Source organism: Panacagrimonas sp., assembly GCF_965216805.1.
Taxonomy (GTDB): domain Bacteria; phylum Pseudomonadota; class Gammaproteobacteria; order Nevskiales; family Nevskiaceae; genus Panacagrimonas.
In genome coordinates, this window is sequence record NZ_CBDCGN010000002.1 from 1,584,662 (window position 1) to 1,700,004 (window position 115,343).

Sequence of the window (115,343 nt, forward strand, 5' to 3'; positions counted from 1 at the left end):
AGGGCTATACCCGCGCCGGAGATCTGCGCGTCGGTGCCGATGGCCTGATGCGCACCGCCGCAGGTCATCTGGTGATGGGCGAGGACGGACCGCTGTCGGTGCCGCCCCACACGCAAATCTCCATCGGCGGCGACGGCACGGTCACCGTGTTGCCGCAGGGGCAGGGCCCGGAAGCGCCGGCGGTCATCGGTCGGCTGCGAGTGGTGCGCGCAGAGCCGGCGCAACTCGAGCGCGACGGCGGCGGTCTGATGCGTCTTGGCGACGGCGGGGAAGAACTGCCGCCCGCCGCCGGACAGGTTCTCAGCAGCGGCGCGCTGGAAAGCTCCAACGTCAATCTGGCTGACGCCATGGTCAACATGATCCAGCTGGCGCGCAGCTTCGAGATGCAGGTCAAGCTGATGCGCGCGGCCGAGGACAATGCGCAGGCTTCGGCATCGGTCATGCGCATGGGTTGAGCGCAGGTGCTCGCGTAGGACCGCACGCTCGACCGATCACGCGGCCAAGGCCAACGGCGCCGCCCGCGCCGCAATCGGCTTCCGCACATCTTGAGATAGGCGCCGCAGTCCCAAATTTTCAACGGTGATCAGTTGGCGCGATACTGGCTGGCTAGGCCGGTTCGCCGGACCGTGAGAATACTGCGTCGGTAACACTCGGATGGGTACTTCGGACTTGAATTACAAGGACTATTATAAGGTGCTGGGCGTCGCCCGCTCGGCCTCGGCTGATGAAATCAAGAAGGCCTATCGGCGGCTTGCGCGCGAATTTCATCCCGACAAGAACGCCAACAAGGGCGCCGAGGAACGCTTCAAGGAAATCAACGAAGCCAACGAGGTGCTGTCCGACCCCGAAAAGCGCCGCGCCTACGACGCGCTCGGCGCCAACTGGAAGCACGGTGGCGGGTTTACGCCGCCGCCGGGCTGGGCCGGTGGCGGGTTCGGCAATGCGCGTGGCGGCGGCGCGGGCCCGGGCGGATTCTCCGATTTCTTCTCCACCATGTTCGGCGGTGCTGCAGGCGGCGGTGGATTTCGTTTCGAGGACGAGCCCGATCCGTTTCGCGCGCCGGCACCGGCGCGGGCCAGGATCGAGATCAGCCTGGAGGATTCCTACCACGGCGGTTCGCGCCAGGTCAGTCTGGCGGATGGGCGGACCTTGAACGTGCGCATTCCCAAGGGCATCACCGAGGGGCAGAGCATTCGCCTGGCGCAGCAGGGGCCGCGTGGTGCGGACCTGATGCTGGAGATCGGTTTTGCGGCGCATCCGCGCTTCAAGGCGGAAGGCCGCGACATCGCCGCGACCCTGAATGTTGCGCCCTGGGAAGCGGCGCTTGGGGCCAAGGTACCGGTGGACACCCTCGGCGGCACGGTGGAGTTGAACGTGCCGGCCGGGACGCAGGCGGGCCGCAAATTCCGGCTCAAGGGACGCGGTCTGCCCGGCAGCACCGCCGGCGACCAGACGGTCACGGTCCGCTTGGTGACGCCGACGCCCAAGGACGATACCGAGCGCGGCGCCTACGAGGCCCTGGCGCGGTTGTTCGAGGATTTCGATCCACGCAAGTCGGCGTAGCAAGCGCCGCACAGGTCCGAAATATCTCGTGCTTTGCACGGGGCTGCGGCATCCTGAGCCATGCAAGTTCCCCAGGAAAAGCTGACGCCGCGCGAGATGGTCGTGCTGGACCTGCTGCGGACCGGTCTGACCAACAAGCAGATCGCCCGATCGATTGCGATCTCCGAGCAAACGGTCAAGTACCACCTCAAGAACATTTACGGAAAGCTCGGTGCGCTGGGTCGCGCGCACGCGGTGGCCATTGCTGAACAGACCCGCAGCGAAGCCGCCAGCGAGCCTGCCACCGAGGACGGAACGGCGCTGGTTGCCGCGGCGGGTGGATCGTTGTCGCCGCTGGCGTTTGCGCGCCGCGCGAGACGGCTCTACGCGCAGCGTCCGGCGGTGGAGGAGCACGGCCGCAGCTGGACCTACGCCGACTTTCTCGACCGTTGCGATCGCGCGGCTGCGCTGCTGGCATCGCTGGGTGTCCGCCATGGCGATCGCGTCGCGGTACTGGCGCCGAACTGCATGGCTTTGCTGGAGCAGTTCTACGCGGTGCCGCAGCTCGGCGCGGTGCTGGTGCCGCTCAACGAGCGCTTCGGCGCCGAGGAGTGCGTGGGGGTGGTCATGCACTGCGAGGCTCGCGTGCTCTGCGCAACCCAACGCGACGCGGCTGATCTAGACGATCTGCGCGACCGCCTCCCCGGCGTGGCCTGGGTGTTGCTGGATGGCGGGCGGACCGGCTGGATCGACTACCAGGCGGCGTTGCGGGTCTCTGCACCGGTGGCGCCAGCGCCGGCGATCCACGACGACGACCCGATCACCATCAACTACACCAGCGGCACCGGCGCCCATCCCAAGGGCGTGGTCATCAGTCATCGCAACGCCTGGGTCAACAGCCTCGGGAGCTTGTTGCACTGGCCGCTGCAGACCGACGACCGCTTCCTGTGGAACCTGCCGATGTTTCACGCCAACGGTTGGGGGTTCGTGTGGACGGTCACCGCGGCCGGCGCCACCCACGTGATGGCCAGCGGTATCGAGCCCGAGGACCTGGCCCAGCGTGTGGACCGCGATCGCATCACAGCGCTGTGCGCCGGACGGACCACCCTGGCCGGCCTGCGCGCATTGCAAGGGCCGTCTACACCGCGCGTGGGCGCGCCGCCGCGCGCGCTGTTCGCCGCCGCGGCGCCTTCGGCGGCGCTGATCGAGCACGTCGAGACCCAGTGGGGTTGGGACATCACGCACGCCTACGGCATGTCGGAGGCGGCGCCGTTCCTCACGGTATGCGTGTGCCTGCCGGAACACCGGCATCTGGACGCCAGGGCACGTTATCGGGTCAAGGCCCGCCAGGGTGTGCCCATGCTCACCGTCGACGAACTGCGCGTGGTGGATGAGGAAGGCCAGGACGTCCCGGCAGACGGGACCACGCTGGGCGAGATCGTGGCTCGCGGCCCGATGGTGATGAAGGGTTATTACCGCGACCCGCAGGCGACCGCGCGCGCCCTGGCCGGAGGCTATCTGCACACCGGCGACGCCGCCGTCATGCATCGCGACGGCTATATCGAGATTCGCGATCGCTTCAAGGACATCATCATCAGCGGCGACGAGATCATCAGCTCGGTGGAGATCGAGGAGGTGATTGCGCAGCATGCGCAGGTGCAGGACGTCGCAGTGGTCGGCCGCCACGACGACGTGCTCGGCGAGCGCGCGCTGGCCTATGTCCAGCTCAAGGCCGGCAGTCGGACCACCACCGATGCCCTGCTGGCCTATGCTGCCGAACGACTCACCGGCCTGCGCGTGCCCGCCGCGGTGCATTTCGTCGATCTGCTGCCGCGTACCGCCACCGGCAAGATCCGCAAGTACCGTCTGCGCGGCGATCTGACAGCCGACCCAAGCGGGTAGTGGCGGGTCGGGCGCTTGATGCCTAGGCTTAGGGTCGACAGCGCATTGAACCAAACCCATAACGACGATCGCGGAGGAGCGACCTCATGGAAACACCCCTCACCCCCCTGGATTTTTTCCGGCGTGCACGCAAGCTGCACCCGGATCGCGAGGCTGTGGTCGACGGCAGCCAGCGGTACACCTATGCCCAGTTCGGCGAACGCTGCGATCGCTGGTCGGCGGCGCTGATGAAACTGGGTGTGGGGCAGGGCGATCGCGTCGGCACCATCGCCCCCAACACCCATCAACACCTGGAGCAGTACTACGCCATTCCGCAGATGGGCGGTGTGATCGTGCCCATGAACTATCGGCTTACCGCCGACGATTTCATCTACCTGGCGACGCACAGCGGCTCCAAGGTGCTGTGCGTGCATGCGGACTATTTCGCGCTGGTGGACAGCGTGCGCGACCGGATGACCGGCGTGGAGCATTTCGTGGGCTTGGGAGGCGGCAAGGAAGGCTGGCTCGATTACGAGGCGTTGCTGGCGGCAGAGTCGCCGGAGTTCAAGCGACCCGAAATCGCGGAGACCGACCTGTTGTCGATCAACTACACCAGCGGCACCACCTCGCGGCCCAAGGGCGTGATGATCACGCACCGCAACGCCTGGGCGAACTCGGTAGGCACGTTGGTGCACTGGAACATGACGCCGTCCGACCGCTACCTGTGGACCCTGCCGATGTTCCACGCCAACGGCTGGACCTTCACCTGGACGGTGACTGCAGCCGGGGCCACCCATCTGTGCCTGCCCAAAGTCGAGCCTTTGCTGATCTACGAAACCATCAACAAGGAGCAGGCGACCCACCTGTGTGCGGCGCCGACGGTGCTGATCGGCATTGCCAATGGTCCCGAGCAACAGCGCAAGCAGGTTCGTCGCGGCGTGAAGGTGTTCACCGCCGGTGCGCCGCCGGCGGCCGCCACCATCGAGCGCATGGAAGGCGAACTGGGCTGGGACATCACCCAGGTCTACGGCCTGACCGAGACGGCACCGTTCATCTCGATCTGCGAGCCGCTACCCGCGCACGCCAAGCTGTCGCCGACGGAGCGCGCCAAGATCAAGGCCTTGCAGGGGGTGGAACTGATCACCTCGGGCGAGCTGGACGTGGTGGACGAGGAGATGAACCCGGTCCCGCACGACGGCAACACCCTGGGCGAAATCGTGGCGCGCGGCAACGTGGTGATGAAGGGCTACTACAACGACCCCGAAGCCACCGCCAAGGCATTTGCCGGCGGCTGGTTTCATTCCGGCGATGCGGCCGTGGTGCATGCCAGCGGGTACGTCGAGATTCGCGATCGCTTCAAGGATGTGATCATCTCCGGTGGCGAAAACATTTCTTCGATCGAGGTGGAGGCCGCGCTGCTGCGGCACCCGGCCATACTCGAGGTGGCGGTGGTGGGCATGCCACACGAGAAGTGGGGGGAATCGCCCAACGCCTTCGTCGTGCTCAACGCCGGCAAGTCCGCGACGGCCGAAGAGCTGCGCGCATTTGCGCGCGACAACCTGGCTCACTTCAAAGTCCCTTCCGCGTTTCATTTCGTCAGCGAGCTGCCGAAGACCGCCACCGGCAAGATCCAGAAGTTCGTGCTGCGCAGCGGTCGCGCCGGCATCGCCGCACAGTAGCGCCGCGGCGGTCGATCCGGTCGCCGGGCATGAAGCCGAACACGCTGCACGCTTTGCTGGACGCCGCGGTAGACGGTGGCGGGCTCGCCGGGGTCGTCGGCCTGCTGGCCTCGCGCGGGGAGGTCAGCTTCGAGTACGCCGCCGGCCGGCGCGCGCTGGGGGCGGCGCAGCCGATGACGGCCGACACCGTGATGTGGATCGCCTCGATGACCAAGGCGGTGACCTCGATCGCGGCGATGCAGTGCGTGGAGCGTGGACTGTTGCAACTGGATGTGCCGGTTTCGCGCTGGGTCCCGGAGATCGACGAAGTGCCGGTGCTGACCGGTTTCGACAGCGCCGGTTGCGCGATCCTGAGACCCGCTGCACGCAGTCCGACGTTGCGCGAACTGCTGCTCCACACCGGCGGCTGTGCCTACGAATTTCTCGACGCCGATCTGGCGCGTTATTTCGAACTCCATAAAGTTCCGCCCGGAGCCAGCGGCGCGCACGCGACCCTGATGCGCCCGCGGGTGGCCGATCCGGGGGTGCGCTGGGATTACGGCATCGGTCTGGACTGGGCGGGTCGTGCGGTCGAGGCCGCGACGGGACGGCGCCTGGGCGATGCGTTTCGGGAGCAGATTTTCGAGCCGCTGGGCATGCAACACAGCGCTTTTCGATTGAGCGCGGCGATGCGGGAAAACCTGGCCGGCATGCATGCGCGCAAGCCGGATGGCGAGTTGATCGGGCTGCGCTTCGAAGTCAATCAGGCCGCCGATCACGACATGGGCGGCCATGGGCTGTACAGCACGCCCAGAGAGTTTCTGCGCCTGCTGCGGATGTTGCTGCGCGGCGGCGAGCTGGACGGCAGGCGGCTGTTGTCAGCGGCGACGGTCGCGGCGATGTCCGGCGATCAGCTTGGTGCGCTGCGTCTGCCCGCAGGAATCCGCAGCGTCGATCGACGCTTGTCCAACGACATCGGTTTTCGAGACGACGGACGCAACGGCTGGGGCCTGAGCTTCCTGGTCGAGCTGGCCGACGTGCCAGGCGGCCGCAGGGCGGGCAGCTATTCCTGGGCCGGACTGTGCAACAGCCATTACTGGATCGATCCGGCGAGCGATCGCGTCGGCTTGCTCATGACTCAGGTGCTGCCCTTTTTCGATGCGCCGACCACAGCGCTGCTGCAGCAGTTCGAATCCGCAGCCTACGATCCTTGAGGGTGCGGGCGGTTCACAGCGGGGCCCGTCTGCCGAACCACGGCTGGGCTTGTTCGAGCTGCGCGGACAGCTGCAGCAGGCGGGTGTCGTCCGCCAGCCGCGCGGTGAACATCATGCCCACCGGCAGGCCGTCGTCGCTCCAGTGCAGGGGCAACGAGATCGACGGCTGACCGGTGACGTTGAACACCGGCGTGTTGGGGATCCAGTCCATGGATTTTTCCGCCACCTGTTGCAGCAAGGTGCCGGACTTGATCAGACCGGCGATCGGCAACCGATTGACCAGGCCGAGTTGCAGCCGTTCGATGAAGTCGGCCTGCAGTGCACCGATACGAAACGGCGGCATGCCCAAGGTCGGCGTCAGCAGCATGTCGTAGTGCTCGAACCAGCGGCCGATCCGGCGCGTCAGCGAGGCAAAGAAGTAGCGCGCCAGGGTCACGTCCTCGCCGCTGACGGCCCGACCGATACGCGCCAGCGCCAACGTCGCCGGTTCGATCTTGCCCCGATCCAGTGCCCTGCCCAGGTTGCGGGCGATGTAGGCGAGATAACCGGCGGTCTCGGCGGCCAGCATCACCACGAAGGCCTGGATGAAGGCTTCCCGTTCCACGACCGGAGCGGCTTCTTCCACCTCGTGTCCCAGTGACAGCAGCAACTGCACCGTGTGCTCCAGGCCACGCACGCATTCGGGGTGCATGGTCCGACCCACCAGAGGCTTGGACGAAAACGCGATGCGCAGCCGCGGCGGGGCCTCGCTCAAGGCCTGCAAGTAACCGGGCGCGGGGCTGGTGAAATAAGGACACCCGGCATCGGGCCCGGCGGTGGCATCCAGTGCCGCGGCGCAGTCGCGCACGCTGCGGGTCAGTACGTGCTCGGCGGAAAATCCCCACCAGGATTCGCCACGATCCGGGCCCGACGGTGTCAGCCCGCGGGAGGGCTTGAGGCCGACCAGGCCATTGCAGGAGGCGGGAATGCGGATGGAGCCGCCACCATCGCCACCGCTGGCCATCGGAACGATACCCGCCGCAACAGCCGCACCCGAGCCGCCGCTGGAGCCGCCGGGTGTGTGGTCCAGATTCCAGGGATTGCGCGTCGGCCCGAACAGCAGCGGTTCGGTGAACGGCGTCAGTCCGAATTCGGGGGTGTTGGTCTTGCCGAACACGATCAGTCCGGCCGCCCGATAGCGGCGGACCAGTTCCGAATCCTGCGTCGGCACGAAGTCGGCCAGCAGTCGGCAGCCGCCGGAAGTGGTCTCGCCGCCGTAATCCGCCATCAGATCCTTGAGCAGGAAAGGCACACCGCAGAACGGCCCCGGTCGTGGCGCCACGGTCTCGCGACGGGCGTGGGCGTCCAGACGCTTGACGACGGCGTTGATACGCGGGTCGACCTCGTCGGCACGCCGGATCGCGGCCTGCAGAAGCTGCTCCGCGCTGACCTGCCCGCTGGCGACCAGTGCAGCTAGACCCAGCGCGTCGTGGGAGACGTAGTCGTCGAATATCATGGTGGAGTGTCGGTCAGGGATTGCGGGAGGCTAGCAGTCCGGATTGGCGAGCTTGTCGGCTTGACCCCTTCAGGCGTGCGCGTGCCGGGTCGGGTGCCGATTGATTCCTGGCCCGGCCGAGGCCGAGTCATTATCTGTCCGGCGACGCCAGAACCGCTCGTGGAAGTGATACGCGACGGTGTTGCACAGCGGTTCGATCAAGGCGATCGCGCCGCCGGCCAGGATGTCGCCGGTTAGCAGATAGACGACCGTGAAAGCCACCGTCATATGCACTGCAGCGAAACTGAAAGTCTTGATCATGTCGGGCTCTGTGTGATCGCCAGGATTTCTGCGAAGACCAGATGCTAATGATTCTCGACAATAGCTCAAGTCAAACATTTTGATCTTTGGAATAGTTTTTCACCATGACAGTATGACGACCAGAGCGCCACAAAAAAGGCCCCGCGGTGCGGGGCCTTGATGTCGAGGCTTGCCTCTTTGTTTATTCTTCGCCGGAGGCGAATCCGAGCAGATGCAGCAGGCTGGTGAACAGGTTGTAGATGGAGACGTAGAGCGTCACCGTGGCCAGCACGTAGTTGGTCTCGCCGCCGTTCACGATCTCGCCGGTCTGATAGAGAATCAGGCCGCACATCAGCAGCGCGAACATCGCCGAGATGCCCAGCGCTAGCGGCTGGAAGTAGAAGCCGAACATCGAAGCCACCAGCATGCCGATGCTGAGCACGAAGGCCAGCAGAATGCCGCCGAACAGCATGCCGCGCATGAAGCTGAAATCGCGACGGGTCTTGACTGCGTAGGCGGACAGGCCGACGAAAATCGCGCCGGTGAGACCGAAGGCCATCATCACGATCTGACCGCCGTTGGCAAAGCGGCCCAGGTACATGTTGAGCACCGGACCCAGTCCGAAACCGAGCAGGCCAGTGACCGCGAACACCACCCAGATGCCCGCCTCGGAGTTGGCGGTGCGCGGCACCACGAACCAGAGTAGCCCCAACGACACCAGCGAACACACCAGGCTCAGACCGTAGGGCACGTTGAGCGCCATCGACACGCCGGCCATCACGGCGCTGAACAGCAGCGTCATCGACAGCAGCATGTAGGTGTTACGCAGGACTTTCTGGGCGGAATCGGCAATGCCGGGTACCGCGCCAGCGTAGGGGCCGCGGCCGACGGTTACGGGGTACTTGCTTTGGCTCATGGCGCTGCTCCTGAAAAGAGAATCGAATTGGGAAATCGAATTCGGGTGTACAGGTTTAATGGTACTACGAAGGCTATTCGGACCCGATAGTCGTCGGCGCGGTTCCGTGGCCGGATCGCATCGGCACCGAGCTTGACGCATTCACGGTACAGTCACGAAAAATGCAACAAATTAAACAATTTGGGGAACCTTGGGGCCGCATAGTCCGTGTCTAGATCACTATACTGCGCTGCAGCATACCGACCGTTCGAGTTTCTTTCTGTTTAGTGGAGTGCCCGATGAAGATTTCAAGCTCCCGGATCCGAGCGATGACGCTCGCCTTGTCCGCCCTGTTACCCGTTGCTGCCCATGCCGGGCCGCTGACCACGTTGGGCGCTGCGCTCGGCAACGTCGGCCCCGGCGTGACCGCGCTGACCGGCAGCCTGCCGATCCTAAGAGGGCTGACGGGGCAACGCGGTCCGCTGGGAATCACCGCGCTGCAGGAAGGCAACAACGGTTCGGGCATCGGCGACGTCCTGCGCATCGGTCGCTTCGCTCTGATCGCCGACCAGCTCGACGGCGTCCTGGTCACGCCCTTGCTCGGCCTGGACGGCAACATCGGCCTGCTGGACCTGGCGCTGCTCGAAGGTGACGGGTCGGCCATTCTCGGCCCCAACGGACTGCTGTCCGGGGCCATCCTGTCGGAAAACAACACCGGCTTAGGCGGCCTGGCGGCGCTGGGCGTGCTCAATGGCAACAACACCGGCAGCTTCGCAACCCTGGCAGGCATCGCGGCGCTGTCCGGTATCAACGCCGGTCGCGGCGAACTGGCCGGCGTCGGCATTCTGAACCGCAACAACACCGGCCTCGGGCGCCTGCTCGGCCTGGCGGTCCTGTCCGGCAACAACGCCGGCAACAGCGGCGGTATCGGCATCGGTCTGCTCAACGGTGACAACACCGGCAACGGCCTGGGCTTGCTCGGCCTGGCGGCCTTGTCCGGCAACAACGCCGGCAACGGCAATCCGGTCGGCATCGGCCTGCTCAATGGCGCCAATACCGGTAACGGCCGGTCGATCGGCGTCGCGATCCTGTCGGGCGTCAATTCCGGTAACGGCGAGGACCTCAGCGTGCAGGTGCTCAACCGCGATCAACTCCTGAACATCGGCTTTGGCGAAGGTCGGAGCCTGAGCCCGGCCAGCCTGATGACCCAACTGGATGCGGTGGCCAAGCAGATTCCGCTGATCGACGCGTTCGGAATCAATGTCGGCGGCAGACTCGCTGGGCCGGCGAGCTACAGTTCCAACCCGCTGCTCAATCTGGGTTTGCTGGCCGGCGACGGCGCGGGCACCGGCGGCGCGATCGGTGTCGGCGTACTGGCCGGCGACAGCTCCGGGCAGGGCAGCGTTCTCGGGGTCTGCGCGCTGTGCGGCGACGGCTCCGGCAGAGGTCCGCTGGGCGTCGCCGCGCTGTCGGGTAACGGCAGCGGTCAGGCCACCCTGAACGGGATCGTTCCCGCGCTGGCCGGCGTGGCGCTGTTGTCGGGCAATAACACGGGCACCGGCGGCGCGGTCGGCGTCGGCGTGCTCAACGGCGACAACACCGGTTCCGGCAGCCTGCTCGGACTCGGCGCCCTGAGCGGCAACGATGCTGGCACCGCCAGTCTGGCGGGCATCGGCGTGCTCAATGGCGAGAACTCCGGCACCGGTGCGATCGGCGCCGGGATACTCAACGCCAACAACTCCGGCAATGGCGACTTTCTCGGTGCCGGCGTGCTCAATGGCGACAACTCCGGCAACAGTCTGTTGCTGGGGGCCGGTGTTCTGAACGGCGACAACTCCGGTAACGGTGGACAGCTCGCGATCGGTGCCCTCAACGGTGACGGCTCGGCCAATTCGGGCCGGCTGGCTGTGGCGGCGCTGAACGGCGACGACTCCGGCAATTCCGGTACGGTCAGCGTCAGTGCCCTCAATGGCGACAATTCGGGCAATGCCGATTCGGTTTCCGTTGGATTGATCAACGGCGCCGAGTCCGGCGAAGGCGGCCAGCTCGCCGTGGGTCTGCTCAACGGCCCGGAGACAGCGCCGGTCGACGACTCCGTGGCCACCAACACCGAAGAAGAACTTTGCACCGTGGTGGTCCGCGATTCCTCCACCGGCGCGACCCGGAGCGTGGCGACCGCCTGCGACATCGCCATGGCCTCGACCAAGGCTGATCCCAACGCGGTCCAACTCCAGAACGTCAGCATCCAGGCGGCTGCGCCGGTACGTCCGCCGCTGGCGGCGCCGCCAGCCCAGCCGATCGATCCGTTGTGCACGGTGATCGTGCTCGACGGCCTGGGCAACATCTCGCAGTCAGGCAAGGCCGATTGCGAACTGGACACCTGAGCGACAAACAACAAGCAGGCACTGCGCTGCGGATGATGCGGCGCGAGAGATAACGCTTCGCCCCCCGAGGGGTGGGTCACCTCGGGGGTTCAAACCAGAAGAGAGCACAACGGCCGCAGTCGGCCGCGGCGCTCGACATCAAGATTTTTTTTTACGGGAAGAGATTCATGCCTATCGCCTTACCGCCGCCGCTGCCCCCGATGCAGGGCTCGGCCGAAGTTATCCAGCAGCAGGGTTCGGCTTACGTCACCGCCGCGGTGCAGGGAGTCAACCTGCACGTGATCGGCCCGAACGCCGTGAGCCAAAGCGATCTGGAGGCTGCCATCACCGCCTCGCAATCGATGTCCGATGCGGTGCGCCTTGTGCAAGGGCTTTACTACGCGGCCGGCTATCCCGGCGTGCAGGTGACCTATGCGCTGGTCGAGCCCGACCTCTACGTTCTGGTCAAGCTGGGCGCTGTCAGCAAGGTCGAAGCGCCCGCACCGTACGACCGTTACCTGGCCGGTGTGGCCGGTGCGGAGCCGTTGACCGATGACGCCTTGGAGCCCGGTCGCACGCTGGCCTCGCTGCATGCCGACCGCGCCGGCCAGACCGCCACGCCTAGCTTCATTGCCGACGAAGCGGGCAGCATGGTGCTGAGGGTCGAGCCTCACGACGGCGCGCCCAAGCGCAGTTTCGTCGGCGCCGAGTTCGGCAACCCGGGCAACCGCTTCGTCGGCCGCCACTTCCTCGACTACTTCGCGACGACCTCGCTGACCACCGGCGACGAATTCCGCGCCACCGGGCGGCATGTGCTTGAAGGCTTGTCGGACGATCGCGGCGCCAAGGGCTACCACGAGCATTCTCTGGGCTGGAGCCGGGTCACGCCCTGGGGGCTGTTCGGGCTCAGTGGTCGCTATGTCGGCTACCAACAGAATCTGGAAATCCCCGGGTTCCCCGACCTGATTTCGTTTGATGGCGATATCCGGCAGGCGGAACTGGGGTGGACCTACCTGCTCGCGGCAGACTTTACCAGCCGCTGGACTATCGGAGCCAAGGCCGATTACACGCGTAAGGATTTTTCAGTCACCGAAAGTGACGAGTCGGTCCAGCGCCAAGAGTATGGGTCGGCTGAAATCTCCACCGATTACACCACCGCCCTGCGGCCGCTGGGCGTGCAGACCGAACTCGGAGGCTCGATCGCAGTTCGCTCGGGCCTGGGTGACGACGAGACCGACGACCCGTTCACCGCGGCCGACCTTGGTTACCTGTTGTATCGGCCGACCCTGAGCGCGCGCGCCTATCTGCACGAGTGGCTGACCCTTTCTCTGGTCGCGACCGGACAGATCACCAGCGATGCCCTGCCCGAGCAGCAGCAATGGGTGATGGGTGGCGTCGGTAACGTCGAAGCGTATCTGCCCGGCGTGGCCTCGGGCGACACCGGTGGCATCGCGCGGCTGCAGTTCGAACTCAAGGGGCTCACCTTGGGTGCGGCGACGATCAAGCCGCGACTGTTTGCCGAATACGGCGTTGCGCGGTTCGAAGAAGCGGTGTTCGGACAACCCACCGGGACGCAAGCCATCGGCGACGGCGGTGTGTCTCTGGTCATGGGCCTTGGCCCCAACTTCGAGGCTGCGGTGTCTTACGCCGAGTCGTTCAGCGAAGAGGACATCGACCAGGAAATCCTCGACGACGCCGATGCCAATGTGTTCTTCCGCGTTGGCGCCAAGTTCTGAAGTCGGCAGAAGATCGGTGCAAAGAAAAGCCCGGACCGAGTCATCGGTCCGGGCTTTTCAAGTAATGCCGGCAGACTCAGAACGGCAGCCAGGACTCCTTGCGGGTGTAGTGCAGATAACCCACGTTGGCGCCAGCGCGCAGGCCAACGCCGGTGCGGATCGGCGCCAGCGTGATCTCGCCGCTCTTCTGATAGTTCACGCCCACGCCCGCTACGAAATACAGGCTGCCCTCGACGCCGGGATAGCGCTGGAACAGGTCCTGGGTGTTGCGCAGCTTGTAGACCAGGGTCATCACCTTGGAAGCGTTACCGCCGAAGTCCCAACCGATCGAAGGCCCTTGCCAGAACACCGGCATTGACGCGCCGTCGTTGTAGGTCAGATCGCCGCGACCGTAGCGCAGTCCGACGCCAATGGCACCGCTGGCCTCCTCGCCGACGATATAGGCAACCGGGCGGCCCTGCTCGGCGAATACCCGTTCGATCACCTTGGCCAGTCCTTCGGTGGTACCACCGAAGAAGTTTTCGGCCACGCTGTAGATCTCCTCGGCGGTGTAGCCCTCCTGGTTCACCGGCTGGTCCTGCGGCTTCACTTCTTCGGCGAATGCGGCAGGCAGCCACATGAACAGGACCAAGGAAAGAGTCGGGGCGATACGGGACATGAGGTGAACCTCCGCGGTTGAAAGTCGGGGTGAAAACTGTCGGCTAGCGTGGACGCAGGCCATGACCCAGCGCTGAACGCACGCGCGCAAATCGCTCTGCTACGCTCGCGCCATGATCTCATCACGCGCGAACCTTGCCATCGTCGGTGGTTTCGTCCTGGCGGTGCTCGCCAGTCTGGTGGTGGCGCTGGCGTTTCTCGCCGGCCGCACCGGCGCCACCGATTCCTACTACACCGAATACGCCAACGTTGCCGGACTCAAGTTTGGCTCGCAGGTGGTATTCGAAGGGTATCCGGTCGGGCAGGTCGAGCGCATCGTGCCCGAGCAGGACGCCGGGGGGCAGACCCGCTTCCGGGTGGAGCTTTCGGTGGCACGGGGCTGGAAGATTCCGGAGGACAGCGTGGCCCGACCGGTGTCGCCGGGTGTGCTGTCGCCGCAGAACATCAGCATCGCAGCCGGTGACAGCAAGACCTTGCTGAGCCCGGGCGCACGCATCACGCCGGCGGGCGGCGTCGACGTCCTGTCTTCGATTTCGAGTGCCGCAGGCAATTTCGACGAGCTGACCGACACCGGCTTGCTGCCGCTGCTGGAAAATCTGAACAAGCAGGTTTCGATCTTCGGCGAGTTGCTCGATCAGCAGTTGCGCCCGATGGTCGGCGACCTTCGTGTGATCACCGCCGCCACGGCGGAGAGTTGGCCGACCATCGCGCGCGAGGCGGCGGTGGCAACGACCAATCTGGCACAGGTCTCCGACCGCGTGGATCGATTCATGTCGCCGCAGCGCATCGGCGCGGTGGATCGTCTGATCGCCAACGTTGATCGCACTTCGGAAAGCCTCCGCAACGCCTCTGAAGAACTCAACACCCTGGTCAATGCCGGCGGTGACGATCTGCTGGTGGGACTGCAGGAATTCCGCTATGTGATGAGAACCATGGCGCACTATGCCGAGCCCATCGGCGAGGACATCGATCTGACCACACGCAACTTTCGCGATTTCTCCCGCCAGCTGCGGCAGAACCCGGGCGTGATCCTGCGTGGCTCGCAGTCGCCGCCCGATCCGCTGGCACCTGTGGCGCCGTTGCCGGAGGCGCCATGATCCGCGTTGCAGGAGCGTTTGCGCTGGCGTGGTTGCTGACGGCCTGCGCAGCAAGGGCTCCCTACACCGACCGTTATTACCATCTCGACAGTGCAATGGCGGAGGTCGCGGCGATGGCCGACGCGCCGCACGTGATGCTGGAACCGTTCGACGCACATGGTCTGTACGCAGAGCGCCAGTTGATCTATCGCCGGCCCGAAGGCAAGGGCGCGCTGGAACAGTTCGGCTACTTGTTCTGGTCGGAGCAGCCTACGCGGATGCTTACCGATGGGCTCGAAGCGAGCTTGCGTGCCGCGTTCGGCGACCAGCGTGTGCACGGTCGCCGCAGCCGTCAGCGAGCGGCGTACATCGTCAAGCCGCGGTTGCGGCGGCTTGAATTTCACTTGCAACCGGAAGGCGCCAAAGCGGAGTTTGCGGCTGACTTTGTTGTCACCGATGAGGCGCTGGAGCCGCTCCTGGTCGTGCGCTTTGCGCAGACCCGGCTGTTGTCGGCGCCCACCGCAGAGGCGTTTGCCGACATGGCGGGCCAGTTGGCGGCACAGGCCAATCGCGAACTGATCGAGCAGCTCGCTGCCGAGTTCAATCGCTGATCGTCAACGCCTCTTGGGGCACCTGTTCAACCGCGGCCCACCAGACTGCGTCCGATCACTTCCTTCATGATCTCGGACGTGCCGCCGTAGATGCGCTGGATGCGCGCATCGGTCCAGTAGCGTGAGATCGGGTACTCGCTCATGTAGCCGTAGCCGCCGAAGAGCTGCAGACAGGCATCGGTCACCCGGCCTTCCATTTCGGAAGTGGACAGCTTGACCATCGCCGCCGTCGCCACGTCGAGCTGCTTCTCCGCATACAGGCGTGCGCACTTTTCCACGAACGCCCGATGGACCTCGATCTCGGTCTTGATTTTGGCCAGCTCGAAGCGCGTGTTCTGGAACGAGGCGATGGCTGCGCCAAAAGCCTTGCGCTGGGTGACATATTCCAGCGTGCGCTCCAGTGCTCCCTGCGCGTGCGCAACCGCCATCGCGCCCAGCACCAGGCGCTCGCGCGGCAGCTCGTCCACCAGGTGACCGAATCCTCCGCCGGGCTTGCCGAGGATCTCGTCGGCCGGCACACGGACGTCGTCGAAAAACAACTCCGAGGTGTCGGCTGCGTATTGACCGACCTTGTCGAGGTTGCGACCGCGGCTGAAGCCGGGAAGGCTGGTCTCCAGCGTGAACAGCGTGGTGCCGCGCGCGCCCAGCTTGGGGTCGGTTTTGGTCGCCAGAATGACCACACCGGCGTTCTGGCCGTTGGTGATGAAGGTCTTGGAGCCGCTGATGCGGTAATGCCCGTCGCCGTCGGGCAGTGCGGAAGTCTTGATGCTCTGCAGGTCGGACCCGGCGCCGGGCTCGGTCATGCCGATGGCGCCGATGCATTCGCCACGGGCCATGCGCGGAAGGTAATTGCGTTTCTGCGTCTCGCTACCCAGGTGCAGAATGTAAGGCGCAGCGATGTCGGAATGCACCGAAAGATTTGACGCCAGCGCCATGAAGCCCATGCGCGAAGCCTCCTCCAGCACCGCCACCGAGAATTCGAAGGGCGCGCCCATGCCGCCGTACTCCTCCGGCTGGTCGACGCATAACAGGCCGTGCTCGCCCATCTTGAGATACAGCTCCGGCGGTACCCTGCCGTCCTTTTCCCACCGCTCGTAATGGGGTTCCACTTCTTCCGTGAAGAAACGCTTGACGTTGTCCCGGAAGAGTTCGAGTTCGGGAGATGGGCTGCTCATGGGTTGGGATCGATGGTTATGGACGGGATCATCTGGTCACGGTCGACACGAATTCCTCTGACGAGGTCCGCACTGTGCGGAAGATACTGCAGCAAGGGTTGTGCGTTGATCTCGCACGTGTGCGCGCCGCTGGCGCCGACTGGTCGAGGGCTTCTACAAGTGTATCTTCTGCCGGTACTCGCACAAATCTGCGATCGGGCAGCGCCCACATTCCGGTTTCAACGCCTTGCACACATAACGTCCGTGCAGGATCAGCCAGTGATGGGCGTCGCGTTTGAACTCGTCCGGGGTGAATTTCAGCAATCGGTCTTCCACCGCACGCACGTCCTTGCCGGGGGCGAGTCCGGTGCGGTTGGCGACCCGGAAGATATGCGTGTCCACTGCGATGGTAGGTTCGCCGAAAGCCGTGTTGAGCACGACGTTGGCCGTCTTGCGGCCGACACCGGGTAGCTTTTCCAGGGCTTCGCGATCTCGTGGCACCTCGCCTGCGTGCTCGCGCAGCAGCATCCGGCACAGCGCGATCACGTTTTTTGCCTTGGTGTTGAACAGTCCGATGGTTTTGATGTGCTCGCGCAACCCTGCTTCGCCCAGCGCCAGAATCTGCGCTGGCGTGTTGGCAACCGGGTAGAGCTTTGCCGTGGCTTTGTTGACCGACACGTCGGTGGCTTGCGCCGACAGTACCACCGCTACCAGCAGTTCGAATGGCGATGCGAATTTCAGCTCCGTGGTCGGTGCCGGGTTGGCGTCTCGCAGACGCGTGTAGATTTCGCGCCGCTTGGTCGGGTTCATGGTTGACGTCGGGGCTGATCTCGGGCGCGCGCCAGGGCGGCGGCAACGGGGTCGTACGCCGCCTTGGCTTCCTTGCGCCGATGGCGCTCGACCCCAGCCTGTTGTGCGCGCCGTGCCAGCCTGGAGTTGCGTGCGTTGTAGCGCTGGCGGTAGTGCGCCGCGCGCTGATAGGCCGCAGGCGCCGTGGGGATGTCGATCATTTCGATGCAGTCCACCGGGCAGACGGGCAGGCACAACTCGCATCCGTTGCACTCGGCGGCCATCACCGTATGCATCAGATTCATGGCGCCGACGATGGCATCGACCGGGCAGGCTTGAATACATTTGGTGCAGCCGATGCAATCGGCCTCCACCACGCGCGCCACGGTCTCTACGGATTTCTCGACGCCGCGGGAGGGGTCTAGCGGCAGCTTCGGTCGGTGCAGCAGCTCCGCCAACCGCGCGACGCCGGCGTCGCCTCCGGGCGGACAGCGATTGATCTCGGCGCGGCCGCTCGCCAGGGCTTCGGCGTAAGGCCGGCACGCAGGGTAGCCGCAGCGCGTGCATTGGGTCTGCGGCAGTAGTGCGTCCAGCCGGTCAGCCAGCGTAGCGTCGCCTGGGCTGTCGTGCGGCGGGGCTGCGGCACGGGCCAACGCCGTTCTCCTTCACTTGATTCGCATGCCCGCTTGCGCCCCGGAATCGGGGGCCAGCAGGTAGGGTCCACCGTGCCCGTCGCTGGCGGCGAGCACCATGCCCTCGCTGATGCCGAATTTCATCTTGCGTGGGGCCAGGTTGGCGACGCACAGGGTCAGTCGCCCGACCAGCTGTTCCGGCTTGTAGGCAGCCTTGATGCCGGCGAAGACCTGACGCTCGCCGAGCGGCCCCAGGTCCAGCCTGAGGCGCAGTAGCTTGTCGGCACCCTCAACCGGGTCGGCACTGGCGATGCGCGCGATGCGCAGGTCGACCTTGCCGAAATCGTCGATGGTGATGGATTCGGTGGCGTGTGATGGTGCTGCAGCAGTGGGCGTCGTGGATTGCTTTGCCGCTTTCGCCGGGGCGGGTTTCTCGGGTGCGGGCTCGCCCGCCGACTCGGCGGCCATCATGGCGTCCACCTGCTTTTGCTCGACTCGCGTGATCAGGGCTTCGTAGGGACGGATACTGTGACCGAGCAAGGGCTTGCCCAGATCGCTCCAGCTCAGCGGTGCAATGCCCAGAAAGCTTTCGACCTTGGTCGCAGTGCCCGGGAGCACCGGTTTCAGGTACAGCGCGATCTGGCGGAAGACGTTGAGAAAGGTGGTGCAGATCTGATGCAGGCGATCGCGCTGATCGGGATCTTTGGCCAGGGTCCAGGGCGCCAGCTTCTGGATCTCCGCATTGGCATCGTCTGCCATCAGCATGATCTCCCGCAGCGCAGCGGCGTAATCTCCGGCCTCGTACAAGGTGCGCAGGGTGTCCGCTTCCGAGGCCAGGTCGTCGAACAGGCTGCGGTCATGCATGGCCAGCGCCAGGCGACCCTCGAACAATTTTTCGATGAAGCCGGCGCAGCGGCTGGCGATGTTGACGAACTTACCGACCAGGTCGCTGTTGACACGGGCCTGAAAGTCCTTGAGATCGAGATCGAGATCGTCAATGCCGCTGCCGAGCTTGGCAGCGAAATAGTAGCGCAGGTATTCGGGGTCCAGATGATCGAGCCAGGTGCGTGCGCGCACGAAGGTGCCGCGGCTCTTGCTCATCTTGGCGCCGTTGATCGTCAGATAGCCGTTGACGTGCAGCTTGGTCGGCGTGCGATGTCCCGAGCCTTGCAGCATCGCCGGCCAGAACAGGCCATGAAAATTGACGATGTCCTTGCCGATGAAATGATGCAGTTCGGTCCCGGCACCTGCATTCCAGTAGGCATCGAAATCGCCGCCGGTGGCATCGGCATACGCGCGGTGGCTGGCCATGTACCCGATGGGGGCGTCGAGCCAAACATAGAAGAACTTGCCCGGCTCGCCGGGGATGGCGAAGCCGAAGTACGGCGCATCGCGTGAAATGTCCCAGTCCTTGAGACCTGCATCGAACCACTCGCGCAGCTTGGCCTTGACCGAAGGTTGCGCGACGTCGCCTTCCAGCCAGGTCTGCAGGAAGCTCTGGAATTTCCCCAGTTCGAAGAAGAAATGTTCGGAGTCGCGCATCACCGGCGCTACGCCGGATACCACCGATCGGGGATTCTTGAGATCGGTCGGCGAGTACGCAGCGCCGCAATGCTCGCAGTTGTCGCCGTACTGGTCGGCCGTGCCGCACCTGGGACATTCGCCCTTGATGTAGCGGTCGGGCAGGAACATGCTCCGCGCCGGATCGTAGAGCTGCTGGATCGAGCGGCGCGCGACGTAACCGCCTTCTTTCAAGCGCGTGTAGATCAGCTCGCTGAAATATCGGTTTTCTTCGGAGTGGGTGGAATGGTAGTGATCGAAATGCACGCCGAAATCATGGAAGTCGCGCGCGTGTTCGGTTTGCACCGCGGCGATGAATTGCTCGGGCGTGACGCCGGCTTTTTCTGCCGCCAGCATGATGGGGGTGCCGTGGGCGTCATCGGCGCAGACGTAGGTCGTCTGATTGCCGCACAGGCGCTGAAATCGGACCCAGATGTCCGCCTGCACATACCCGACCATGTGGCCCAGATGCAGCGGGCCATTGGCATAGGGCAGGGCATTGGTGACGAGGAGGTGACGGGTCATCGGTGAGCCGGGTCGAGGGAATTCGCGAATTATCTCACGGCGCGCCCGCAGGGTTCAGAACGGATTCAGCCCTGCCTGGCGATGATCGTTCGATCCGCCTGGAGATCGTCACCATGAAGTCTGCTTCCGTTACTGCGCTCAGCTTGGCTGTGCTGCTGACACTCGCGTCCGGTTATGCGCTAGCGCTGTCCTCTGCTGCCGTCACCGAGGCAGCGGATGTGCAGCCCTTGCAGGTGGCCGCCTGGGATGACGATGACCGGGATGACGATGACGATGACGATGACGATGACGATGACGATGACGATGATGACGATCACGACGACGAAGACGACGACGATGATGATTGAGTCGTCCGGCGCCGCTTCCCCACGTTTTAGCCCGTAGTGGCTATTGCCTGGGGGCTGGCTGACCCAGGCCGGCTGGGCAGTGCATGGCGCAAGATGCGCCATATCACCTGGCCAAACTGGATCGACAGGCGTCCGCTGTTGTACGGCACTTGGTAGCGGGCGCAGATCGCCTGGACCTCGGGCGCGATACGGGCGTAGCGGTATGACGGCAGATCGGGGTACAGATGGTGCTCGATCTGATGGCTCAGGTTGCCGGACATGAGGTGGAACAGGCGTCCGCCCTTGAGATTCGAGGAGCCCAATACTTGGCGCAAGTACCAATGCGGTCGACTCTCGTTTTCCACTGAGCTACGCGGAAAGATATGCACCTGTGCGGTGAAGTGACCGCAGAAGATGATCAGGTAGGTCCACAGGTTGCGCAGGATGTTGGCCACAAAGTTTCCCGCCAGCACCGGCAGAAAAAACGGCCCGGCCAGCAAGGGAAACAATACGTAGTCCTTGAGAATCTGCTTGCGCATCTTGCGTGCGACCGGTCGCCATTCGCGGGCCAGCTGTTGTCCGGTCTTGCGCCCCGAAAAATAACGTCCCAACTCCAGATCCTGGATGGCGACGCCCCACTCGAACAGCAGCGCGAACACGATCGCCACCAGCGGCTGTGCCAGGTAGAACGGACGCCAGCGCTGTTCGGGAAACAGGCGCAACAGCCCGTAACCAATGTCGTCGTCCATGCCACGCACATTGGTATAGGTGTGATGCTTGAAGTTGTGCGTCTTGCGCCAGTTGTCGCTGGTGCCGGCAATGTCCCATTCGTAGGTCTTGCCGTCGATATGCGGGTCGCGCATCCAGTCGTACTGGCCATGCATGATGTTGTGGCCGATCTCCATGTTCTCCAGGATCTTGGAGACCGCCAGCAGCAGGGTACCCAGCAGCCAGAACGGCGGGAACAGGCCGAGGAACAGCAGTCCGCGACCGATCGCCTCGGCATAACGCTGAACGGCGATCACGCGACGGATGTAGCGCGCATCTTCACGGCCCACCTGCGCCTGGGTGCGGGCACGCAGGGCGTCGAGCTCGGCGCCGAATCCTCGCAGTTGTTCCGGGCTGAGCTGTGGATAGCTTGCGGACATGTTTACGGTCTCTATCTCAAAGATCCAGGCTGAGGTCGGATTGCGCCAGGCTTGAACACAGACGCAGGGCCTGACTGGGTTCGGCATCGGCAGCGCCCGATCGCAGGTCGCGGACGACCCCCCTGGTCTTGGCGCACGCGCAGCTGTTGCAGATACCCATGCGGCAGCCGTGCGGCGGTCGCAGGCCATGCGCTTCCAGTGCGTCGAGCAGCGGCAGATCGCATCGGACTCGTAGCGAGCGGCCGCTGCGGAGCAGGGCGACATTGACTTCGCGATCGTCGCCGGCCGGCGCCGGCAGGGGTGTGAAGGCTTCGGAACGGAACTGCGAAGTTCGACCGGCCAGCATCGAACGCGCCGTCTCGACGAAACCATAAGGGCCGCAGGCGTAAACATGCTGCGAGTGCCAGTCCGGGCGCAGGGTCTGCAGCAGTTCGGGGCTGATGCGGCCCCGCGGTTGATCTACGCCCGCGCCTTCTCCGGTGAGCAGGAAATGGCAGCGCAGTCTTGGGTCGCGTCGGCTGCGCTCACGCAACTCGTCGGCGAAGCACAGGTCGTCGGCGGTACGGGCCCAATACAGCAACTGTACCCGACGCGGGCCGAGGTCCGGTTCCAGGCTGCGGATCAGACTCATCATCGGCGTGATGCCGCTGCCGGCGGCGAGCAAGGTCCAGTCCTGGCCGGTCGCGCTCGACCAGTTCATTTCGCCGAACGCGACACCAAGCTCCACCACTTCGCCGACGCCGCTATGCCGGCACAGATGGGTGCTGAGCTTGCCGCCGGGGACATGCCTGACGGTGATCGACACGCGGCCGTCGCGACGATGGGCATCGCTGAAGCTGTAGCTGCGCGTCACCCGCGCGCCGTCGATCACCGCAGTGAGGTTGAGGTGTTGGCCGGGCAGGAAACCGCGGAAGCGGCGGTTGGGTTTGAGCACCAAGGTGACGGTTTCGCGCGATTCGCGCCGGCGCGAATCCACAGTGGCCAAGCAGCGCGTGGATGACCAGCGAGGATTGATCTGCGCCAACCAGAAATCGATGACGGCGGGGCTGAATACGGCGGCGGCATTCGAAGCCCTGAGGGCGAGCGCCATGTCGTTCTTCGGTGAGGATTTGCGTCGTACTATAGCAATAAAAGTACAGATGTCTATACATATGTATAATAATATTCGCGCCTATCATCTGTCCCATGACTCGCCCCCCCAAAGCGTTGCCCGTCGCCCGCACGGAACGCGCCGACGCTGCCCGTGCCGGACGGCCCAGCGTGATTTCGCGTGAGAGTCTGATCGCGGCGGCGCTGAAGCTGGTCGGGCCGCATCGCAGCGTGTCCTCGCTGAGCCTGCGCGAGATCGCACGAAAAGCCGGTATTGCCCCGAACAGTTTCTATCGGCATTTCCGCGATACCGACGAGCTTGCCATTGCACTGATCGATCTTGCCGGTCGCAGCCTGCGCCAGATCATCGGCGAAGCACGCCATCGGGCCGTTGCTGGGCGCAGCGTGATACGCAGCTCGGTGGAGACGTTTGTCGAACAACTCGACGCGGAAGAAAAATATCTGCACGTACTGCTGCGCGAGGGCAGTGTCGGCTCGGACGCGTTCAAGCGCGCTGTGGAACGTGAACTGCAGTTTTTCGAGCACGAGTTGCAGCTCGATCTGGTTAGGCTGGCGGAGCTTTCGAGCACGCCGATCGCCAGACCCGAACTGGTCGCCAAGGCGATCACTCGGCTGGTGTTTGCGATGGGCGCTAACACGATGGACCTGTCGCCCGAACGACGTGGCCCGGTCCTCGATCAAACGATCGTCATGTTGCGGATGATCGTGACCGGCGCGCAGACGATGGCGAAGTCGAAGTCGGACACAACCGGCCCGGAACGCTGACGAAGGGACTTCCGGCGTGAAACGCGGCGGCAGCCGCGGAGGGTACGAAAGTGGTGGGTTGCCAGGGACTCGAACCCCGAACCTACTGATTAAGAGTCAGCTGCTCTACCATTGAGCTAGCAACCCTTTCGTGCCATGACCCTCAACCGGAGGGCTATGAATTGTAACCGCTGCGGCTCTGGGCAGGGCGGCGTCAACGCCTGCGTTCCGCGCGCCGAAGTCGCTGATTTACTCGAAAATGGGGTGACCGACGGGGCTCGAACCCGCGACAACCAGGATCACAACCTGGGACTCTACCAACTGAGCTACGGCCACCACAGGGGCGCGAAGTCTACCGATTCCGCATCGATCAATCCAGACGTAGAGACGACGGTCGACCAAACCAAACCGACCGAAATGGTCGGGGTAGAGGGATTCGAACCCCCGACATCCTGCTCCCAAAGCAGGCGCGCTACCAGACTGCGCTATACCCCGACGAACCGAAATCATCTTTGGCCTGGATCGACGGCGCGCGGATTATCGAGTGCCGGCTGCGTGCGGTCAAAGCTTCGATGCACAGTCTCGGCCGCCGCCGGCATTGCAGCTGCTGTTTGCGGCACTCAGCGGCTGGGCATCAGCGCATAAGAAGAGCCGCACCGAAGTGCGGCTCTTGGGCAACGACTGCAATACCGGTGCTTACTCTGCCGCGGGTGCTTCCTCCGCGGCAGGCGCCGTTTCGGCAGGAGCGGCATCGGTGGTTTCGGCGGTGCCACCAGTCACGGTCAGTTCCACACGACGGTTGAGCTCACGGCCTTCGTCGGTTTCGTTGTCGGCCACCGGGGTGGACTCGCCGTAACCCTTGGAGGTCATGCGGGCCGGCTCGACGCCCTTGTCTTCGAGGTAGTCGACGACCGCAGCCGCACGCCGTTCGGAGAGCTTCTGGTTGTACTCGTCGCTGCCCCTGGCGTCGGTATGGCCGCCGATCTCCACCGTCACCGTCGGTGCGGTGCTCAGTGCCTCGCTCACGCTGTCCAGAATCGTGCGTGCGTTGGCGGTCAGCGAGGACTTGTCGAAGTCGAAGTTGACGCCGCGCAGCACGATGGTGTCGCCGGCAGCGCAACCTTCCAGGGTTACCGGCTGGCCCGGCTCCGGAGTCTTGCACTCGGCTTTCGGCAGCGGGCATCCGACCGCGTCGACCGGCTCGCCGGCGGGCGTGCCCGGGCACTGGTCGAGATCGTCGGTGACGCCGTCGCCATCGCTGTCCGCGGGTGGCTGCACCGGCACCACTTCCACCGGCTCCGGTTCCGGCGGGGGAGGCGGCTGCGGTTGGGCCCCGATGGGAATCAGGAAGCCGAGGTTGGCCACCACGTCGCCAAACTCGTCTTCGTTGCCGGAGCCGAGCTGGGGTTCATCGTGGAAGTCCATTCGGTAGCGTGCTTCGGCGCGCAACGACCCGTGGTTGAGCCAGCTGAAAGGCCCGAACAGGTAGCCGAGTCCGGCATCTCCAAATACGGTTTCGTAATCGACCTCACCGCTGGAGGGATGATTGTCGCCCTCGCCGTAGTGCGCGCCGACCAGGCCGTAAAACGCCTGGCCCGCGCCGGAGGCAAACGGGAAGACCAGTGCGGTCAGGCCCGCACCCCACTGCTCAAGGTTATCGGCTTGCTGGCCGCCAGAGTTGAATTCGCTATAGAAACCGCTCAATTCCAGGCTGAAGTAGCGCGAGAGCTGCTTGCCGATACCCAGGGCGCCGCCCCAGCCGTCGTCGGTGTCGCGCTTCTTGTCTTCCCAGGTATGCGAACCCATGGGCGAAATGTAGAACCTTCCGGCAATGGCCTCGTTGGCCTTCGACAGATCCGTTTCGTCCTGAGCCAGGACAGGTAATGCGGTGGCCGAGGCAAGCACAAGGCCGGCCAATGCAGCTCGTTTCATGAAGACACTCCCCTTCAGATACAGCAGACGGTCATTAGGAATTTGAGGGCGGACACATACCGGCCGATATGCCGCTTGCCTCTGATTTTTTAGCATGCGGGCGATGGCGTGACAACCTTGCAAGTCGCGACCTTAGGGCAGATGGCCGCTATAATTCGCGCCCTTTTCGTGGGTGGACCATGGAACCTCAGCAGATCAAGAGTGAGATCACAGCCCTGCGAGCGCGCTTCACTGCGCTCCGGGGCTATCTTTGACTACGACACCAAGCGTGACCGCCTGATCGAGGTCAAGGCCGAACTGGAGAGCAACGAAGTCTGGAACGATCCTCAGCGTGCGCAGAATCTCGGTCGCGAGCGGGCTCAGCTGGAGGCAGTGGTCGAACGGCTGGACCAGGCCGAGGCCGCCTTGCGCGACGCCGCGGAGTTGCACGAGATGGCCGAGATGGAAGGCGATGCGGGCACTCTGCAGGAGATCGCCGAAGATCTGGAAGCGCTGAACCGCCGGGCCACCGACATGGAGTTTCGCCGCATGTTCAGCGGCGAGATGGACGATCACAACGCTTACCTGGACATCCAGTCGGGTGCCGGCGGCACCGAAGGCCAGGATTGGGCTGCGATGCTGCTGCGCATGTACACGCGCTGGGCGGAAGGCAAGAGCTTCAAGGTCGAGCTGATGGAACGTTCCGACGGCGAGGTGGCCGGCATCAAATCGGCCACCTTGTACATTCAGGGCGAGTACGCGTACGGATGGCTGCGCACCGAAACCGGCGTTCACCGTCTGGTGCGCAAGTCGCCGTTCGACTCCGGCAACCGGCGCCACACCTCCTTCGCTGGCGTGTTCGTGGCGCCCGAGGTCGATGACGACATCGATATCGAGATCAACCCGGCCGATCTTGAGGTCGACACCTTCCGCTCCAGCGGTGCCGGCGGCCAGCACGTCAACAAGACCGAGTCGGCGATCCGCATCAAGCACGTGCCGTCCGGCATCGTGGTGGCCTGCCAGACTCAGCGCAGCCAGCACGCCAACCGCGATAGCGCGATGAAGATGCTCAAGGCCAAGCTTTACGAGGCGGAGCTGCAGAAGCGCAACACCGAAAAGCAGAAGCTGGAAGACTCCAAGGCCGACATCGAGTGGGGCAGCCAGATTCGTTCGTACGTGCTCGACCAGTCTCGCATCAAGGATCTGCGCACCGGCGTTGAAATCGCCGACACGCAGAAAGTGCTGGACGGGTATCTGGACCCTTACATCGAGGCCAGTCTCAAGCAGGGGCTGTGACCCAACGTAAAAACCTTAATGTCAGAGGAATCACGCAATCGAGCAGCGATCAAAGCTGCGGCGGCTAAGAGATGCGCAATGGTGCAACAGGCGCTTTTCTGAAGCGCGCCGCTGCCGTTGGTGTTTCCCCCTCTTGTCCCTTGCGTCTTTGCGCCGTTCTCTGCGCCTTTGCGTGATTCTTCAAAGCTTGAAAAGAGCCCCATGACCGACGCCTCCCGACCCGAAGACGAGAACCACATCATCGCCACCCGCCGCGAGAAGCTCGCCGCGCTGCGTGAGCAAGGCCGGGCGTTTCCCAACACCTTCCGACGCGACACGCTCGCCGAGCATCTGCACGGCACCTACGGTTCACGGGAACCGGAATCGCTGGATGCCGAGCCTGCACGTTTCAGACTCGCCGGCCGCCTGATGGCCAAACGCATCATGGGCAAGGCCAGTTTCGGCCAGCTGCAGGATTCGTCGGGTCGCATCCAGGTCTTCGTCAAGCTCGACACGCTGGGCCCGGAGCAGTACGACGCATTCAAGACCGCCGATGTCGGCGATCTGTTCGGCGTGGAAGGCCGAGTGTTCAAGACCAAGTCCGGCGAGCTTTCGGTTTGGGCCGAATCCATCGAGCTGCTGGTCAAGTCGCTGCGCCCGCTGCCGGAGAAGTGGGCGGGCCTGACCGACACCGAAATCCGTTACCGCCAGCGTTACGTGGATCTGATCGTCAATCCCGAGGTGAAGCAGGCGTTCGAGAAGCGCGGCCGCACGGTGGCCTTCATCCGCCGGTTTCTGGATGCCCTGGGCTTTGTCGAGGTCGAAACACCGATGTTGCAGCCGATCGCCGGCGGCGCCGCCGCGCGGCCGTTCGTGACCCACCACAATGCGCTTGATCGCGAGCTGTATCTGCGCATCGCACCGGAGCTGTACCTCAAGCGTCTGGTGGTTGGCGGTTTTGAGCGTGTGTACGAGATCAATCGCAATTTTCGCAACGAGGGGCTATCCACGCGCCACAACCCCGAGTTCACCATGCTGGAGTTCTACCAGGCTTATGCGGATTACCGCGACGCCATGGACCTGGTGGAAACCCTGATTCGCGACACCACGCTGGCAGTCAACGGGTCCGGCAAACTGGACTATCAGGGGCAGGCATACGACCTGGAACGGCCGTTCAACCGGTGGTCGATGAAACAGGCGGTGGAACGCTTCAACCCCCAGTTCGATGCCTCTCGCAGCGCGGACCGCGATTACCTCGCAGACTTTGCCCGGCAGATCGGTGTCGGTATCAAACCGGCTTACGGCGCCGGCAAGCTGCTGACGGAAATCTTCGAAAAGACGGTGGAGGCTCATCTGCTGCAGCCCACCTTTATCACCGAGTATCCCACCGAGGTATCGCCACTGGCGCGCCGCAGCGACGCCGACCCCGAGGTCACCGACCGCTTCGAATTCTTTGTCGGCGGCCGCGAGGTGGCCAACGGCTTTTCGGAGTTGAACGACCCGGAAGACCAGGCCGCGCGCTTCAAGGCCCAGGTGCAGGCCAAGGACGCCGGCGACGACGAGGCCATGGTGTTCGACGCCGATTACATCCGCGCCCTGGAGTACGGCCTGCCGCCGACCGCAGGCGTGGGGATCGGCATCGACCGGCTGGTGATGTTTCTGACCGACGCGCCGAGTATCCGGGATGTGCTGCTGTTTCCGCAGATGAAGCCCGAGGCTTGAACCGGTCGATCCGCAACGGCGCGGGCCGGGCGGGCGCGATTCGGCTAGGGATTCTCTGATTTACCTGGTGACTGGCGCCCCAAGCCGATAAGAAATCCGAATTATGGGTGCTTGGATCGCCTCGGATGCCTCGTTTCTTGGCCTTTCGGCCTCAATCGCTGTGCAGCAGGCGGATTACGCCTGCTGCAGCTTCATCAATTGAGCGCGCGCCAGGTACAGGTTGGCCAGCGCGCAGGTCACCTGCAGCCGGTGCAGGTTCTTCGCCAGACCGCGGTAGCGGACCTTGGTAAAACCGAAGCGCAGCTTGATCACCGCAAAGACGTGCTCGACCTTGGCGCGCACCTTGGACTTGGTCCGGTTCTTCGCCCGCTCTGATTCGTCGATGACGCCCTTGAGACGGTAGCGCCGGTTGGTGAAATCCAGCGCCTGCGGGGCCTTCTCACGAATGACGCTGCCCTGACCGCGATACGCCTGATCACCCCACACCCGCGTCTCCTGGCCGTGCAGCAGTTCCGGCAATACCCGGCAGTCGGCCACGTTCGCCGCCGTGGCTTGTACCGAATGAATCAGCCGGGTCCGGCTGTCGACACCCACGTGCGCCTTCATGCCGAAGTACCACTGGTTGCCTTTCTTGGTCTGGTGCATCTCGGGATCGCGCTGCTGTTGCTGATTCTTGGTCGAACTCGGCGCGCCAATGATCGTGGCATCCACGATCGTCCCTTTGCTGATCTTGAAGCCCTGCTCCTGAAGGTAGCGCTGGACCTGGTCAAACAGCGGCTTGCCCAGGGTGTTGCGCTCCAGCAGGTGGCGGAACTTGCAGATCGTGGTTTCGTCCGGCGGCGCCTCCAGGCCCAGGTCAATCCCCGCAAAACGGCGCATCGACGCCGAGTCGTACAAGGCCTCCTCGGCCGCCGGGTCCGACAGATCGAACCACTGCTGCAGAAAGTAGATCCGCAGCATCCGCTCCAGTGCTATCGGTGGCCGTCCGCCGCTGCCGGTATCCTTGAAGTAATACGGCTCGATCACCTCGCACAGCGAGGACCACGGCATCACCGAGTCCATCTGCTCCAGGAAGCGCGCCCGCTTGGTCGTGCGCGCGTACTTCTCAAATCCACTGCCCAGGCTCTGTTGCTTCATCAAAGTCATCCGTCTGTCCGTTCCAGATTGAAACGCAAACAGCGTGCAACTTCGAGAGGTAAATCAGAGAATCCCTAGACGACGACACCGATGGCCGTGGGCGCTGCACCCGCGAGCGCCTGCCTGGGCGCGCAAGCCGACGTCGGGGTCAGGTCCGGGCCGGGGTCCGGTCTCAATTGCCACGTGCAAACCTGCGTCACGGCTTCGATTTTGGTTGACGGCTATCGCCAGCCCGATTAAGAAGAGGTGTATCGGAGGCGCTCGCGGGGAGATGCTGTCCGACGGAGCCATGGACTCGACCCAGCAGGCCAGGATATTCGTGGCGGACCACCCGGTCGACGACCGGGCGTGGGCCAGTGTGGCCATGCACGGATTGGGGTCGGTCATGCAGTGGCAGAGTGGCGAGCGGCTGCTGGGCGACGTGCTGAGCAACACCCTGCCCGATCTGCTGTTCATCGCCGACCCCTTGCCGGACGTGCGTGGCCTGGACATCTGCCGACGCCTGGCCCGCGACCCGGTGACCCGGGCCTTGCCGGTGGTCATGCTCAGCGCGGACACCAGCGAGGCCTATGTGCGTACCGCGCTGGAAGCCGGCGCCATCGATGTGCTTCAAAAACCGCTGAATCCGGATCTGCTGCGCGTACGCATTCGCAGCTACCTGGCCCTGGGCGAACAGGCGCAGTCACTGAGCTTCGAGGCCAGAACACGCTCTGAGGAGCTGGAGCGCATGGTGCAGACCATGCGCACGGAGCTGGCGGAACGCGAGCAGACCATGGCGCGCGCCGAATTCCTGTTCAGCCACGACCTCATCACCGGCTTGCCCAACCGGCGCCACATGCTGGAACTGCTCGAGCGCGTGCGCCGTCGCGCCGCCAACCAGAATCTGCCGATGGCGCTGGTGGGGGTTTGTCTGGACCACTTCGGGGCGTTGCAGGCCTCCATCGCCAAGGAGACCTTCGACCGCCTGCTGGTCTCCATCGGTGGCTGCATCCAGCATGCACTGCGACCGATGGATTTCGTGGCGCGGGTGTCCGAGGACCTGTTCGCCGCGGTGTTGGTACCCGGTAACGCCGAAACTGCCGAGACCGCGGCGCGGCATGCGCGCGACGTCGCCGCCCGTGCCGCGCGCGCGCTGCAGGAGGATCTGCATATGGAGGGACGCATTCGCGGACTGCAGGTCCGCACGTCCATCTCGGTGTATCCGGAGGACGGCCGGCGTGCCAACGAGCTGCTCAATCACCTCGAATCGACCTTGCAGCTGACCCGCGACACCAACCCCATGCGCGATCGGCGCGGGACTACGCCGGACCTTGCGTCGGCCCTGTCGCTGGAGTTGCGGTTGCGGCGGGCGATGGAAAGCGACCGCCTGGTGCCGTACTACCAGCCCAAGCTGGATGCCCGCAGCGGCAAGCTGCTGGGCGGCGAGGCGCTGATCCGCTGGCCGTTGCGCAACGGCGAGTACGTCGGTCCGGGAGAGTTCGTGCCGGTGGCGGAAGCCGGGGGCTTGAGCCCCGCGCTGGACGACTACGTTCTCACCGCGGCCTGCTGCCAGATTGCGGAGTGGCAGGATCGTTTCGAGCACTTCCGCGTCGCAGTCAATCTGTCTGCGCTCAAGCTGCACCACCGCGGCATTTTCGATCGACTGCGGGAGCTGTTCGCCACTACGCGGGCGCGTGCAGAGCACCTTGAGCTTGAGATTACCGAAGGCGCGCTGATCACCGATTTCGACGCCGCCGCCAACTGGTTACGGGCAGTGCGCGAGATGGGCGTCACCGTTGCGCTCGACGATTTCGGTACCGGTTACTCTTCGCTGGCGTATCTGCGGCGGCTGCCGCTGGACGCCATCAAGATCGACCAGTCCTTCGTCACGGGCCTGGAAGAAGATCGAAGCAACGTGGCGATCGTGCGCGCCATGATCGCCATGGCCAAGGCCCTGGATCTGCGCGTGGTGGCCGAGGGCGTGGAAACCGCCAAGCAGGCCGACATCCTCACCCGTCTGGGCTGCGATGCACTGCAGGGGTTTCTCTACAGCGCTGCGGTGCCGGCGAGAATTTTCGAAACCATGTTGCAGGAGGGTCGCGTGGCGCCCCGGGTGCCGGTGCCTGCAGTGGGGTCCGGGCCGACCCTGGTGGTCTCCAACGACGGCGTGCGTGGCGGGCAGACCGCGAGTTCGCGTGAGGTGTTGCCGCGCGCGGGGTGAACGTGTTTCCGGTGTTCGTCGCACAGCGCATTGGTTTGGGCAGGCATCCGCCGATCATTGTCGTCGCGACAACCATCGGGGCGGCTTGATCGGCGCGATCCGCGCCGCCCTACCGACGAGCGGCGATGTCGCGCAAGTCGTGCCGAGCCTCCAACCCGCGCATGCGAGTCTGACCGCAGACCGCCGGATCAGGCGCGCGTGGCCAGAAACGCAAAGATCATGTCGGCGATCACGATGGCGGAAATCGCATGCACCACCGAACGGGTGGTGACCCTGCCCACACCTTCGGCACCGCCGCTGACACCGATGCCGTTGACTACGCCAACCAGAGTGATCAACAGCGCGAACAGAGCGCTCTTGCCCACGCCGTGCAGGATGTCGCCGATCTCGCTGGCCTGCTGCAGATCGTTCAGATACGCCGGGAAGGAGATGCCCAGTTCGGCGGTGATATAGATCCCCGCGCCCAGCAGTGCCACGCAATCGGCAAACCAGGTCAGGGCGGGCAGCATGACCAGCATCGCCAGCAGCGGCGGTGCCACCAGATAGCGCACCGGGTTGATGCCGATGACGGTCAGTGCGCTGATCTCCTCGTTGATTTTCATCATGCCCAGGCGTGCGGCCAGCGCAGAACCCGAACGTCCCGCCACCAGGATGCCGGTGATCAGCGGGGCAAACTCGCGGGTCACCGACAAGGTCACGCCGAGCGTCACCTGACTCTCGGCGCCGAACAGCGACAGGCTGTAGATGCCCTGGATGGCCACCATCATGCCGATGGCGAATGACAGTACGAACACGATGGGTATGGCACCGATACCGATCTCCACCGCCTGACGGATCACCGAATCCAGTCGTACCGGTTGCCCGCGTGCCGGCCCGGTGAACACCCAGGCCAGGCTTTCCAGCAGCAGCAGCATCGCCAGCCCCATTTCGGAAATGCCGGTCAGGGTCTGGCGTCCGAGTGCCTCGAGCCGCGTTCTCATCGGTCGATTTCGATCAGGTCATCCAGCCGGGTCAGCTTCAGCATCCTGCCGACCGCGTCACCCGCCTGAGTCAGCCGCAGATTCAAGCCTGCGGCCCTGGCCTTATGCAGCGCTTCCACCAGCACGGCGATTCCTGCCGTATCCAGGCGTCGAACCGCGCCGAGATCGACGACCACCGATTCTCCCTGTGCCAGTGCCTGCAGCAGTTCGCGGCGCACCTCGGGTGCTCGCTCGATCTCCACGTCGCCACTCCACTGCAAATGTCGCAGTCCGCGGCCGGAGACGGAGGGCGCGCTCATTCGGCTCCAGTGCCTGGATCGGGCGTCGTCGGTGAGTCAGCCTGCGCGGTGGGGGACGCCGCTGCGGTGGCGTCCGCCGTCTTGGCCTTGCCCAGATCGCGAAACTCTACCGGCAGGGTCCACTCGCCGAGGTCGTAGCCGGCGGCCAGCATGGTGCGCACCAAGCGTTCCAGCGGCCGGCTGCTGCCACGCGTGCCCTGGATGCTGCCCGGCCGCGAGACCAACACCTGGAACTGGTCCAGAAAGCGCGCACGGTCGCTCAGCAGGTTGCTGCTGGGCGGCCGCGATTGGGCCCATTTCTGTACCTGTACCAGATCCTGGGTCGGCACCACGACGGCACCGTGCCCGTCCATGACGATGCAGGCCAGATCGCCCTGACGCAGTACCCGGCCGCGCCCGGTGGCGGATTCGAACAGATTGCGTGCAACGGCGGCCATGTGCTCAGACCCGGTGGTAGTGGCGAAACCAGCGTACGAACTCGCCCAAGCCGGATTCGAGCGAGGTGGATGGCGCGAATCCGGCATCGCGCGCCAGGTCGCCGATGTCGGCGAAGGTCGCTTCGATATCGCCAGGCTGCATGGGCATATCGACCCGGATTGCCGGGCGTTCCAGCAGATGCTCCAGCAATTCGATGAACTGCGGCAGTTCGACCGGCCGATGATGCCCGACGTTGTAGAGGCGGTAGGGCGCGGCGCTGCTGGAGGCATCGGGTGTCAGGCCGTTCCATTGCGGATCGGGACGGGCAGGTTGGTCGATCAGGCGCAGCATGACGCCGATGGCGTCGCCCACGTAGGTGAAGTCGCGCCGCATGTGCCCGCGGTTATAGACCTGAATGGGTTCGCCTGCGACGATGGCGCGAGCGAACTTGTAGTAGGCCATATCCGGCCGGCCCCAGGGCCCGTAGACCGTAAAGAACCGCAGACCGGTGCAGGGCAGCGCGTACAGGTGAGCGTAGGCATGCGCCATCAGTTCGTTGGACTTCTTGGTGGCCGCGTACACCGACACCGGATGATCCACCGGCTGCGCGGTAGACCATGGCAGGCTGGCATTACTGCCGTAGACCGATGACGACGAGGCGTACAGCAGGTGTCCGACCTGTTGCCGACGGCAGCCTTCGAGCACGTGCGCAAAGCCGACCATGTTGCTGCTGACGTAGGTCAGCGGGTTTTCGATGGAGTAACGCACGCCGGCCTGAGCCGCCAGATGCACCACGCGATCGAAACCATGCCGGTCGAACAGCGCTGTCACGGCGTCCGCCTGCGCAAGGTCCAGCTTGAGGAACCGAAACGCACGGTGATCGCTCAACTGCGACAGCCGTGCCTGTTTGAGCGCGGGATCGTAGTAATCGTTGAGATTGTCGACCCCGGTGACCGTGTGGCCGCCGGCCAGCAAGGCCAGGCTGAGGTGATAACCGATGAATCCGGCAGCGCCAGTCACGAGGATGTGAGCCATGCCGGCCATTATGTCAGGCCGGTGCCGCGGCCCTGAGCTCGCTGAGGCTTATTCCTCCGCCGGCAGCGAAGGACGCTCGGCCGGCTGCACCGGGCCATTGCGGCGCTTGCGTGGCACCTGCAGCAATCGCGGGCTACGGAAACGCGCCAGGCGCCGATACAGCAGGCCGTAGGTCACGACGAACAGCGCGGCGAAACCCATCAGAATCGGAGTGGAGTTCCAGAACAGCAGGGCCGGCGCCGCGCACATCAGACCCAGCACCCAGATATACAGGGAGGTCATGGAATTGGGGATTGCCAGTCCCGCCCCCTGCGCACGGCCCTGCGGACGCACCAGCCGACGGTAGATCAGATGATGCAGATGCAGGGCGTCCGGCTCGCTCCAGGAGCGTTGTCGCGTGATCTCGCGCCGGTAGGAGGAAAACAGCGTGTCCCAGATCGGATACGCCAGCAGCAGCAGGCAGAACCAGGGGGATACCTCGGGATTGCGCATCACCAGCAGCACCGACATCTCGCCGAGCGAAAATCCCAGGAAATAGGCGCCGGCATCACCGAGAAAGACCTTCCCGAACGGGAAGTTCCAGGCCAGAAAACCCAGCAAGGCGCCGCAGTACAGCAACGACAGGCCCTGCAGCAAAGGGTCCGATACCAGCGTCGAAACGATGAAGAAGGCCGCAAAGCAGATCACGCAATAGAACGACGACAGGCCGTTGAAGCCATCGATGATGTTGATCGAATGCGCCACGCCGCCGACCGCAAACGCGGTGAAGATAAAAGCGGCAAACCAGAAGTTGATCAACAGCCAGTCGATGCCGGGAACATCCACCCGGCGCAGTTGCCCATCCAGCAAGAACCAGGCGGCCCACGCGGACAGGAAGGTCGCCAGCAGCCGGACGTGAGGCCCCAGTTTGTTGCGCAGGTCTTCGAGCAAACCGACGGCAAAGGCCGGTACCGCACATAGCAGCAGACCCAGCGCCAACTCACGCTGCGGCAGTTGCGGCCAGGCCAGCACCGCCAGCAACAGCGTCAGGAACAGGGGCAGTCCTCCCAGCCGCGACGCGGCATGGCGGTGGACACGCTGAACGCCCTGAGTGCGGTCGGCATTCACGCCCAGGCGGCGGGACAGCACCACGGTCAGTCCGGTCAGCCCGGTCCCGGCGAGAGCCCAGACCAAGATCAGCCAGAAGCCTTCAATGCCGAGCATCGGTAGCCCAGAGCGAAGCGCGAGGGTGCGGGCCGAACATGGTGTTTCCGAATGCGATGCCGGGGTGACGGATGCGCAGCCCTGGGGGCCAAGCGTCCGATGAATTGTTGCAAATCAATGACAGTGAAGATCATGCCTGCGGGCGACGTGGCTGCCAACCCGTTGTGGATACCCGGATGGTCGCCTCGCTCGGTCGGATGGTAACGCTGGCGCCGGACACGAGCCTGAACCGGCTGCGCTGGCCTGCTGCCGTCGGTGCTTGCGGCTATGCTCATTGGCATATGAACTCATTCGCTCTACCGGGCCCGGCGTCGCGGCTGGACGTGATCGCATGGATCCTCATGGCCCTGGGCCTGCTGCTGATCCTGTATCTGGAACTGCTTCCGGCCCTGCTGGGCGGGCTGCTGGTATTCGAACTGGTACGGTTGCTGACCCCGTTGGTGACCCGGGCCGAGATCAGCAGCGACTGGGCCCGCATCATCGTGGTGGCTGCGATCTCGGCGCTGGTGGTGGCAGGCGTCAGTCTGTTGATCATCGGCGTGATCTCGTTTTTCCGCAGCGATGCCGGAAACCTGTCGGCCCTGCTGACCAAGCTGGCGGAGATCATCGATCAGTCGCGCAACCGTCTGCCGCCCTGGGCCCTGCAGTATCTGCCGGAGACGGCCGAAGAACTGCGCGCCGCGGTCACCGCCTGGCTGCGCGAACATTCCAGCGCCCTGCAGGGCGTCGGCAAGGACTTCGCACGCGCGCTGGCTCACATTCTCATCGGCATGGTGGTGGGCGCCCTGCTGGCCCTGCGCGAGGCGATGACCACGGTCGAACGCCGGCCGCTGGCCGAGGCCCTGGTGGAGCGCACCGAACGCCTGGGCCGCTCGTTCCGGCGCGTGGTGTTCGCCCAGGTGTGGATTGCGGCGCTCAACGCCACCCTGACCGGACTTTATCTGGCCGTGGCTCTGCCGTTGATGGGCATCGACCTGCCGCTGACCAAGACGCTGATCGCGGTGACCTTCGTGTGCGGTCTGCTGCCGGTGGTGGGCAATCTGATTTCCAACACCGTCATCGTGGTGGTGAGCCTGAGCCAGTCCCTGTTCGTGGCGATCGGGTCGTTGACCTACCTGGTGGTGATACACAAGCTCGAGTATTTTCTCAACGCGCGCATCATCGGTTCGCGCATCCGCGCCAAGGCTTGGGAAATGCTGGTGGCGATGCTGATGATGGAAGCCGCGTTCGGTATCGCCGGGCTGATCGCGGCGCCGATCTACTACGCCTATCTCAAGGACGAGCTGCAGGATCGCGGACTCGTCTGAATCCCCCATGACGGAGGACCGACCTGTGCTGAAAGTGCACCACCTGAGCAACTCGCGTTCGCAGCGCATCCTGTGGCTGCTCGAAGAACTGGACCTGGATTACGAGCTGGTACTGCACCCGCGCGATCCGGTCACCGTGCGCTCGCCGGAATCGCTGTTCAAGATCCACCCGCTGGGCAAGGGCCCTACTATCGAGCACGACGGCGGTGCGTTGCCCGAGTCCGGCGCGATCATCGACTTCGTCACCCGCAAGCTGGCCGGCGGCAGGCTCAGCGTGCCCGAGTCGTCGCCGGAATTCTCCGATTACCTGTTCTGGCTGCTCTACGCCGAAGGCTCGGCCATGGGCCCTGTTGTTTTCGACCTGCTCGACGGCATGACCGGTGGCGGTTGCGGCGAAGCGCTGCGCGGCTTTTATCTCAACGAGGTCAAGCACAGCTTCGACTTCATGGAGAACGTCCTGTCACGCCAGGAGCCCTTCCTGGCCAGCGGGTTTACCGCCGCCGACATCAACATGACCTGGGTGCTGGAACTGTCCGAGCCCTGCGGACATCTCGAAGCTCACCCCCGGATGACCGCCTACCTGCGTCGCATGCAGGCGCGTCCGGCCTATGCACGTGCCATGCAAAAGGGCGGCAGGCAGGACCTGACGATGTTCAGACCGGCCCAGCCGCTGCCGCTGACCTGAGCGGCGCCCGGGCAGGCGCTAGCGCCGCAACGCCGCCATCTTCAGCGCCAGCTCCATCGCCTGCTCGTAGTTGAGGCGCGGATCGACCTGTGACCGGTACGCGCGCTCCAGGTCTTTCTCGGTCAGATCGCGCGCGCCGCCCAGGCATTCGGTGACGTCCTCGCCGGTCAGTTCCAGATGCACGCCGCCAAGGCGGGAGCCGCAGGCCGCGTGGATGTCGAAGGACTGCGTGACCTCCGAAAGAATGTCGTCGAAGCGCCTCGTCTTGATGCCGTTGCCCAGGGTCTGTGTGTTGCCGTGCATGGGATCGGAGAGCCACAGTACGCGACGCCCCTCGCGCTTCACCGTCTCGATCAGACGGGGCAGGTGATTCGCAATCTCGCCCGCTCCCATGCGGTGGATCAGCACCAGCCGGCCCGCTTCGTTGTCCGGGTTGAGCGTGCGACACAGGCCCAGCAGCCAGGCCTCGTCGATCGCCGGGCCGATCTTGACGCCTACCGGATTGGCGATGCCGCGACAGTATTCGACGTGCGCGCCGTCCAGGTCGGCGGTGCGCATGCCGATCCACGGAAAATGCGTGGACAGGTTGTACCAGCCGATCTTGCGCGGGACCTGTCGGGTCTGCGCCTGCTCGTACCACAGCAGCAGCGCCTCGTGACTGGTGTGGAAATCCACGCGGTTGAACGCGTGCAGCTCGGTGCCGGCCAGACGCTCCATGAAACGCAGCGAATCGCCGATGGCGTCCACCCGCGCCTGGTACTCCGCTGCCAACGGCGAATGACCGACCCAGGCCAGGTCCCAGTACTCGGGGTGGTGCAGATCGGCGAAGCCGCCGTCGATCAAGCCGCGCACGAAGTTGATGGTCATGGCCGAGCGGGTGTGCCCTTCGATCAGGCGTTGCGGATCGGGAATGCGCGCTTGCGGAGTGAATTCCGGCGCGTTGACCAGATCGCCGCGATAGGCGGGCAGGGTGACGCCGTCACGCGTCTCGGTGTCGGCGGAACGCGGCTTGGCGTACTGCCCGGCAAAGCGTCCCAGGCGCGTCACCCGCATTTTCATGCCATGGACCAGCACCAGCGACATCTGCAGCAGCACCTTGAGCCGGTTGGTGATGATCTCCGGCCGGCAATCGGCGAAAGACTCCGCGCAGTCGCCGCCCTGCAGCACGAAGCGCTTGCCGGCCTCGGCCTCGGCCAGTTGCGTGCGCAGGGCATCGACCTCCCAGGACGTCACCAGCGGCGGCAGGCCGCGTAGCGATTCGACTGCGCGTGCCAGGGCTGCGCTATCGGGATAGTTGGGTTGCTGCACCGCGGAGCGGGTTTGCCAGGATTCGGGATTCCAGTTCACGTCGGCTCCAGGAAAGGCTTCACCATAACTGAGCGGCTGCGCCAAAGCGTCAGGCTCTTACCGCCAGCCATGCTGACATTCGGGCGTCGCGGAATCCTGTTGCCCGGAGTGGCCTGTCCGGCAGACGGTGCGAGCCCTTGCAGGCATCTAGCCCACGCTTCGTCGGCATGGCTGCGGCTGACGAAGGCCTGGTAGCGGTAGCGGGCGGGGTCGTATTCCATGGACCGCGGTTCTTGACGGCAGACTGTGGTGGATTGACGCTGCGACCATGTTGCCCCAGATGATCACGGCGTGACGACCGGACCCGATGGTGTCGAGGAGCAGAGTGGCTTGCCGCCGCTGAAGCTCTGGCAATGGCTGCGCTTGATCGACGAGGCGCGCAAGGGGCGCGATGCACCCTTCCTCATCGGCGGCAGCGGTCACCTGTTGCTCAGCGCGGCGGAGGAGGACCACGTCGCCGAAGTGTTGTCCGAAGAGGTGCTGCCTGAGATCGTGCGTCTGAGCCGTGGCCGCCGCGTGCTGCTCATGTGCGGGTTGGCACCGGGGGCGGATCTGCTGTTTCAGCGGGCCGCGCAAAAATGGCTGGCGGCGCGCGGTGTCGCTCATGACGCCATCGGGCTGTTACCGGTGCCGACCGCACAGCTGGCCGAGGACTGGTCGGCGCGCGCCAATCGAGACGGCTACACCGTTTCCGCACGCGATCGCGCCCGCATCCTCGGTGAAGTGGAAGACGCCAGGAGCGCCTGTGCCGCGGTGGTGCAACTCTACGAAAGCGACGCTGGAGAGCAGCTGGACAGCCGGTCGTTCCGGCAGCAGCAGTACCGAATTCTCGGCGCGGTGCTGGCGACCCGTGCCGACGCCTTGGTCGCGGTGCTGCGTCACGACAACGCTACCGACCCCGGCGGGACCGCAGAAGTGGTCGCCTGGCGCCGCGATCCCAGCCGTATACCTGAGCATCTGCGGCCGGTGACGCCCCAGCGCACGGCGAGCACCGGTGCTCTGTTCTTGATCAACCCGCGTGCCGGGATGGCTGCGCAGGATGATCGGCGTTCGGCGTCGGCGCAGTTGGCACAACGAACGCTGGCCGAGGAAGAGCGCGTCGTTCGAGCCGCCGAAGAGGCCCTTGCCCGTGGCAACGATCTGCTGTGCAACGACCTGGTTTACCGCGCCTTCGAACGCGGCCTGAATACGCCGGCGCTGGCTTGGCTGCGGGTCCAGTCGCTGGCCAGCGCCGGCAGCACCGTGCTGGCGCGACGTCAGTACGATGAACTGGCGCCGGAGCCCTCGCAGCGCGACTCGCGCTGGTTCACCTTGCTCGGACGCTTGGAAAAAGATCTGGGCATGCGCGGCGGAGCTCAGGGCCGGCAGCATTTTCTGACCGCTGCCGAATCCTACCTGCAGGCCTGGCGGCTGAAACCGGACAGCTACCCGGCGATCAACGCCGCCAGCCTGTTCCTGCTCGCCGGGGATCGCGAAACGGCCGCCCACTGGGCGCAGCAGGCGCTGCGATTGGCCGGCCAGGCGCAGCTCGGCGAGGACGCGGACCGCTATTTTCTGCATGCCACCGTCGCCGAGGCCTCGCTACTGCTGGGCGATACCGCCGGCCTCAGGGAGGCACTGATCGAGGCGGACCGGCTGTTGCCCGGAGACTACTCGCGGCGCCAGGTCACCTTGCGTCAACTCCGACGTGTATGCGAAGCACTTGGGGTCAGCACCTCAGTACTCCGCGAGCTCAGCCTGCCGCCGCTGATTTTTCTGGCCCGCGATGGCCCGCTCCTGCCCACGCCGACAGAGAATTTTCGGCTGCACGACGGCGACCTGCCTGCGCACGCGCTCTTGTTTGCCAGTCTCAGCGACATATTCGATCTGTCGGTGATCGAGCCGCTGATGATCCGGGGGCGCAGTCTTTCCGTGAGCCTGCCGTTCAGTGCCAACGCGATGATCGAGCAGGCTCACCGTCGCTACGGCGCCAGATGGGGCCAGCGCCTGGAGTCATGTCTGGCGCGCGCGCAACGGGTGTCGACCAATCGCGGCTTTCTGGAACCCGAGCTGCCCTGGTCGACGCTGCAGGCACGCCGGCATGCACTCGGCCAGGCGTTGCTCTGGGCCAGCCGCTCGGACGGAGCGTTTCGTAACCTGCAGATCCGCTCCGAGCCGGGTGGCGCACGCCTGGAAGCCTTACCCGTGCTTGCAGCCGGTCCGCAGCGCATGCAGCAGGCGGTGTTGCAGGCTCAGTCGGTGCTGGACGAACCTGGGATGCCGCGGGGTCGTCGCATGGTGGGTCTGATCTTTGCCGACATTGCCGGCTTCATGCGTCTGGACGACCCCGACCTGCCGCAGTTTTGGGACGTGGTCATGCGAGGAATCGCCGAGACCCTCGACGCGCAGCGCGAGCGCATCCTGCTGCGCCAGACCTGGGGAGATGCGTTGCACGTAGTCACCACCGACGCGGCGACGGCCGCCGCCGTTGCCAGCGGAATCCAGGCTCTGATCCAGCAACTTGTCGAACTTCCCGACAGCCCGTTCCCGGCGCTGGAGCTGCGGGTGGCGGCGCACTACGCACCGGTTTTCGAAGGATTCGATCCGATCCAGCACGCGCGCACATATTTCGGTACTCAGTTGACCTTCACCGCCCGGATCGAGCCGGTTACGCCGCCGGGGCAGGTGTACGTCACCGAGGGGCTGGCCGCGCAGCTGGCGATCGAAGCGCCCGACGCTTTTGCCTGCGAATATGTCGGCGAGATCCAGCTCGCCAAGCGCTTTGGAAACTACCGCGTGTATGCCATGCGCGCGACCTCAGGAGAGCGTCGGTGATCCAGACCATCGCCGAAAAAATTGCTCGCGATCCGGCGATGCAAGCCCTGTTTTCGAGCGGCCTGCGGCGCCAGTACCCGCGCCAGCACGTGCTGTTGCCCGAAGGCTCGCGACCTTCGAGCCTGTATTTGTTGATGGCCGGCACCCTCGCCGTGAGCACTCGCGGGAAGGATGGCGAGGACCTGCTGCTGGCCTATTTCCATCCCGGCGACTTCTTCGGCGAGATGGGCCTGTTTCCGGACGTCAGCGCGCGCAGCGCCTGCATCCAGACGCGCACCGAATGTTCGGTATTGGAGATCGGTTACGACCGCTTTCTGAATCTGACGCGGACCCATCCCACGCTGTGGATCGAGGTGGCTTCGCAGCTCGCCTTTCGCCTGCGCGCGGTAAACCGCCGGCTGGCGGAAATGCCGACGCTGCATGCCGCAGACCGCATCTGGCTGGTGCTGCAGGAACTGGCGCTGCGCGCCGACGCGCCGCACGTGGCCGAAGGCAAGTTGCTGCGCGTCACTCGCCTGGACCTGGGCAAGCTCGCCGGCTGCACCCGCGAACTGGCCGGCATGGTGCTGCGTGACCTGGCTACCGATGGCCGCGTGATACTGCGCGGACAGAACGTCATCGTACGCACCGACGCACTCACGCCCGCGCAGCCTGTCGCTTGAATGGTGGCTCTTCCCGCATTGCCGGCGTCGGCGCCGCCATCGAGGCCGAGGCGCTGATCGCCTTGCGCCTGAGGACGCTGCGCACGTAGGCCTCGTCGATCAATCGCGGTAGATACTGTCTGCCGTGCGCCGCAAAGTATTCCTGCGTCAGACGGGTATCGAAGCGCGTGTGTTCGGGTCGCAGCAGATAGGGCTCGAGCATTTGCGTGCGCCGGTACGCCAGGCGCATGTAGCGGCCTGCAACCGGTACTAGGCCGAGCAAGCGCGTCGCCCAGCGGAACACCGACATGCCGCGCACGATCCGTACGCGCTGGATGAAACGCGGCGGCTGCTCCAGCGCGCGCAGGGTCATGGTTGCCAGCGACTCCAGTGTCTGCGCGCGCGGGTTGCTCAGGTGCAAGTAGCGTACGCGCGGCTGTGCCGGTTGCTCTGGCCGATGCAGTTCGATACCGATCGATGCCCATGCGTAGCGCTCCACGTCCTCTGCATCGATCAGGTCGATCACCCCGGTGCGATTGCCCAGGATCGGCAGCCAGGGAAAGCGCAGGCGCAGGACGCCACGCGAAACCAGGTCGATCAACCGGTAGCAGGGCCGGTCCAGCTTGAGCAGGCGCTGCAGCCAAGGTCTGACCTCGGCGCGCATCACCCCCTGCGTGAGCGAGTCCAGCCAGGCGATGTATCCGTCCGGCGTCTCCAGCCCGGTGACGATGCTCGGGCGCAGGATGGTGGCCCGGCGATGTTGCGACTGCGCAGCCCATGCCTCCACCAGATGCTCGCCTTCGCACTTGGAGTGTTCGTAGGAATTGTTGAATCGATGGCTGGCGATCGGCCCCTCGGCCAGCAGTCCGCGCGCGGTGCCGTGGGAATATGCGGTACTGAAATGGAACAGATGTTCGACGCGACAAGGCCGTGAACGCAGGGCCAGACCATCGATCGCGCGCAGCAGGCACTGCAGCCCCTCTACGTTGGTGCGCAGGTTCTGTTCGATGATCGCTTGCCGTCGCGCCGCAGATTGGCCGGGATGGTCCATGCTCAGCGAGGCAGCGACGTTCAACACCACCAGGCTGGTGTAGTTGCCCTGGTCGATCACCCGGCCGAGCTGGTCTGCGATGGCGGGTTCATCAAAGTCGGCGAGGTCGCCGCTGAGCGTGTGCGCGCGACCCGCATGGCCATGCAGGCCCAGTGCACCCAGCATCTGGAGCACGCGCCGATCGGCCGATTCCAAGCCCCCTCCGGGCTTGCGTGCGTCGCGCACCAGCAACAGTACATTGGCGCCGTCGATCAGCAGCCGGCGCACCATGCGCCGTCCCAGAAAGCCGGTCGCGCCGGTGACCAGGAACAACCTCGATGGCTGCGCTGTATTCATTGCCAAGCACTCCTCAACGACCCCGGCGCGGGACCTTCCGCGACCTTCAGTGGCCACAGCCTAGAAGGACACCGCGAGCGAAACTGTGAGCCGGCCCGCGTTTCAGGCGGGGTTCGGGTCGTCGCATCGGTGAGCCGCTGCCGGCATGGCGGACCGGTGCATGCTCGCCCCACGGCTTCGGGTCGTCTGTGCGGTCCAGCGCCTTGGTTCGTCGCGCGGCGGGATCGGATCGCCCGTTACGGTTACTGCCACAGCAGCGCGTGCGCCGCGTGTTCGCCTGCCAGACCCTTGAGGCTCAGCCGTCGCTGCGGTCCGTAAGAGAATTCCACGTCGCCGGCGCGTTCGCGCACCGCGTCGGATACCAGCACTTCCTCGCCGCTGGCCTGGGCGGCAATACGCGCAGCAATGATCACGCTGCGTCCGAAGAATTTGTGGGCGTCCTGGATCGCTTCACCGCTGTGCAGGCCCATGCGTACGCGCAGCGCGTCCTGCGGATACGTGGCGTTGTGTTCCCGCAGTTGCTGCTGGATGGCAATGGCGCAGCGCTGCGCCTGCGAGGCGCTGGCGAACACCAGCACAAAGCCATCGCCCTGCAATTCCACCTCACGGCCGTCGTGACGGTGCAGCTCGCGTCGCACGATGCGGTTGTGGCGCTGCATGACGCGCAGCGCGGCGCTGTCGCCAAGGCGCTCGGTCATCTGGGTGAAACCTTCGACGTCGCTGAAAAGAATGGTCACGGTGCCGTCCTCGCCTGCAATCAGGTCGAGATCGGTGCCGCGTGCGGCGGGCACGCGCGCGATGCGTTCGACCACCGTCTGCGGTGTCCCGGACGGCAGGGCGGGTTCGATATCGAGGTCCGACAACAGTTCGTGCATGCCGCGCAGATCTACTCTGGCGCTGCGTCGTACCTCGGCGGGTGCCGGTCCTTCCGGCGCAAATCCACCGAACATCTCGACCAGTCGCGACGCCACGGACAGGTCGCCCTCGACCTCGGTCAGGCCTTCCACCATGGCGGCCACCGGGTTGAGCTGTCCCACCGTGATGCGCATCAGCGTCGCCACCGACATGCGCACCGACACTGCCGGACGGGCACCGTCGCCACGCCGGGCTTGCGCGCCGCGGGCGGTCACGCTCAGGGTCCACAGCGCAGCCTCGCGGCCGGTTTCGGGATAGGTGAGTTCATAGCGGATGTCGCCGCTGAAGCCGAAGCCGGCGCTGCGCTGATAGGACATGGCCATCAACCCGAACAGGATCGCCTGAGTCCGGGCTCCGCCGAAACGGCGTTCCAGGATCACGTCGCTGTCGTGGTGTACCCAGCGGCCCAGCAGACGTTGTGCGGCATGGCGCAGGGCGGACTGGATGCGCTGCCACTGACGCGCGATCCAACGCGGCAGCAGACCAACGACACGATGATCCGCGGTGCCGGCGTGTCGTCGCGGCTGGTCGCCGGTTTCTCCGAGCAGCCAGAAATCCAGGCGCTGGCGAGCGGCCGGGTCGCGCCCCAGCTCGCGCACGCGGCGGCGAAACCATGGCCGCTCGCACAGGCTGGAGATGCCCCGTTCGCGACACTCGCGGCGCGTGCCGGCCAGCAGTTCCGCGCCTGCGCGTATCCCGGCCGGGTCGGTGCCCAGTGCCAGCAGCACCGCGCTTAGGGTCTGCGTGTACAGGGCGTAGGGGCGGTCGCGCATGCGCTCGCATACTGCCACCGCGCGCTCCAGGTGCTGCCCGGCCTGTTCGCGGCGCTGCAACAGCAGCGCCAGAGCCGCCAGTGCAAACGCTACCGGACCGCGCGAGCCCAGTGCCGGCGGCACCATCGCGTAGCGATCCTCGTACGGCGCAAGCAGCTCGTACAGGCGCAGCGCGGCGCGCTGGTGACCGCAGGCGAACGCTGCGAACGCGAACATCACTGCGCCGTTGAACCACAGCGCGTCGCGACGCATATCGGTGAAATCGCGTCCGCTCCATTCGTCGAACTCGCGGCGGGCCTCGTCGTCACGACCGTTGTCGGCCACGATCAGGACCACCGCGGCACGCCAGGAAGGAATCGACGGGTAGCGCGCGGCAAACCCGCGAAAGCCCGCCTCCAGTTCCGCCGTGCGTGCCTGAAAGAAGCGGATCACGCCGATCTGCGCACCCCAGATCATCACGCCGTTGCGGTCTTCGGCGCGGCCTGCGAGTTCGCGCGCACCGGTGGCGATGGCTTCGGCTTGTGCGACCCGGGCGTCCATCAGTGCCTGGGTGGCGCGCAGCACTTCACTGAACCAGCGGTGCTGGACTTCCCGCAGGTCCTCGGCCTGGCGGCAGTAGCCCTCGATGTAGCTATCCAGGGTGTCGCGGTCGGGGCAGGTCGTGAGGTCGAAGAACTGCAGCACCTGGGCATGCAGGACCAGGCCGCGATCGCCGCTGGCCTGGGCCAGCGCAATGCAGCGCGCCACGCGCTCGGCATAGCCTTGCGCGTGATCGGGTCCGGTACGTCCGTAGCATTGCGCCGCCGCGGCAACCGCTGCAGCGACAGAACCGTCCAGCCCCTGCGCATAGCGCACCGCCTCGTCGGCGAGGTGGCCGCCGTACTCCCAGCCGGCCGACCAATAGAGTTCCAGGGTCAGACGCGCGGCCAGGGCTGCACGCAGGTCGGCATGCTGTTCGCCTACCGCGGCGCGGGCGCGCTTGAGCCAGTCCACCAGGCGCCGGTCCATGTCCAGGCCGGCCCACCAGGATGCGCCGAAGTTGACGCTGCCCAGGCCCAGCGCCGCCTGCGCCAGGGTCACGACCTCGCCTTCGCGCTCGGCCAGTGTGGCGGCGGTGATGTAGCACTCCTCGGCGCGCTGGGTCTCGGCGCTGCGGCGAAGCGAATCGGCTAGACGCAGCAGCAGGCGGGCGCGTTCGGGTGCGCGGTCCGCGCCCTGACGATCCAGCGCGCGCAGCGCGCGTTCGAACTGACGGGTGGCTTCCTCGTAGGCCAGGTTGCGGATCGACCATTCGCCGGCGCGCAGGCAGTACGCCACGGCGCGATCCACGGTGTCGGCGCTCATGCCGCGAAAGTAATGATGGGCCAGTTCCGGCAGTCGGGCGTCGCGGTCGGCGATGGCAGCGCCGGTCGGCGATCGTTCGTCCTTCAACTGCTGTTCGATGATCTCGCCGGCGCGGCAGTGCAGGGCGGCGCGATCGCGTTCGCGTATCTGTTCGTACAGCGCTTCGCGCATCAGTGCGTGCGCAAAGGAATAGCGCCGAGCGGCGGGCAAGGCCTGCAGCACCTTGGCTTCCACCGCTTCGGCCAGCGCCGAAGCCAGGCGGCCGGGCTTGAGATCGGCAATGCGGTCGAGCTGCGCGGCGTCGAATTCGCGCCCCAGCACCGATGCGATTCGTAGCGCGATCAGGCAGGTGTCGGACAGCCGATCCAAACGCCGGCCAAGAACCTCGCGCACGCTGTCGGGCAGGCGTACGTGCAGGCCCTCGGCGCGCGGCACCCAGCGTTCGCCCTCGCGCACCAGCAGCCCCTGTTCGACCAGATGACGGAACGATTCGGTGACGAAGAACGGATTGCCTTCGGTGACCTGGGCCAGTCCATGGGCGAAGGCAGTGGGCAGATGGCCGCCGGCCATCGCTTCGAGCAGGCGATGCACCTCATCGGCCTTCAGACCGCTGACGGTCAGGCTGCGATGCTGCGGCAGGCGCTTGAGCGCCAGTAGTACCGCATGCAGCGGATGGCGCGGGCCGACTTCGCCGACGCGCGTGGTGGACAGCAGCAGCACCCGCGCTTCGGCGAGCTCGCGCACCAGGAACTGCAACAGCAGCATGGAAGGCTTGTCGGCCCAGTGCAGGTCGTCGACCACCACCACCAGCGGCCGCTCACCGGCGACACGGCGCAAAAAGCCGGCAAAGGCGTCGAACAGGCGGAAGCGGCGCTGCTCGGGGTCGCCGTCGGCGGCCGCGGCGACAACCTGGGGCAGCCGTTCGCACAACTCGGGCAACACCTGCACGATGTCGGAGGCGCCGGGACCCAGGTGCTGGAGCAGGACATTGTCCTCACAGGCCTGGGCACAGACACGCAACACCTGCACCCAAGGCCAGTACACCGGCGCGCCGTCGCCCTCGTGGCAGCGACCGATGACCACCAGCGCGCCCGATGACGCGGCACGCCGGCGGAACTCCAGCACCAGCCGGGTCTTGCCCATGCCCGGTTCGGCCGCCACCACCAGGCTGCGCCCATGCCCGGCGCGTACGTTATCCATCGCAGCGGCCAGCGCCTGCAGTTCGTCCTCGCGTCCGATGAACAGGTGGCCGTCGCCCGGACTGCTGAGGTCGATTGCCGCCGGTGCGTCTGCCGCCTGCAGAACGGCCTGCACGGCGGCGGCGTTGGGTGGACGCTGCGCGGGATCGGCGGCGAGCAGGCTCAGAACCAGCCGGTCCAGCGTCTCGGGCACCGCAGGATTCATCCGCGACGGTGCCGCCGCGTTGCGCGCAACGCCATGCGACGCTACTCCCAGCAGATCCACCGCGACGAATGGCAGATGCCCGCTGAGCATCTCGTAGAGCACCACCCCCAGCGCGTACAGGTCGCCGCGCACATCGGGCTCTTCTCCGCGCGCCTGCTCCGGCGGCAGATAGGCCAGCGTTCCGGCGACCAGATCGGTCCCGGTCAGGCGCGCCTGCTCGGGCAGGCGTGCCAGGCCGAAATCGCCCAGGCGCACGCGACCGTTCTGCGCCAGCCACAGATTCTCCGGCTTCAGGTCGCGATGGATCACGCCGTGGGAATGCACGTGGGCAAGCGCTGCGCAGATATCGGCCGCCAGCAGCAGCGCCTGGTCCACGGGCAGGCGGTGATCGGGCGCAGTTGCCAGGCGGTCGGCCAGGGTACCGCCGGGCATGAACTCGGTGACGATGTACCAGGTGCCGCGGTCCTCGCCGATGTCGAAGATCTGGACGATGCCGGGGTGATCGCCCAGCCGCGCCATCACCCTGGCTTCGCGCAGCACACGCTCGCGTACCTGGCCGTCGGCCGCATCGTTCTTGAGCAGGGCCAGCGCCACCTCGCGATCCAGCCGGGTGTCCTGGGCCAGAAATACCTGCTTGCGACCGCCTTCGCCGAGCGGTCGCAGCAGGCGATAGCGCCCCTGGGCGACGCTGGCACGTGGCAGGCGTTCCGAGCTGCGATGCGTCCGCGCAGCGGACCCGGTGCTGGATGCATGCGTCCCGCAAGCAGGGCAGAAGGCGTCGCCAGGCTGGGACGGGCGGCCACACTGCCCGCACGTGCCCAACGCAGGGCGGCGACCGCGCTTCCACACGGAGAGCTTCTCCATGGCCGTGCTCAAGGCGTCCATGCCAGTTCCATGCTCAGGCGGTCGCGTGCGTCGAACTGGCCGAAAGCGCCGTCGCGGTCGCCTTCGAACACATCGCCGCCGAAACGCAGTTGCCAGGCGTCGTCCACGCGCAGGGCCAGGCGCAGGCGCAGCAGCAGATCGCCGCGATCGGCTGAAGCGATGCCGAAGATCTCGCCGGCGAGACGGTTGCGCAACAGTTCGTCGCGCCACAGCAGGCTGACGTAGGGATTGCGATCCGGCACCTGGTAGTGGCCTCGATCACGCACATAGCCCAGCTCGCCGAGCTGCACCGACACCAGCCCCTGATCGCGCACCAGCAGATCGATGCCCAGGACCGCGCCATATGCCGGCGCGCTCGCGCTCAGACCATCGCCGGGCAGGTCCAGCGCCGGCAGTGGCGCGCGATCGGTGTACAGGCTCTCGAAGCGCAGCAGAGCCGGTCCCAGCGGATGGCTGGCCTGCGCGCCGAACGAATGGCTGAGGCGATAACTGCGCTGGATCAGGAGCTGCGCGCCATCCACCGCCAACGATACTTGCGGCACGTCAGGATGGTGGCGCAAGCCGACCAGTGCCAGGTCGAGCCGCCGCCAGCGCGTGCGCAGACGGGCGCCGTATTCGACGCTGCGCAGGCTCAGTCCGGGGCGGGTGCGCTGCTCGCGAAGGTTGGGTTGCAAGACCTGCAGCAGCGCCTCGGGTAGCAGCGGATCGGCGAGGTTACCGAGCCCGCCCAACAACGGATCGATCAGGTCCAGCAGCGTCGCGTCCGACCTGTCGGCCAGCGCCGCGTTCAAGTTCAGGCGCAGCAGCTCCGTTGCGCCCAGGCTTTGTAAGCCACCCTGCGGCGTGAGTTGCGGCGAAGTGATCTGGTAGAGCGCGCCGGATTCCGGCAGGTCGTGAAAGCTCAGGTCCGGGATCAGCACCAGGTCCAGACTGGTGGTGTCGGAATAGTCCCGCTCCGCGCGCAAGGACCACAACGCGGTGCGGGAGTCTTCGAAGTCGTCGAGAATGAACTCGCGAAAGCTCTGCGGATTGACGATGTCCAGCACCTTCAAGCCATCGGATGCGCCCCACACGATCTGCTGCTTGCCGGCGCGCAGGCCCCAGTCGCCGACGCCGATCGCCAGGTACAGCTCGCGCAGCTCGGCGCTGGCGTGGTCGCCCAGCAGGGCGCGACGGTTGGCCTGAGACCGGTTGCTCTGCGGCGGCTGGCCCGGCTCGAGACGGTCCTCGGCATCGGCTTCGGCGCGCCCCACCGCCACCAGCTCGCCCCAGGCGTAGGCCTGCTCCATCCGTAACGCCGCGGTCAGTCCGGTGGACTGCGGACGCGGTGCCTGCAGACCGTGCGCAGTGTGCAGGTGCAGGCTCGGCAGCCAGTCGGCCGCATTGGCCGGCGGCGCGCACAGGGCGATCAGCAGCAGAGCGCCGAGCCACCTCATCCGCCGCGCTCCAGGCCCTGAGGGCTGAGGCGTTCGGCGGGGAAGTCGGCGTCGTTGACGATGCTGGAGAAGCGCAGCTCGGTGCGATGCCCGGTCTTGTGATTGCGCACCGTGATCCGGTTGGCGGTGAGGATGCCGTCCAGGATCTGCCACTGGTCGTACTCGATCGTCTTGAGGCGCTCGCCCTGCGCGTCCTGGTAATCCGAAGTCCGCACGAAGTGCTGGCGTGCGTCCACCACCCAGCGCCCGCGGCTGTAGCCCAGTGCGGCCTGGATGTCGGCTGACAGCGGCACGCCCTCGACCTCCCACAGGTCCGCTTCGCCCGGCAGCGCGCGCATGCTCACGAAGCGGTAGTCGGCCAGGTCCACCTTGCCGAAGTGACGCATGTCGTCGTAAGTCAGATCGGTGCCCAGGAAATAGCCGCCGCGTTCGGCCGCCGGGATCCGGCGTGCGCGCCGCAGCGCCGGCAGGTACAGCCAGCGGTCGTCACCAGAGGCGGCCAGGTCCCAGGACAGGAAACTGCTGCGGCGCAGGCTGCGCGGGCTTTCGAAATACAAGGCCAAGCGGCGGCCCTCGGAATCCTGATCGCGATAAGCAGTGGCGATGCGCACCTGCGCGGCGCCGGAACCGGGGGTGAGGATGAATTCCACGCGAGCCTGCTGGCGCCGGCCCTCGTCGCGGGCGGCGACTTGCTGCATCAGGGCGCGGGCCTGGGAGTCTTCCGCGGCTGCGTTGGAAATGGCCCCCAGGACGGGCAGCAACGCAAGGACCAACAACAGGCGCTTCATGACGGGCGCTCCGACCTGATTTCGGGAGCATCGAGCGGATCGGTTCGCAGCACGGCGCACCGGTTCATCCACAAAGCCTGCGCGGCTGGCAATATCAGCAAGGCCGCAAGATACGAGCCAATGACGGTGGTCGCGACCAGCAATCCGAAGCTGCGCAGCGGCGGAATGCTGGACAGGGTGGTGACCGAAAATCCAACCACGAGGATCAGCGCGTTGGCGCTCAGCGGTACGCCGCTGTCGGCGTACGCCCAACGAGTCAGGGCGGCGCCGCGCAGGCCCAGCTTGCGGCCGTTGTCCAACGAGTGCAGCACGTGGATGGCGAAGTCCACGCCCAGGCCGATGCCGATGGAAGCGAACATCGAGGTGGCCACGCTCAACCAGATGCCCAGCGCGCCCATCACCCCGAATACTGCGAGCACCGCGACGGTCACCGGGATCAGGCACAACAGGCCCTGAGTCCAGGATCGCAGCATGGCCGCAGCCAACAAAAACACGCCGACCAGGGCCATGAGCATGCCGGTCAGGGTCTGGTCCAGCAGCGGCGCAAACCAGGCCGCGGTCAGGTGGACCGGTCCGGTGACCTGAGCACTGATGCCCATCGGCGCAAAGCGCTGCGCCAACTGCGCTTCGAGCGCCGCGATGATGGGCTGCGAGTGCCGATAGGCGTTGCGCGTAAGGTGCCCACGCACATAGGCGTGGCGGCGCTGCGCATCGATCTCCTGGCGCAGGTCGCCTGGCTTGCCGGAGACCTCGTACAGAAACAGGAACTGCTCGACCTCGTCCTGACTGGCAGGCAGCGGAGTGTCGTGCGGAGCGGTGCCTGCAGCGCTGGCCGACACCGCGCGCACGATGTCCACAAAAGAGCTGCTGGCACCGAAGCCCCCGGTGTCGCGCATCCAGCCTTGAAGCAGGTCGATCTGGTGCAGCACGGCGGGTTCGGTCAGGCTGCGGCCTTCGGGCGCTTGCAGGTAAACGTCAAGATAGTGGGTGCCGGCGAAGCGCTGATTGAGCAAGCGGTCGGCGACCAGCACCGGCGCCTCGGGTCCGAAATTGAGAATGCGCTCCTCGTCCACGATGACGCGGGTGCTGGCCAGGCCGGCGATGACGGTCACGGCTAAACCCAGCGCGATGACCCGACCGGGATGTTCGGCGATCGCGTCCAGCCAGGCGGGCAGAGCCGCGCGTCGATCGCCGGATGTCATCGGCGAACCAGCCTGCAGGGCCTCCAGAGTGCGGGCCGCGGTGCAGCGGCGCAGCACGGCGGGCACCAGCACCAGGGTCAAGGCCCAGGCCACCATCACGCCGAGCGCGGCGTACAACCCATAGTCGCGCATCGGTTGCATGCTGCTCGACGCGGCCAGGCCCACGAAGCCGGCAACCGTGGTCAGCGAGGTCAGCAGCAGAGGTCGCCAGAGCTGCTCGCGCGCCTGGCTCAGCGCGGCGTCCAGATCCGGTGCCAGGCGCAGGCGCAGCAGGCGGCGCACGCGCCACACGTAGTGAATGCTGTCGGAGATCGCCACGCACAGCAGGATCGCCGGCAGACAACTGGTGATGATGTAGAGCGGCGACCCCAGCCAGCCCATGCTGCCGAGGGTTGCCAGCAAGGTGCCGAGCAACACTGCGCCCCCCGCCAGCACCGCTGCCCAGCTCCGAACGAACAAGCCCAGCAGCACCAACATCAGCACGCTGCAGATGGGTGTGAGCACGCGGGTGTCGCGGTCGATGTAGCGGGCCAGATAGCCGCTGGACGTGCCTTCGCCTGCGACGTGGATGCCGATGTGCGCGGGCAGCGCCAGCGCTTCCAGGCTACGGATCACGATGGGATAGAGATCGCCCGGATCGGTGTCGTTGCGCAGTTCGGCGACGATCAGCGCGGCCGAGCCGTCGGCGGCGACCAGAGTGCCAACCGCCATCGGCATCGCCGCCAGTGCGCGCTGCACCTGCGCCGGCGTGGATTCGGTGATAGGGCCATCTGCCAGCAACGGCGCCACGATCAGCGCATCGGCCTCGCTACGCACCCATTGCTGAGTGGACAGGCTGAAGACCTGCTCGGGATCGACGCCGGTGATGTTGTGCAGACGCTGGGTGACTTGGCGCACTGCACCGAGCGCCGCTGGGGTCCACAGCTCGCCCGGCTGTCCGAAATCCAGCGCAACGACGATGGGATCTTTGAGACCGAATTTCTCGCGTACCGTCTCACGCAGGTGCAGGGCGTCGCTGTCGCGCGGCACCAGCGCTTCGACAGAGCTGTTTTGCTGTAGCTGCGGGATCCCTGCCGCAGCGGCCATCACGGCCAGCAACAGCGGCAACAGCCAGCGACGTTCCTGCGATGGCCCCCGCCATATCGATGCTCCCTTCATTGCCCGTCCCCGTCAGCGACCGAATGGGTCTGGGTTAAGGCTAGGCAGGCAGGACATCCCGAATTGCTGGCGTCCTCGCATTTTGGCGGCGCCAATCTGACGGATGCATCAACTATTCGAATCGGTGTGCCAACCCCGTCACAATTGCGCGCGGCCAGCAATTTCAAGCGGGTTGCGCGCACTCATGCGACCTGCCGGAACCGGAGCGGCAGCCGATGAATTCGATGTGCGCGCGGCGACGCGGATGGATCTGGCTGTCCCGGCGATGAGCCTGCTCAGCCGTCGCTGCGAACGCTTATGTCGCGCCCGCAGCCCTCACGCAGATCGGCACCGCAGGTGCGTGGCTGCAGGCCGTGATCGAGGCAGATGCGGACCTCGCGCAGAAACGCGCCGCGACAGTGGAAGGTGATGGCTGCGGGTGTGACCGCGGGATTGGCGGCGATGAAGGCGCTTTCCAGCGCGATGCGCTCGACCGGTCGTGTCGCCGCCTGCCGCAGCAGTGCGCCCGGGACCACCACGCTGCGACCGGCGCGCTCGAGTCGGGCGAAGTAATCGTCCGGCGTCATGCCGCTGCAACTGCCGTGCTTCTTCCACTGGTAGTACACCAGCCCGCGGTCCGGCACCAGTTCGCCGAGTTGATCGGCAATACGCTCCGGCACCCGCGTTTGAGTGTCGCAGAACTCGGGATAACCGCGCTCGTACTGTGGCCACAAGCCGTGGACGATGAATTCGCGCGGTTGCGCGCACTGGCGGGAGCCCGGCTTGGCTGCGTCGGAGGCGCAGTATTCGGGCGACCATGACAATGCCAGCACCCAGTAGTCGAAGTTTGGAGCTTCAGGCGATGAGGAGGAGGGCTGGCAGCCGGCTACGAAGAGCAGGCTCGCGAACCACCAGCGTGTCCGCAGGCGCATCGGGGTTCAGGCGTCTTGCAGGTCGAGGCGACGCTCGATGCGTTCCAGGCGAGCTTCGACGCGGTCCAGGCAGCTTGACAGACTCGCGTACTGCTCATGCAGGCTGCCGATCTGTTGCTCCAGAAAGCCGACCCGGGTCTTGAGCTCGCGCAGGTCATCCGCGAGCCGATCGACTTTCTCGTCGATGCGGCGCAGATAGACCAGCATCAGGTTGTCGGGTCCTTCGCTCACGAGCTGATTAGGCCGAAACCCCCCAGTGCCTCAAGCCGGCTTGGCGCCTCCGGCCAGGAACAGCCAAGTTTCCACCACGGTATCCGGATTGAGCGACATGCTTTCGATGCCTTCGTCCAGTAGCCATTTGGCCAACTCGGGATGGTCGCTGGGGCCCTGGCCGCAGATGCCGACGTACTTGCCCTGCCTGCGGCAGGCCTGGATCGCCAGGTGCAGCATCGCCTTGACCGCCTCGTCGCGCTCGTCGAACAGATGCGCGATCAGGCCAGAGTCGCGGTCCAGGCCCAGGGTGAGCTGGGTCATGTCGTTGGAGCCGATGGAGAAGCCATCGAAGTGCTCCAGGAACTGATCTGCCAGCACCGCGTTACTGGGCAGCTCGCACATCATGATCAGTTCAAGGCCGTTGTCGCCGCGCTTGAGGCCGTTTTCGGCCAGGATCTCGTTGACGCGCCTGGCCTCGCCAACGGTGCGCACGAACGGGATCATGATCTTGATGTTGGTCAGTCCCATGCGGTTGCGCACGAAGCGCAGGGCTTCGCATTCCATGTCGAAGCAGGGTCGGAACGAGGGCGCGATGTAGCGCGAGGCGCCGCGGAAACCGAGCATCGGGTTTTCCTCGTGCGGCTCGTACTTCTTGCCGCCGACGAGGTTGGCGTATTCGTTGGACTTGAAGTCGGACATGCGCACGATCACCGGTTCTGGTGCGAACGCGGCGGCAATGGTGGCCACGCCCTCGGCCAGGCGCTTGACGAAGTAGTCGCGCGGGCTGTCGTAGGCCGAGATCATGGCGTTGATCTGGCGACGGATATCCGGTGGCTGGCGGTCCAGTTCCAGCAGCGCCTGCGGGTGAATGCCGATCTGCCGGTTGACGATGAACTCCAGCCGCGCCAGACCGACGCCGCGATGGGGCAATGCGGCGAAGTCGAACGCCTGCTCGGGCGTGCCGACGTTCATCATGATCTTGACCGGAATCTCCGGCATCTGGTCCAGCGCAATCTCGTCGACGGCAAAGTCGATATGGCCGTCGTAGATGTGGCCGGTATCGCCCTCGGCGCAGGACACGGTGACGCTCTGGCCGTCCTTGAGAATCTCGGTGGCATTGCCGCAGCCGACGACAGCGGGAATGCCGAGTTCGCGCGCGATGATCGCGGCGTGGCAGGTGCGCCCGCCCCGATTGGTGACGATGGCGCTGGCGCGCTTCATCACCGGTTCCCAATCGGGATCGGTCATGTCGGTGACCAGCACGTCGCCGTTCTGCACCTTGGACATCTGGTCCAGACCCTTCATCAGTCGCACGGTGCCGGCACCGATCTTCTGGCCGATGGCGCGGCCCTCGGCCAGCACCTTGCCCTGGTCCTTGAGCTTGTAGCGACGCAGCACGTTGGCGCTGGCGCGGCTCTGCACGGTCTCCGGGCGCGCCTGCAGGATGTAGAGCTGGCCGTCGACGCCGTCCTTGCCCCACTCGATATCCATCGGGCGCTGGTAGTGGTCCTCGATGATCTGCGCCTGCCTGGCAAGCGCCTCGATGTCGGTGTCGGTCAGGCAGAAACGCCCGCGCTCCTCGGTGGAGACCGGCACGAATTCCACCGTGCGGCCGAGCTTGCGCTCCAGCGAATACACCATCTTCTTGGCCTTTTCGCCCAAGCCGCGCTTGAGGATGGCCGGGCGCTTGGCCTTCAACGCCGGCTTGTAGACGTAGAATTCGTCGGGATTGACCGCGCCCTGCACCACGGCCTCGCCCAGGCCGTAGCTGGCGGTGATGAAGATGGCGTCGCGAAAGCCTGACTCGGTATCCATGGTGAACATCACGCCCGATGCGCCCTTGTCGGAACGCACCATGCGTTGCACGCCGGCCGACAGCGCCACCACCTCGTGGGCAAAACCGTGGTGTACCCGATAGGAGATGGCGCGGTCGTTGAAGAGCGACGCAAACACTTCCTTGATTGCGTGCAGCACGTTGTCGATGCCCGACACGTTGAGAAAGGTCTCCTGTTGGCCGGCGAAGGAGGCATCGGGCAGGTCCTCAGCCGTCGCCGACGAGCGCACCGCCACCGAGATCTCGGTGCCGGACTCGGCCACCAGCTCGTCGTAGGCTGCGCGGATTTCCTTCTCCAGCGACGCCGGGAACGGCGCCTTGGCAACGGCCTCGCGAATGCCCTTGCCGATGGCCGCCAGCGCCTGCACGTCTTCGACGTCCAGCGCATTCAACTGCGCGTTGATGCGATCGGCCAGCCCCTCGTGCTTCAGGAACTCACGGTAGGCATCGGCGGTGGTGGCAAAGCCGTTGGGCACCTTGACGCCGGACGCCGCCAGGTTCGAGATCATTTCGCCCAATGAGGCATTTTTGCCGCCGACCGTTTCGACGTCGTGCATGCGCAGGCGCGAGTACCAAAGAACATGGGCTGTCACAGATAAAACCTCGTTTCTGGCGGCCGGGCGGGCCTCAAAGGGGCGCTAGTTTCGGGTTTCCGGACGGCGGATGCCACCCGGGCACGGCGTACGTCCATACTTTTGCACTGGTGCGCAAATGCGTGAACACCGACACTGTCGTGATGAGCGCAGAGCCCCGACCCGTATTCTTCCTGTCCGATGGCACCGGTATTACCGCCGAAACCCTGGGCAATACCGTGCTCACACAGTTCGACGGCGTCGAATTCAAGAAAACCACCTTGCCCTTCATCAACACGGTGGAAAAGGCGAAGAGCACGGTCGAGTACATCGATTTCATCGCCAAGTCCGGATTGCGGCCGTTGGTGTTCTCCACCACGGTCAGCGAGGAGGTCCGCAGCATTTTGCGTTCCTGTCAGGCGCGTTTTGTGGATTTGTTCGATACCTACATCCACGCCATCGAAGAGGAGCTGGGGCAGAAGTCTTCGCACGCTCAGGGCCGCGCGCACGGTCTGGCCGATCAACGACGCTATGGCGCCCGCATCGATGCGATGAACTTCGCCATGGAGCACGACGACGGTCAGTCCACCCGCGATCTCGCCCGTGCTCAGGTGATCCTGATCGCGCCGTCGCGCTGCGGCAAGACGCCGACCACGCTGTATCTGGCGCTGCAGCACGGAATTTTCGCCAGCAACTTTCCCATCACCGAAGACGACCTTGAAGCGCAGAAGCTTCCCGCCTCGCTTAGAGGATTGGAGCATCTGTGCTTCGGGCTGGTGTCCGACCCCGAGCGCCTGCATCAGATTCGCAGCGAGCGCCGCCCCGGCTCCAAGTACGCGTCGCTTGCGCAATGCTCGTTCGAGCTGCGCGAGACCGAGCGTCTGTATCAGCGTCACAACATCCCGTACGTCAGCTCCGCCAGCCGTTCGATCGAGGAGATCGCGGCGGTGGTGATCCAGGAAAAAGAACTGCAGCGCTGAGGCGGCGGCGGTTTCAGGACACGCCGTGGAACACCGCCAGCTTGTTGCCGTCCAGGTCGCGGAAGTAGGCCAGATAGAAGTTCGGACCGCGCATACCGGGCGCGCCCTCGTTGGTGGCGCCCAGCGACAATGCCTTGGCATGCACGCGATCCACGGTGGCGGTGCTGTCGGCCGCCAGCGAGATCATGGTGCCGTTACCGCAGCTTGCGGTCTGACCGTCAAACGGCAGGCACACCGCGAACATCGGCGCCACCGGGTCCGTGCCCCAGGCGATCATGCGATCGAACTGCATCGCCCGCTGCGCGCCCAGTTCCGTCAGCAGCGCATCGTAGAAGCGGCCGGCACGCTCCAGATCACGGGTTCCAAGGGTGGTGTAGGCGATCATGGCAAGCGTTGCTCCTGGTAGGGGTATCGGTTTGCGTTATCGTCCACGGATTTGATGACGGTGCCAAGTCCCTACGCCGCCAGACGTGGACCCTAAGCGACGGTTTGCAGTAAGCTTTCGGCCCGCAACGCGCTCTGCGCAGAATTGTGGAGAGGTGGCAGAGTGGTCGATTGCGGCGGTCTTGAAAACCGCTGAACCGCAAGGTTCCGGGGGTTCGAATCCCTCCCTCTCCGCCACTTCGAGTTCGGTCGGCCGAAGGCCGAGAAGTTTGTCCAGTGGACCAACTTCAGGACGAGAAGGCCACGGCAGTGGCACGCTTCACTCTGGCACGCCGGTGGCGGGCCTTGGAAAAGGCGAAGTCAGCGTAGAGGGAGATTCCGCCGCCGGAAGCTCTTGCGGACCTTTCCCGATCCAGTCGGGTTCAGCCCGACACGCCCGCTCGCTGGATCGCAGCGACCATGAGACATTCGTTCGCAGCGCGGGCGGCCATCAAATCCGCCGTGTTGCGACCGTCATTCACCCATCGACTTAGAGGTTTGCAGTGAACGAAAAAATGTTGAACGAAACCGCACGGGGCATGGTGGCGCCCGGCCGCGGTCTGCTGGCGGCGGACGAATCCACCGGCACCATCAAGAAGCGCTTCGACAAGATAGGTGTCGACAACACCGAGCCGAACCGTCGCGCCTATCGCGACATGCTGTTCACCACGCCGGGCTTCGAGAAGCACACCTCCGGTGTGATCCTGTTCGAAGAGACCCTGTTCCAGTCGAGTCTGACGGGTCAGCCGTTCCCACGGCTGCTGGCCTCCAAGGGCGTGATCCCCGGCATCAAGGTCGACCAGGGTGCCAAGCCGCTGGCCGGCGGCGGAGCGGACGAGACCGTGACCGAGGGCTTGGACGGCCTGCGCGAGCGCCTGAAGAAGTATGGCGAAGCGGGCGCGCGCTTCGCGAAGTGGCGTGCAGTGATCACGATCGGGGACGGCACCCCGACCGATTACTGCATCGACGTCAACGCCCACGCGCTGGCGCGCTATGCCGCGCTGTGCCAGGAAGCCGGCATCGTGCCGATTGTCGAGCCCGAAGTCCTGATGGACGCCGACAACACGGTCGAGGTCTGCGAAGCGGTCACCGACCGTACGCTCGAAGTGGTTTTCGATGCGCTGTACCGGCAGCGCGTGCTGCTGGAGGGCATGGTGCTCAAGCCCAACATGGTGGTGTCCGGCGCCCAGTGCCCGACCCAGGCCGACGTGGCCGAAGTGGCAGCGCGCACGGTGAAAGTGTTGAAGCGGCGCGTCCCGTCCGCGGTGCCGGGGATCGCGTTTCTGTCCGGCGGGCAGAGCGACGAGCTGGCCACCGCCCACCTGGACGCCATGAACAAGCTCGGCGGACTGCCATGGAATCTGACCTTCTCCTACGGCCGCGCGCTGCAGGCGGCGGCCCTCAAGGCCTGGAGCGGCTCCAACGTGGACGCCGGCAAGGCGGCGCATCTGCATCGGGCCCGCATGAATGGCCTGGCCAGTCTGGGGCAGTGGGATCAAAGCCTGGAAAAGGCGGCCTGAACGTTGCCCCGCGGCTGTAAACGGTTAGCCGTGGTTCCGGCCCGGTTTTGCGTCGCGAAGCCGGGCCGGAACAGGTAGGTAGACATGCGCCGGCTCAGGGCGATGACCGGCCGCGCACGCCCGTCATTTTCAACACGCTGACCAGCAGGACGGGCAGGAAGCTGAGCGTTACCACGGTGGCAAACAGCAGGCCCGCGAGCACGATCATGCCCAGGCCACGGTAAAGCTCGGTGCCCGCGCCGGGAATGAATACCAGCGGTGCCAGACCGCAGGCGGTGGTGATCGTCGCCATCGTGATCGGCCGCAAGCGCGATTTCACCGCATCCAGTACCGCTTCCTCGACGGCCTGGCCGCCCTGGCGGATGTTGTGCAGCGCTTGGTCCACGATCAGGATCGGGTTGTTCACCACGGTGCCGAGCAGGATCAGGAAGCCGAGCATGGTGATCATGTCAAACGGCTGGCGCACGAACAGGTTCAGCAGGCCCAGCCCGATGATGCCGCCGGCGATGCCCAACGGCACCGTGGTCATGATCAGCAGCGGATACCCCCAGTGGGTGAAGATGGCCACCAGCAGCAGGTAGCACAGCACCAGCGCCACCACGAAATTGCCGGACAGGGCGGCGCGGGTGGCTTCGAGCTGATCGCTGGCGCCGGAGATGTCCAGCAGCACGCCGTTGGGGATCTCGCCCTGTGCCTGCAGATAGTCGACCACGTCGCGCTGGACACGCTCCACCGCCGTCTCCAGTGCGATGGATCGCGGCGGAATGATGTTGAGGGTCACTGTGCGACGACCGTTGATGCGGCGGACCTCGTCGGTGTCGACGGTTTCCCGCAGCTCGGCCACCGCCGAGATCGGCACCACCGCGCCGGCCGGCGTGTAGATGGGCAGCTCGGCCAGGTTTTCCAGGGACTGTCGGGAGCCGGCATCGCTGTAGAGATAGATGTCGACCTTGGTGTCGTCCAGGAAATACTCGCCGGCAAAGGCGCCGTCGCTGAGCGCCGAAACGGTATAGCCGAAGCCTTCGGGGTCCAGGCCCAGTTCCGCCACACGCGCCCAGTCCGGGCGGATTTCGATCAGCGGCTGGCCCAGGCTCAGCGACGACGGCTCGGAGCCGATCTGCGGGTTTTCCAGCTCGGTTTCGGCGCGCTCGTATACGACCTGGGCGGCCTGGTAGATCGTCGCCAGATCGGCGCCGGAGATGTCGACGTTGACGCTGCGCGTGCCGCCGTCGTTGCTGGAGATGATGGAGCCGCGCGAAGCGAACGCGCGCATGCCCGGGTAGGCCTCGTAACGGCGCGTCAGCGCGTTCATCAGATCGTCGATGTAGGCCGGGTCCTCGGTCTCCGCGATGACACGCAACCCGCTGCTGTCGGCGCGCAGGTTGATGTAGGCGATCGGCGGCACGTCGGTGTCGCCGCGCAGATAGGCCTCGGGTGCGGCGCCGACGTGAGGCATCAGTTCGGCGGACAGCTCGTCGGCGATCCTGCGAAGCTCCGTCAGGTTGTAGCCGGGCGGTGCGATCATGCTCGCGAAGGTCTTGGGCTCTTCGCCTTCGGGCAGATACTCGGCCGGCGGCGTCAGCCACACGATGATGCCCAGGGTGGCCGCCGCCACCGCGGCCAGATAGGCGTAACGGCGCAACGGCGACGCCAGCAACCATTGCAGGCCGCGCTGCGACAGCTGCGACGCGCGCTGCCCCATCGCATTGCCGGTGTCGGCGCGGCTGGCAAAATTCAGCCGCGCGCTGGCCGCGGGAATCAGGGTGACCGCGACGATCATCGAGGTCAGGATCGACGCCGAGATCGCCACCGCCACGTCCGAATACAGCTGGCCGGCCTCTTCGCGCACGAACAGCACCGGCGCGAACACCAGGATGGTGGTCAGGGTGGAGGCCAGCACCGCTGGCCACACGCGGCGCACGCCGGCCACCGCCGCCGCCAGCCCGGGCAGGCCGCGACGACGCTCGCGTTCGATCGCCTCCAGCACCACGATGCTATTGTCCAGCGTCATGCCGATGGCAAATGCCACGCCTGCCAGCGAGATCACGTTGACCGTGCGGCCTGCGGCCAGCAAACCGATGAAGGCGGCGATGGTGCAGATCGGAATACCGATCACGCCCACCAGCGTGGCCCTGCCGGAGCGCAGGAACAGGAACATCACCGCGGTCGCCAGCAGCGCGCCGAGAAACAGGTTCTGCCACACGGTGGCGACCGAGTCCTCGACGTAGCGCACGTCGTCGCTGATCAACCGCATGATCATGCCGGCAGGCGCCAGCACTTCGCGATTGATGCCCTCCACCACCGGCAGCATGGCGCGCTTGATGGCGATGACGTTGGAGCCGTCGACACGCCGGATCGCCATGTTGATGGTGTCCTCGGTGTCCAGTTGCGACAGCTCGCGCAGCTCGAAATGATCCAGTCGCACGGTGGCGACGTCGCGCAGCCGGATCAGGGCGTCGCCGCTGCGTGCCAGCACCAGGTCCTCGATGTCCTGGACATCGGCAAAGCGACCGACCGTGCGCAGCAGGTAGCGCCGCTTGCCGGAATCGATGTCGCCGGCCGAGGTGTCGCGATTGCGGCTGCGCAGGGCGTCCCGCACGTCGTGCAGGCCCAGGCCCCGCTGCGCCAGGGCAGCCGCGTCGACCTCGATCTGGATCTGGCGCTCGGCGCCGCCGCCCACACGGACCTGCGACACCCCCGGCACGCGTTCCATGCGCACGCGCACGTTGTCGTCGACGAAGTCGCGCATGAGGTTGATGTCCAGACCCAGCGGATTGCCCGGCAGCGGCAGCACGCTGAAGTACATGAACGCGTTCTGCGAAAACGAGGTGGCACTGACCCGCGGCTCGTCCACGTTCTCCGGGTAGGTCGGTACCTGGCTGAGCGCGTTGTTGACCTCCAGCAGCGCCTGGGTGATGTCGGTGCCGAACGGAAATTCCAGCTCGATATCGGCGTTGCCGGTGGATGCGTAAGAGGTCAGACGCTGCAGGTTGGGAATGCTGCGCAGGTAGTCTTCCTGCTCGATCAGGATCTCCTTCTCCACGTCCTGCGGCGTGGCGCCGGGCCAGCGGGTCTGGACCGAGATGGTGCGCACGTCCAGATCCGGGATCATCTGGATCGGCACGCGCAGGACCGCCAGCAGACCCAGCACGCAGACCACCAGGGTCGCGACCGTCAGCAGGGTGCCGCGCTTGAGCAGACTCTCCAGCATGTCGTGCGACTAATCGGACCGCGGGTTGCGTACGCGCACCGGCTGTTCGCCGCGTAGCGATTCGTTGCCGCGCACCACCACGACCTGATCGGCGTCGAGTCCGCCGACCACGGTCGCCTCGCGGCCGCTGCCGTCGCCGAGTTCCACCGGAATCTCCTTGGCCACCGGTGCCGACGCCTCGCCCTCGACCACCCACACGGTGGTGGTGCCGTCGGGATAACGCTTGACCGCGTCGCGCGGGATCACGAGAGCGGCGGTGCTGCGCGGCAGCTCGAAGCTCAGGCGCGCCGACATGCCCGGGGCGGCGCCGGTGGAGGGATCGACGCCGACGCGAACCAGGAAGGTGCGGCTGGCGGGGTCCGATGCCGGGACGCGTGCCACCACGCGGCCGTCGATGTCCTGGTCGGGGTTGGCATCCAGGCGTATCCGTACCGGCGTGCCGCGGTCCAGCGTGGCCAGATAACGTTGCGGCGCTTGCACGTCGATGCGCAGCGCATCGGTCGCCACCAGTTGCAGCACCGGCGTGCCGGTTTCGACCCACTCTCCCGGGTCGGTCAGCCGCTCGCGGATGACGCCGTCGAAGGGCGCAGGCAGGGTATGACGCGCCACGCGTTCGGCCTGTTCGCGGTATTCCGCGTCCAGCCGCGCGACCGCGGCCTGCGCCAGCTTCACTTCGGCTTCGCGGGTGCGGTACTGCGACTGCGGGATGTCGCCGCGAGCGGACAGCACCTTGGCCTCGTCGCGCAGGCGGGCGACTTCGGCCATGCTCGCGCGCCCCTCGTCCAGTGCCGCGTCGGTGCGCTCCAGCGCCAGTTCCGCCAGCGCCGGGTCCAGCACCAGCAGCGGTGCGCCGCGTTTCACCCGATCACCGGCGTCCACCGCGACGGTTTGTACCAATCCGCTGATGCGCGGCGACAAGGCGGCGTCGCGCTCTGCGGTCACCGTGCCGGTCAGCTGCAGGGTCTGCGCGATCCGGCTCTCCCGCGGCTGCACCACCTCAACGCTGACTTGCGCCCGTGCAGCCGTGCAAGCCAGCACCAGCCCCGCGCCAAGCATTGCCCCACGGCGGCGTCGTTGCGCGCCAGACTTCCAGATCAGGTCCATGGTTCAAGCGTTGTCGGTATTCGGGCGATCGCGCAAGCCGCGCACTGGGAGGCGCAATCATCGAGCGATCGGCGCCAGAGAATGACGGTTTCGATTGGGTGCCGGCAGCGAACCCGCTTTCGGCCACTGGCAGGCCAAGTGTCACACGATGTCACGCCTGATGCGCCGCCATGGACCCGGGCCGGCGGGGCGAAGTTCAGCGCAGGGTCGGTGTCGTGCCGATGTCGAAGCGCCGCGGCGATGCCCGTCGCCGCGCTGCGCGATCAATTTTCCGCCGCGGTCCTGAGCAGTTCGCGCGCCACCGTTTCGGTGGCACCGCTGGAACTGTGGCCGCCGATCATGCGGGCCAGTTCGGCGACCCGGGATTTGCCCGTGAGTGTTTCCACGCTGGTGTAGGTCTGCTGCTCGCGCACGGTCTTGCGCACGGCCAGGTGCTGCAGGCCGCAGGCCGCAACCTGACCCAGATGGGTGACACACAGCACCTGGCGCTGCGCGCCCAGCAGGCGCAGCTGGCGCCCCACCGCCTCGGCCACGCCGCCGCCGATGCCGGCGTCAACCTCGTCGAAGATCATCGTGGGGGCGCCGTCGACTTCCTGCGCGACCGCCTGCAGCGCCAGCGATACCCGCGACAGCTCGCCGCCCGAGGCCACTTTGGCCAGCGGTCGCGGAGCCTGCCCCGGGTTGGCGCTGAAATCGAAGCTCACCTCGTCGTCGCCGTGCCGACTGGGGCGAGCGCCGGCAATGGTGTCGACCCTGACCTCGAAGCGCGCGTTGGGCATACCCAGTTCGCGCACGCGGGCGGTCACGGCGGCCGCGTGATCCTTGGCGTGGCGTCGGCGCGCTTTGCCGAGCGCGGCGGCAGCGGCCTGGTATTGCGCGAGCACTGCAGCCTGTTGCTGCAGCAGGCGATCGACCTGACCGCCAGCGGCCTCGGCGTCCTGCAGTTCCTGGCGCAGAGCGAGCAGGCACGCCGGCAGTTCATCGGCGCGCACGCGGTGCTTGCGCGCCAGTTCGTGGATATCCGACAGCCGCGCGTCCAATTCCTGCAGGCGTAGGGGATCCAGGTCCAGGCGCCCGAGCAGGCGACGCAAGGCATCGGCGGCTTCGCGCACCTGTGCCTGCGCGGATTCCACCAGGGCCTCGGCCTCGGCGAAGCCCTCATGCAGCGGCACCAGCGCACGCAGTCGTTGCAAGGCCGCGGCGAGCTGATCGTGGATGGCACCATCGGCGCCATAGAGCGCGTCCTGCGCCAGCGCACCGTCCTGCAGCAGGCGTCCGGCATTGGCCAGACGGCGGTGTTCGGCCTCGATGTCGTCGAACTCGTCCTTGCGCAAACGCAAGCTGTCCAGCTCCTGCACCTGGTGGCGCAGCAGATCCAGCTCGGCCGGATCGCGCGCCGCCGCTTGGCGCATGTGCTCGATGCGCTGCTGCAGCTGCACCCACTCCAGGGCCGCGGCGGCGACCGGCTGCAGCAGCCCGGCATGCTGACCGTAGCCGTCCAGCAAGGATCGCTGCACGTCGCCCAGGCGCAAGCTGTGACTCTCGTTCTGACCGAACACGTCGACCAGGCGCTCGCCCAGTTCGCGCAGCTTGCCCGCCGCCACCGCGGTGCCGTTGACGAATGCGCGGGTTCGACCTTCGACCTGCAGCACCCGGCGGATCAGGCATTGCTGGGGTTCGGACTCGTCCAGGAGCGCCTGTTCCCGCAGCCAGTCTGCCGCCGCGGAATCGGGCGCGACGGCGAACAGTGCGGTGATGTCGGCGCTGGACGCGCCGCTACGGATCAGGGCGGGGTCGGCGCGGGTGCCTAGCACCAGACCCAGCGCGTCGATAAGAATGGACTTGCCGGCCCCGGTTTCGCCGCTGAGCACGGTCAGGCCGGGCAGCAGATCCAGGCTCAGCGATTCGATGGTCGCAAGGTTTCTGATTTGCAGCTGTTCGAGCATAGGCGAGGGGTCAGGCGCGTCCGCGCGGCGCAGCGGGGCCGCTGCCCCAGCGCAGCTTGTCGCGCAGGATACGGAAGTAGCTGTAGCCGGCCGGATGGATCAGTCGCAACGGAAACGGTGCACGCCGCACTTCGACCACGTCGCCGGCCGCGAGGGTGGCGCTGGTCTGGCCGTCGAAGGTGGCGGTGGCGCGCACGCGCTCGACATCTTCCCCGATCACGATGCGGATGCAGCGGTCGCTGCCGACCACGATGGGACGATCGGACAAGGTGTGCGGACAGATCGGCACCAGCGCAATCGCCTGCGCGCCCGGATGCAGCAGGGGGCCGCCGCCCGACAGCGCATAGGCGGTGGAACCGGTGGGCGAACTGACGATGACGCCGTCGGCGCGGTGGTTGCTGATGAATTCGTCCTCCAGCCAGGTTTCGAATTCGATCATGCGGATGGTGGCGTGATTGCGGACCACCACGTCGTTAACGGCCAGATGCGTTTCGCCTTCGACGCGATCGCCGCGGCGCACGACCGACGACAGCAGCAGGCGATCTTCGGGCTCGCATTGGCCTCCGACGATGGCGGCCAGCTGCTCATGCATGGTCTCCGGCGCCACGTCGACCATGAAGCCCAGGCGCCCCTGATTGACGCCGAGCAGCGGCACCAGTGCCGGCGCCAACGCGCGACCGGCGTCCAGCAGGGTGCCGTCGCCGCCGACCACGATAACCAGGTCGCAGCGCTTGGCCAGGGTCTGGCGATCGGCCAGCGGGCCCTCGAGACGGCCTTGGAGGGCAGGGTTGCGTTCCACCAGCACTTCGCAGCCCAGTGCCTTGAGCGCGGCGCACAGGTCGCGCAACAGGTCGAGATCGGGTTCGCGTCGCTTGCCGATGACGCCGACCACGCGGAAGGGTTTCATGAAGATCGAAAGGCGATCCGGAAGGATGCGAAGCACTGTACACGGACTCGGGCGGGTTCAGCCTGCTTGACCCCCCCCCCAGCGGGCGCTAGCGTCGCCGCACACGCTCCCCGCGCATTGAATCGAATGTCCGCACCGCTGGATCCTCGCGCCGCCGAACTGCTGAGACTGCTGGTGGAGCGCTATATCCACGACGGCCAGCCGGTGGGTTCGCGCACCCTGGCGCGGTCCGGTTCGCTAGACCTGTCGCCGGCCACCATCCGCAACGTCATGGCCGACCTCGACGAGCTTGGCCTGGTGGTGTCGCCGCATACTTCGGCCGGCCGGGTGCCGACGGCGCGCGGCTACCGGTATTTCGTCGATCAGCTGCTGACGCCCGAACCGCTGGGCGACAAGGATCAAGCGCGCATCTCGGAGATGCTGGTGGGCGCGCCGGGCCGCACCGACGAACTGCTGCAGACCGCCTCCGATCTGTTGTCGCAACTGACCGCGATGGCCGCCGTGGTGACAGTGCCGCGGCGTAACCTGGCGACCTTGCGCCGCATCGAGTTCCTGCCGCTGTCGGGCAACCGCGTGCTGGCGATCCTGGTGGTGAATCAGCGCGAAGTACAGAACCGCGTCGTTCACACGGACCGCCCTTACGGTGCGGACGAGCTGGAAAAATACGCCAACGCGCTCAACGAGCATTTCGCCGGACACGATCTGACGTCATTGCGGCGATCATTGCTGGACGAGGCAGTAGACGCGCAGAACCGCGTAAATCTGGTATTGAAGGCAGCCGCCACCATGGCTGCGCAGGCGATGGGCGAACAGACCGTGCAAGGCGATTACGTGCTTGCGGGTGGCGCCAATCTGATGGGATTTCAGGAACTGGGTGATGTCGCCCGGCTGCGTGGCCTGTTCGAAGTGCTCGACCGCAAGCGCGAGCTGCTGAACCTGTTCGACCAGTGCCTGGGCGCGGACGGCGTGCAGATCTTCATCGGCGAAGAGTCCGGCTATCGGGTGCTCGACGAGGTCAGCGTGGTCACCGCGCCTTACTACGTGGACGGTCAGGTCGCCGGGCGCATCGGCGTGATCGGGCCCACGCGCATGGCCTACAGTCGCATCATTCCGCTGGTCAACCAGACCGCGCGCCTGTTCGGGACCGGACTCAGCGACGAACGCTGAGTCCGGCCATACATCGCTTAGCCGTTGACCGCCTGCCGGTATTCCAGCCCGCCACCCTCGTTGACCGTGGCGAAATAAGCTTCCGGCGAAAATACGTCCACTTCGATCGCCTCCAGACGGGCTTCGAGCGCCTGGCGCAGCAACGCGGCTTCGGTGTCGTTGATGATGCCGGCCTTGAGCGCGTCCTCCGCGGCTTCGGCGGGAAGCAGGCCGCGCGGTAGCTTGCGCGCCTTTTGCGCCTGGATGATGCGTTCGGCTGCGGGATGGGCGCGGGTGATGCGCAGGAAGGCATGCAGCAGACGCCCGAGTCCGAGCTTGGTGTCCTTGGGCAGATAGACGCCATACGCCAGCCGACGGAACTGCTCGTTGTCGGACTGGATGCACAGCGCCGCGGCGTGGCTCATGGCGTCCGTGGGCGCTGCGCCGAGCGGGTTGATGCGCAGTTCGAACACGCCCACGGTCTTGAGCCACCAGCCCAGCGGGCCGTCGAAATTGCGGTAGATGTCGACAAAGGCCTCCTGGATTTTCCACAGGCAGTGATTCAGCGCATAGCGCACCAGTGGCAGGTCCTCGCGTCGGCCCTCGGCCTCATAGCGGCGCAGGGTGGACATGCCCAGTACCAGCCAAGCCAGCACGTCGGCGTAGCGGCCGGTGAGCTTGCCGCGGCGCTTGAGCTTGCCGCCAATGGCGAACATGGCGAGGTCAGTCATCACCCCGAAGCGGGCAGCGGCCCAGCCCAGGCGGCGGTAGTAGCTGCGGGTTTCGGGTGCCACATCGGGGACCGACACGAACAGGCCGCGGGTGAGATAGTGGCCTTCGGCGCGCAACAGCCCCAGGCCGAAGTGCTTCATCCAGCCGAGCAGATTGCCGCGGAACTGGTCGGCGTCGTCCTTTTCAACCGCCTCCACCACCTTGAGCGCGTAAGGGTGGCAACGGGTGGCGCCCTGTCCGAAGATCATCAGGGTGCGGGTGAGGATATTGGCGCCCTCCACCGTTACCCCCACCGGCGCGGACTTGTAGCCCATGCCGAGGATGTTGTTCGGACCCTGCATCACCGCGGCGCCGGCGAACACATCCATGCCGTCAATGGCCAGATGCTGGGAGATTTCTGTGGTGTAGGCCTTGAGCACTGCCGAGACCACCGGCGGCTGCTGACCGGCATCCACTGCCGAACAGCCGTACACGCGCGCCGCTTCCAGCAGGTAGCTGAGCCCGGCGATGCGCCCGACCTTTTCCTCGACGCCCTCCATGCGGCCGATGGGCAGACCAAATTGCTGGCGCACCATCGAATACGCGCCGGTGGCAACAGCCACCGCCTTGGCGCCGCCGACCGCGCCCGCCGGCAGCGACACCGCACGACCGCCGGCCAACTGCTGCATCAGCATCTTCCAGCCTTCTCCGGCGCAGTCGGGGCCGCCGATGATGTTGTCGACCGGTACCACCACGTCGCGGCCCTCCAGCGGGCCGTTGTAGAACGGATCGCCGATGGGGTCGTGGTGATCGCCGCTGGTGAAGCCCGGCGTGCCCTTGTGCACCATCACGCAGGTGATGCCCAGATCCTCGGTCTTGCCGAGCAGTTTCTCCGGGTCGTGCAGACGGCAGGCGATGGTGCAGAGGTTGGCGATGGGCGCCAGGGTGATGTAGCGCTTGCGGAAATTCAGCCGCAGCTTGATATCGCCGTCGGTGTCGCGGAACACCTCGCCAGTGGCCTTGATCGAGGCGGCGTCCGAACCGGCGGTGGGCTCGGTCAGGCCGAAGCAGGGCACGTATTCGCCCGAGGCGAGCTTGGGCAGATAGTCGTCCTTCTGCGCCTGGGTGCCGTAATGGATGATCAGTTCGGCGGCGCCCAGCGAGTTGGGAATGACCACCAGGGTGCCGACGGTAGCGCTGACCGGGCCGATCTTGGCCATGATGGTGCTGATGGCCAGGGTGGAAAACTGCTTGCCGCCGTACTCGCGCGGAATCAGGAAGCTCATGAAGCCCTGATCCTTGATGAACTGCAGCACCTCGTCCGGCACCCGTTTGGTCCGGCCGATGGTGTAGGGGTCGATCATGCCCAGCAACTGCTCGACCGGTCCGTCGAGGAAGGCCTGTTCCTCGTCCGACAGTTTCGAGTAGGGCGCCCGCAGCATTTCGACGAAGTTGGGCTTACCGCGGAAGAAATCGCCGTCGATCCAGACCGTGCCGGCTTCCAGCGCCTGTCGTTCGGTGTCGGAGATGCTGGGCAACAGGCGTCGCGCGCGCATCCACTTCATCAACTGGGCAAACATCGGGGTTTCTCCAAGGTGAAAGATTGGGGGGCGCCCGGGTCGTCGTTTGCAGGCTGATGCGGGCGCTGGAGGATCACGACCTTAATACGCCCGGGCCGGTCAGGGAAAACCGCGACGACGCGGCTGCGCTAACAGCAGATCATTGAAATGGGTCCGCTACCAGGGCTTACAATGACCGTTTACCCGTGGCCGCAGCCTTGTGGGTGCGACCTTGAAACCGGACTCGGCGCCGCCACTCCTGAGTCACCCTTTGAGAATCGAACAGCGACATGACTGGAACTTCTGCTCCTGACGAACCTGCGGCGGAAACGCCTGAAGCTCAGACCGCCGGGCCCCAGCCTTCCGGCCTGGAAGTCGAACTTGCCGCCTGTCTGGCTAAGCTCGACGAAGCGCAAACCCAGGCCGCCAGCGCCAGGGATGCGCAACTCAGAGCCGTCGCGGACCTGGACAACGTACGTAAGCGCGCCGAACGCGAAGTCGCCAACGCCACCCGCTACGGCAGCGAGAAACTGCTCGGCGAACTGCTGGGCGTCGCCGACAGCCTGGATCTGGGGTTGGCCGCCGCCGCCAAACCGGAGGCGCAGCTGGGCGCGCTGGTGGAAGGTATGCAGCTCACGCAGAAGCAGCTGCTGGCCATGCTCGAGCGTCACGGCGTCAGCCAGGTCGACCCCGCCGGGCAGCCTTTCAACCCCGATCTTCACGAAGCGGTGTCGATGCTGCCGTCCGCCGAGGTTGCCCCCAATCACGTCCTCAACGTTATGCAGAAGGGTTATCGGCTGCACGACCGCCTGCTGCGGCCTGCCATGGTGATCGTTGCACGCGCGCCCGATACGGGGACTTGAAACGCGGCACCGCAGCAACACATAGCGCTTATCTCAAGAATTTCCGGAGCACAGCAACATGGCGAAGATTATCGGCATCGACCTTGGTACCACCAATTCCTGCGTCGCCATCCTCGAAGGCGGCGTGGCCAAGGTCATCGAAAACTCGGAAGGCGAGCGCACCACGCCCTCGGTCGTGGCCTACACCGACGACGGCCAGGTGATCGCCGGTCGCAGCGCCAAGCGCCAGGCCGTCACCAATCCGCACAACACCCTGTTTGCGGTCAAGCGCCTGATCGGCCGCCGCTTCGAAGACGGCGTGGTGCAGAAGGACATCGACATGGTGCCCTACAAGATCGCCAAGGCGCCCAACGGCGATGCCTGGGTCGAGGTCAAGGGCAAGAAGATGGCGCCGCCGGAGATTTCCGCGCAGGTGCTGGCCAAGATGAAGAAAACCGCCGAGGACTATCTCGGCGAGCCGGTCACCGAGGCCGTCATCACGGTGCCCGCATACTTCAACGACTCGCAGCGTCAGGCAACCAAGGACGCCGGCCGCATCGCGGGCCTCGAGGTCAAGCGCATCATCAACGAGCCAACCGCCGCGGCATTGGCCTTCGGCATGGACAAGGTCAAGGGCGACCGCAAGATCGCCGTGTACGACCTCGGCGGCGGTACCTTCGACGTGTCCATCATCGAAATCGCGGAAGTCGACGGCGAACACCAGTTCGAGGTGCTGTCCACCAACGGCGACACCTTCCTCGGCGGCGAAGACTTCGACATGCGGGTCATCGACTACATCGCGGCCGAGTTTCAGAAGGAGCAGGGCATCGACCTGAAGAAGGATCCCTTGGCCCTGCAGCGCCTCAAGGAAGCGGCGGAGAAGGCCAAGATCGAGCTGTCGAGCACCACGCAGACCGACATCAACCTGCCGTACGTGACCGCGGACGCTTCGGGGCCGAAGCATCTGAACATGAAGCTGTCGCGCGCCAAGCTCGAAGCCCTGGTCGAGGATCTGATCCAGCGCACCATCGGTCCCTGCCAGACCGCGCTCAAGGATGCCGGCCTCAAGGCCACCGAGATCCAGGAGATCATCCTGGTCGGCGGCCAGACGCGCATGCCCAAGGTGCAGGAGACGGTGAAAGCCCTGTTCGGCAAGGAGCCGCGCAAGGACGTGAACCCGGACGAGGCCGTGGCCGCCGGTGCTGCCATTCAGGGCGCCGTGCTCGCGGGCGACGTCAAGGACGTGCTGCTGCTTGACGTCACGCCGCTGTCGCTGGGTATCGAGACCTTGGGCGGCAAGATGACCAAGCTGATCGAGAAGAACACCACCATCCCGACGCGCAAGTCCGAGACCTTTACCACCGCCGAGGACAACCAGAGCGCGGTGACGATCCAGGTGTTCCAGGGCGAGCGCGAAGTCGCTTCGGCCAACAAGAAGCTCGGCCAGTTCAATCTGGAGGGCATCGTGCCGGCGCCGCGCGGCATGCCGCAGGTGGAGGTGACCTTCGATATCGATGCCAACGGCATCCTGCATGTGTCGGCCAAGGACAAGGCCACCGGCAAGGAGCAGAGCATCCGCATCACCGCCAATTCCGGTCTCACCGAAGACGAGATCAAGAACATGGTGAAGGACGCCGAGGTGCATGCCGAAGAGGACCGCAAGTTCAATGAGCTGATCGGCGCGCGCAATCAGGCGGACCAGTTGATTCACGGTGTGGAGAAGTCGCTCAAGGATCTGGACGCCGAGGTGCAGGACGACGAAAAGAAGTCCATCGCAGACGCCCTGGCCGCACTGCGCGAGTCCATGAAGGGTTCGGACAAGGACGATATCGACACCAAGACCCGCGCCTTGGCCGAGGCTTCCGCCAAGTTGGCCGAACGCGCCTACGCGAAGACCGGCGGTCCGGAAGGCGGTGCGGGTGCGGCGCCAGGTGCCGCGGCTGGCGGCGCCTCACAGGATTCGGACGTGGTGGACGCCGAGTTCACCGAGGTCAAGGACGACAAGAAGTAAAGCCCCGAGAATCGGCAATGGGGAATCGAGAATCGTGAAGGCGCTCCGGCGCCTTTACGGCTTTATGCGATTCCCGATTCTCGTCTCCCGATTCCCAAGAAAATGAGCAAACGCGACTACTACGAAGTCCTCGGCGTCAACCGTCAGGCCGGCGAGGACGACCTCAAGCGAGCATATCGTCGCTTGGCCATGAAACTGCACCCGGATCGGAATCCGGGCGATGTCACGGCGGAAGAAAGATTCAAGGAGGCCAGCGAGGCCTACGAGGTGCTCGCCGACGCTCAGAAGCGCGCCATCTACGACCGCCATGGTCATGAAGGGCTCGAGCGTGGCGGTGGAGGCGGAGCAGGTGCGGGGTTCGCCGATATCTTCGGCGACGTTTTTTCCGACATCTTCGGCGGCGGCCGCGGCGGTCCGCGTCGCGGGTCGGATCTGCGCTACTCGATGGAACTCACGCTGGAGCAGGCAGCGGCGGGTTCGGTCGAATCGATCCGCATTCCTGGCCAGGAGAGCTGCAGCGACTGCGCCGGGCACGGCACTGCCAACGCCAAGCCGGCCCCCAAATGTCCAACCTGCGGCGGCGCCGGACAGGTTCGTGTGCAGCAGGGCTTCTTCGTCCTGCAGCAGAGTTGTCCGCACTGTCGCGGTCGCGGCACTCAGGTCACCGACCCGTGCAAGACCTGTCGCGGTGTCGGCCGGGTACGACGCGACAAGACGCTGGAAGTGAAGATTCCGGCCGGGGTGGATACCGGCGATCGCATCCGCCTGAGCGGCGAAGGCGAGCCCGGAGAGCGCGGCGCCACGCCGGGCGATCTTTACGTCCAGATCACGGTGCTGCCGCACGATTTCTTCGAGCGGGACGGCGCCGACCTGCATTGCTCGGTGCCGATCGACATCGTCAGTGCGACGCTCGGTGGCGAGATGGAAGTTCCCACATTGACCGGTAAGGCCCAGCTCAAGATCCCGGAGGGCACCCAGAACGGCAAGGTATTCCGTCTGCGCGGCATGGGTCTGAAGTCGGTGCGCGGTGCCGGCACCGGCGATCTGCTGTGTGCGGTGGTGGTCGAGACCCCGGTCAGTCTGACCAAACGGCAGAAAGAGTTGCTGCGCGAGTTCGGCGATTCCATGGCCGGCAGCGACGCCAAGCACAACCCCGAAGCGGCCTCATGGCTGGACCGGGCGAAGAAATTCATCGAGGAACATCTCAAGGCTTGAGCGGTCGACGCGCCCGCAGAAGCGCTCAATTACGCCAAGGCGCAAAGGCGCCGCGTAAGGATTCACTGAAACCCTTTGGTTTTTTCTCTGCGTCCTCGCTGTTCTTCGCGCTGTGGCGTGATTGTTTTGATTTCGCTCACGTTGATGCAAAACGCATCGACAGATCCACCGCGTGCACGTGCTTGGTCAGGCTGCCGATGGAGATGCGATCCACCCCGGTGTCAGCCAGAGCCCGGATGCGTTGCAGGGTGGCGCCCCCGGAATATTCGATCAGGGTGCGGCCACCGCGGGCGCGGTGCGCGCGGGTCAGGCGGACGGCTTCGCGCAGCTCGGCATCGTCGAAATCGTCGACCAGCAGCAGGTCCACGTCTGCGTTGAGTGCCACCACCGCTTCTTCCAGCGACTCGGCCTCGGTCATCAACGCCACGCCAGCGTTGAGCGCGCGCGCCTGCGCGATGGCTGCGGCAATGCCGCCGGCGGCGGCGATGTGGTTTTCCTTGATCAGGATGCCGTCGTAAAGACCGATGCGATGATTGATGCCACCGCCGACACGCACGGCGTATTTCTGCGCATTGCGCAGGCCGGGCAGGGTCTTGCGCGTATCCACGATCTGCGTGCCGGTGCCGGCCACCGCGCTGACGTAGCGGGCGGTTTCGGTTGCGGTGGCGCTCAGGGTCTGCAGGAAATTGAGCGCGGTGCGTTCGGTTGTCAGAAGGGCGCGCGCCGGGCCCCGAATCTGCAGCACGACCTGGCCATCTTCAACCTGTTCGCCCTCAGCGCAGTGCCATTTGAGCTCCGCTGTGGACTGGAGCTGACGGAATACCTCGTCGACCCAGGGACGTCCGCAAAGTAGCGCGCTTTCGCGCGCGATGACGTGCGCGGAGGCCTGCTGAGCGCCGGGAACCAATCGGGAGGTGACGTCGCCACTGCCGATGTCCTCGGCCAGTGCGCGTCGAACGGTTTCGGCCAGATCGTCGACGTAGTCCGGCAACTCGATTTTCATTTTCGCCTCACGCCTCACGCCTCACGCCTCACGCCTCACCGGGGCTACCGCCCGCCGGGTCGGCGCACGCAAGTGCCAAGTCAAGGCACTCGCGTAGGCTCGCGCCGTCCCGGCCCTCACGCCTCAGTGGGGTTGCGGTGGTCACGAAGGGAAAAAGAGAAATTCCAGCAGCGCCATCTGCGCCCACAGGCGATTCTCGGCCTCGTCCCAGACGATCGATTGCGGGCCATCGATGACGGCGGCGGAAACTTCTTCCCCACGGTGCGCGGGCAGGCAGTGCATGAACAAGGCGTTGGGCTTTGCGCAGGCCATCAAAGCTTCATTGACGTGGTAGGCCTTGAACGCGGTCAGGCGACGCTGCGTTTCCGCTTCCTGACCCATGCTGGTCCAGGTGTCGGTGATCACCAGATCCGCTCCTTTCACGGCCGCTTCGGGAGTGGCGCAGATCTGGATTGCGGTGCCGGCTGTGCGCACCAGTTCGGCGTCTGGCTCGAAACCCCGCGGGGTTGCGATACGCAGGGTGAAGCCGAACAGCGCGGCGGCTTCGATCCAGGAATGGCAGACGTTGTTGCCGTCGCCGATCCACGCAGCAAGCTTGCCGGCCGGATCTCCGGCGTGCTCGGTCCAGCATTGCAGATCGGCGAGCAACTGGCAGGGATGGTGCAGGTCGGACAGGCCGTTGATCACCGGTACGCGCGAGTGAGCCGCCAGTTCGGACTGATCGGCCTGCGAGTCGTTGCGGATCATGATGGCGTCGCACATGCGCGACAGCACTCGCGCCGTGTCGGCGATCGGTTCGTCGCGGCCGATCTGGGTGTTGCCCGCGCTCAGGAACAGGGCGTGGCCACCATAACGCGCCATGCCGGCTTCGAAGCTGACGCGGGTGCGGGTCGAGTTCTTGGTGAAGATCATGGCCAGACTGCGGCCGACGAAGGGTCGGTAGCTGCGATCCGGCTGGCACTTGAGCTCGCTTGCGCGGGCAACGATGCGGCGTGCCTCCACGGCCGAAAGGTCCGACAGTTTCAGGAAATGACGCGCCACGGTTTTCGGCACCCCAAAAAGTGAGGGGCCGCCGAAGCGGCCCCGCAGGTCGTTGCGGATCTGAGCCGTTGGATCAGCCCAGATTCTTCTCCACGAAATCCCAGTTCACCAGCGCCCAGAAATGTTCCAGGTAGGTGGGACGGGCGTTGCGGTAGTCGATGTAATAGGCGTGTTCCCAGACATCGCAGGTCAACAGCGGCGTGGCACCTGCGGTCATCGGATTGCCGGCACCCTGCGTCGTGGCGATCGCGATGGAACCGTCGCCGTTCTTGACCAGCCAGGCCCAGCCGGAGCCGAAGGTGCCGATCGCGGCTTCGGTGAACTGCTTCTTGAAGTCGTCGACGCCGCCAAAGGTCTTGACCAGGGCATCGGTCAGCTTCTTGCCGGGCGCGGCCTGCTTGGGCGTCAGGCAGTTCCAGAAGAAGGTGTGGTTCCACACCTGCGCGGCGTTGTTGAAGATCTTGCCGGAACTTTTCCTGACCATGTCGTCCAGCGACATGTTCTCGAACTCGGTGCCGGAGATGAGCTTGTTGCCGTTGTCGACATAAGCCTTGTGATGCTTGCCGTAGTGATAGTCCAGGGTTTCCGCCGACATGTGCGGCTGCAGCGCGTCGCGGGCGTAGGGGAGTTCGGGGAGCGTGAGAGCCATGGATTCCTCGTCGAGCTGGTTCGGCCTGTAGGGCCGACTGGCGGGAAGGTGATGGGGCAAAGCAATGCGGACGGCGAAGATACGGCGCGAACCCGGCAGATTCAATACCGGGATGGCGCAGGGTGGATGGGACAGCGTTGTTGCTGGAGGGTGCGGGGGGACGCGGTACGGAACTTGCTGGCACCGCGGAGCCGCCATTCGCGGCGGCGAGTCCGATGGGGCGGGGTATAATTGGCGCTCGCCCATCGGTCACCCTTAAGGATCAAGATCATGGATGCACTGGAACGCATCAAGAAGCAGGTTACCGACAATCCCATCATCGTCTACATGAAGGGCACACCGGACTTCCCGCAGTGCGGATTTTCGTCGCGCACGGTGCAGGCGCTCAATGCCTGCGGCGTCGAGTACGCCTACGTCAACATTTTCGAGGATGAAGAGGTGTACCGCTCGTTGCCCAAATACGCCAACTGGCCCACTTTCCCGCAGCTCTACGTCAAGGGCGAACTGGTGGGCGGCTGCGACATCACCCTCGACCTGTTCCAGTCGGGCGAGCTGCAGAAGATGCTCAAGGAAGCCGACGGCAACAAGAAAGCCGTGGCCTGATTCGAGCGGCTACTTCGAGAGCCCGCGGGCAGCTCAGCGCCCGCGGGCTCTTGTGCATCCGCTCCCACGTATCCGCGGTGAGGGGTTTCAGCTTGCGGGGATCAGCGCCGTCTCCGCCACTTGGCGACGGACTTCGACGCCCGCAAGCTTCTCGATCCAGGTCAGCGCGAAAGCCTGCGCCGTGCCCGGACCCTGACTGGTGATGCAATGGCCGTCGATCACCACCGGCAGATCGACATAGTGCAGCAGGTGTTCGCGCAGGCTTGGGTAGCAGGTCGCCTGCTTGCCGTCGAGCAGTCCCAGCGGCGACAGGGTCAGCGCCGGTGCCGCGCAGATGGCGCCGTACCAGCGATGGGCCTGGCGTTGCGCCGTGAGCATGGCGGCCAGCGGCGCGCTCTTGGCCAGTTTCCTGGAGCCGGGCTCGCCGCCGGGTAGAACGATGGCGTCGAACACCTCGCCGCGGCGATCGCCGAGCAGGCTGTCGGCGTGCAGACGGATGCCGCGAGTGGCTTCGATCGATCGGTCCGACTCGATACTGCTCAAATCCACCTCGATCGAGGCGCGACGCAACAGGTTGACCAGCGTGATCGTCTCCAGGCTTTCCGAGCCGTGTGCGATCGGAATCAGTACCTTCATCGGCTTCTCCTTAGGGGGTGGATGTGCTGCTGGATGCTAGCGCGAACCGGACACGTGCAACGGCCGGGCACGTTAGAATCGGAGAACTGCGAAAGTCCCGAATGCCCATCTTCAGGAGGCACTGCCACATGGCGTACCGCCACATCAAGATTCCCGGATCCGGCGAGAAGATCACGGTGCAGGACGGCACGCTGCAGGTACCGGATCATCCCATCGTCGGCTATGTGGAGGGTGACGGCATCGGTCCCGACATCACCCGCGCCTGCCTGCGTATCTGGGATGCCGCGGTTGATAAAGCTTATGACGGCCAGCGCAAGATCCACTGGTGCGAAACCTATCTGGGCGAAAAAGCTGCAGGGCTTTACGACGGCAACTATTGCCCCGACGAAACCCTTGAGGTCATCAAGGAGCTGGTCGTCTCCATCAAGGGGCCGTTGACCACCCCCGTCGGCGGCGGTTTCCGTTCTCTGAACGTCGCGCTGCGCCAGGATCTGGATTTGTACGCCTGCGTGCGACCGGTGCGCCACTACCGCGGCGTGCCCAGCCCGCTCAAGCACCCGCACAAGGTCGACATCGTTCTGTTCCGCGAAAACACCGAGGACGTCTACGCCGGTATCGAATACAAGACCGGCACGCCGGAGAACGAGAAGGTCGCCAAGTTCCTGCGCGAGGAAATGAAAGCCAAGTTCTTCGAAGGCGCCGGCATCGGCATCAAACCGATTTCCGAGTTCGGCTCCAAGCGCCTGGTGCGCAAGGCGATCCAGTACGCCGTCGACAACGGTCGCGAGTCGGTCACCCTGGTGCACAAGGGCAACATCCAGAAGTTCACCGAAGGCGCGTTCCGCAACTGGGGCTATGAGGTTGCGCGCGAGGAGTTCGGCAGCGTCACCATCACCGAAGAGCAGCTCTACGGCGAATACAAGGGCAAGCAGCCCGAGGGCAAGATCGTCATCAAGGATCGCATCGCCGATATCATGTTCCAGATGATGCTGCTGCGCCCGGACGAATTCGATGTCATCGCCACCACCAATCTGAACGGCGACTATCTTTCCGACGCGATTGCGGCGGAGGTCGGCGGTATGGGCATCGCGCCCGGTGCCAACATCGCCGACTTTGTGGCCGTGTTCGAAGCCACCCACGGCACCGCGCCCAAATACGCCAACCAGGACAAGGTCAACCCGGGATCGCTGCTGTTCTCCGGCGTGATGATGCTGGAGTACATGGGCTGGAAGGAAGCCGCCGATCTGATCACCCTGGTGTATCCGGAAGTGGTCAGCGACGGCATCGTCACCTACGACTTTGCGCGCCAGATCGACGGAGCGACCGAGGTCAGCACCAGCGCGTTCGCCGACGCGCTGATCGAGCGCATCCGTGGCGGCGTGGACCTGGACGCCAAGCGGCAGGCACAGCAGGAGCAGTTGGCCAAGGAACGCAAGCAGCGCGAGATCCGGCGTCTGCTGCAGCCGATGGAGGAAATGCTCGACACCGGCCGGGTGCCGCACACGGTGGGCGACCTGATGACGCGCTCGCTGATCACCGTGAGCGACGACGAAACGGTGGAGCAGGCCATGCACATGATGTCGGAGAACGACATCAGCTCGCTGGTGGTGGACCCCGATGCGCAGGGCCAGTGGGGCATCCTTACGCGGCGCGACATCATCGGCAAGATCGTGCGCGGCGGCAAAAACCCCATCACGACCAGGGTGGCGGACGTCGCCAGCCGCCCCATCGTGTCGGTGCCGGCGGAGACCGGTATCCGCGACGCTGCCAATCTGCTGTCGGAAAAGAACTTCAGCCGACTCACAGTGGCGCAGGGCGGACGCATCATCGGCATCGTGACCGAGCAGGATATTTTCAACGCGGTGGAGAAATTCGGCTGGGCCGGCGAGTAGTCGCGACGCGCGAAGCGGCGGTGCCCGGCTCAACGGCGCGCAAGAGTGACGACCGATGAACGTCGGACTGTTCGTCATCGGCGATGAAATCCTGTCCGGCAAGCGCCAGGACAAGCACCTCGCGCGGGTGATCGCGCTGCTGGCGGCACGCGGCATGGCGCTGGCCTGGGCGCGGTTTCTCGGCGACGACTTGCGCCAGATCGCGCAAGCCATTCGCGATGCACGCGCCAGCGGCGAACTGGTGCTGTCCTGCGGCGGGATCGGTGCGACGCCTGACGATTGCACGCGCCAGGCTGCTGCCGCGGCCTTCGAGCAACCGTTGTGCGCGCACCCGGATGCGGTGGCGCTGATCGAGGCCGAATACGGCGAGCGAGCCCATCCGCATCGGGTCCTGATGGCGCATTTCCCGCGCGGCGCCGGACTGATCCCCAATCCGGTCAACCGGGTGGCGGGCTTCTTTGTCGAACGGCAACATTTCGTGCCCGGTTTTCCCGACATGGCCTGGCCGATGATCGAATGGGTGCTGGATACGCGCTACGCGCACCTTCATCAGCCGAATCCACCGGTGGAATACGCCTTGCGCGTGCTCGGCTCGGCGGCCGAGAGCGATCTGCTGGATCTGATGGAAGATGTGCTCGCGCGATTCCCCGGCATCAAGCTGTCCAGCCTGCCCTTCCGTGGCGACGGCCAGCGGCCGCGGCACATCGAACTGGGGATTCGGGCCGAGGCGATGCTCGCCGCGCAGGCCTTCGATTTCTTGATGTCCGGTCTGCAGGCGCGGTCGGAACTGAGCCTGGAGCTGGTCCGCGCCCCTCCGGCGGGCTGATTCCCAGGCGCGCGGTGCGCGTCTGTCGTGCATCCGGCCACGGCTGTCCGAATCGCTGCCGCCGGCGGTGCAGTCGGGGCGGCCGGGCAGTACCATCGTCGCACTGCCCCCAGCCGATCCAAATCAGCCATGTCCGCGTCGTCTTCCGGTGTCGTGCCGGTCATCATGCTGGTGGAGGACAACCCGGCCGACCTGCGGCTGACCCAGGAGGTTTTCGAGGAGGCCGCGTTCGAACATCGCCTGCTGGTGGCGCGCGACGGCGAGCAGGCGCTGGCCATGCTGCGCGGCCTGCCGCCGCATCTGGACCTGCCGAAGCCCGATATCGTGTTGCTGGATCTGAACATCCCGCGCAAGAACGGCCTGGAAGTTTTGCGCGCGGTGCGACAGGACCCCGGTCTGCGTCGCCTGCCGGTGTTGATCCTGTCCACCTCGCGCGCCGAGACCGACTTCGCCGCCGCCTACGATGCGGGCGCCAACGCTTTCGTCACCAAGCCTACCGACTGGGGAGAGTTTGCCGAGCTGGCGCGTCTGATTCGCGACTTCTGGCTCAAGGTGGTGCAACTGCCGCCGCGGTCCGCACCATGAGCGCAGCCACCCCCGCCGAGCCGCTGGGCCTGCTGCTGCTGGAAGACAGCCCGGCCGACGCGCGCCTGCTGGTCGAAAGCCTGCGCGACCGGGTGCAGGACGGTTCGCTGATGATCCAGACCGTGCGCCGGCTGGCGGATGCACTGCGCGAACTCAAGCGCTTCCGCTTCTCCTGCGTGCTGGTCGATCTGGGCTTGCCGGACGGGCAGGGCGTGGCCAACGTCTCGCGCATACGCGAGGCGGACCCGGACATCGCCATCGTGGTGCTCACCGGTCTCAACGACCAGCAGGCGGCCCAGGAGGCTTTTCGCCTGGGCGCACAGGATTATCTGGTCAAGGGTGAGCGCTGGGGCCTTGAACTGCTCAGCTTCGTGGAAAAGGCCGTCGGCAAGCGGTATGACCGGGTGCAGGCGGCAACGGGTACGGCGCTGCGCTCGACACGGCCGCCCCTGCGTTATCAGCCTTGGACAGATCTGAGTCGTCGGCGCTTCGGCGGGGTGCGCTGCCTCAGCCCGGATGGCTGGCGACCCGGCTGCATCGCGCCGGCGATTGTCTCCCTGGCAGCGGATCTGCAGTCGTGGCGCGACACCGGTTTCGAGCCCGGGGTGGTGTCCGTGTCGCTGGAGTCCGACGGCTGGAGCGCCGCGGTGGACGAGCTCGGCACGGCAGTCGCCGAGCACCGCTTGAGGCCGGAGTCGATGGTTGTGCGCATCGATATCGCTGCACTGGCGCCTGCGGGCCCGGCGGCCGAAGAAATGCAGCGCTTGGCCGCTGCCGGTTTTGCGGTGTGGGTCGAAGGCTGGCGACCGGACTTTGCGCTGCTGGACCGGATTGCCCTGCGCAACTGCGATGGACTGGCGATCGACATGGCCGCGCTTGCGCACCTGGGATCGGAGCCATCTCTCCGTTTTCTGCGCGCCACGCTGGCGGCCAGCGGGTCGCTGGGCATGGTTGTGGCGCTGGAGAACCTGGGCTCCGAAGCACAGCAGGAACAGGCTCGGGTGCTCGGCGTGCGCTGGGTGTCGGGCGATCGGTACTGCGGCCCGGAGTCCGGTAGCGTGCTGCCGCTGCGCTGGAGGCGGGGGCCGTCCGGTCTGGACCGCACACTGGCGCGGGACGCTTGAGCCGTCCGCGCACGATGCTGCCCGTCGCAGATCTTGGTTCGGACTCGGGGCCGGCCAAGCGGGCGACCGGCGCACCGGCGGTACTGCATTTGTTCGAGTAACGGGGGGGAAGCGAGGTGCTCTGGAATTCCGAAGGTTTGCTGCCGCACGGTGTGTGCTTTCTACGCAAGCCGGAGCTGATCTGGCTGCATGTCATCAGCGACGCCACCGTGGCGCTGTCGTACTTCATGATCCCGCTGATCCTGATTTATTTCATGGGCCGCATCAGGACCCGCATCAGCTTCGGCTGGGCGATCGGGCTGTTTGCGGCGTTCATCGTGCTTTGCGGCACCGGGCACCTGCTCAACATCGTGACCGTGTGGACGCCGATCTACTTTCTGCAGGGCTGGGAAAAGGCTCTGACTGCGGTGGTGTCGCTGGCCACCGCGCTGGCGATCGTGCCGCTGGTGCCGCGGCTACTGGCCATGAAAACGCCGGAGGAACTGGAAGAGGCCAACCGCAAGCTGCGGGCCGAGGTGGACGCCCGCCAGCGTGCCGAAGCGGAGTTGCAACGCTCGCTGGCCGATCTCAACCGCGCGGTGCAGGAGCTGGAGCAGTTTGCCTACATCACCTCGCATGACCTGCAGGCGCCGCTGCGCAACATCGCCGGTTTTTCGCAGCTGCTGTCGCGGCGCTACACCGAGAAACTCGAAGGCGACGGCCTGGAGTTCCTGCAGTTCATCGAACAGGGTGTGCGCCAGATGCAGGCGCTGATTCAGGACCTGCTGCTGCTGTCGCGTGTCGGCCGCACCGAAGGCAAGGCCGAGCGTCGGCCGCTGGACGAATCGCTGCGCAATGCACTCAAGGTGCTCAAGCCGCACATCGTTGCAAAGGATGCGCAGGTGGAGTTCGGGCCGTTGCCGGCAGCGCCGGCCACGCAATCGCTGATGACCCAGTTGTTCCAGAACCTGATCGGCAACGCGCTCAAGTTCCAACCGCCGGGCAATCGAGCGTTGATCCGCGTCACCGCCGAGGACGAGGGTCGCTACCTGCATCTGCGCGTGCAGGACAACGGGATCGGTATTCCGGCCGATCAGCTCGACAACGTCTTCGCCGTATTCCGGCGTCTGCACAATGCCGACGATTACGAGGGCACCGGCATCGGGCTGGCCATCTGCCGCAAGATCGTGCAGCACCATCGCGGCGAAATCTGGGCGGAGTCGGACGGCAATGGCACCTGCATGCACGTGCGTCTGCCGATGGAGCCGGTCGCCGAAACCCGTCCCGAGGGCCTCCGCGTCGTCGGAGAGCTGGTGCCGCAGCCGGTCTGAGTAGCCGGACTAAGCACGACCCGCGGCGCGCACCGAGCGTGGCGCGGTGCCGTGCCAGCGGCGGAACGATCGGCTCAGCGCGCTGGGTTCCGAATAGCCGAGGATTTCCGCGATTTCTCCGATATCCAGCTGCGAGTGCTGCAGGTACTTGAGTGCCAGGTCGGCGCGCACGCGGTCCTTGATCTGTTTGAAGCTGTCGCCGCGAGCGTCGAGCTGGTGCTGCAGAGTGCGTACCCGCAAGCCCAGGGCCTGTGCCACACCGGCCAGCGTGCAGGGCGCATACGGCAGCACCGAACGCACCACGCTCTCGACGCGGGCGGGCAGGCTGGAATCCAGCACGTCCTCTTCATGACGCAGCAACGGTGAGACCAGCGCCCGCGCGCGGGCGTCGTCCGCGCGCAATGGCCGGTCCGCCAGCGTGCGCTCCATGAACACCGCATTGTGATCGCGGTTGAAGCCCATGCTGCTGCCGAACAGCGCGCGGTGATCGCTCAGGTCGGCCGGCGGTGCGTGGCGGAATTCCACGCTGCGCGGTTCCCAGCGCGGTTCCGCCAGGCGCCGCACCTCCTGCACCATCACCGCAATCGCGAACTCGGCCATCTGGACCTCGCTGTCGGCGTGGCCAGCGGTGGAAGACCAGCGCACGATCAGGCCATCGCGCAGGGTCTCGATCGCGACGCTGGCGACGCTGGTGTACACGTCGAAGTTGTCCGCCAGCAGCCCGAGCATCTGGCGCAGGGTCGGTGCCTGTCGCACCAGCACCCACAGCGGCCCGATGGTGGCGGCCAGGGGCGCGCGACGCCCCAGGCGCAGGCCGAAGGTGGCACATCCGCAGTGGTCGGCGGCGATCTCCAGAAACGCGTAGGCCGAGCGGCCGCGCAGCGGAATGTCGGGATCGCGCAGCGCCTGCATGGGCACGCCGGCGCGACGGGCGATCGTCGCCGGCTTCGCGCCGAGCTGCCGGATCAGGTCCTCGGCCCCGCTGAGCAAGGCACTGCGCACGAAATTTCCCGGCATGACGACCTCGGCGAACGGACAAACACGTGAATCTAATGTCAAAAGAATTGCATCTAATGTCAAGTTAAAGGCTTGTTCCCGGGCCATGCTGCGATCCATCAGCCGGCGTAGTCCGGTCGGCGCATCCGCTTATCCGCTGGAGGAAACGTGAACTCGACCACTGCCACCGCCACGCCCCGCGTGCTCATTCTTGGCGCCGGCATGTCCGGCATTCTGGCCGGTATCAAGCTGCGCGAAGAGGGGATACACAGCTTCGAAATCCTGGAGATGGGCGATAGCGTCGGCGGCACCTGGCGCGACAACACCTATCCCGGTCTGTCCTGCGACGTGCCCGCGCACAGCTACGACTACAGCTTCGAGCCCAACTGGCGGTGGAAGTCGCTGTATGCCGAGGGTCACGAGATCCATGCCTACTTCAAGCACTGCGCCGACAAATACGGCGTGACCGCGCACGTGCGCTTCGGGACGCGGGTGAACAGCGTCCAGCGCGAAGGGGCGGAGTGGATCGTGACCGATACCGATGGCGTGCGGCGACGCGCGGATATCGTCATCAACTGCCTGGGTGTGCTGGTGCATCCCAAGGACCCGGAGATCGAGGGCCTGCAGACGTTCGAAGGGGCGCGTTTCCACAGCGCGCGCTGGGATCACCGCGTGCCGCTGGACGGCCGTCGTATCGGCGTCATCGGCACCGGCAGCACCGCGGTGCAGATCACCGTGGCCCTGGCCGAGCGTGCGACGAGCTTCAAGATGTTCCAGCGCACCGCGCAGTGGGTGTGCCCGAACTTCGATGTGCGTCGCCCCGGCTGGCTGCGTGCCCTGCACCGCATCTTTCCCCGGCTGTCCTGGGCGGCCGGGCGTTTCCAGAATTTCCTGCTCGAATCCACCTTTGCCCAGGCGGTGGTCGGCAACAAGACCATGAAGAATCTTCTGGAATGGCTGGCGCGGCGCCATCTGTCGCAGGTCAAGGACCCGGTACTGCGCGAACAGCTCACGCCCCGGTTCGAGATCGGCTGCAGGCGCCTGATCTTCTCCGACAAGTTCTACCAGGCCATCCAGGCCCCTGGGGTGGAGCTGGTGACCGAGGCCATCGAGCGCATCGAGCCCAAGGGTATTCGCACCCGGGACGGCAGGCTGCACGAACTGGATGTGATGGTGTGCGCCACCGGATTTCACGCACTGGATTACACGCGCAATCTGGTCATCACTGGCGAACACGGACAGAGTCTTGGAGACCAGTGGTCGCAGGGTGCGCAGGCATTGCGATCGGTGGCGATCTCGGGCTTCCCCAACTTCTTCATGATCGTCGGCCCGCACAGCCCCATCGGCAATTTTTCGCTGACCGGAATTTCCGAGATTCAGATGGGCTACATCATGAAGCTGGTTCGCATGATCCGCCGCGGAGAAGCCAGCGCGATGGCGCCCCTGCCGCACGCGCAGACGCAGTACAACGATTACATCCGCGAGGGCTTCAAGAACACCGCCTGGGTCAGCGGTTGTTCGAGCTGGTATCTGGACGCCAATGGATTGCCGCGCATGTATCCGTACACGCCGGCGCAATACCGCCGGGACATGAAGGAACCCGACCTGGAAGAGTTCAGCATCGTGGCCTGAGCCCGACCTTTGCGCCGCTCAGCGGATGACGAGTTTCACGAAGGCGCGCGCGCCGGGCTCGATGTCCGAACGGGATAGCGCGTCGAAAGGCGGCACCGTCGGGTCCTCCGGCGGTGCTGCGATCTGGTTGAGGTCGATCGCCTGCGGCGTGCCGACCAGGCCGTCGTCGGTGATCTGCAGACGGTAGTAGAGGCCGTTCCACAGCTTGGCGCCGAATTCGTCGGGCGTCTTGTAGAAGAACAGCAGCGCATGTTCCAGCCAGGTGAAATCCGTCGCCGTGACCGTGCCGGGGTTGGCATAGGGATAGGGCGCGTGGCAGTGAATTTCCGCCGGTGAGTCGATGCACTTGAACTCGCGCATCGACAGGAAGAAATCCTTGAAACGTCCCGGCTCCAGCTTCAGCGTGTAGCGATAGCCTGCGGCCACCGGCTCGAATTCGACGGTGCCCAGGACCCGCTCTGCGCCGTCTTTCGGATACAGCGAGACGCGGTGACTGCCTGCCAGTTCCCAGGCCTGCAGCGGCGCGGCGCGCAGCGCCAGCGCCAGCGCCAGCGTGCAGATCGCGAGCGGCGGCGCGGTGCTAATGCACCACCGCCGGCAGATCGACCTGGAACATCACCGGCCGCGTCCCGGCGAACGAGGGCCGCGCTTCCAGCGCATCCACATAGGCCACCAGGTTCGGATACTGCTGGCGCCACCGTGCTTCGGGCACCTGCGCAAACAGGCCGTTCGACAGCATGAAGTCGAACCAGGTCAGTGCCGATGCGGTCGCGATGTCCGCATAGGTGATCGGCTCGCCGGCGGCCGGGACGCGCGTGCCGACCAGGCGCGCCACTTCCGCGATCCCGCCGCCGAGCTTGCGCCGCTGGCGTTCGGTCCACGCCGCGCTGGGGTGCTCGCGCTGCTCTTCGAACACCACCAGTACGATGACCTCCATCAGCCGCTCCGACAGCAGCTGCAGCCGCTTGACCGCAAGCGCGCCGTCGACATCCTTCGGCAGCAAGGCCGGCTCCGGATGGCGCCGCTCCAGCCACTCGAGGATGTACATGGAGTCGTAGATGTTCTCGCCCTCATCGGTAACCAGGATGGGCAACTGCTGCAAGGGGCTGTGCTGCGGCACGATGGTGCGGTCGTTCCAGGGGACGTCCATGATCATCTCGAAGGCAATGTTTTTTTCCTTGAGCGCGATGGCGACCTTGCGGCCGAACGCGCTGGGCGTGGAGTTGACCAGTTTCATTGTGCGTATCCTTTATGCGTTCAGGTTCATTTCCGCCATGCCGGTAGCGGGATTGATGGGGAACGACACATGGGAGTGGTAAATCTTCCAGTGATCGCCTTTCTTGCGCAGGCAGTGGGTCACCCGGAACGCGGCTTCTGCCGGCGTGCCGGTCGCGTCCCTCCAGGTAAAGTGCATGAGGCTGTGGGCAACGCCGATCCGGTCGTCCGCCTCCACCTCCACCTGCAGCGACATGAAGTGTCCCCTGGGTTCCCGGCAATCATCGAAGAACTGGTCGAAAGACGCCCGCGGATCCGCGGGTCCGGTCATCTGCAGCGGTGCCACATCGTCGTAGCGGACATGATCGTCGTCCATGAGGGCCATCACCTCGTCGGTGGTAGTGGCGACGATGAAAGCATGCTCCAGTGCGGCGATCTGTTCCTTGCTCATGCGCGTTCCTGAAATGGGGACTTGAGTGGCCCGAGCCGGCGACCGCCGCTGACAGGCTTGCAGATGCGTCAGCCGGCCTCGGTACGGCGCGGCGCTTCCCAGTCGCGCCACGCCGCCAGCAGCAGCGCGATCTCGCCGACGTGAAACGTCAGCGCCGCCATCGGAATCAGCGTGAGCTGCCAGATCAGCATGCTGGCCGCCACCATCCACCACGTACCAACCAGGTACACCAGCGCCAGGCGCGTCGACACTGGCCGGCGCAGGCGCCACCACAATGCCGAAATTGCGGTCAGGACGATGCCCGCCTTGATCAGCGCCATGCCGCGCAGCGGCGTCGCCAGTTCGGCGTCCGACGCCAGGTAAGCCGCGGGGTCGCCGATCAGCGCAGCGAGCGCCACTGCGGCCGCGCATCCAGACAGCAGCATCAGCCTGAGCCACGCCGGGGTGGCGAAGGCTGAACCTGATGACACGCTGTACCCGGGGCCGAGGTGCACCCGAGCGAGTGCGGAGAGATTCATCGGCCGATCCTGCCTGATCGAGGAAGCATAACGCCGCTATTTGCGCTTGCCCGGTGCCCGGTCGCTCGCCTGCTCGAAGGCATGTGCGGCCCGGTAGATAGTGGATTCGTCCCAGTGCTTGCCGATCAGCATCATGCCCACCGGCAGGCCGTCGCTGAAGCCGCAGTTGATCGAGATGGCCGGATGTCCGGTGGCGTCGAAAGGGCAGGTGTTGCCGAGCATCTCGAATCCGCGGGCGACGATGTCGGAGATGCTGGCGTCCGGCCCTGGCAGCCGGGTGGCCTTGAGCGGCAGGGTCGGCATCAGCAGCACATCGTAGTTCGCCAGCGCCGCGTCGTAGGCGGCGATGACGCGACGCACCAGGTTCTGCGCCTTGGCGTAATGCAGGCCGCGATGCTTGTTGAGCATGTACTGTCCCATCAGCATGGTGACCTTGAGCGTCTCCGACAGTTCGTCGGCGCGCTCGCGCCAGCCGTCGTGGGCTTTCATCAGGCTGGGCAGGTACAGACCCTTCCAGTTAAAGCCGAAGCCGTTGCCGTGCATCATCTGCATGGTGGCGCCTTCGTGCGCGATGGCCGACCACACCGCCGGGGCCAGGGTATGCATGGGGATGGAGATTTCGTCCACCTTGGCGCCGAGCTTCTTGAACAATGCGGCACCCTTGAGCACCAGATCGTTCACGTCGGATTCGGCGTTGGGCAGCATGAAGCCCTCCTTGACCACGCCGATTTTCAGGCCCTTGGCCTTGTGCCCCAATGCCTCGGTGTACTTGGCGGTCTTGATGCCGATCTGACGCGGATCGAGTCCATCGGCGCCGGCCAGCACTTCCAGCAGCAACGCGCTGTCCGCGACCGTGGCGGTGATGGGCCCGATGTGATCGACGGTTGCTTCGATCGGCATGATACCGGTGTAGGGCACCAGACCGTGCGTCGCCTTCATGCCCACGGTTCCGCAATACGACGAGGGCATGCGGATGGAGCCCCCCTGGTCGCTGCCGAGTGCCATGTCCACTTCGCCGGCTGCAACCAGCGCCGCGCTGCCGGAAGACGAGCCGCCGGCCGAATAGCCGGGCTTGTGCGGGTTGATCACCGCACCCATCGAATTGGTGTGGCTGCCGCCGGAGAAGCAGAACAGCTCGCAGTGCGCCTTGCCCATGATCACGCCGCCTGCGTCAAGGATGCGCTCGATGATGGTGGCGTCGATCTCCGGCACGTAGCCCTGCAGGGTCGAAGACCCGTTCATCATCGGTACGCCGGCGACGCAGACGTTGTCCTTGATGGCGAAGGTCTTGCCCTTGAGCTTGCCGCTCTTGGCGCCGCGGATTTCGGACTTGTAGTACCAGGCCTTGTAGCGATTCTCCTCGGCGCTGGGCATGTAGCCCGGCGTACGCGGGTACTTCACCCGCGGCAATTCGTCGCCCATCTGATCCAGCAGATTGTAGGCACCGACGGTGGGCACCATCAGCGCCAGGTATTCCTCGATCTGCGTCGGCGAAAGATGCATGCCGAGCTGTTCGGCGATGTCGGCCATCTCTTCGTGGGTGGGCTGCTTGACGCTCATATCGTCTCCCCGTGCTTTTGATACGCCTTTGGTGCACCTTGAATAGCCGAGCATTCGCCACCCTGCAATCAGGGCGATTCCCTTCGATCGACTGCTATGCCGATCAGCGGGGTGTTGTATCTCATCACTTGGCGCGTAATGGCTTCAAGAATCACGCAGAGGCGCAAGGAGAAGCGCAAAGACGCAAAGAAGAACACAAGGTCTTTTCAGTCCAGGCTTCCCTGCGTCTTTGCGTGATTCCTTGACGCTTTCCGGCCACAGGTCGCTCGACAGTGACGCCCCTCCATTGACGCCCCGGCAGGCGCTGGCTAACTTCGTCCGCATCGCGCTTCGCATGAGGATGTTCCGTGGCCCACGACCATCATGATCACGATCACCACAACGCGCCGCCTTCGGACACAGCGTTGCGGGTCAAGGCGATCGAATCGCTGCTGACCGAAAAGGGGCTGATCGTGCCGGAGGCGCTGGACGCGATCGTCGACACCTATCAGTCCCGGGTCGGACCGCGCAACGGCGCCCGGGTGGTGGCCAAGGCCTGGAGCGATCCGGACTATCGCAAGCGGCTGCTGGACAACAGCACCGCCGCCATCGCCGAGCTGGGTTACAGCGGCGTACAGGGCGAGGACATGGTAGTGGTGGAGAACACGCCGCAGGTGCACAACATGGTCGTGTGCACGCTGTGCTCCTGTTATCCCTGGCCGACCCTGGGCCTGCCACCGGTCTGGTACAAGAGCGCGCCATATCGTTCGCGTGCGGTGATCGATCCGCGCGGCGTACTGAAGGAATTCGGCGTCGACATTGCGGACGACACCGAGGTGCGCGTGTGGGACAGCAATGCCGAGCTGCGCTATTTCGTGCTGCCGATGCGGCCGGCGGGAACCGAGGGCTTGGACGAGGAGCAACTGGCCGAACTGGTCACGCGCGATTCCATGATCGGCACCGGCCTGCCCAAGCTCCCGATCGGAGGCGTGCCGTGAACGGCGTCCACGATCTGGGCGGCCTGCAGAGCTTCGGCCCGATCCTGCGCGAAGACAACGAACCGTACTTCCATCAGCGCTGGGAAGAGCGCGTGTTCGGTTTGTTTTTCGGGTGTTTCGCTGGCGGCCACTTCAACGTGGACATGTTTCGCGCCGTCATCGAGCTGATGCCCGGCGACGAATACCTGCGCACGTCGTATTACGAGCACTGGCTGCACGCCATCGAACACCTGCTGATCGCCAACGGCGCGTTGACGCGCGAGGCCATCGCCGAAGCCTGCCGGCGGGGTGGCGAAGTCGGCGCACAGCGCGCCGCGCCGACCGCTGCGCTGCCGGTGGAGATGGTGGACGGCCTGATTCGTACCGGCGCGTCTACGCGCATGGCGGACACCATTGCGCCGCGCTTTCAGGCGGGCGATAAGGTTCTTGCGCGCAATCACCATCCGGTCACGCACACCCGTATTCCACGCTACATCAAGGGCAGGCACGGCACCGTGCAGCGCGACCACGGTGTGTTCTCCTTCAACGACACCGTCGCCCACGGTCTCGGCCATAAGCCGCAACACGTCTACAGCGTGCGCTTTGCCGCCCAGGAGCTGTGGGGCCCGCAGGCGTCGGCCCGCGACTCGGTGTGCATCGATCTATTCGACGACTATCTGGACGCGGACACCCGCGCGGCATGAGCGCGCCGCAGTCGGTGCCGCCGCTGCCGGAACTGCCACGCGATGACGGCGGACCGGTTTTTCGCGAGCCCTGGGAGGCGCAGGCGTTTGCGCTCGCAATTCAGTTGCACCAACGCGGACTGTTCACCTGGACCGAATGGGCCGATGCGCTCAGCGCCGAGATCCGCGCCGTGCGCGAACGCGGCGAGCGCGACAGCGGCGAGCACTACTACCGGCATTGGCTGCGCGCGCTGGAGTCCCTGTTGCATTCCAAGGGCGTGGCCGACGAAGCCGCGCTGGCGGCACGTCGCGCCCACCTGCTCGAACACTGGCCCAGCGGGCACGATCACGTTGCCCGCCGCCAACCGGTGGCCGTGGGCTGAACACCGGCACGGTCGGGGTTCGCCGGCATCCGCGCGACCGGACTGGCGCCGACACAACAAGACCATCGGGGGAGAGCGCGCTGGATGAAAGTCGTCGAAGAAGAAGGCATGGGCACGCTGGAGATTTTTCCGCTGCCGGTGGATCGGGAAACGCTGCGCGGCCTGCTGACCGAAGTATTCGCCGAGCACTGGCAGGCGGTGCGTTTCGGCATCCTGATCCAGGGCGCGGTGTTCGAGATCGCCGCCCCCAACGCGCCGCACAAGGTATCCATGCTGGATGGCTATCTGACGGTGGATTTCGGTGCCTGGCATTTTCATCTATGCATCGGCGAACACCGCGGCACCGCCGAGAACCCGGTCTCGAGCGGTCTGGCCATCCACCGGCGTACCGCGCGTGCCGAGCTGTATCGCATGGTCAGCGGCGATGCGCCCACGTCCTGGGGACTGCGCCTGTACAACGGCGCCGGCGAACAGCAGCTCACCGTCATGCTGCCCAATCCCTTTCTGTCGCACGAGATGGGCCTGTTGGCGGAGCCGCAGTGGGAGCAGTTGGCGCTGTGGGACCGGCTTCGTCACCGCTATCTGGGACTGGATGCCGATCCGCGCGATCGCAGCGGCAAGCGCTTCGTGCACGGTTGAGTCGGCCCGATCGGATTCCGTCGCCGTCCGTTCGCTCAGATCGTGGCGCCGTGCGCCAGCAGCACCGCGCGGTCCACGTGGTGAAGCGCGGACTCGTGCGTGCTGGCCAGCACCACGGCGGGCGCCATGCCGGCCTCATAGGCTTCCTTCCAGCGCAGCACACAGACGCACCAGCGGTCGCCCGGCTTGAGTCCGGGGAAATCGTATTCCGGCCGCGGCGTCATCAAGTCGTTGCCGCGCGTCTGCGAAAAGATCAGGAACTCGGTGCTCATCACGGCGCAGACCACATGACGTCCGTGGTCGTGTTCGTCGGTCCGGCAGTAGCCGTCGCGGAAGAATCCGGTTACCGGGTCGGTGCAACATGCCTGCAGCAGCCCGCTGAGGACGTTGCGTTGATGCCTGCTGCCGGAATCGTCGGCCATGGTGTATCCGCACTGATGGTTGGGATTTGCGTATGTGGCCGGTCCCGGGCCGGCCAAGCCAGGCGCGGCGATCGGCAGTCCCGGTTTCGCCGGGACCCAGCCCGACTGCAGAGGCTGCATCCTCCGGCTCAGCACGATGTGCATGCGTCCCCGGCCGCCAAGCCGGACGAACGCGTCGATCGTAGCAGCGACGCGGCCGCCTGTGCGCTCAGCGGCGCAGCACGCGCAGCGCCAGCGGCGGCATCAGGATCAGTCCGAGCAGGGTCGAAGACACCAGGCCGCCGACGATGACGATGGCCATCGGTCCTTCGATTTCCTGACCCGCCTCGCCGGACTGCAACGCGATCGGCAGCAGTGCGATGGCGGTGAGTGCGGCGGTGAGCAGCACCGGCGTCAGGCGTTCGCGCGCGCCGCGCTGCGCGGTGTCCAGGTTCCAGGTGCAGCCCTCGGCCCTGAGCAGGTGGTCGTAGTGCCATAGCAGCATGATGCCGTTGCGCGCGGCAATGCCGAACAGGGTGACGAAGCCCACCAGCGATCCTATCGACAGGATGCCGCCGGTGATGGCCACCGCCACCACACCGCCGACCAGTGCCAGCGGACCCGACAGCAGCACCAGCGCGGTACGCCGCCAGTCGCCGAAGCTGACCATCAACACCAGCACGATGACCACGCCGATGGCGGCGCTGCGCCAGGCCAGATCGCGCGCGGCCGCGGCCTGGGCCTCGGCGGTGCCGGTGAAGCGCAGGCTGACGCCGGGCGGCAGATCGCCATGCTCGGCGATGGCCTGCCTGGCGGCGCGCACGAAGCCGGCGATGTCGCGGGTGTCGGGATTGGCGGTGACCAGCTGCCGGCGCAGCGCGCCTTCGTGTTCGATGATGCTGTGCTGTTCTTCGATGCCGATATGCGCCACCTGGCTCAGCGCCACGGTGGCACCCGAGGCCGCGCGCAGATGCAGGCGGCCGAGGGCTTCGGGCGTGCTGCCAGCCGTATCCTGCATTCGCAAGCTGACCGGGGTCACCCGGTCGCCGGCGCGGATCTGGGCAACGGCAATGCCCTGGTGCGCCGCCTGCACCGCCTGGAACACTTCGGAGGCACGCACGCCGTACACGGCCAGCCGGTCGGGCAGGGGACGCACGACCAGCGCGGGGGCGCGCACCGGCACCCGTACGCGCACGTCGGCAGCGTCGGGCAGTTCGCGCAGCAAGTCGGCCAGCCGGTAGGCGGCGCGATCCAGATCGTCGAGGTCGGGACCGAACAGGGTGATCACCACCGCGGCGCTGACGCCGGTGATGGACTCGTGAATGCGCTCGCCGAGAAAGGTCGTGACCTCGCCGTGAATGCCGGGCGTGGACATCAGGATGTCGCGCGCCTCGCGACGCAGGCGCGCCTCGTTGCGCGCGTCGGTCGGATGCAGCGCGACGTGGAATTCGGCGCGATTGGCGCCCCAGGTATCTTCGGCGGCCTCGGCGCGACCGAGCTGCACCTCGGCAGTTCTGACCTCGGGCATCGCCAGCAGCCGGTCGAGCATCTGCTTGCCCCAGGTGCGCATGGCGTTGAAGCCGGCATCGGACGGTGCGGCGAGCTGCGCCACGATATGGCCTTCGTTGAAGTCGGGCAGCAGCTCGCGGCCGAAGCGGCTCATGGCGTAAGCGCTGACCAGGGTCAGCAGCAGCAGACCGACGACCACTGCGGACAGATGCCGATGCAGCGGCACCAGCGCGCGTGCCTGCAGGGTCTTGAGCCATTCCAGGAATTGCATCTCCGGCGGTGGCGGCCGGTTGCGCAGCATCAGCCAGCACAGTGCAGGGGTGACCGTGAGCGCCACCAGCAGCGATGCCGCCACCGCCAGCATGAAGGACAGCGCCAACGGCCGGAAGAACGCACCCTGGATGTCTTCCAGCATCAGCATCGGCACGAAGACCAGCAGCACCACCAGAGTGGCGTAGACCACCGGCAGACGCACTTCCCTTGAAGCCGTGTAGATGGTATCGAACACCGATACCTCGGGCCGGCGTTCGCGCAGGCGCCGGCCGATGTTCTCCACGTCGATCACGCCGTCGTCGACCACCACGCCCACCGCCACCGCCAGGCCGCCGATGGTCATCGTGTTGAGGCTCACGCCCAGCGCCTGCAGCACCGCGACCGCGGCCAGCAGCGACAGCGGAATCGAAATGAACGAGATCAGTGCCGTGCGCCATTCGCGCAGTGCAAAGATCAGCAGCGCAAACGCCAGGCCGGCGCCCAGCAGCAGCGCGCCGCGCAGATGATCGAAGGCGGTGATGATGAAATTGGCCGGGCGCTGCAGCGCCGGAATCATCTCCACGCCGGCTGCATCCATCGCCGGCTGCAGCTCCTCCAGCGCCGCTTCCACCGCCAGGGTCACCGACAGGGTGTTGGCGCCGTACTGGCTGGCCATCGAGATCAGCACGCCGGGCCGGCCCATGATGATGGCATCGCTGAAGGCGGGCGCCGGACCGTCGACCACGCGAGCCACATCGCCGATGCGCAGCGGCGCACCGGGGGTTGCGCGCAGCAGGGCCTGTTCGATGTCCTCGGCGCTGGCGGCGGTGCCGGATGCCTGCAGGACCAGCCGCTGCGAGGCGGTCTCGCGAAAGCCCAGGCCCGGCGCGCCGGCGACGTCGCGCGCCGCGTGCATGAAGTCGTCCAGGGTCAGCCCATGGGCGGCCAGAGCCGTCGGCGCCACGACGATCTGGATCTCGCGCACCTGGCCGCCGTACAGCGCGGCGCGCGCCACGCCGGGCACGCCCAGCAGCTGCGGGCGAATGGTCCACTGCACGAAGTCGCGCAACTGCATGGGGTCGAGCCGCTCGCTGACGAAGCCGACCTTGAGCAGGTCCATGGTCGACGAGGTCAGCGGCGACACGCTGGGGACGGCGACCCCCGCCGGCAGAAAGCTGGGCGCCCCCGCCAGCTGTTCGCTGACGATCTGGCGCTGTCGCACCGGGTCTCCGGGGCCGAAGCTCACCCGCACCACCGACAGGCCCTGTAGGGATTCCGAGCTGATCTTGGTGACGCCGGTGGCACCGTTGAGCACCGATTCCAGCGGATGCGTGACCAGGGTTTCGACCTGCTCGGCAGAGAGTCCCGGTGCCTCGGTCTGCACCACGAACAGCGCCGGCACGAATTCCGGAAAGACGTCGAAGGTCGCGCGCCGCAGCATCTCCACGCCCGCCACCAGCGCCAAGGCCGCCGCCACCGCCACCACGGCGGCGTGACGCAGACACAGATGGATCAGGCCGGACAGCATCGCTCAGTCGTCGTCATCGTCATCGTCATCGTCGGCACCGGCGCCGGCACGCAGCTTGGCCGCGGCGGCCCAGCGCAGGGTGGCGGCGTTGGTGCTGACGACCTCGGCGCCCGCATCGAGCTGCGCCGCCGGCGCGTCCACCAGCACCTGCTCTCCTGAGTCGAGCAGTACGCGCACCACCACGCGCTCGAAACGCCGGGCGTCGCGGCGCACGTACACCGACGTGCCGCGACCGTCGGCGAGCAGCGCCCCGGCCGGAATCTGCAGACCGCTGACCAGCTGACCGCTGGCGAAATCCAGCGCCACGCCTGCGCCGGCCGGCAGTGCCCGGCCCTCGTGCAGCAGCAGGAAGGCGTCGCCCGGCGTATCGGCGTCCAGGTTCGCGGCGCGGCCGATCACATGCAGGCTGCCGGTCACTGTTTGCGGGTCGCGATACCCGACCCGGACATCGTCGCTGTCGGCAAGGCGCAGGCCAGGGGCGGTCGCTGCGATCAGGCTGGCCTGCCCGTCCGCCACGCGTTGCGTCAGCGCGTGGCGCTGATGCGGGTCCATGGCGGCGATCGCCGGTCCCCATTGCAGCGCAAGCTGCAGCCGCGCCGCCTGCAGCCGCGCCTGGTCGGCCCGCGCCTGCGCCAGCGCGCTCTGCCACTGGCGCAGGGAGGCGTTCTCGCCGCCGCGATAGAGCTGCTCGCTGCGCGTGGCCTCGGCCTGCGAAGCGCTGAGGGCCGCCTCGAGGGCTGCGGTTTCCGCCTGCAGCGCCGCGAGCGCGGACAGGTCCAGCACGCGACCAAAGGCAAGATGTCGATCGGCTTGTTGCGCGTGTTGTGCCGGCGTCACCTCGATGCCGAGCCGCGCTTGCTCTGCGGCCGTCAAGTGCACGTCGTCCAGCCCCAGCGCCGGAAGACTGCCAAGCGCCAGGAGCAGCAGCGCGGTTTTCAATGTGCGGTGTTGCCGCGGGACCGCCGGCAGCAACGGGCTTTGCTCATGAGCAACGGTTACCCGGTGCGGACTCATTGGGGGTTCTCCTGGCGGATCGTTTCGAGCGGCGGCCGCGCGTACAGCACGTCCTGCAACTGCGCTTGCGCCAACTGCAAACGCTGGCGCGCTCGGATGCGGTGCAGCGCGGTGGCGATCAGCTCGTCCTCATGGGCGAGCACGGCAGGACGCGTTGCGGCCCCCAGTTGCAGGCGCCGCTGCATGACCGCAAGGGCGGCCTGCGCATGCTGGTAGCCGGCATCGGCCTCGGCCTGCGCCCGTTGCGCGGCTTGCAGCGCCGTTTGCGCCCGCTCGATGCGCTGGTAGAGCGCGGCCTGCGCGGCGGCGAGGTTCTGCGCTGCGCTTCGACGGCGAGCCATGGCCTCGGCGATGCCGGCCTGATTGCGATGGAACAGCGGCAGTTCCAGGCTGGCGTCCAGGGTCAGGATGCGATCGCCCCGATCCCACTGGTAGCCCGGCGCCAGCCGCCAGCCCGGCCGCGTCTGCGCGAGCTGGCCCTGCAGTTCCAGTTCGGCGCGGGCGTAGTGCTGCAGCGCCTGCTGGACCAGGGGATGACGCACCAGAGCGCGCAGGCGCGTTGCGTCGTCCACCGCGGGCGGTAACGCGGGGGCTTCGTCGGCAATCAGTTCGGTTAATGCGGACAGCGCTGCTTGGGGTACTCCGACCGCAGCCGCCAGTCGCGCGCGAGCGTCCTCTCCTGCCTCTCGCGCAGCCGCGCTCATGGCCTTGGCGTCGGCCAGGCGGGTCAGCACCGGCAACGGCCCGACCTTGTCGATGTCGCCCGCCGCGCTGCGCTGCCGGGCCGCATCCAGCAGGCGCTGTCGCAGCGCGGTCTGCCGCTGCAGCAGCGCCTGCATCCGGGTCGCCGCATGCAGGTCCAGCAGGGCGCGCTGCAGTTCGGTGTCCACCTCGGCGTGGGTCTGCGCCAGCTGCGCCTGCATGGACAGCGCGTCGATCGCCGCGAGCTGTTGCAATCGCTCGGCTTCGCCGTCGGGGCGCAGCAGGAATTCCAGCGCAGCGCCGTACAGCCAGGCCAGGCTTCCGGTGTTCAGCACCCGCTCCAGGCTGAGGTGCAGACCGGGATTGGGCGCCTGAGCGGCGGTCGCGCGCGCGGCCAGGGCGGTCTCCAGCTCGGCCTGCCGCGCCAGGATCTGCGGATTGAGCTGTCGCGCCGCGTGGCGCCAGTCCTGCAAACGCCACTGCTGGGGATCGGCCGCCAAGCCCAGCGTCGAGGAGTCCAGCCGCCGCTGCAGAAATTGCTGAGCGCTGCTGGCGGGATCCGTCAGGGGCGGCTGCGCGACGGGCGGTGCTGCAGCACATGCGGCGAGCGACAAGGCGATCCCGACGGCTGCAAGTTGGATCGCGCCATCTACGCTGGCCCGACGCCGGCCCGAGGCTGCGCAAACCGAGCCGGAGTGCCGGCGTGTCGAAAACCGGGACGGGTCCGCGCGGCCACGCATGCATCGAGCTTACACGCGTAAGTGGCTTTTCCAAGTAGGGTTTTTCCCGCGGGTCGGAACTGCCACAGAGTGATTCTGAGCGCCCACAAAAGACCGTCAGGGAAAAAATCCCGAGTCTCAAACTGTGTCGGTTTGCGGACAGCGATTCGAGCGGGCGACCGCAAGCGGTCTTTCTGGACGCGAGCGCGAGCCATGCGCTCCGCCCCACCAACAGTAGAGCGGTAGCCGTCCCGTAGGGCGGGCCGCGCCCGCCGTCAGGCCCGTCTACCGAGCGCAGACCGCGGCCGTGGTCCGCCAGATAGAGGGATCAGGCGGGCCGTCGCCGCAGCGGGCAGGATCAGCCCGATTCCCAGGTCCGTAGATTCAGGAACTCACGGCGATTGCGTGGCCCGTAGGTGAGGAACGACGGATCCGGCCGGTTGCGGTAGTTCTGGCGGGCGCCGGCTATGGTGTCGCGCTGCAGATGGTGTTCGAGCACGTCGTCCGGCACGGGATAGAGCTTGAGCGCGTTGAGTCCGAACACCTTGGCGCGCAGCTCCGGCGTGATCTCGGCATAGCCGTGGCGTTCGCGCAGTTCGGCAGCAATCTGGAAGGTTCGAAATGCCTGGATCTGATCCTGCGGCGAGCCGTACCAGATCGAGTCGGTGCCCCACAGAAGGTTGTCCGGCCCGCAGGCCTGGATCAGCTTGCCGAGGGCGTGCGCGGCGGCATCCGGATCGCGCATCAGGTAGCGCCAGGTCGAACCCAGTTCCGGGTAGACATTGCCGCCAGGTGCGATGCCGTTGACCTTGAGCGAGGTCACCAGCGCGTCGATTCCGTCGCTGCGCTGTGGATCGTACGGCCCCTCGCCGGCGCCGGGTACGAAGCCCGCGTGATAGATCAGGAAGTTCACATCCGGATAGCGTTTGGCCACGCGGCCGATGTCCACGCAGGTGGAATGCTCGTACGAGCGCCGGCCGAAGGGAATGCCCTTGTGTACGGCGATGTTGCGCACGCCCAGCTTGCGCGCGCGCTCGATCATCGCGATGCCCGGCGCGTCGTCCAGAAAGAACCCGCGGCCGTCGGCGCCCCACTGGGTGTAGGTTTTCCACGCTGCGACCGGATAACGCTCGGCCATCTCGTCCATGCGCTGCACGTCGCCGTCCAGGTTGGGATTGACTCGCGCGTGCAGGTACAGGCGATGCGTGCCCCGCAACTTCTCGACGATGCGCGCGGTGGCGTGTGCCTCTTCCATCTTCAGCGGCTCGCCCTCGAAGGTCGACGGCACGAACGACAGCACCATCAGGTCGGTGTCCGAATCCAGGAACACATCCTTCACGAACTCTTCGCCGGACAGGCACTGCAGATAGCTGCGTTCGCCGGGCTCGTCGGCAAGTGTACAAGCGGCTTTGCCCATGCCCGACAGGGGTCGCGCACCCTCAGGCAGGGTCTGCAACCAGGCACCGCTCGGGTTCACGAAATGCCCCTGGACGTCGAAGATGAATTCCTGCTTGTCCAGCGCCGCCTCGGCCACCTCGCGATCCAACGCCGCGTCCGGCGGCAGATCGTAAAACCCGCCGCGGCGGCCCTGTGCGGCATACGCCGCATTCAAACCGAGCAGCGCAGTGGCTGCGCCGCAGGCTGATACCAGAAAGTCGCGGCGCCGCAAGCCCAGACGTTGCGCATTGCGCGTGGCGCCTTGCAAGGCGCTGCGATTGGCATCGCGATGCACCGGGTTGAGCGGGATCGGCGCGAATTCGCCATTGGTGGTGCTGTCCAGCTTGATCGGCAGGCGCAGGCCGTCGGGGTCGTGATGAGGGGTCATGGCGTTGGATGCGGAAGAGGGATGCGTGGGTGGGAACCCTCCGTGCGGCGCAAAGTTCAGCGCCAACGCCGGCTCGACAGCACTTGACGGATAAGGGCGCACTTCGTATTACGACATCGTGACCAGTGGCAACGCATTCGGGGCGAGTGGCGGGGCTCTGGTTGGGGTTGTCTTGCAACGGGGTGGTGCAACAGGGAGAGAACATGGACAAGCCTTACGCGGTAAGGGTGTTGTCACGGGCATGCGTGTTGAGTGCCGTACTGGCATTTGCTTCATGGGCGCAGGAAGAGACAGATGCCGCCTTGGACGGCGCGACGGCAGACACAGCGGTCGCCGAGGTCCAGACCATAACGGTGACCGGTTCGCGTATTCCCCGCAGCCCGGATTTCGTACAGACCAATCCGGTGGTGTCGGTGAATGCGGAAGACTTCCGCCAGTCCGGCAACGTGAAGATCACCGACTATCTGAAGGAATTGCCTGCGCTCACCGGCTCCATCGGCAGCAATGCCGCGGGCGGCTCCAACGCCGCGATCGGACTCGCCGGGCTCAACCTGCTCGACCTGCGCAATCTGGGGTTCGATCGCACCTTGGTGCTGGTGGACGGCAAGCGCCATGTGGGCTCGGTGGCGGGTACCGGTGCGGTGGACGTGGAATCCATTCCAGTGGCGCTGATCGAACGCATCGACATCCAGACCGGCGGCGTCTCGGCCGTATATGGTGCCGACGCGGTGTCCGGCGTGGTCAACTTTGTGATGAAGCGGGACTTCGAAGGTCTCGATGTCCGCACCCAGTTCGGACAGTCGTCCGAGGGCGACGCGGACACCGCACTGGCCAGCATCGTCGGGGGACGTAACTTCTTGGGTGGTCGTCTGAACCTGGCCGGCGCCTACGAGTACTCCAAGTCGGACCGCCTTTCCGCCTACGATCGTTCGTTCGCCGGTGGCGGGGAGCGCCGATTTCTCGTCAACAACCCGGCCGATTTCCAGCCGGACGACGATCCCAATGTGCCCGACCGCGTTCCGCTGTCCGACATTCGCTACAACGACAGCGCTCGCGACGGTTACGTACTGACGTTCGACCCCGACTTCAATTTCCTCGGCGACTTCAGCGGCCGTGGTCAGGTGTGGGATCCCGGACTGGCGATTCCCGATTCCTTTTTCCAGCAAGGCGGTGACGGGACATCGCTGGACGACTACATCGGCGATCTGACGCCGGAGGTGGAGCGTCACACGTTGTCTTCCTTCCTGACGTTCGACGTCACCGATCGCATACGCCTGACCGGCGATCTGAAATACGCGCAGTCCGAATCGTTCACCGAAGGCCAGCCGTCGTTCGATTTTTTCCTGCCGATCGAGCAGGACAACCCGTTCATCCCGCAGTCGGTTGTCGATGCAACGGGGCCTGAAGACTTCATTTTCGTTTCACGCGATCACTTCGATCTCGGGGTCCGCCAGGACGACATCGAGCGCGATACCTTCCGCGGGGTGCTCGGCCTTGAGGCACAGATCACCGACGCCATGCAACTGGAGACGAGTCTGGTCTACGGGCGCACCAAGATCGATTCGGTGGCTATCAACAATCGCTACAACGACCGCTTCGCGGCCGCACTCGACAGCGTGATCGATCCTGCCACCGGGCAGCCGACCTGCCGGTCCAATCTCGATCCGGACGCCGTGCCGTTCTCTTTGAGCGACCAGGGCTGGGACGTGTACGAACCGTTGCCGGGAACCTGGGCTGGATCATTCATGCCCGGTCCCGATAGCGGCTGTGTGCCGTTCAGTCCGTTCGCCGAGGCTGACGGATTGGCCGCGGCAGCACCCTGGTTGATGACCAACAGTCTTACGACCTACCGTCTCGAGCAGACCGTGGTCACGGCGGCTATCACCGGCACCACTTTCAACTGGTTTGTGCCGGACAACAGCGAGATGGCCTATGCCTTTGGCGTCGAGCACCGCGTCGAAGAGAGCCGCGGCAATCCGCCCATCGAAGACCAGCGCGGCTTGACCTTTGGCAACGTGATCCAGCCCGATAGCGGGCGCTACGACGTCAGCGAATTCTTCTTCGAGTTCGAGGTGCCGCTACTGGAGAACCTCCCGTTTGCCGAGCGCGTGTCCGTCGAGGCGGCGATGCGCTTTTCCGATTACAACACCATCGGCCGTACGCGGACCTGGAAGGGCGGCGCGAGCTGGGCACCGGTGTCCGATGTCACCTTCCGTGCCACGCGCGCCAAGGCCACCCGTGCCCCGAACATCGGGGAACTGTTCGATCCCGGCGGTCAGACCTTTCGGTCGATCGCCGATCCCTGCGCGGCCGTCAACCTCAACAATGGCACCTCGTTCCGGGCTGCCAACTGCTTCGAACTGCTCAGTTCACTCGGTGTCGAGGACCCGGCGAATTTCGTCGACGAGGCCTCGTCCTTCCTCCCCGGCGTCAGCCGGGGCAATCGAGACCTGCAGGAGGAAGACGCGTTCAGCACCACCATCGGTGTGGTGCTGACCCCAGAGTTCGTACCCGGCCTTTCGGTCGCCCTGGACTGGTACGACATCGAGATCGAGAACGCGGTCTTTGCGCCACAGGGCGCCGAGATCGCCCGGCAGTGCGTGGACGCCCCCACACTGGACAACCAATTCTGCCCGCTGATTACGCGCGAGGCGGGTACCGCGACGATCACCGACTTCCAGGAAATACCGGTGAATGTCGCCCGTTTCACCACGCGCGGCTACGACCTGAGCGTGCAGTACCGGATCGATCCGGCCGACTGGGGCATCCGGCGGGAAATCGGGCGCTTCGACCTGCGTCTGATCGGCAACAAGCTGGAGAACCTGACGTTTTTCAGCCTGCCGGGAGCCGAGCCCGATTCGGTCAAGGGAGAAGGGCAGATTGACAGTGCCTTCGGCGAGGCACCGGAATGGCAGGCGCAGTTCGACCTGCGTTGGTACTACCGTCGGGTGACGCTGGGGTACGGGTTCAGCTATTTCGACGAGACCTTCCGTTTCACCAAGGAAACCCTGGCCGGCAACCCGGATATCACCGAGCCGCGTTTCCACGAATTCAAGGCCAAATTCGTCCAGGACCTGTACGCTCAGTACACGCTGGCCGGCGGTCTGTCGGTATTCGCCGGCGTCAACAATCTTGCGGACGTACAACCGGACCTGGGCGAGGTGTTCTACCCGGTCAGCGGCGTCGGCCGGTTTTTCTTCGCGGGCCTCGAATACCGGCTGTAGTGTCCGCCGCGGGCGGTGGCAGCGGGGCGTTGACCACCCCGCTCGCCACGTGGCCTGCCGGCCCGGCCAGCGCCGCCGATTCGCAGTGTGCGAGCTGATCGTCGAAGAAGAAGTCGGGCTCGAACTCGCGCAAGAACGGCCCTTTTCCCAGGCCGCCCAGGAACATCGCCTCGTCCAGTTCGATGCCCCAGTCCATCAGGGTGCGGATGGCGCGTTCGTGGGCTGGTGCGCTGCGCGCGGTGACCAGCGCGGTGCGAACCCGGATCGGTACTTTTTCGCCGGCGGCTTTCTGCAGGCGATGCAGGGCGTCGAGCAGGGGCTTGAACGGACCGGGCGGCAGCGGGCGGGAAGCGTGGTCGCGCTCGTGGCTCTGGAACGCATCGAGGCCAGCCGATTGGAACACGCGCTCGGCTTCGTCGGAAAACAGCACCGCGTCGCCGTCGAAGGCGATACGCAGCTCGTTCGGGTGGCGCACGGCGTCGACGACTGATCGACTGAACACCCGCGCGGCGGGGAAGCCGGCCGCCAGGGCGTCGGCCACATCCTGATCGTGCGCCGACAAAAACAGATGCGCGCCCAGGGGCCGCAGGTATCGCCAGGGCGGCTGGCCGCGGGTGAACACGCCGCGTTCCAGCACCAGGCCGCCAGCAGAAGCGGAACGGAACACACGCAACCCGGACACAGGGTCGTTGCGCGACAGGATCACTACTTCTACGCGATGCTGGCCGTCACCATTGAAGGCCAGCAGCTTGCGGGCGAGCGGGAAGGCCACGCCGGTCTTGGCGGGCGTGTCCAGGCGCTCGAGCTGCAGGCGAGTGTAGGCGTCGTCACCCTGGCGGTCGAACACGCCGTTTTCTTCTTCGAAGTCGAACAGCGCGCGCGAAGACAGCGCGACGACGAGTTTGTTGTCCAGGGTGACCGGCATTCGGGTGGGCGGAGTGGGCCGCAGTGGCGGGAAGCGCAAGTATCGTCCATGAGCGGGCCGATCCGTTCCCGGACCCCTGATCGGATGCAACGCAGAAGACCAGTGCAGCTTGTCTCGAATCGATCTGTTCTGAAGCGATCCCGGGGGGCTGGATCACGGCGCTCGATGCGTTGCCAGGTCCTCCATCAGCGTATCGACGACCGCTTCTTCGTCGAGCGCGAATCCGGCCGCGCTCATCGTGGGGGCGAGCTGCGCGTCCCACCACGCAACAGCCGCAGGGCCGTCGAGGGCGCGGCCCGGGCACACCACATAGTCCTGCGCACCGAAGCGCCAAGCGCTGGCGCCGAAGCTGCGCATGACGAAGTTGCCGATGCGCAATCCCGGCCAGTCGAAATCGCCGTGATAGCGGATCACCGCACCGGACACCGCCAGTTGACCCAACAGCGTGCGCTGCGCGGCGGCGGGCATCCCGCTGGTGCAGACCAGGGGCGCGCAGGCCGGTCCCAGGCGCTGCGCGGCGATGGCCACGATGGCCGGGTTTTCGCAAGCGAACACCACACGCCCCGACAACCGCCAGCGTGGCGGCGCGCGCAACAGACTGCGCAGACTCAGGTGCAGCGGCTCGCCCGCGTTGCGCGCGGCGGCGAGCAGGCGTCCGCCGACCGTATCGGTGTCTGCAGTCAGGTTCAGGCACAGCACCGGCGCGGCGAGCTCATTGACGGCGACGCCCTGTCTTGCCCAGCGGCTGCGCGTGCGCTCGTCCTGGTCGGGATCGGCAGCGGACGCTTCTACGATACTCGGTGCGGTTCGGGCACCCTCGGCGGCGCGCAGCACCAGGGCGGCCAGCCCGCGACCGGGGTCGAGCGCGTGGGCGTCGTGCACGGTGGCGGCTGCCAGCTCCGCAAGTGGCGTTCCCGTCGCCGGTAACCGCGCCAATACCTGCGCCGCCGCGGCCAGCAGGGTGGCAGCAGTCTGCGGATCCCCTGCGAGCCGCTTCAGCAGGCCGAGTCCTGCAGGCGCTCGCAGCATCTCGCGCAGCCGACGGTCGGCCGGAGCGTTGTCGACGACCTTCGCCCAGTCTCGCTCGCGCTGGACGCGATCCGCATGCACTTCCAGCGGGCCGTCGAGCGCTTCGAGCGCGGCAAGCAGATTATCCGCCAGTCCTGCGCGCGACAGCGCACTGTCGAACTCCTCTTGCGTGACCCGCAGCGACTCGGCCTGCGAGGCGGGCCGGCCGAGCAGTCCTTCGAGGGCGCGACGTTCGGCGATGTTCAGCGCGCCGAGCGTGAACGCCGGGGCCGGCGCGGCACGGCGGAAACGCGCGCGCAGACGTTTGCGCAGGGCCGCAAGTTCGCTTCCGCCGAGCAGGCGTTGCAGACGGTCCGTGTCCGGCTTCATGCGTCCGATGCGCCCGGGAATCGGCGGTCTGGATCGGCTTCGCGACGGCGCTGGCGACCATCCCAGGTCCAGCGCGAGACGAACACGGCGTCGGCCCCTTCGCGGCGTACCAACTGGCTGATCCCGACGCCGGGCAGCTCGGCGTAGCAGCCCCACTCGCGCTCGCTGGTCATGACGAAATCCAGATCGAATTCGCGGATCAGCGCCATGCAGTGCCGGCGCGCGTCGTCGTCGATGCCGGCGAAGGCTTCGTCGAGCAGCACCAGGCGCGGCGAGTTCGCATCCGCGCTCTGGTAGAAGCTGCTGGCGGCGGCGAACAATGGCACGGTGAGACCGAGCGCTTTCTCGCCGCTGGACGCCGGCCCGCCGAGCGGTCGCCAGTCGGGGTCGTTGCGCGACAGTTTTCGCTGCACGGCAAAGCGGTGCCAGCGCCGGTAGTCCAGTGCCCCCACGAGCACGTCGAGCTGTACCGCCTGTTCGTCCCGACTGCGCTCGGCCTCGATGCGGCGGCCGAGAAATTCGCCGACGGCCCTGCGATCTTCCGCCGACCAGGCTTCGCTGCGCGTACGCAGCAGTCGCTGGCGAGCTTCGGCCAGCCCGGTGGGCGCGTCGTCATCGTCGGCCGGCAGCCAGGCCAGGCGAAAGCGCACGCCGGTGGAGGTGGGCCGGCGCTCCAGTTCGGTATTGATTGCGCTGACGCGGCGGTCGGTGTCCTGGATCAGGCGCTGCAGCTCGGAGGCGATCTCCTGCTGCAGGTGATTCTCCAGAATCTCGCGCTCGCCGGCCGACAGTTGGCGGCGACGTTCCTCGCGCTCGGTGTCCAGTTGCGCGCGCAGCCGGTCGGGACGCTCCGGGCGCTGGCGGTAGACGATGTGCACCAGCATGCAGTCGTCGGCCACTTCCATGACCGCCTCGTGGCCTTGCGCCGACATTGCGCGCTGGAGCTCGGAAAGATCATGTCCGATCCCGTTCTGCACGCGCTGCCAGTCGGCGTCTTCGGACGCCACCTCGCTCAATGCCTGCTCGGCCCTGCGCGCCAGACTGCGTGCCGCGTCCACGCCCCAGACGGTATCGGTCGGCGGCAACTCGATTTCCGGCAACGCCTGCTGCATCAGGCCAGCGGCGGTGAAGGCCTGCAGCACGCCGATGGCGATGCGGCGTTCCTCGCTGCGTTCCTCGAGCCGCTGATGCGCGTTGAGGTCTTTCTGCTGTGCCGCAGACAAACGGCCGCTGGCGTCGATCTGCAGCTTGCGGGTGCCCTCGCGCTCACTTTGATGCCGCTTGAGCGCTTCACCGGCTGCGGCGATCTTTACCTGCAGGGTTTCGACGCGATCGCCAACCGTTTCGCGCAAAGTCTCGTAACGTGTGCGCGCCTGCTGCGCGGCACGCGTCTGCTGTTCGCAGTCGGCGTTGGCGCGTTGGTGTTCTTCCCGCGCGTCGGCTTCGCGCTGCAGCTGCGCGGCCAACTCAATCAGATCGCGGCGATGCTCGCGCAGGCTGGCGGCGAACACACCAGCGGCGCGCCGGTAGTCCTGCAGATTCGCTGTGAGCCGGTCGAGCCCGGCACTGTCAGTGGGAAGGCCGAGATCGGCAGCGTCGATCTCCACGGTGTCGCGTGCGCGCTCCAGCGCGGCGCTGGCAGTGACCAGTTGTGCATCGGCAGCGGCAAGGCGCTCCTGCGCGTCGCGGCGCTGCTTTTCGGCCGCGCCGAATTCGGCCTGCGCGCGTAGCAGTGCGTCTTCGCCCGGCGCACGTTCGAGCTCTCCGCGCATCGCCTCGCGGGTGTCCCGCACCTCGCCGAGTTGTGCGTCCAGGGTCTGCACGTGCGACTCCAGCTCCCGCGAGCGCTGCGCAATCTGCATCAGCCGCTGCCGTCGAGCGGCTTCGCGCGCAGCGTGGCCGATGAACTCGGCCTGCGGTTTGGCCCATGCACCTTGCGCGGGTCCGAGGCGGAAGCGGCCCTGCGGCGAGATCCAGGCTTCAGCGGAGACATCGTCGGTGTTGTTCGCGGCGATACTGGCGAGTACGGCCTCGATCGTGTCGGTCGCCACCGCCGCCGCAGCGCCCTGGGCGGAAACGCTGGCGCGCAGGAAGCTGCGCAGACTGATGGCGCCCACCGGCGCACGCTCCACCAGGAACAGGTCGTGCGTGGCTGCGTCCAGCAGCTCGCCGGCCGGTGTCACCCAGGCATCAAGCAGACCGGCCGCCTGCAGTGCTGCTTCCAGCCCGGCACGTGTGGCCGGCGACGTATCGTCGGTGAAGTCGATCAGTTGCCACAGCGGCGCGCCAGCGCGCTCGCGCCGTGCTTCGGCATCGCGCGTCAGAGGTAGCGGCGGTATCCGGTCGTCGCCGCGCGTCAGTGCTGCCTGCTCGACGCGCAGGGTCTCCTGTTCCTCTTCAGCGGCGCCTCGCTGCTGGCGCAGCCCGGCCTCTTGCATCGCCAGCGCCTGCTCGCGCTCGCCGCGGGCACGTTCAAGCGCAAGGCGCAGCGGATTGCGTGCACTGCCACCGACGATCCAGTCCTCCAGCGCCGCCAGTGCGTCGTCCACATCCGGCAGAACCAGCTCTTGCAGCGCGCCGAGATGATGTTTCCACGCCGCCAGCAGGGCATCGCCGGCCTGCCGTTGTTCGCGCTGACGCACTTCGACGCCGGCCGCAGCGCTGTCGAAATCATCGGCGCGTGCGCGGCGCTCGTTGGCGGCGCTGTCCTGTTCGCGCTGCGCCTTGAAGCACTCCGCGAGGCGCTTGCGCAGAAACTCGATCTGCCCCAGGCGCGACTGCGCCGCCTGCTCGGCTTCCCGCCGCAGCCGGTCCGGGTGATCGGCCGCAAGGCTGTCGGCGCCGTCTGGCAGATTCAGACCTTGCAGCGACTGCGCCAGCGCAGGACCAAGGCCAGTCGCATCAGCCAGCTCACGTGCGGATTTCATGTCGTCGACCAGCCTCGCAAGCGAGCTGGCAACGGTGCGGCGGCGCTCGCCGGACTGGCGGCCTTCACGCTCGTTACGCTCGGCACTCTTGCTGGCACGCTGTTCGGCGTCGTGCTGCCATCGCGCGGTCTTCGCGGCCTCATCGCGCGCCTCGTCGAGGCGCCTGGCGTCCAGATGGGCCGGGTCTTCCTTGAGTGCGTCGAGCCGCGCGCTGTCTTCGTCGATCCGTCGCGCCAGCTCGCGGTCGAGCACCTCCAGGCGTTCGGTTTCCGCACTCGCAACGGCCAGTTCCGCTTCGGCTTCGTTGACCTCGCGACTGGCCTCGTCGAAACGCGTGATCGACTTGCGCAGCGCGGCGGCGCGGCGCCGCGCCGCGATCTGGGCATACACGCGGTAGCGCTTCTCGAACCCCGTCACGGACTTCGACATCGCATCGAGCTCTTCAAGTTCGCGCTTGAGATCCTCCAGGCGGTTGAAGGATTCGGCGACGTCCTCCAGCAGGCCGCGATCCAGCGGCGCCAGCGCTTCGCTGAGCGCATGGGACAGGCGCTTCTCGTCCGGCTGCCTGGACAACTGCGGTTGACGCAACTGGATCAGGGTATCGATCAGCGCCGCGTAGCGCGCCTCGCCGAGATGGAACAGGCGCTCATCAACCGCGCGGCGGTAGGCCTGCGCGCTTTCGAACACGGTGCCGCATCCGCCGATGGCAGCCTGAAGGCGCTCGCGCGACAGCGCAGTGCGATCCGGCGTGGTCAGCCACAGGCTTTGCCCGATGCGTTGCGTGGTGAGGAAGTACCAGGGCTCCACCGGCTTTCCGGCAACGGCCTTCAGGCCGCAACCCAGGGTCAGGAACTGCGCGATGCCGTTGTCGTCGCGGCGCCCGAACTCGATCCAGGCATAGCCGGTGCGACGATCGCCGGCTGCGCCACCCATCAGCAGGTTCCACTCCATGCGCTTGCTGCGATCGCCGTCCGGCTCGATGCGTTCAGAGCGCAGGCTGGCATCGAACAGGAAAGGCAGGGTCAACGACAGCACCTTGGATTTTCCGGTGCCGTTGTTGCCGCGCAGCAGCAGATGCCCGTCGCGGAACCAGAATTCCTCGACATCGTAGAAAAACATTTCCACCAGCCCGATGCGCAGCGGCTGCCAGCGCGGCAGCACGGGTTCGGGCAGGGTCGGCAACGCGTTGGTGCCGGGTTCGCTCATAGCAGTGCCGCTTGTTTGGGTGCGGCGGCATCGCTGCCACCAAGCTGCGGTTCGACAAAGCCGTAGCGCAGCAACGCCGGTCGGGCGCGCACGCGGTCGTCGTGACGGCGCAGCAGCTTGAGTGCCACCAGCCGGTTCACCGCCTGCTCGGCAAGGCCGGATTCGGCACCGGGCTCACGCGCGGCTTTGTTCCAGTATTGACCATGGCGATCGGCGGCAGCGCGCAGGAATGCCGCCAGTTCCATCTGCGTGTGCAGGCGACCGGGCGTTTCGCGTTCGGCCTTGGCCAGGTATTCGGCGACCAGCAGGGTGGCGTGCGCCTCGGTACCGACCGCCGGCATGCGTACGTCGGTCAGTTCGGAATCCGGATCCACCAGCGCCAGACCTTCGGCGCGCAACTCGGCCACCAGACCCAGGGCATCGGCCAGCCGCGCCGACATCGGGCCGCGCTGGCTGGCCAGGTAGTCGCGTTCATGTTGCGCGAGCTCATCGTGATAGACCACCGGATCATCCAGCAGACAGCGCGCGATGCGGTGTCGCGCTTCGTCCCTGCGCCCCTGCTCGCTGTCGGCGGAAAATTCTTCGACCATTGCCGCGAGCCGGCCTTCGAAATCCAGTTGCGGCTGCGCGGTCGCGAGCCAGCTGGCCCCGCGACTGCTGCCGGGCAAGGCGGCAAGCACGCGGCGATGCACGTCGTAGAGCACGTCGGCTTCGCTGCCGCGCTCGACGTAGCGACCATCGTCGCCAGCCACCAGACTCAGCGCCCCATGCTGCAGCAGGTAGCGGCAGACGTGCACCAGATCGCGCCGCTCGCGCGCGGCTTCGAGCGTGAAGCGGAAGCCCTGCGCCGCCAGTTCTTCGTCGAGCGCGGCTTCGAGCACCCGTTCCCCCAGCACCTGCAAGGTGATCTGCGGCTCGGCGCGTTCTAGCACCGCGCACACCAGACACAGCAGCACGTAGCGTTCGCGCGCCAGCGCACCGTCGAAGCCGGCAGCGCCGCGCGTGGCGTCGTCGAGCGCGCCGGGGCGCTTGTAGAGGCGCGCGCATTCGCGGTCCAGCAACAATACCCAGCCGGTCTCGCGCATCAGCCACTCGCGCAGTGCCGGCAGGTGCCGGCGCACCAGTGCGTACGCGGCGTGGCTCGCCGGCAGCAACGGCTGCATCAGCAGGGCGCGCAAGGCCTGCTCGAACTCCGCGGCCCTCTGGCGGGCCAGGATGTCGTCGAGCGCGTTGCGATCTTCGGTGGCCATGGGCTGGCAACTACACCGCAGCGATTTCGATCAGATGGTCGCGTCCGGCGAAACGCCCCAGTTCGGTCTCGATCACCGCCTCGCGGCCGTCGATCAGCGGCGTCAGGCGCACGCGCAACAGGCCGTCGGCACTGCTGCGCTCGACCGGCCGATCCGGTCGGCTCTGCGCCGAAAGCGCTTCTCCGAGCAGGTTCAGAAACAGCCGGAATGTGGCAGCGTCGAGCTCGCCGATCTGCGACAGGCGAGTGATGCCGGCACCGACGAGGCGTTCGCGCGCCTGCGTCAGCTGCGCCGCCTGTTCGGCCATCTGCGCTGCCAGCAACGCGCGCGCCTGGCTGCGATCGCGGATCGGCGGCGGACCCCCGCGCGTCGGCAACCGACCCTGCTCGCGCAGGCGCGGGTGAATCGCCAGTGGCGGCGACGCGCCCCAGGGCGTGCTCGCCATCACCTCCGCAGGTGCTGCCAGCGCGAGGTGGCGCGCCGGCGACAGACCGAACGCGGCGCGCCACAGGCGATGCGCTTGGCCGGCATCCGGCGTCTGCGCAAACCACACGGCCAGTCGGCGGAAATCGGCGCTGCGATCGCTGCGTCCGGCGCGGCGCTCGTTGAGCGCGGACACCGCCGACAGCAATCTCGGGATCGCCGAGCGTGCGGCGGCGCGCAGCAGCTCGGCCTGCGCCGGCGAACGTCCGTCGGACAGAAACCACAGCCGGAAGCCGCTCCAGCGTTCGGCCCAGGCCGCCATCTTCTGGGCGAACGCAAGCTGACGGCCGTCGGCATCGTCGGGCGCGGCGTCGCCGGCTTCGCGCTCGGCGACCCGCTGCAGCAGCCGTTGTACCGAAGGCTCCAGCGCTTCGAGTGCAACGGCGATACGCCCGGATCGCTCGACCAGTTCGCGGATGAAGCGTTCCAGATAGTCGATCAGCCGGGTCTTGAAGCCCATCACCGCGTCGAGTTCCGCGCGCTGCAGTTCCAGCGTGCGAGCCAGATCGGCCATGAATGTCTCCGCGTGCCGGGCCAGGCCCTCGAACACGTGCACCAGATCGCGCAAGGCTTCGTGCACTTTGGCGGCGTCGAGCTCGGCATCGGCGGCCAGCAGTTGCAGCGTGGTCAGCCGCGCCAGGATGTCGTCCAGGGCCACGGTCTGCAGCTCGCCCTTGCGCGCCAGCGCTGCGGCGAAAACCACCAGGCCAGCTTCGACCGCTTCGCCGCCAACGGTGAGCCGGTACAGCAGGCGCCGGCGGTAGAAGTCTTCCAGCGTCGAGACGCGCGCGGTATCCGCCTGTGCGCGCAGATTGCCCCAGGCCACCAGCTGGTCCAGGGTCTGCGCCAGTTCCTCGGACGAGGGCGGTGCGCCGGGCCATTGCGCCTCCCGCAACAGATCGTCCGGTCGCAGGTGCAGACGAAAGGCGCGCTTGGCCGCGGCAAAGCAGTCCAGCACTGCCCGATATATCGCCGCCTTTTCGGAGGAGACATGACGGAACAGATCACCGCTGCGGGCGGCAATCATGCCAGCGCGACGCCCGCCTTCTTCGCCGCCCGCCTCAGATCGCTGTCGAGCGTTGCCAGCGGGAGGTCCCGGCGCAGAGCCAGTTCGAGATATGCCGCGTCATATGCGGTGAGCTTGTATTCGGCCGCCAACGCCAAGGTGGACGACAGGGCCAGATCGACCCTTCCCGGCTCCACCTCGATGGAGCGAGCCTTGAGGCTGCGGCGGATGATCTGCATGGCCGCCTCGTCCGCGCGCTTTTTGCGCAGCGCCATCAGCAAGGCGTTGGCAACTTCGATGGGCCAGATGGCCGGAACTGCGAACTCGGCCTCGCCGAGCCGCTCCGGCAGGCCCTTCGGCGGCTCTTCATCAAGCAGCGTGCAGGCGATGAAGGCGCTGCAATCGACAACGATCGCCGGCATCAGCGGCGGCCCTCCTCGATCCAGCTCAGGATTTCGGCGCGGCTGGCACCCATGCCGCGCGCCTTGAGGTCTTCTCGTAGCGCCATCAGATCGGACCAGGCATTGCGTTGTTGCTCAAGATCGGGCCGCCCGGCCGGAATCAGTTCGGCGATCGGCTTGCCGTGCTTGGTGATGGTGATGCGCTCGCCACGCGCCACCCGCTCCAGCAATCTGGGCAAGTGGGTCTTGGCTTCGTAGGCGCCGACTTCCATGACGGACTCCGAACTAGTCTGAATTCAGACCAGTTTAGGTCGATCAACTGCCTCGGTAAACCTCGGCACCGGCCGCGCGGAACTCGGCAGATTTGTCGGCCATCCCCCGGGTCAGCGCCGCCTGTTCGTCTGCGCCAATCTTGGCTGCGTAGTCGCGCACGTCCTGGGTGATCTTCATCGAGCAGAAATGCGGGCCGCACATGGAGCAGAAGTGCGCCAGCTTGGCGCCTTCCTGAGGCAGGGTTTCGTCGTGGAATTCGCGGGCCCTCGAAGGATCCAGGCCGAGGTTGAACTGGTCCTCCCAGCGAAACTCGAAGCGCGCCTTGGACAGGGCGTTGTCGCGCACCTGCGCGCTGGGGTGACCCTTGGCCAGATCCGCCGCATGGGCGGCGATGCGGTAGGTGATGATGCCCTCGCGCACGTCGTCCTTGTCGGGCAGTCCCAGGTGTTCCTTGGGCGTCACGTAGCAGAGCATGGCGCAGCCGTACCAGCCGATGTTGGCAGCGCCGATGCCGCTGGTGATGTGGTCATAGCCGGGCGCGATGTCGGTGGTCAGCGGACCCAGGGTGTAGAACGGCGCCTCGAAGCAGTGCTTGAGCTGCTCGTCCATGTTCTCCTTGATGAGTTGCATCGGCACATGGCCCGGCCCTTCGATCATCACTTGTACGTCGTGCTTCCAGGCGACCTGCGTGAGCTCGCCGAGCGTGTGCAACTCGCCGAACTGCGCTTCGTCGTTGGCATCGGCAATGCAGCCGGGTCGCAATCCGTCGCCCAGGCTGAACGAGACATCGTAGGCCTTCATGATGTCGCAGATGTCTTCGAAGTGCTCGTACA

At 65.9% G+C, this 115,343-nt stretch carries 92 protein-coding genes and 4 tRNA genes (2 of these 96 running past the window's edge); 37 read left to right on the plus strand and 59 right to left on the minus strand.

Annotated elements, in window-relative coordinates; translation table 11 throughout:
• The 5 genes from ACOOHP_RS07595 to ACOOHP_RS07615 all read left to right on the plus strand — a co-directional run.
• Nucleotides 1-455 carry the 3' portion of a flagellar basal body rod protein FlgF gene (locus ACOOHP_RS07595; RefSeq protein WP_420465848.1) on the plus strand. Its footprint begins 289 nt before the window's first position, so 455 of the gene's 744 nt are visible here — the last part of the coding sequence; the start codon falls outside the window, past its left edge; the stop codon is at nucleotides 453-455.
• A gap of 214 nt (nucleotides 456-669) precedes the next feature.
• The gene (locus tag ACOOHP_RS07600; RefSeq protein WP_420466958.1) at nucleotides 670-1,563 is read left to right on the plus strand and encodes a DnaJ C-terminal domain-containing protein; all 894 of its coding nucleotides are present in this window, start codon (nucleotides 670-672) and stop codon (nucleotides 1,561-1,563) included.
• A 60-nt stretch (nucleotides 1,564-1,623) separates the two neighbouring features.
• Nucleotides 1,624-3,444, plus strand: a complete 1,821-nt coding sequence (locus ACOOHP_RS07605) for an AMP-binding protein (RefSeq protein ID WP_420465849.1) — start codon at nucleotides 1,624-1,626, stop codon at nucleotides 3,442-3,444.
• Nucleotides 3,445-3,530: 86 nt separating this feature from the next.
• Nucleotides 3,531-5,102: a long-chain-fatty-acid--CoA ligase gene (locus tag ACOOHP_RS07610; RefSeq protein ID WP_420465850.1), complete on the plus strand. Its 1,572-nt coding sequence runs from the start codon at nucleotides 3,531-3,533 to the stop codon at nucleotides 5,100-5,102.
• Nucleotides 5,103-5,131: 29 nt separating this feature from the next.
• Nucleotides 5,132-6,295 (plus strand): serine hydrolase domain-containing protein, encoded by a 1,164-nt coding sequence (locus ACOOHP_RS07615; RefSeq protein WP_420465851.1) that lies wholly within the window; start codon nucleotides 5,132-5,134, stop codon nucleotides 6,293-6,295.
• 13 nt (nucleotides 6,296-6,308) lie between these two features.
• Here ACOOHP_RS07615 and ACOOHP_RS07620 read toward each other — a convergent pair whose 3' ends face one another.
• From ACOOHP_RS07620 to ACOOHP_RS07630, 3 genes are all read right to left on the minus strand, one after another.
• Nucleotides 6,309-7,790, minus strand: a complete 1,482-nt coding sequence (locus ACOOHP_RS07620) for an amidase (protein WP_420465852.1) — start codon at nucleotides 7,788-7,790, stop codon at nucleotides 6,309-6,311.
• A 69-nt stretch (nucleotides 7,791-7,859) separates the two neighbouring features.
• Complete coding sequence (locus ACOOHP_RS07625) at nucleotides 7,860-8,090, minus strand: DUF2061 domain-containing protein (protein WP_420465853.1); 231 nt, start codon at nucleotides 8,088-8,090, stop codon at nucleotides 7,860-7,862.
• A gap of 181 nt (nucleotides 8,091-8,271) precedes the next feature.
• Entirely contained in the window at nucleotides 8,272-8,985 is a 714-nt protein-coding gene (locus ACOOHP_RS07630) for a Bax inhibitor-1/YccA family protein (protein ID WP_420465854.1), read from the minus strand.
• A 308-nt stretch (nucleotides 8,986-9,293) separates the two neighbouring features.
• On the opposite strand from ACOOHP_RS07630, the gene ACOOHP_RS07635 reads away from it, so the two are divergent.
• Together ACOOHP_RS07635 and ACOOHP_RS07640 are read left to right on the plus strand one after the other, a co-directional pair.
• Nucleotides 9,294-11,348, plus strand: coding sequence for a beta strand repeat-containing protein (locus ACOOHP_RS07635; RefSeq protein WP_420465855.1), 2,055 nt, complete (start codon nucleotides 9,294-9,296; stop codon nucleotides 11,346-11,348).
• A 167-nt stretch (nucleotides 11,349-11,515) separates the two neighbouring features.
• Nucleotides 11,516-13,063, plus strand: coding sequence for a ShlB/FhaC/HecB family hemolysin secretion/activation protein (locus ACOOHP_RS07640; protein WP_420465856.1), 1,548 nt, complete (start codon nucleotides 11,516-11,518; stop codon nucleotides 13,061-13,063).
• Nucleotides 13,064-13,139: 76 nt separating this feature from the next.
• On the opposite strand, the gene ACOOHP_RS07645 is transcribed toward ACOOHP_RS07640, so the two are convergent.
• Entirely contained in the window at nucleotides 13,140-13,721 is a 582-nt protein-coding gene (locus tag ACOOHP_RS07645; protein ID WP_420465857.1) for a DUF1134 domain-containing protein, read from the minus strand.
• Between the two features lie 112 nt (nucleotides 13,722-13,833).
• Between ACOOHP_RS07645 and ACOOHP_RS07650 the strand changes: the two genes are divergently transcribed.
• Together ACOOHP_RS07650 and ACOOHP_RS07655 are read left to right on the plus strand one after the other, a co-directional pair.
• Nucleotides 13,834-14,817: an MlaD family protein gene (locus ACOOHP_RS07650; protein WP_420465858.1), complete on the plus strand. Its 984-nt coding sequence runs from the start codon at nucleotides 13,834-13,836 to the stop codon at nucleotides 14,815-14,817.
• A complete protein-coding gene (locus tag ACOOHP_RS07655; RefSeq protein WP_420465859.1) occupies nucleotides 14,814-15,407 on the plus strand; it encodes an ABC-type transport auxiliary lipoprotein family protein in 594 nt (197 codons plus the stop codon). The genes ACOOHP_RS07650 and ACOOHP_RS07655 overlap by 4 nt, the downstream gene beginning before the upstream one ends.
• A gap of 26 nt (nucleotides 15,408-15,433) precedes the next feature.
• On the opposite strand, the gene ACOOHP_RS07660 is transcribed toward ACOOHP_RS07655, so the two are convergent.
• The 4 genes from ACOOHP_RS07660 to metG form a co-directional block, all read right to left on the minus strand.
• On the minus strand, nucleotides 15,434-16,582 hold the full coding sequence (locus tag ACOOHP_RS07660) for an acyl-CoA dehydrogenase family protein (protein WP_420465860.1): 1,149 nt from the start codon (nucleotides 16,580-16,582) through the stop codon (nucleotides 15,434-15,436).
• Nucleotides 16,583-16,735: 153 nt separating this feature from the next.
• Nucleotides 16,736-17,371 (minus strand): endonuclease III, encoded by a 636-nt coding sequence (gene nth, locus ACOOHP_RS07665; RefSeq protein ID WP_420465861.1) that lies wholly within the window; start codon nucleotides 17,369-17,371, stop codon nucleotides 16,736-16,738.
• Entirely contained in the window at nucleotides 17,368-18,003 is a 636-nt protein-coding gene (locus ACOOHP_RS07670) for an RnfABCDGE type electron transport complex subunit B (protein ID WP_420465862.1), read from the minus strand. Before ACOOHP_RS07670 ends, nth begins: the two co-directional genes overlap by 4 nt.
• Nucleotides 18,004-18,015: 12 nt before the next feature.
• Entirely contained in the window at nucleotides 18,016-20,067 is a 2,052-nt protein-coding gene (gene metG, locus ACOOHP_RS07675; protein WP_420465863.1) for a methionine--tRNA ligase, read from the minus strand.
• Nucleotides 20,068-20,069: 2 nt separating this feature from the next.
• Here metG and ACOOHP_RS07680 point away from each other — a divergent pair, with 2 nt between their 5' ends.
• Nucleotides 20,070-20,414 carry a hypothetical protein gene (locus ACOOHP_RS07680; RefSeq protein WP_420465864.1) on the plus strand — a complete coding sequence of 115 codons (345 nt, stop codon included), beginning with the start codon at nucleotides 20,070-20,072 and terminating at the stop codon, nucleotides 20,412-20,414.
• Nucleotides 20,415-20,440: 26 nt separating this feature from the next.
• Here ACOOHP_RS07680 and ACOOHP_RS07685 read toward each other — a convergent pair whose 3' ends face one another.
• Both ACOOHP_RS07685 and ACOOHP_RS07690 read right to left on the minus strand, forming a co-directional pair.
• Nucleotides 20,441-21,541, minus strand: coding sequence for a fatty acid desaturase family protein (locus ACOOHP_RS07685; RefSeq protein ID WP_420465865.1), 1,101 nt, complete (start codon nucleotides 21,539-21,541; stop codon nucleotides 20,441-20,443).
• 16 nt (nucleotides 21,542-21,557) lie between these two features.
• Nucleotides 21,558-22,631, minus strand: a complete 1,074-nt coding sequence (locus ACOOHP_RS07690) for a ferredoxin reductase (protein ID WP_420465866.1) — start codon at nucleotides 22,629-22,631, stop codon at nucleotides 21,558-21,560.
• A 95-nt stretch (nucleotides 22,632-22,726) separates the two neighbouring features.
• On the opposite strand from ACOOHP_RS07690, the gene fabR reads away from it, so the two are divergent.
• The gene (gene fabR / locus ACOOHP_RS07695; protein WP_420465867.1) at nucleotides 22,727-23,416 is read left to right on the plus strand and encodes an HTH-type transcriptional repressor FabR; all 690 of its coding nucleotides are present in this window, start codon (nucleotides 22,727-22,729) and stop codon (nucleotides 23,414-23,416) included.
• Nucleotides 23,417-23,467: 51 nt separating this feature from the next.
• On the opposite strand, the gene ACOOHP_RS07700 is transcribed toward fabR, so the two are convergent.
• The 4 genes from ACOOHP_RS07700 to ACOOHP_RS07715 form a co-directional block, all read right to left on the minus strand.
• Nucleotides 23,468-23,542 (minus strand) — tRNA-Lys (locus ACOOHP_RS07700).
• A 113-nt stretch (nucleotides 23,543-23,655) separates the two neighbouring features.
• A tRNA-His gene (locus ACOOHP_RS07705) sits at nucleotides 23,656-23,731 on the minus strand.
• Nucleotides 23,732-23,813: 82 nt separating this feature from the next.
• Nucleotides 23,814-23,890: transfer RNA gene (locus ACOOHP_RS07710), tRNA-Pro, on the minus strand.
• Nucleotides 23,891-24,091: 201 nt separating this feature from the next.
• A complete protein-coding gene (locus ACOOHP_RS07715; protein ID WP_420465868.1) occupies nucleotides 24,092-25,327 on the minus strand; it encodes an OmpA family protein in 1,236 nt (411 codons plus the stop codon).
• A gap of 179 nt (nucleotides 25,328-25,506) precedes the next feature.
• On the opposite strand from ACOOHP_RS07715, the gene prfB reads away from it, so the two are divergent.
• Nucleotides 25,507-26,602, plus strand: a protein-coding gene (gene prfB, locus ACOOHP_RS07720) for a peptide chain release factor 2 (RefSeq protein ID WP_420465869.1) whose coding sequence is annotated in 2 segments (ribosomal slippage) — nucleotides 25,507-25,578 and nucleotides 25,580-26,602 — 1,095 coding nt in all. Because the reading frame shifts where the segments join, the coding sequence is not laid out codon by codon here.
• Between the two features lie 201 nt (nucleotides 26,603-26,803).
• Complete coding sequence (gene lysS / locus ACOOHP_RS07725) at nucleotides 26,804-28,303, plus strand: lysine--tRNA ligase (RefSeq protein ID WP_420465870.1); 1,500 nt, start codon at nucleotides 26,804-26,806, stop codon at nucleotides 28,301-28,303.
• Nucleotides 28,304-28,477: 174 nt separating this feature from the next.
• On the opposite strand, the gene ACOOHP_RS07730 is transcribed toward lysS, so the two are convergent.
• Nucleotides 28,478-29,440 (minus strand): IS5 family transposase, encoded by a 963-nt coding sequence (locus ACOOHP_RS07730; protein ID WP_420464632.1) that lies wholly within the window; start codon nucleotides 29,438-29,440, stop codon nucleotides 28,478-28,480.
• A gap of 271 nt (nucleotides 29,441-29,711) precedes the next feature.
• On the opposite strand from ACOOHP_RS07730, the gene ACOOHP_RS07735 reads away from it, so the two are divergent.
• Nucleotides 29,712-31,640, plus strand: coding sequence for a putative bifunctional diguanylate cyclase/phosphodiesterase (locus ACOOHP_RS07735; protein WP_420465871.1), 1,929 nt, complete (start codon nucleotides 29,712-29,714; stop codon nucleotides 31,638-31,640).
• Between the two features lie 188 nt (nucleotides 31,641-31,828).
• Here the strand turns inward: ACOOHP_RS07735 and ACOOHP_RS07740 are convergent, their stop codons facing one another.
• The 5 genes from ACOOHP_RS07740 to ACOOHP_RS07760 are packed head-to-tail and all read right to left on the minus strand — an operon-like array spanning nucleotide 31,829 to nucleotide 35,574.
• Nucleotides 31,829-32,620 carry an MlaE family ABC transporter permease gene (locus ACOOHP_RS07740; protein ID WP_420465872.1) on the minus strand — a complete coding sequence of 264 codons (792 nt, stop codon included), beginning with the start codon at nucleotides 32,618-32,620 and terminating at the stop codon, nucleotides 31,829-31,831.
• Nucleotides 32,617-32,919, minus strand: a complete 303-nt coding sequence (locus tag ACOOHP_RS07745) for an STAS domain-containing protein (RefSeq protein WP_420465873.1) — start codon at nucleotides 32,917-32,919, stop codon at nucleotides 32,617-32,619. The genes ACOOHP_RS07740 and ACOOHP_RS07745 overlap by 4 nt, the downstream gene beginning before the upstream one ends.
• Nucleotides 32,916-33,356 (minus strand): hypothetical protein, encoded by a 441-nt coding sequence (locus ACOOHP_RS07750; RefSeq protein WP_420465874.1) that lies wholly within the window; start codon nucleotides 33,354-33,356, stop codon nucleotides 32,916-32,918. The genes ACOOHP_RS07745 and ACOOHP_RS07750 overlap by 4 nt, the downstream gene beginning before the upstream one ends.
• A 4-nt stretch (nucleotides 33,357-33,360) precedes the next feature.
• Nucleotides 33,361-34,371, minus strand: coding sequence for an NAD-dependent epimerase/dehydratase family protein (locus ACOOHP_RS07755; RefSeq protein WP_420465875.1), 1,011 nt, complete (start codon nucleotides 34,369-34,371; stop codon nucleotides 33,361-33,363).
• A gap of 48 nt (nucleotides 34,372-34,419) precedes the next feature.
• A complete protein-coding gene (locus tag ACOOHP_RS07760; protein WP_420465876.1) occupies nucleotides 34,420-35,574 on the minus strand; it encodes an MraY family glycosyltransferase in 1,155 nt (384 codons plus the stop codon).
• A 281-nt stretch (nucleotides 35,575-35,855) separates the two neighbouring features.
• Here ACOOHP_RS07760 and ACOOHP_RS07765 point away from each other — a divergent pair, with 281 nt between their 5' ends.
• Nucleotides 35,856-36,881: an AI-2E family transporter gene (locus ACOOHP_RS07765; protein WP_420465877.1), complete on the plus strand. Its 1,026-nt coding sequence runs from the start codon at nucleotides 35,856-35,858 to the stop codon at nucleotides 36,879-36,881.
• Nucleotides 36,882-36,906: 25 nt separating this feature from the next.
• Nucleotides 36,907-37,566, plus strand: coding sequence for a glutathione S-transferase family protein (locus tag ACOOHP_RS07770; RefSeq protein WP_420465878.1), 660 nt, complete (start codon nucleotides 36,907-36,909; stop codon nucleotides 37,564-37,566).
• An 18-nt stretch (nucleotides 37,567-37,584) separates the two neighbouring features.
• On the opposite strand, the gene ACOOHP_RS07775 is transcribed toward ACOOHP_RS07770, so the two are convergent.
• Nucleotides 37,585-38,913, minus strand: coding sequence for a class II 3-deoxy-7-phosphoheptulonate synthase (locus tag ACOOHP_RS07775; RefSeq protein WP_420465879.1), 1,329 nt, complete (start codon nucleotides 38,911-38,913; stop codon nucleotides 37,585-37,587).
• The gene (locus tag ACOOHP_RS07780; RefSeq protein WP_420465880.1) at nucleotides 38,910-39,134 is read right to left on the minus strand and encodes a hypothetical protein; all 225 of its coding nucleotides are present in this window, start codon (nucleotides 39,132-39,134) and stop codon (nucleotides 38,910-38,912) included. Before ACOOHP_RS07780 ends, ACOOHP_RS07775 begins: the two co-directional genes overlap by 4 nt.
• A gap of 70 nt (nucleotides 39,135-39,204) precedes the next feature.
• On the opposite strand from ACOOHP_RS07780, the gene ACOOHP_RS07785 reads away from it, so the two are divergent.
• Nucleotides 39,205-41,727, plus strand: coding sequence for a TRAFs-binding domain-containing protein (locus tag ACOOHP_RS07785; RefSeq protein ID WP_420465881.1), 2,523 nt, complete (start codon nucleotides 39,205-39,207; stop codon nucleotides 41,725-41,727).
• Entirely contained in the window at nucleotides 41,724-42,389 is a 666-nt protein-coding gene (locus ACOOHP_RS07790) for a cyclic nucleotide-binding domain-containing protein (RefSeq protein WP_420465882.1), read from the plus strand. The genes ACOOHP_RS07785 and ACOOHP_RS07790 overlap by 4 nt, the downstream gene beginning before the upstream one ends.
• Here ACOOHP_RS07790 and ACOOHP_RS07795 read toward each other — a convergent pair.
• The 8 genes from ACOOHP_RS07795 to ppsA all read right to left on the minus strand — a co-directional run bounded on the left by ACOOHP_RS07795 (nucleotide 42,364) and on the right by ppsA (nucleotide 57,211).
• Entirely contained in the window at nucleotides 42,364-43,755 is a 1,392-nt protein-coding gene (locus tag ACOOHP_RS07795; RefSeq protein ID WP_420465883.1) for an SDR family oxidoreductase, read from the minus strand. The two genes, ACOOHP_RS07790 and ACOOHP_RS07795, sit on opposite strands and share 26 nt — an antisense overlap.
• Nucleotides 43,756-43,997: 242 nt before the next feature.
• Nucleotides 43,998-49,076, minus strand: coding sequence for a protein kinase domain-containing protein (locus tag ACOOHP_RS07800; protein WP_420465884.1), 5,079 nt, complete (start codon nucleotides 49,074-49,076; stop codon nucleotides 43,998-44,000).
• On the minus strand, nucleotides 49,064-50,512 hold the full coding sequence (locus ACOOHP_RS07805; protein WP_420465885.1) for a DUF1302 family protein: 1,449 nt from the start codon (nucleotides 50,510-50,512) through the stop codon (nucleotides 49,064-49,066). The genes ACOOHP_RS07800 and ACOOHP_RS07805 overlap by 13 nt, the downstream gene beginning before the upstream one ends.
• Nucleotides 50,509-51,300: an outer membrane lipoprotein-sorting protein gene (locus ACOOHP_RS07810; RefSeq protein WP_420465886.1), complete on the minus strand. Its 792-nt coding sequence runs from the start codon at nucleotides 51,298-51,300 to the stop codon at nucleotides 50,509-50,511. Before ACOOHP_RS07810 ends, ACOOHP_RS07805 begins: the two co-directional genes overlap by 4 nt.
• Complete coding sequence (locus tag ACOOHP_RS07815) at nucleotides 51,297-53,660, minus strand: efflux RND transporter permease subunit (protein WP_420465887.1); 2,364 nt, start codon at nucleotides 53,658-53,660, stop codon at nucleotides 51,297-51,299. The genes ACOOHP_RS07810 and ACOOHP_RS07815 overlap by 4 nt, the downstream gene beginning before the upstream one ends.
• A 275-nt stretch (nucleotides 53,661-53,935) precedes the next feature.
• The gene (locus tag ACOOHP_RS07820; RefSeq protein WP_420465888.1) at nucleotides 53,936-54,571 is read right to left on the minus strand and encodes a ribonuclease T2 family protein; all 636 of its coding nucleotides are present in this window, start codon (nucleotides 54,569-54,571) and stop codon (nucleotides 53,936-53,938) included.
• Between the two features lie 6 nt (nucleotides 54,572-54,577).
• Nucleotides 54,578-54,802, minus strand: a complete 225-nt coding sequence (locus ACOOHP_RS07825) for a hypothetical protein (protein ID WP_420465889.1) — start codon at nucleotides 54,800-54,802, stop codon at nucleotides 54,578-54,580.
• Nucleotides 54,803-54,832: 30 nt separating this feature from the next.
• Nucleotides 54,833-57,211, minus strand: a complete 2,379-nt coding sequence (ppsA, locus tag ACOOHP_RS07830; RefSeq protein WP_420465890.1) for a phosphoenolpyruvate synthase — start codon at nucleotides 57,209-57,211, stop codon at nucleotides 54,833-54,835.
• A 143-nt stretch (nucleotides 57,212-57,354) separates the two neighbouring features.
• On the opposite strand from ppsA, the gene ppsR reads away from it, so the two are divergent.
• Nucleotides 57,355-58,170: a posphoenolpyruvate synthetase regulatory kinase/phosphorylase PpsR gene (gene ppsR / locus ACOOHP_RS07835; RefSeq protein WP_420465891.1), complete on the plus strand. Its 816-nt coding sequence runs from the start codon at nucleotides 57,355-57,357 to the stop codon at nucleotides 58,168-58,170.
• Between the two features lie 13 nt (nucleotides 58,171-58,183).
• On the opposite strand, the gene ACOOHP_RS07840 is transcribed toward ppsR, so the two are convergent.
• Nucleotides 58,184-58,555 carry a VOC family protein gene (locus ACOOHP_RS07840; protein WP_420465892.1) on the minus strand — a complete coding sequence of 124 codons (372 nt, stop codon included), beginning with the start codon at nucleotides 58,553-58,555 and terminating at the stop codon, nucleotides 58,184-58,186.
• A gap of 148 nt (nucleotides 58,556-58,703) precedes the next feature.
• Between ACOOHP_RS07840 and ACOOHP_RS07845 the strand changes: the two genes are divergently transcribed.
• Nucleotides 58,704-58,791, plus strand: a tRNA-Ser gene (locus ACOOHP_RS07845).
• Nucleotides 58,792-59,096: 305 nt separating this feature from the next.
• A complete protein-coding gene (locus tag ACOOHP_RS07850) occupies nucleotides 59,097-60,113 on the plus strand; it encodes a class I fructose-bisphosphate aldolase (protein WP_420465893.1) in 1,017 nt (338 codons plus the stop codon).
• Nucleotides 60,114-60,207: 94 nt separating this feature from the next.
• On the opposite strand, the gene ACOOHP_RS07855 is transcribed toward ACOOHP_RS07850, so the two are convergent.
• The 4 genes from ACOOHP_RS07855 to ACOOHP_RS07870 form a co-directional block, all read right to left on the minus strand.
• On the minus strand, nucleotides 60,208-63,324 hold the full coding sequence (locus ACOOHP_RS07855; protein WP_420465894.1) for an efflux RND transporter permease subunit: 3,117 nt from the start codon (nucleotides 63,322-63,324) through the stop codon (nucleotides 60,208-60,210).
• Nucleotides 63,325-63,333: 9 nt separating this feature from the next.
• Nucleotides 63,334-64,428, minus strand: a complete 1,095-nt coding sequence (locus ACOOHP_RS07860; protein WP_420465895.1) for an efflux RND transporter periplasmic adaptor subunit — start codon at nucleotides 64,426-64,428, stop codon at nucleotides 63,334-63,336.
• Nucleotides 64,429-64,691: 263 nt separating this feature from the next.
• Entirely contained in the window at nucleotides 64,692-66,374 is a 1,683-nt protein-coding gene (recN, locus tag ACOOHP_RS07865) for a DNA repair protein RecN (RefSeq protein WP_420465896.1), read from the minus strand.
• 10 nt (nucleotides 66,375-66,384) lie between these two features.
• Nucleotides 66,385-67,281 (minus strand): NAD(+) kinase, encoded by an 897-nt coding sequence (locus ACOOHP_RS07870; protein WP_420465897.1) that lies wholly within the window; start codon nucleotides 67,279-67,281, stop codon nucleotides 66,385-66,387.
• Nucleotides 67,282-67,407: 126 nt separating this feature from the next.
• Between ACOOHP_RS07870 and hrcA the strand changes: the two genes are divergently transcribed.
• Nucleotides 67,408-68,448 carry a heat-inducible transcriptional repressor HrcA gene (gene hrcA / locus ACOOHP_RS07875; RefSeq protein ID WP_420465898.1) on the plus strand — a complete coding sequence of 347 codons (1,041 nt, stop codon included), beginning with the start codon at nucleotides 67,408-67,410 and terminating at the stop codon, nucleotides 68,446-68,448.
• 17 nt (nucleotides 68,449-68,465) lie between these two features.
• Here the strand turns inward: hrcA and ACOOHP_RS07880 are convergent, their stop codons facing one another.
• The gene (locus ACOOHP_RS07880) at nucleotides 68,466-70,718 is read right to left on the minus strand and encodes an acyl-CoA dehydrogenase (protein WP_420465899.1); all 2,253 of its coding nucleotides are present in this window, start codon (nucleotides 70,716-70,718) and stop codon (nucleotides 68,466-68,468) included.
• A gap of 269 nt (nucleotides 70,719-70,987) precedes the next feature.
• Between ACOOHP_RS07880 and grpE the strand changes: the two genes are divergently transcribed.
• The 3 genes from grpE (at nucleotide 70,988) to dnaJ (ending at nucleotide 74,765) form a co-directional block, all read left to right on the plus strand.
• Nucleotides 70,988-71,560 (plus strand): nucleotide exchange factor GrpE, encoded by a 573-nt coding sequence (gene grpE / locus ACOOHP_RS07885; RefSeq protein ID WP_420465900.1) that lies wholly within the window; start codon nucleotides 70,988-70,990, stop codon nucleotides 71,558-71,560.
• Between the two features lie 58 nt (nucleotides 71,561-71,618).
• Nucleotides 71,619-73,550, plus strand: coding sequence for a molecular chaperone DnaK (gene dnaK / locus ACOOHP_RS07890; protein WP_420465901.1), 1,932 nt, complete (start codon nucleotides 71,619-71,621; stop codon nucleotides 73,548-73,550).
• A 102-nt stretch (nucleotides 73,551-73,652) separates the two neighbouring features.
• Complete coding sequence (gene dnaJ, locus ACOOHP_RS07895; RefSeq protein ID WP_420465902.1) at nucleotides 73,653-74,765, plus strand: molecular chaperone DnaJ; 1,113 nt, start codon at nucleotides 73,653-73,655, stop codon at nucleotides 74,763-74,765.
• Nucleotides 74,766-74,901: 136 nt separating this feature from the next.
• Here dnaJ and nadC read toward each other — a convergent pair whose 3' ends face one another.
• The 3 genes from nadC to ACOOHP_RS07910 all read right to left on the minus strand — a co-directional run bounded on the left by nadC (nucleotide 74,902) and on the right by ACOOHP_RS07910 (nucleotide 77,458).
• On the minus strand, nucleotides 74,902-75,768 hold the full coding sequence (gene nadC, locus ACOOHP_RS07900) for a carboxylating nicotinate-nucleotide diphosphorylase (RefSeq protein WP_420465903.1): 867 nt from the start codon (nucleotides 75,766-75,768) through the stop codon (nucleotides 74,902-74,904).
• Between the two features lie 141 nt (nucleotides 75,769-75,909).
• Nucleotides 75,910-76,809 carry an ornithine carbamoyltransferase gene (gene argF / locus ACOOHP_RS07905; protein ID WP_420465904.1) on the minus strand — a complete coding sequence of 300 codons (900 nt, stop codon included), beginning with the start codon at nucleotides 76,807-76,809 and terminating at the stop codon, nucleotides 75,910-75,912.
• Nucleotides 76,810-76,882: 73 nt separating this feature from the next.
• Nucleotides 76,883-77,458 (minus strand): superoxide dismutase, encoded by a 576-nt coding sequence (locus ACOOHP_RS07910; protein ID WP_420465905.1) that lies wholly within the window; start codon nucleotides 77,456-77,458, stop codon nucleotides 76,883-76,885.
• Nucleotides 77,459-77,728: 270 nt separating this feature from the next.
• Between ACOOHP_RS07910 and grxD the strand changes: the two genes are divergently transcribed.
• Nucleotides 77,729-78,061 carry a Grx4 family monothiol glutaredoxin gene (gene grxD / locus ACOOHP_RS07915; RefSeq protein WP_420465906.1) on the plus strand — a complete coding sequence of 111 codons (333 nt, stop codon included), beginning with the start codon at nucleotides 77,729-77,731 and terminating at the stop codon, nucleotides 78,059-78,061.
• 87 nt (nucleotides 78,062-78,148) lie between these two features.
• Here the strand turns inward: grxD and ACOOHP_RS07920 are convergent, their stop codons facing one another.
• Complete coding sequence (locus ACOOHP_RS07920) at nucleotides 78,149-78,697, minus strand: DJ-1 family glyoxalase III (RefSeq protein ID WP_420465907.1); 549 nt, start codon at nucleotides 78,695-78,697, stop codon at nucleotides 78,149-78,151.
• Between the two features lie 128 nt (nucleotides 78,698-78,825).
• On the opposite strand from ACOOHP_RS07920, the gene icd reads away from it, so the two are divergent.
• From icd to ACOOHP_RS07945, 5 genes are all read left to right on the plus strand, one after another.
• Nucleotides 78,826-80,589, plus strand: a complete 1,764-nt coding sequence (icd, locus tag ACOOHP_RS07925; RefSeq protein WP_420465908.1) for an isocitrate dehydrogenase (NADP(+)) — start codon at nucleotides 78,826-78,828, stop codon at nucleotides 80,587-80,589.
• A 55-nt stretch (nucleotides 80,590-80,644) separates the two neighbouring features.
• Nucleotides 80,645-81,415: a competence/damage-inducible protein A gene (locus ACOOHP_RS07930; protein ID WP_420465909.1), complete on the plus strand. Its 771-nt coding sequence runs from the start codon at nucleotides 80,645-80,647 to the stop codon at nucleotides 81,413-81,415.
• Nucleotides 81,416-81,544: 129 nt separating this feature from the next.
• The gene (locus tag ACOOHP_RS07935; RefSeq protein ID WP_420465910.1) at nucleotides 81,545-82,000 is read left to right on the plus strand and encodes a response regulator; all 456 of its coding nucleotides are present in this window, start codon (nucleotides 81,545-81,547) and stop codon (nucleotides 81,998-82,000) included.
• Complete coding sequence (locus tag ACOOHP_RS07940; RefSeq protein ID WP_420465911.1) at nucleotides 81,997-83,124, plus strand: response regulator; 1,128 nt, start codon at nucleotides 81,997-81,999, stop codon at nucleotides 83,122-83,124. The genes ACOOHP_RS07935 and ACOOHP_RS07940 overlap by 4 nt, the downstream gene beginning before the upstream one ends.
• Nucleotides 83,125-83,240: 116 nt before the next feature.
• A complete protein-coding gene (locus ACOOHP_RS07945; RefSeq protein ID WP_420465912.1) occupies nucleotides 83,241-84,434 on the plus strand; it encodes a sensor histidine kinase in 1,194 nt (397 codons plus the stop codon).
• 9 nt (nucleotides 84,435-84,443) lie between these two features.
• Here ACOOHP_RS07945 and ACOOHP_RS07950 read toward each other — a convergent pair whose 3' ends face one another.
• Nucleotides 84,444-85,436, minus strand: a complete 993-nt coding sequence (locus ACOOHP_RS07950) for an AraC family transcriptional regulator ligand-binding domain-containing protein (RefSeq protein ID WP_420465913.1) — start codon at nucleotides 85,434-85,436, stop codon at nucleotides 84,444-84,446.
• Between the two features lie 162 nt (nucleotides 85,437-85,598).
• On the opposite strand from ACOOHP_RS07950, the gene ACOOHP_RS07955 reads away from it, so the two are divergent.
• A complete protein-coding gene (locus ACOOHP_RS07955; protein WP_420465914.1) occupies nucleotides 85,599-87,062 on the plus strand; it encodes a flavin-containing monooxygenase in 1,464 nt (487 codons plus the stop codon).
• An 18-nt stretch (nucleotides 87,063-87,080) separates the two neighbouring features.
• Here ACOOHP_RS07955 and ACOOHP_RS07960 read toward each other — a convergent pair whose 3' ends face one another.
• The 5 genes from ACOOHP_RS07960 to ACOOHP_RS07980 form a co-directional block, all read right to left on the minus strand.
• The gene (locus ACOOHP_RS07960) at nucleotides 87,081-87,488 is read right to left on the minus strand and encodes a hypothetical protein (protein ID WP_420465915.1); all 408 of its coding nucleotides are present in this window, start codon (nucleotides 87,486-87,488) and stop codon (nucleotides 87,081-87,083) included.
• A 154-nt stretch (nucleotides 87,489-87,642) separates the two neighbouring features.
• Nucleotides 87,643-88,299, minus strand: coding sequence for a glutathione S-transferase N-terminal domain-containing protein (locus tag ACOOHP_RS07965; protein ID WP_420465916.1), 657 nt, complete (start codon nucleotides 88,297-88,299; stop codon nucleotides 87,643-87,645).
• Between the two features lie 12 nt (nucleotides 88,300-88,311).
• Nucleotides 88,312-88,728 carry a YybH family protein gene (locus tag ACOOHP_RS07970; protein ID WP_420465917.1) on the minus strand — a complete coding sequence of 139 codons (417 nt, stop codon included), beginning with the start codon at nucleotides 88,726-88,728 and terminating at the stop codon, nucleotides 88,312-88,314.
• Nucleotides 88,729-88,796: 68 nt separating this feature from the next.
• On the minus strand, nucleotides 88,797-89,246 hold the full coding sequence (locus ACOOHP_RS07975) for a hypothetical protein (RefSeq protein WP_420465918.1): 450 nt from the start codon (nucleotides 89,244-89,246) through the stop codon (nucleotides 88,797-88,799).
• Between the two features lie 36 nt (nucleotides 89,247-89,282).
• Nucleotides 89,283-90,806, minus strand: a complete 1,524-nt coding sequence (locus tag ACOOHP_RS07980; RefSeq protein WP_420465919.1) for an amidase — start codon at nucleotides 90,804-90,806, stop codon at nucleotides 89,283-89,285.
• Between the two features lie 347 nt (nucleotides 90,807-91,153).
• On the opposite strand from ACOOHP_RS07980, the gene nthA reads away from it, so the two are divergent.
• From nthA to ACOOHP_RS08000, 4 genes are all read left to right on the plus strand, one after another.
• Nucleotides 91,154-91,783 (plus strand): nitrile hydratase subunit alpha, encoded by a 630-nt coding sequence (gene nthA / locus ACOOHP_RS07985; RefSeq protein WP_420465920.1) that lies wholly within the window; start codon nucleotides 91,154-91,156, stop codon nucleotides 91,781-91,783.
• Entirely contained in the window at nucleotides 91,780-92,466 is a 687-nt protein-coding gene (nthB, locus tag ACOOHP_RS07990) for a nitrile hydratase subunit beta (protein WP_420465921.1), read from the plus strand. The genes nthA and nthB overlap by 4 nt, the downstream gene beginning before the upstream one ends.
• Nucleotides 92,463-92,828, plus strand: a complete 366-nt coding sequence (locus tag ACOOHP_RS07995) for a nitrile hydratase accessory protein (RefSeq protein WP_420465922.1) — start codon at nucleotides 92,463-92,465, stop codon at nucleotides 92,826-92,828. Before nthB ends, ACOOHP_RS07995 begins: the two co-directional genes overlap by 4 nt.
• Before the next feature lie 84 nt (nucleotides 92,829-92,912).
• Nucleotides 92,913-93,467: a DUF7676 family protein gene (locus ACOOHP_RS08000; protein ID WP_420465923.1), complete on the plus strand. Its 555-nt coding sequence runs from the start codon at nucleotides 92,913-92,915 to the stop codon at nucleotides 93,465-93,467.
• A gap of 35 nt (nucleotides 93,468-93,502) precedes the next feature.
• Here the strand turns inward: ACOOHP_RS08000 and ACOOHP_RS08005 are convergent, their stop codons facing one another.
• The 5 genes from ACOOHP_RS08005 to ACOOHP_RS08025 form a co-directional block, all read right to left on the minus strand.
• The gene (locus ACOOHP_RS08005) at nucleotides 93,503-93,889 is read right to left on the minus strand and encodes a DUF2237 family protein (protein WP_420465924.1); all 387 of its coding nucleotides are present in this window, start codon (nucleotides 93,887-93,889) and stop codon (nucleotides 93,503-93,505) included.
• A gap of 208 nt (nucleotides 93,890-94,097) precedes the next feature.
• Entirely contained in the window at nucleotides 94,098-97,157 is a 3,060-nt protein-coding gene (locus tag ACOOHP_RS08010; protein WP_420465925.1) for an efflux RND transporter permease subunit, read from the minus strand.
• Between the two features lie 3 nt (nucleotides 97,158-97,160).
• A complete protein-coding gene (locus tag ACOOHP_RS08015; protein ID WP_420465926.1) occupies nucleotides 97,161-98,096 on the minus strand; it encodes a hypothetical protein in 936 nt (311 codons plus the stop codon).
• 71 nt (nucleotides 98,097-98,167) lie between these two features.
• Entirely contained in the window at nucleotides 98,168-99,487 is a 1,320-nt protein-coding gene (locus ACOOHP_RS08020) for a TolC family protein (RefSeq protein WP_420465927.1), read from the minus strand.
• Between the two features lie 463 nt (nucleotides 99,488-99,950).
• The gene (locus ACOOHP_RS08025) at nucleotides 99,951-101,417 is read right to left on the minus strand and encodes an amidohydrolase family protein (protein ID WP_420465928.1); all 1,467 of its coding nucleotides are present in this window, start codon (nucleotides 101,415-101,417) and stop codon (nucleotides 99,951-99,953) included.
• A gap of 203 nt (nucleotides 101,418-101,620) precedes the next feature.
• On the opposite strand from ACOOHP_RS08025, the gene ACOOHP_RS08030 reads away from it, so the two are divergent.
• Nucleotides 101,621-104,641 (plus strand): TonB-dependent receptor domain-containing protein, encoded by a 3,021-nt coding sequence (locus ACOOHP_RS08030; RefSeq protein ID WP_420465929.1) that lies wholly within the window; start codon nucleotides 101,621-101,623, stop codon nucleotides 104,639-104,641.
• Here ACOOHP_RS08030 and ACOOHP_RS08035 read toward each other — a convergent pair.
• From ACOOHP_RS08035 to thiC, 8 genes are all read right to left on the minus strand, one after another.
• Nucleotides 104,592-105,566, minus strand: coding sequence for a 5'-nucleotidase (locus tag ACOOHP_RS08035; RefSeq protein WP_420465930.1), 975 nt, complete (start codon nucleotides 105,564-105,566; stop codon nucleotides 104,592-104,594). The genes ACOOHP_RS08030 and ACOOHP_RS08035 overlap by 50 nt on opposite strands.
• A gap of 153 nt (nucleotides 105,567-105,719) precedes the next feature.
• Nucleotides 105,720-106,964 (minus strand): TIGR02679 family protein, encoded by a 1,245-nt coding sequence (locus tag ACOOHP_RS08040; RefSeq protein WP_420465931.1) that lies wholly within the window; start codon nucleotides 106,962-106,964, stop codon nucleotides 105,720-105,722.
• Nucleotides 106,961-111,097, minus strand: coding sequence for a TIGR02680 family protein (locus ACOOHP_RS08045; protein WP_420465932.1), 4,137 nt, complete (start codon nucleotides 111,095-111,097; stop codon nucleotides 106,961-106,963). The genes ACOOHP_RS08040 and ACOOHP_RS08045 overlap by 4 nt, the downstream gene beginning before the upstream one ends.
• The gene (locus ACOOHP_RS08050; protein ID WP_420465933.1) at nucleotides 111,094-112,347 is read right to left on the minus strand and encodes a TIGR02678 family protein; all 1,254 of its coding nucleotides are present in this window, start codon (nucleotides 112,345-112,347) and stop codon (nucleotides 111,094-111,096) included. Before ACOOHP_RS08050 ends, ACOOHP_RS08045 begins: the two co-directional genes overlap by 4 nt.
• Before the next feature lie 10 nt (nucleotides 112,348-112,357).
• On the minus strand, nucleotides 112,358-113,857 hold the full coding sequence (locus ACOOHP_RS08055) for a TIGR02677 family protein (RefSeq protein ID WP_420465934.1): 1,500 nt from the start codon (nucleotides 113,855-113,857) through the stop codon (nucleotides 112,358-112,360).
• Complete coding sequence (locus ACOOHP_RS08060; RefSeq protein WP_420465935.1) at nucleotides 113,854-114,258, minus strand: type II toxin-antitoxin system VapC family toxin; 405 nt, start codon at nucleotides 114,256-114,258, stop codon at nucleotides 113,854-113,856. Before ACOOHP_RS08060 ends, ACOOHP_RS08055 begins: the two co-directional genes overlap by 4 nt.
• The gene (locus tag ACOOHP_RS08065; RefSeq protein WP_420465936.1) at nucleotides 114,258-114,509 is read right to left on the minus strand and encodes a type II toxin-antitoxin system Phd/YefM family antitoxin; all 252 of its coding nucleotides are present in this window, start codon (nucleotides 114,507-114,509) and stop codon (nucleotides 114,258-114,260) included. The genes ACOOHP_RS08060 and ACOOHP_RS08065 overlap by 1 nt, the downstream gene beginning before the upstream one ends.
• Nucleotides 114,510-114,552: 43 nt before the next feature.
• On the minus strand, nucleotides 114,553-115,343 hold the end of the coding sequence (thiC, locus tag ACOOHP_RS08070) for a phosphomethylpyrimidine synthase ThiC (RefSeq protein ID WP_420465937.1). The gene runs 1,102 nt beyond the window's last position; 791 of the gene's 1,893 nt are visible here — the last part of the coding sequence; its start codon lies off the right edge, out of view; its stop codon occupies nucleotides 114,553-114,555.

Bases quoted from the DNA above. Each gene is read 5' to 3' on its own strand.
- ACOOHP_RS07655 (WP_420465859.1), top strand. From the start codon at position 14,814: ATGATCCGCGTTGCAGGAGCGTTTGCGCTGGCGTGGTTGCTGACGGCC.
- ACOOHP_RS08005 (WP_420465924.1), bottom strand. From the start codon at position 93,889: ATGGCCGACGATTCCGGCAGCAGGCATCAACGCAACGTCCTCAGCGGG.
- ACOOHP_RS07840 (WP_420465892.1), bottom strand. From the start codon at position 58,555: ATGATCGCCTACACCACCCTTGGAACCCGTGATCTGGAGCGTGCCGGC.
- ACOOHP_RS08060 (WP_420465935.1), bottom strand. From the start codon at position 114,258: ATGCCGGCGATCGTTGTCGATTGCAGCGCCTTCATCGCCTGCACGCTG.
- ACOOHP_RS07645 (WP_420465857.1), bottom strand. From the start codon at position 13,721: ATGTCCCGTATCGCCCCGACTCTTTCCTTGGTCCTGTTCATGTGGCTG.
- ACOOHP_RS07935 (WP_420465910.1), top strand. From the start codon at position 81,545: ATGTCCGCGTCGTCTTCCGGTGTCGTGCCGGTCATCATGCTGGTGGAG.
- grpE (WP_420465900.1), top strand. From the start codon at position 70,988: ATGACTGGAACTTCTGCTCCTGACGAACCTGCGGCGGAAACGCCTGAA.
- ACOOHP_RS07980 (WP_420465919.1), bottom strand. From the start codon at position 90,806: ATGAGCGTCAAGCAGCCCACCCACGAAGAGATGGCCGACATCGCCGAA.
- ACOOHP_RS08000 (WP_420465923.1), top strand. From the start codon at position 92,913: ATGAAAGTCGTCGAAGAAGAAGGCATGGGCACGCTGGAGATTTTTCCG.
- ACOOHP_RS07795 (WP_420465883.1), bottom strand. From the start codon at position 43,755: ATGAATACAGCGCAGCCATCGAGGTTGTTCCTGGTCACCGGCGCGACC.
- ACOOHP_RS07880 (WP_420465899.1), bottom strand. From the start codon at position 70,718: ATGTTTGCCCAGTTGATGAAGTGGATGCGCGCGCGACGCCTGTTGCCC.
- ACOOHP_RS07630 (WP_420465854.1), bottom strand. From the start codon at position 8,985: ATGAGCCAAAGCAAGTACCCCGTAACCGTCGGCCGCGGCCCCTACGCT.
- ACOOHP_RS07615 (WP_420465851.1), top strand. From the start codon at position 5,132: ATGAAGCCGAACACGCTGCACGCTTTGCTGGACGCCGCGGTAGACGGT.
- ACOOHP_RS07855 (WP_420465894.1), bottom strand. From the start codon at position 63,324: ATGCTGGAGAGTCTGCTCAAGCGCGGCACCCTGCTGACGGTCGCGACC.
- ACOOHP_RS07940 (WP_420465911.1), top strand. From the start codon at position 81,997: ATGAGCGCAGCCACCCCCGCCGAGCCGCTGGGCCTGCTGCTGCTGGAA.
- ACOOHP_RS07930 (WP_420465909.1), top strand. From the start codon at position 80,645: ATGAACGTCGGACTGTTCGTCATCGGCGATGAAATCCTGTCCGGCAAG.
- ACOOHP_RS08050 (WP_420465933.1), bottom strand. From the start codon at position 112,347: ATGGCCACCGAAGATCGCAACGCGCTCGACGACATCCTGGCCCGCCAG.
- nth (WP_420465861.1), bottom strand. From the start codon at position 17,371: ATGAACCCGACCAAGCGGCGCGAAATCTACACGCGTCTGCGAGACGCC.
- ACOOHP_RS08055 (WP_420465934.1), bottom strand. From the start codon at position 113,857: ATGATTGCCGCCCGCAGCGGTGATCTGTTCCGTCATGTCTCCTCCGAA.
- lysS (WP_420465870.1), top strand. From the start codon at position 26,804: ATGACCGACGCCTCCCGACCCGAAGACGAGAACCACATCATCGCCACC.
- fabR (WP_420465867.1), top strand. From the start codon at position 22,727: ATGACTCGCCCCCCCAAAGCGTTGCCCGTCGCCCGCACGGAACGCGCC.
- ACOOHP_RS07650 (WP_420465858.1), top strand. From the start codon at position 13,834: ATGATCTCATCACGCGCGAACCTTGCCATCGTCGGTGGTTTCGTCCTG.
- ACOOHP_RS07640 (WP_420465856.1), top strand. From the start codon at position 11,516: ATGCCTATCGCCTTACCGCCGCCGCTGCCCCCGATGCAGGGCTCGGCC.
- ACOOHP_RS07815 (WP_420465887.1), bottom strand. From the start codon at position 53,660: ATGAAGGGAGCATCGATATGGCGGGGGCCATCGCAGGAACGTCGCTGG.
- ACOOHP_RS07975 (WP_420465918.1), bottom strand. From the start codon at position 89,246: ATGAATCTCTCCGCACTCGCTCGGGTGCACCTCGGCCCCGGGTACAGC.
- ACOOHP_RS07800 (WP_420465884.1), bottom strand. From the start codon at position 49,076: ATGGACGCCTTGAGCACGGCCATGGAGAAGCTCTCCGTGTGGAAGCGC.
- ACOOHP_RS07620 (WP_420465852.1), bottom strand. From the start codon at position 7,790: ATGATATTCGACGACTACGTCTCCCACGACGCGCTGGGTCTAGCTGCA.
- dnaK (WP_420465901.1), top strand. From the start codon at position 71,619: ATGGCGAAGATTATCGGCATCGACCTTGGTACCACCAATTCCTGCGTC.
- metG (WP_420465863.1), bottom strand. From the start codon at position 20,067: ATGACCCGTCACCTCCTCGTCACCAATGCCCTGCCCTATGCCAATGGC.
- ACOOHP_RS07740 (WP_420465872.1), bottom strand. From the start codon at position 32,620: ATGAGAACGCGGCTCGAGGCACTCGGACGCCAGACCCTGACCGGCATT.
- ACOOHP_RS07625 (WP_420465853.1), bottom strand. From the start codon at position 8,090: ATGATCAAGACTTTCAGTTTCGCTGCAGTGCATATGACGGTGGCTTTC.
- ACOOHP_RS08025 (WP_420465928.1), bottom strand. From the start codon at position 101,417: ATGACCCCTCATCACGACCCCGACGGCCTGCGCCTGCCGATCAAGCTG.
- ACOOHP_RS08030 (WP_420465929.1), top strand. From the start codon at position 101,621: ATGGACAAGCCTTACGCGGTAAGGGTGTTGTCACGGGCATGCGTGTTG.
- ACOOHP_RS07820 (WP_420465888.1), bottom strand. From the start codon at position 54,571: ATGCGCCTGCGGACACGCTGGTGGTTCGCGAGCCTGCTCTTCGTAGCC.
- ACOOHP_RS08040 (WP_420465931.1), bottom strand. From the start codon at position 106,964: ATGAAGCCGGACACGGACCGTCTGCAACGCCTGCTCGGCGGAAGCGAA.
- ACOOHP_RS07765 (WP_420465877.1), top strand. From the start codon at position 35,856: ATGAACTCATTCGCTCTACCGGGCCCGGCGTCGCGGCTGGACGTGATC.
- ACOOHP_RS07970 (WP_420465917.1), bottom strand. From the start codon at position 88,728: ATGAGCAAGGAACAGATCGCCGCACTGGAGCATGCTTTCATCGTCGCC.
- ACOOHP_RS07860 (WP_420465895.1), bottom strand. From the start codon at position 64,428: ATGGACCTGATCTGGAAGTCTGGCGCGCAACGACGCCGCCGTGGGGCA.
- ACOOHP_RS07605 (WP_420465849.1), top strand. From the start codon at position 1,624: ATGCAAGTTCCCCAGGAAAAGCTGACGCCGCGCGAGATGGTCGTGCTG.
- icd (WP_420465908.1), top strand. From the start codon at position 78,826: ATGGCGTACCGCCACATCAAGATTCCCGGATCCGGCGAGAAGATCACG.
- ACOOHP_RS07750 (WP_420465874.1), bottom strand. From the start codon at position 33,356: ATGGCCGCCGTTGCACGCAATCTGTTCGAATCCGCCACCGGGCGCGGC.
- ACOOHP_RS07805 (WP_420465885.1), bottom strand. From the start codon at position 50,512: ATGAGGTGGCTCGGCGCTCTGCTGCTGATCGCCCTGTGCGCGCCGCCG.
- ACOOHP_RS07760 (WP_420465876.1), bottom strand. From the start codon at position 35,574: ATGCTCGGCATTGAAGGCTTCTGGCTGATCTTGGTCTGGGCTCTCGCC.
- ACOOHP_RS07715 (WP_420465868.1), bottom strand. From the start codon at position 25,327: ATGAAACGAGCTGCATTGGCCGGCCTTGTGCTTGCCTCGGCCACCGCA.
- ACOOHP_RS07920 (WP_420465907.1), bottom strand. From the start codon at position 78,697: ATGAAGGTACTGATTCCGATCGCACACGGCTCGGAAAGCCTGGAGACG.
- nadC (WP_420465903.1), bottom strand. From the start codon at position 75,768: ATGAAAATCGAGTTGCCGGACTACGTCGACGATCTGGCCGAAACCGTT.
- ACOOHP_RS07810 (WP_420465886.1), bottom strand. From the start codon at position 51,300: ATGAAGCGCCTGTTGTTGGTCCTTGCGTTGCTGCCCGTCCTGGGGGCC.
- ACOOHP_RS08010 (WP_420465925.1), bottom strand. From the start codon at position 97,157: ATGCTGTCCGGCCTGATCCATCTGTGTCTGCGTCACGCCGCCGTGGTG.
- ACOOHP_RS07910 (WP_420465905.1), bottom strand. From the start codon at position 77,458: ATGGCTCTCACGCTCCCCGAACTCCCCTACGCCCGCGACGCGCTGCAG.
- ACOOHP_RS07690 (WP_420465866.1), bottom strand. From the start codon at position 22,631: ATGGCGCTCGCCCTCAGGGCTTCGAATGCCGCCGCCGTATTCAGCCCC.
- dnaJ (WP_420465902.1), top strand. From the start codon at position 73,653: ATGAGCAAACGCGACTACTACGAAGTCCTCGGCGTCAACCGTCAGGCC.
- ACOOHP_RS07730 (WP_420464632.1), bottom strand. From the start codon at position 29,440: ATGAAGCAACAGAGCCTGGGCAGTGGATTTGAGAAGTACGCGCGCACG.
- ACOOHP_RS07660 (WP_420465860.1), bottom strand. From the start codon at position 16,582: ATGAGCAGCCCATCTCCCGAACTCGAACTCTTCCGGGACAACGTCAAG.
- recN (WP_420465896.1), bottom strand. From the start codon at position 66,374: ATGCTCGAACAGCTGCAAATCAGAAACCTTGCGACCATCGAATCGCTG.
- grxD (WP_420465906.1), top strand. From the start codon at position 77,729: ATGGATGCACTGGAACGCATCAAGAAGCAGGTTACCGACAATCCCATC.
- ACOOHP_RS08045 (WP_420465932.1), bottom strand. From the start codon at position 111,097: ATGAGCGAACCCGGCACCAACGCGTTGCCGACCCTGCCCGAACCCGTG.
- hrcA (WP_420465898.1), top strand. From the start codon at position 67,408: ATGTCCGCACCGCTGGATCCTCGCGCCGCCGAACTGCTGAGACTGCTG.
- ACOOHP_RS07735 (WP_420465871.1), top strand. From the start codon at position 29,712: ATGCTGTCCGACGGAGCCATGGACTCGACCCAGCAGGCCAGGATATTC.
- ACOOHP_RS07610 (WP_420465850.1), top strand. From the start codon at position 3,531: ATGGAAACACCCCTCACCCCCCTGGATTTTTTCCGGCGTGCACGCAAG.
- ACOOHP_RS07745 (WP_420465873.1), bottom strand. From the start codon at position 32,919: ATGAGCGCGCCCTCCGTCTCCGGCCGCGGACTGCGACATTTGCAGTGG.
- ACOOHP_RS07780 (WP_420465880.1), bottom strand. From the start codon at position 39,134: ATGGAATACGACCCCGCCCGCTACCGCTACCAGGCCTTCGTCAGCCGC.
- ACOOHP_RS08065 (WP_420465936.1), bottom strand. From the start codon at position 114,509: ATGGAAGTCGGCGCCTACGAAGCCAAGACCCACTTGCCCAGATTGCTG.
- ACOOHP_RS07995 (WP_420465922.1), top strand. From the start codon at position 92,463: ATGAGCGCGCCGCAGTCGGTGCCGCCGCTGCCGGAACTGCCACGCGAT.
- ACOOHP_RS07635 (WP_420465855.1), top strand. From the start codon at position 9,294: ATGACGCTCGCCTTGTCCGCCCTGTTACCCGTTGCTGCCCATGCCGGG.
- ACOOHP_RS07755 (WP_420465875.1), bottom strand. From the start codon at position 34,371: ATGGCTCACATCCTCGTGACTGGCGCTGCCGGATTCATCGGTTATCAC.
- ACOOHP_RS07870 (WP_420465897.1), bottom strand. From the start codon at position 67,281: ATGAAACCCTTCCGCGTGGTCGGCGTCATCGGCAAGCGACGCGAACCC.
- ACOOHP_RS08035 (WP_420465930.1), bottom strand. From the start codon at position 105,566: ATGCCGGTCACCCTGGACAACAAACTCGTCGTCGCGCTGTCTTCGCGC.
- ppsR (WP_420465891.1), top strand. From the start codon at position 57,355: ATGAGCGCAGAGCCCCGACCCGTATTCTTCCTGTCCGATGGCACCGGT.
- ACOOHP_RS07965 (WP_420465916.1), bottom strand. From the start codon at position 88,299: ATGAAACTGGTCAACTCCACGCCCAGCGCGTTCGGCCGCAAGGTCGCC.
- ACOOHP_RS07685 (WP_420465865.1), bottom strand. From the start codon at position 21,541: ATGTCCGCAAGCTATCCACAGCTCAGCCCGGAACAACTGCGAGGATTC.